Here is a 115,343-nt window from a genome sequence, read left to right on the forward strand (position 1 = left end):
AAACTCTTCAGTTTAAAATCAATAGTACATATAGTGTACCAATCTTGGCTCATCAATTACTGACAAAAATTTGCTCAAATAAACTTCGAGTAATTTCTACCATCAATCAATGAAAATAATTTCGATCAATCAATCAGTAAAAATCCACACAAGTTGTTCTTCATAATCTCTTAATGATCTTCTTGTTGGTTCGTCACCAGCAAGCTAGGTCGGCTATATTACTCTTTATTTCTAAAGAGTCAACTGGTAATTCAAATTATTTTTAAACTTATCAAATAAAACCCAACTTAATCAATTCAACCAAGTCATTGTTTTATCAGAAGTTTTAATCTTCATCACCGCCGATGGATGTGCATTCTACAGCATTTCACATCCGTTGCAACACCTTTTTTAAAATAATTATTTTGAGCGCATAATTTTCACTCAAATTACATTTTTTTATTCATATTTTGATCAAATTTGGTTTAATAGTAATAAATCAAGATTATTTGAACGTTTTTACTTATTATACGGCAAACATTTTGCCGCGCTAAAAGCGTCAGGACTATATATGCGCCAAACTTCTTTTTTATATGCAGGATTATTGTCACTTGTCGTAACAACACCTGTATTTGCAAATGACGAGGCTTCAGCACCTGTTGCTCAAGACTCAGAAGCTGCCAATAAATCAAAAACACAACAACTTGCGCATGCTGCGATGGTCAAGTCATCTGAAGTTGCAAAAAAATTAACTGTAAATGCCAATGCAGCACAATCAGAAGAAGATAAAGACCCTTTCCAACCGATCAACCGGAAAGTTTACGCATTTAATGATTATTTAGATGTCCATATTGCCCGCCCTGTTGCTGTGCAATATGTAGCAAAAACTCCAAAGGATATTCGTGAATCTTATCGTTTATTCCGTAAAAATTTGGGCGAACCTTGGAATGCGTTTAACCAACTCATCCAAGGACGACCAACACGTGCCGCAAAAAGTCTAGGTCGCTTTACTGTTAATACACTGACAACTTTAGGCTTTGCTGACCCTGCGAGTCGTCTAGGCTTAGAAACCGAAGATGAAAATTTTGGTGCAACTTTAGGATATTACGGTATTCCTTCTGGTCCTTATATTGTTCTACCAGTGCTTGGTCCAAGCACATTGCGCCAAACCGTCGGTCTAGCAGTAGATAGTCAAGGACGTCCACAGAAATATATGCTTGATGGTCATGATGTGGCGTATTGGTCTGAGCAAACTTTACGTGGAATCGATACTCGCGCTCAATTACTGGATATTGAAGGTGTATTGCAAGGCGATAAATATGCTCAAATTCGCGACATCTATTTACAACGCCTGAATTATTCAATTTCTGAGAAAAAAGGTATCGCTGAAGAAAACTTATTTATTGATGAAGAAGATGACGATATTGATGAATCTGAAGATAATTCAACAGATGTTTCATCTGATGATTCTACCGATTTCATTGATGATAGCAGTTCAGATGATACCGACACGGTAACAACTGAATAAATAAAATTTTTCAATTGGCTGGTGTGGTTTTTCCCTCCAGCCATCATTAGCTTGCTATAGTACACTTATTGTCTATCTAAGGATTCATCTAATTCTTTATGTATTTCATTCAACCTACTCGTGATATTCCATATTTAGATCAGGTACTGGATGCGCTTCCTAGCGTACAAATGATTAACATTGAAGATCTAGACTTGTATGATCCAACGATCATTGCAATTGCTGATGTTGCTGACTTTTTAAATCACCAATGGACACTTCCTACCATTGTGCTCGCTTTTGAGCATGAAGGTGCTGCATTGGCTCAAGCGTGGCAACAAGGCGCTTTAGCAGGATGGGTGTGGGATCATATTCCAACCAACCTTCAAGTGGCACTCACTAAAATTGATGCGCAATACAAACGTAATCAAGACAGCCGTGATCTCCCTTCTGCTGCAGATTTGCAAAAACGTTTACTACCCAATCCGATTGAACTCCACAACTATAAAGTTGAAACATTCTTCCAACCATCTGCTTATTTATCGGGTGATTGGTACGATTACTGGAAAATCAGCGATAAAGAAATCATGTTTTATCTCGCAGATGTGTCTGGTCATGGGGTAACGAGTAGTTTACTAACCTCATGGATGGCTGCTTTCCACGGTCGTTCAAAAACCCCAAGAGAGTTAATCAAAAAACTCAATGGCATGTTGGTTCAAGAAAATATTGAAAAGCACATTACCATGATTGCGGGAATACTTAATCTCGATACGCATGTCTTGAAATGGTCTAGTGCAGGGCATTATCCGCCGGCCATTTTATTTGAACCCGGTCTTCCCGCACGAATTTTAAATACCAGTAGCTTTCCACTTGGCTTAACTGAAGACCTAGAAGTTGAAGAGTTTGAATTTACCTTAAATCGTTATTCGCGCTTTGTAATTTGCTCGGATGGCGCACTTGAACCTTTTGATGGTGGATTGAATGAACAGCTAGGTCAATTGGTTTATCACTTGCAAAATCAATCATTTCAAGCACCAGACCATGTTGCCGACGATATTGCCATCCTAAGTTTACGTCGAATCAATTAATCACGAAATCAACTACTTAAACCGAATAAGACTTTCTGATCATACTCGGCTACTTGAGTAAGCTGTGCCCCTATGGGATAATTTACTATCCTTCTCTGCAAATGGCATTTATATGTCAACAGGTCATGTTGAATATGCAAGCTTGAACGGAACGCATATTTTTAAGCTTATTGGCGAAGTGCGTGCCCAATCTTGTATTAGTCTAGACAAGTTATTAAACAAAATTGAACAGCAACAAAATGTCGTCGGTGCAATCGTTGATTTAACCCAAACGACATTTATCGATAGTACTGTTCTTGGCATTTTGGCGAAACTGGGTTTGAAGCTCAAACAAGTTCACCATATCCAAGCAGTAATGTTGTCTACAAACTCTGATATCACAACGCTTGCCAATAGCATGGGTTTAGGTCAGGTGTTTGTTATTTTGAATTATTGTGGTGATCCAAGTGTATGCACTCGCGCACTTATGGAAGAACACATTACCCATAGCAATATGCTGAATACGGTTTTAGATGCACACAAAACGCTGATGAAACTAAATGATAGCAACCAAAATATGTTTGAGCCTTTGGTCAAACAACTGCAAAAAGAGCAGGACAATCTAGAGCAACCCAAGCAGCAAAATGTCTAATTTAAGTTAATCACAGCAGAGACCCTCTTCGCATGACTTTACTTTCCGTTGTACAAATGAATTCTCAAAATGACATTGAAGATAACTTCAAAGTGATCGAATCATTGATGCAACAAAGTCAGGCTCAAGGTGCGAGTCTCATTGTATTTCCCGAAAATTTTGTCTGCTTTGCCGCAGGTAAACAACGTGAAACCGCGGCGCAATTTGAAAGTATTCAGCAGCGACTAGAACAACTCGCACATCGTTATCAACTTTGGATTGTTGCGGGCACACTCCCATGCCCTTATCGTCCAGATGGTTCAATCATTCAAGATGGCCGTGTCCGTACTGTCAGCCTGTGTATCAGCCCTGAACGTACCGAAGCACGTTATGACAAAATTCATTTATTTGATGTGCAAGTTGGTGACGCTGTCGGTGGCTATCAAGAATCAAAATTCTTTGAACCTGGGACTGAAACCGTAGTTGCAACAACACCTTTTGGCAATATTGGCCTGATGGTGTGCTACGACTTGCGCTTTCCTGAACTAGCTTTGAAACTTCGTAGCCAAGGTGCAAACATTTTAACGGCGCCTGCAGCTTTTACTTATACCACGGGTGAAATGCACTGGCAGTTGTTACTGCAAGCTCGTGCCATGGATAGTCAATGTGCTGTATTAGGTGCCGCACAACAAGGCTGGCATGGTGAAAAGCGTCAAACTTGGGGGCATGCTGGAGCAAGCAACAGCCGTGGTCAAATTTTAGCAATCACCGCAGAAGAAGGCGCTCAACTACTCACAGTTCCTTTTGACTTAGACGAGCAGCAACAGATTCGCGCATCAATGCCACTGATGCAGCACCGTGTTTTGGTTCAATATTGATTTTCACTCTGTATAAAATTACAAAAAAACTGAATATTATTTAAACAAAATCCCCCACGATATGATTTTGAACCATCATCTGAGGGATTAGAAAAATGACTTTAGAAAAAGCAGTTTATACAGCCCATGCAAAAGCCACTGGTGGTCGTGATGGTCGAGCAACGACGTCCGATGGTCATTTAGATGTTCAATTGGCAGTGCCGAAAATTATGGGGGGTACAGGTAATGGTACGAATCCTGAACAACTCTTCGCCGCTGGTTATTCAGCCTGTTTTTTAGGTGCAATGAAATTTGTGTCTAACCGAGATAAAATTTCGATTACCCCTGCTGCCTACGTCGAGGGTGATGTTGGTATCGGCCCTATTCCAACAGGATTTGGTATCGAAGTGACGCTTAATATTCATCTTGAGGGTATGGATGCAAGCGAGGCACAGAAATTGGTCGATGCTGCACATATTGTGTGCCCCTATTCAAATGCGACCCGAAACAATATTAATGTCACTTTGAATGTTTTGACTTAAATCCATTTGTACCTATCTATACAAAGCACTGTTTTAATTCCTTATAAAATAGTGCTTTGAGTTTTTTGACCTCTACACATCTACAGCTGAGCTCAAAATAAAATCTTATCCATTTCCAATACATTTAAATATTCATATTCAGCTACCAAAACCTTGCTAAAATATATAACGATTCTTATTTACATTCATTTATTGATCTATGATGCTTAAACCTCTCCTTATCAGTACATTGCTAATCAGCGCATCTACACTAAGTTTTGCCGAATTAACGCTGTCTGAAAAAGTCCGCCCTCAAATTAAATCCCTGGTCAATCCAGATATTCAACGTCTTGCGCTACCGCCAACACCGAACAACATGTCTTTACCTGCCTATGGTCAAGGCATCATTGGTTGGGGCACAGGCCCAGAGGGTGCAGCAGCGCGCTTAGCCAATATCAGTAAAGCCGACGTTGAAAAGCTTAAAACTCAAGATGTCACTTTAGAGATGGTTCAAACTTGGCAAAAGTTTTATGAAAATGAAACGCAGCGCAATGCAGGTAACCCAACCGCGCCCATTCGTGCTGAATTGATGAAGAAAGTTGTCAGTTTGTGGTAAGTGAAAGACCGTACAGCCCATATTTTTTGGGCTGTTTTTGTTCAAATTAAAATAAAAAATTATGAGACATTCGATAGAAAGAATAATGAATAAAATTTAAAAAATGTTTAATATTCAAACTATAATTAACTATACATCCATAAAAAATTAAAATCATTTTCAGGACTTTACAATGAAAACATACTTTTCGATGCTTTTTCTAAGCTTGGCCTTAGCCGCATGTAGCCAAACACCTGCGCCTGATTTTTCAGGGGAATGGAAACAAACACCTGACACGGAGAGCCTACGCAAACTTTCCATTAGCAAACAAGGCGATGACTACCAAATTAAAGACGAATTTTGGCTCGATAAAAATAATACTGAGCGCACTTCTAGTGCTTCATCCGGTATGGCCGAAGTGAATAATGATGTTTTGAAATATAAAGAGAGCAATAACATTGAAATGAAACTCAGTGATGCAACTCACCTCACTCTGACAGATAAAGCATACGATGCTGTTATTCATTTTGAAAAGATTAACTAAAGCAAAGCCCCGAGTCCTTGCACAGGCTTCGGGGCTTTATTTATATTTTACACTGACTATTCAGCCGCTTCATTCGTCACTCTGAGCACTTCTTCAATGGTGGTTTTACCTGCCAAAACTTTACGCAATCCATCATCACGTATTGAACCCGCATTTGCACGTACATGATTTTCTAACTCAAACTCAGCAGCATTACCATGAATGAGGCGACGTGTTTGCTCATCAATCGGAACGATTTCATAAATTGCGGTACGCCCTGTAAATCCAGTATGCGAGCATTGTTCGCAGCCTTTAGGTTGTGGCAATTTTAATTCGGCCGATGCATCGAGATGCTTAAATAAGTCTTTTTCAAAATCATCGGCATCATGCCAAGTCGCACAGTGACGGCACAAGGTTCGAACCAAACGCTGCGCCACCACACCGATCAATGAGCTTGAAAGTAGAAAGGGTTCAATCCCCATGTCTTTAAGACGGGTCACCGCACCGATTGCTGTATTGGTATGCAGCGTTGAAAGTACCAAGTGCCCTGTTAATGACGCTTGTACTGCAATTTCAGCAGTTTCTAAATCACGAATCTCCCCGACCATCACCACATCTGGGTCTTGGCGGAGCATGGCTTTTAATGCACGAGCAAAGGTCATATCGACTTTGGTATTGACCTGTGTCTGCCCGATCCCTTCAAGTTGATATTCAATTGGATCTTCTGCGGTCAAAATATTTTTTGAGCCATCATTTAAATCAGACAATGCCGCATATAAGGTTGTGGTTTTACCTGAACCGGTCGGCCCTGTAACCAAAATAATGCCATGCGGACGATGCACCAGTTGTTTCAGTCGATCATAATCATGTTGCATCAAGCCCAAATGGGTCATATTTAAACGCCCAGCTTGCTTATCGAGTAAACGCATCACCACACGCTCACCATAGGAAGACGGTAAAGTTGATACACGAACATCAACTTCTCGGCCTGCCAAACGCAGTGAAATACGACCATCTTGTGGAATTCGCTTTTCCGCAATATCGAGTTTAGCCATGACTTTAATCCGTGACACCAACAATGGCGCAAGTTCACGACGTGGCTGCACAATTTCACGTAACTGACCATCGACACGTAAGCGGACAGACAGCTTTTTTTCAAAGGATTCGATATGAATATCCGAAGCACCGACACGGATCGCTTCCGACAATAAGGCATTGATTAAGCGTACAATCGGTGCATCATCTTCCTGATCCATCAGATCTTCAGCTTCTGGCACAGAGTCCGCAAGGCTGAGTAAATCAGGATGATCTTCCAAACCCGCTGCAACTTGTTGAGACTCACCGGTGTCTCCGGCAAAGCTTGCACTGAGTAATTGATTAAACTCTTGCTCACTACATAATTGATATTGTGCAGGATGCCCTAAAAAGCGACGTGCTTCTTGTAAAGCCAACAGTGGCGTGCTGTCACGACGCACAATAAAAGCTTGATCACCCTCATATCGAAGCAATACGCCATGACGTTTGGCAAAACTATATGGTATTTGTAATTGTTTAAGTACTTGCATCACGCATTATAATGATGAAAAAAGTTGTTTTGAGTGTACTCTAAGCATCTTACAGCGTGAAGTCTGTTTTTAGGATTTATCAGGACAAGGGATATACGCATTGCCATTAGAAAATGATTTGACTGAAAAGGAATCCCCAAAACGTAAATGGTGGGGGGAATATCAATTTGAACTGAATCACCCGCGCAGTTGGCAGTTTGGGTCTTTATTGTTTCGTGTGACGCGCGGCATGCAAGAGTGGCGTATGGAATACCATCGCCCGACCTTTCAGTTTGACTATGAGCAACAATGGCATCTGATTCAAGACCCTGAATTTGGTTTTCCACAGCCCATTAAAATGGAACGTTATATGTTCCGCCAGACACATGACAAAATTCAAATTATGCCACGTTTGGCCGATCGGTCTGTGGTGATTAAACCGGTCGATCCGATTTATATTCCAGCCGGACAGCGCGGAACGTTATATATCAGCACACCGCTTTGGATTGCTGGTTTTGTCGAAGGTCTTAGAGAACCCTTGTTTGATATACCTGTGATTCTACCAAAAGATACCTGGTTTGGTCCGAATCATCGAATGGGTGAAATTTGCTATGCCACAGCAGTTGATGGTCGTACAGAACTTAAACAACTCAAACCTCGTGCTTTTCGTGCAGTAACCCCTATTGAGTTTCATAACGTGAGTAATCAACAGATTCGTTTTGACCGTATGAATGTCCCTGTACCGGCTTTGCCATTATTTTATAGTGAAAGTACAGGACGTTTATGGACTTCACAAATTCGAGTCGTGCATGAAGGTCATGACAAACCGCCGCGGGTCAAAATTGAAAACCGTACACCGCCACAAGCCGGTGACGTGATTTATCTGCATCCGCCACGCGAGTCAGCCAATGTGCTGTTTAATATGTTTGATTCATTTTTCTAAGGGCGAGCCATGGCAGATTTAAATATTTCGACAGAAATTACCAGCAGCCTAAAAGGAATGGTCGCCAATCTCAATACCGATCGGCTGACGGAATTATTGGTGGCTGTTTTACTGGCAGTCATCGGCTTTCTGATTGCACGTTTTATCTCGAATACCTTTATTCGTACTGTGGGTATGCGTTTCAATGCCCATCAGCAGTTGGTTTGGCGTCGCGGGATTTTCTATTTCATCTTTTTAATCTTTGTGATGGCCAGTTTAAAAGAAGCCGGCTTTAAACTCAGCGTCTTCTTGGGTGCAGCGGGTATTTTAACGGTCGCATTGGGTTTTGCCTCTCAAACGTCCGCATCCAACCTGATCAGCGGGATGTTCTTGATCGGTGAAGGATCTTTTGAGGTGGGTGATACCATTCAATTGACACTGATTCGTGGGCATACCATTGAAGGTGAAGTAATCTCGATTGATTTACTGTCGGTCAAATTACTCACGCAGGACAATGTCTATGTCCGTTTGCCGAATGAACAACTGATTCGGGCACCTGTGCATAACTTGTCTAAGTTTCCAATACGGCGCATTCCAATTACCCTTGCGATTAACTTTCATGAAGACATCATCAAAGTTCGCGAAGTTCTATTAGATGCCGTCAGTAAATATCCATTGGTCTTGGCCGATCCTAAACCTGCCGTGACCGTCACTGCCTTTCGAGAGTCATCCATTGAATTGCTTTTTGCTATTTGGTGTCAAAGAGAGAATTTCCTGAAAGTCCGCGATGAGATGCAAGAACGGATTCGAAATGCCTTTGTCGAAAATAAAATTGAAATCCCTGTCCCGAAAATGGGTTTTGTTGACCACCCACTTTCTACACAAGCAAGCGATGCTAACGTCGATCAATATGCCAATGCGCAAGAAATTCAACGAGAGCCTCAACTCAAATAATGGTCTATCGACTTGATATGAAAGGCCCTGCATATCTTCAAATGTGCAGGGTTTTTTTATCATGTACTTTTATAGCCATCGACCTGTATAGCTTAGTGATCTCGTACCTTTAAGAATTTCATCATGGTTCAACCTTGTCATTCGGCATGGGTGCAATATAGGCAATCAAAAGCATGGCAAAACCTGCCGCCATAAATGAAATCACTCGCATGAGTGTGCCGACATGAGATAAATCCAGCAAAACCAATTTCAAAGTGACCAAGACCAAAATACTGCCGCCGAGCAGCCAAACTGAACGTAATTGACACTGAGTGGCAAAGCGCATACTCACTAAAGCCAATAACACCCACAGCACGGTAAAACTTAGTTGAACGGTCGCATCACTCCAAATATCTAAACTGTTATAAGGCGTATCCAGATACCTATGTAAGGCACGGAGCACAACATAACTACTTAACCAAAGTAGCCCTAGGACACTCAACACGGCAGCCAAGCTACGATCTAAACCAGCTTTTAACTGTTGATTCAACATCCATAAAAAAGCCGCTAACAACAGCAAACTCACTGCATCAAAAGGATTCAGTATCGGCAAGATATATCCCACAAAGGCCTGCTGACTATATAATTGCGAACTAATGATCCAACTTAGAGCCAAAAACAAGCTGCTACGTGCTTGCCAAAACATTTTCCAGGCCGGTTGCTGCGCTTGCCAATAACACCATGCACAAAATATCAGCGGCAAAATTACCACACTGATATACGGCATACTGGGTATCAGCGTCAGACTGGTCCACGCCAAGCTACTCAAAATTCCGAGACTGACCCATTCTTTTTCTTCACGCACACCGAGTAATGGTCGTAGCCAAAGCAGCGTCAAGCTCAGCCCAGCGAATGCAAAATAAATCTGCTCCATCGTTGAATGCCAAATTAACTGACCGTTCTCACTCACTGAAATGACTTGGTACAGCCCCATCACATAAACAGGCACTAGACCCGTCCACTTAATGATGGACCAACTCCACGAAGCTTTTCGCTTTAACAAGCCTTCATTCACCACCAGATAGGCCACACTGACGATCAATAGACTCAAGGCCAATTGATGGCTAGTCTGCAGCCAATCTAAGAGCAACATGATAAACATGGTGGTTGCTGAGAGCATTTGCACACATTGAAAGGCAATACTCGAACTTGAAAGCTGTTTATGAAATGCAGGAACAGCGTGCGTCACGATAATGGCCGCCAAATAGCTCAAACACACGCCCCAATACATCTGTGCAGGGAAATGTGGCAGTTGAACCAAATAGTACAGACTTGAACAACCCGCCATTACCAAGAGCGCCATGCCTAAATAACGGCTGATATTGGACTGCTTGTATAGGGCATATATAAATATCAACGCACCTTCAACTGCCCAACCAACCACACTCCACTGCTCTTTCAATACTATCGGTGGAATCAATGCCAAGAATATTAAGGTCAAACTCAAATAACTTTGTGCAATCAGTGGGATCACAGCACTACGTTTACTGATGCTATACAGCGCGGCAAAAAGCGCCGCGAATAGCAAGCTATACCCCGCCTGCCATACCGTTTCCTCAAAATACATCAAATACAATGCCAGATAAGCAAGCACTGGTGCAGCAAAAATCAGTGCAATATCCAAGGCAGGTTTAAGCTGAAAATGCGCAAGATCCTGTTTCGCCAATAACTGGCTAAAACGAAAACCGAGCCAGATAAAAATCGCAGCGTGGACTAAAACCAGCACGCTCATCATCTGACGTTCGGTGGTGTATCCGTGGTAAAAAGCATATCCACCACCCATAATCACCGTCATCAAAAAAGCGATTTGATTTAGATATTTCCACGGTCTTAATGTACTCATGACCGCAACAGCAATATTAATCACAAGATAATAGGCAATAAATTCCGTTGCAGTTGCATCACGAACAGGCAAGGTAAATGGAGCAAGATAGGCGATCAGCATTGCCATGATTGCCAGTTCAACTGACTGTTGTTTCAAACTGAGCCAAATCGTCAATGCCATAAGCACTGCATACAGTACACAGGCTATGCCAAAGCCCGCAATCACAGCATTGTAATAGGCAAAAAATAAAGTCAAAAACAGCGCTGCAAGACCTAGACCTTCTAGAGCCAAGGCAAAACTGCGATTTTTGGTTTGTAGCCAAAAACCCAGTCCGACAACACCAGCACTGATCAAACTCACGATCAGCAGTTTCATGGCCAAGCTTAGTTGCCAATGCTCTGTGGCAAATCTGAGTAATAGCACCACGCCAATCACCAAGACCAGTACCGCCACTTTTAACACGGGATTACCTTGGAAAAGCCATTGCTGAATTTGACTAGATAGATTTGGCGCAGACTTGGATGGTGTATTAGAAGGCGTTGAATTGAATGATGCCTGATGTCTAGCTGTACCAACTGCCGTCGCGGGATGTACAGATGGTGTATCGTTAGAATCAAAATTTGCAGGACGGTCTATTGTCGACGCTGATATTGAAGTAGCTGCATGTATCGATTGCGACTGAAGCGCACGTCCTTGCAATAGATGCAGCTGACGTTCTAATCGTTTCAGCCAACGCAGAAAAAAATAGACCCACAGGCCAATCCCGATCGCAACCAAGTATCCCAATTCTGTTAACAGTCCAACGACCGTTAATAACGATGCAATATATAACGGAACCTTTGATGTCACTTGAAATGGTTGTTTTGATGAACTCAGTGCATCAGCGCCGTGCTGTAAATCATCGACATAATTCATCACACTGAGCATAAAACCGATGCCACTGATATAACTCAGGATACGGACATCTAAGTACCATGCCCCGATCCCTACCAAGATCAGCGTCATCAACCAAATCATCTTGATTTCATTATTCTGTTTCAGCATACCTGCTTCGTCATTTTCCTGAATGTTTTGATGATACATGAGCCTGACGGATGGATTAAAACTATTCATCAGTGATTCGGTAAGTTACATATACAATCTAGACTCAGCGTACGGGCAAAAAATCACGTACAATAAAACCGTTTTTAGGATTAGGAAATTATCAATGCCACCATTTGTCTTGGTCGATGGCTCATACTTTTTATTTCGTGCCTACCATGCACTGCCACCATTAACCACTTCAACCGGTTTGCATACCAATGCAATCCGAGGTGCCATTTCTGCCATCCAAAAATTAATGCGTCGTATCCAACCGACGCATATGGCCGTTATTTTCGATACACCTGAACCAACCTTCCGTCATGAATTGTCCCCGATTTATAAAGGTGACCGTCCAAGCATGCCTGAAGAATTATCACAACAAATTCCATATCTTCATGCATTAATTCGTGCTCTAGGGATTCCGCTGCATATGTTGCCGGGTGCTGAAGCCGATGACATTATCGGAACTTTAGCCAAACGCGCTGAAGCAGCCGGTCATCAAGTTTTGATCTCCACTGGTGACAAGGACATGGCGCAGCTCGTTACTGAGCGTGTCACTTTAGAAGACAGCTTCAAAGACAAACCGATGGACGTTCAAGGTGTTTTTGAAAAATTTGGGGTGTGGCCGAATCAAATCATTGACTACCTCACGCTGATGGGCGATGCCTCTGATGGTATCCGTGGTGTACCCGGTGTTGGCGCAAAAACGGCAGCGAAACTTTTAACCGAGTACGGCTCGATTGGCGGCATTTTAGAAAATGTCGACAGTATTAAAGGTAAAGTCGGTCAAAACATTAAAGACAATGTCGAAGGGATTGCTCTTGATCACCAACTGGCGAGTATTGTTTGTGACCTCGACATGGGTCTTAAATACGAAGATTTGAAACTTGCCGATCCAAATATTCCAGCACTTCGTGATTTATATACGGAACTAGAATTCCGTAACCAACTGCAGTCTTTAGATCATCCGAACAACCCCAATGGCGCAACCTACAAACAAGCAGCCAAAGCCATTAACACCACGGCGACTGTAGCCAATGCACCTGAAGTTGAAGATCAAGCGGACAAAACCAGTGTTGATGACTTACTTGGTGAAGCACGTTATCACACGGTATTGACTCAAGAAGATTGGGATGTGTTATTTAAACGTCTGAGCACTGAAAAGCGTTTTGCCTTTGATACTGAAACCACAAGCCTTGATTACCGCGTGGCACAGATTGTGGGTTTCTCAGTAGCTTTAGATGCACATGATGCCTATTACGTGCCGCTTGCGCATGATTATGAAGGTGCGCCGCAACAACTTGATCGCGACACGATCCTGAATCAACTCAAACCTTTACTTGAAGATAATGACGTACAAAAAATTGGTCATCATCTCAAATATGATGCACATGTCTTAGAAAATCATGGCATTCATTTGGCAGGTTGGTATTTCGATACCATGTTGGCCTCTTATGTCCTTAACTCTGTGGCTACACGTCATGGGATGGATGACGTCGCACGTTTGTATTTAAGTCATCTCACAACGACGTTCGAACAAGTGGCGGGCAAAGGTGCAAAACAAAAAACCTTTAACCAAATTGAGCTTGAAACGGCAGCCCATTATGCCGCAGAAGATGCCCATGTGACCTATCGTCTGTATGAAGTACTCGATAAGAAGTTACAAGCTCACCCGGAGCTGATCAATATTTTGTACAATATTGAAATGCCGGTTGCCCGTGTTCTAACCTCTATGGAAGAAAACGGCATTGAGCTAGATATGAACTTCCTCGACCAACTTGGTATGGAATTTGCCAATACCATTCAAAATTTAGAAACCGAAATTACCGATCTTGCGGGTCAAAGCTTCAATGTCAGCTCGCCAAAACAAGTGGGTGAAATTCTGTTTGATAAATTAGGTTTAAAAGGTGGCAAAAAGACCTCTACTGGTCAGTACAGCACCAGTGAAAGTGTGTTAGAAAAAATCGATCATCCGATTACTGATTTAATTTTGGAATATCGTGGTCTCTCTAAACTGAAAAGCACCTATACCGATGGTCTGTTAAAGCAAGTGAATAATGACACACATCGTGTGCATACCAGTTACCACCAAGCGTTAACGGCTACAGGTCGTTTGTCATCTACCGATCCAAACTTACAGAACATTCCTGTCCGTGAAGATATTGGACGTCAAATCCGTAAAGCCTTTATTGCACCTGAAGGTCGCATTTTATTGGCAGCCGATTACTCGCAAATCGAATTACGTTTAATGGCGCATTTCTCGCAAGATCATGCCTTGGTCGATGCCTTCAATCATGGGCAAGACGTACATAAACGTACTGCGGCAGAAGTTTTGGGCATTCCACTCGATGAAGTGACCAGCAACCAACGTCGTCAAGCCAAAGCGGTGAACTTCGGTCTGCTCTATGGCATGTCAGAATTCGGTTTGACCCGTCAACTGGGTTTCACTCGAGAAGAGTCGCGTAACTATATTGGTAAATACTTCCAACGCTACCCTGGTGTTTTGGAATATATGGAACGTACTCGCCAAGTCGCACGTGAACAAGGTTTTGTGGAAACTATTTTAGGTCGTCGTCTGTATACACCGGACATTATGGCGAGCAACAAAATGGTGAAACAAGGCGCTGAACGTGCAGCGATTAATGCGCCGCTACAAGGTTCTGCGGCGGATATCATTAAACTGGCCATGATTGCAGTCGATAAAATCTTACCGAAAGATCAAGCCAAAATGTTACTGCAAGTACACGATGAATTAGTGTTTGAAGTCGATGCTGCAATTGCCGATGAACTCTCTGCCCAACTGACTGAAGTGATGCAATCTGTGTTGAAAATTTCCGTTCCCCTGATTGTGGAAGTCGGTCAAGGTAATAACTGGGACGAAGCACACTAATTCATTCACGTTCATTCACGCCTTTCTCCCTCTAGGAGGAAGGTTGGATGGAGGTGAGATGTTTATTAGTTAGTATAAATATCTTGTTTTACACCTCATATTAAATCCACAAAAAAGGACGCCGAGGCGTCCTTTTTTATTAAACTCGTCTTAGCTCAGATTAAAGACCAGTCAATAATGCAATTGCGACTTGCTTCATAATGGTTTCCGCAACCAACAATGCCAAAATCGCAAAAATTGGTGATAAGTCAATCATCCCCATATTTGGAAGAATACGGCGGAATGGTGCAAGTAGCGGTTCCGCCAGCTCTTGAACCACTTCAATATAAGGCGAACGTGACTGACTAAACATCACGACCCAACTCAAAATAATCGATGCAAAAATTAAGTAACGACAGAAACGGATTAAATCCTGAATCATGGTCACAAAGGTCATAATGATCAAATGGAATGGACTATTCACCGCCACGCCAGACAAATACATCAAACCAAACATTTTTAACAAATACAGAATCACCACCAACACCAAAGCTGCAGTATTCACTCGACCTTTGGCCAAAGTTGGGAAAATTCGGCTAAAGATATCGACAATTTTTGTTGCTTTTGCTGTTGCCAAAACCACAGGGTTATATGGACTCACGGCAGCAAGCTGCATTAAAAAGCGGAAAAATACGAGCAAAATTGCAACGTTAATAATGATTCCAAAAATTTGAGCAGAGCCCATACTTGAACTTTCCTAAATCAAATCGAATTATTTGGTGCTTTCGCTTAACTCTTGTGCCAACTCTTGGCTACGCTTTTGCGCTGCGGCTAAAGCGGCCTGAATATTTTGTGAAATTTGAGCATGATCAAATACTTCAATCGCAGCTTGTGTTGTACCGTTTGGAGAGGTTACATTTTTACGCAACTCCGCAGGACTGTTGGCACTGGTAATCGCCATTTGTGCAGCGCCCAATGCAGTTTGCAAGGTTAGCGCTGTAGCTACTTTTTCATCCAAGCCCATGTTTTTACCTGCACGGATCATACTTTCCATCATATAGAAAAAGTATGCAGGACCTGAACCAGAAACTGCTGTTACCGCGTCAATCTGAGCTTCTGAGTTTACCCAAAGTGTTAAACCCGTTGAAGCCAAAACTTGACTTGCAAGATCACGATCTTCAGCCGAAACCGCTTCACCTGCATACAAACCATGCGCACCGGTTTGAACTAAAGCCGGTGTGTTTGGCATGACACGAACAATACGCTCTGTGCCTAATAGTTTTGAAATCGTTGCAATTTCTGCACCTGCAACAATTGAAATCACTAACTTCCCTTCTAGCAACCCTTGTAATGGTGCCAAAACTTTTGCCAACACCTGAGGTTTAACGGCAAAAAGAACAATGTCAGCTTCTCGAATTGCTGCAACATTATCATCGGTCACATGCAAATCTTTTTCAGCCAAAAGCTCACGTACTTTTTCTACGGGATCTGAAACTGTAATACGTGTAGTCGGGACACCACGTGCAATTAGGCCACCAATTAAAGCCTGTGCCATGTTGCCGCCACCAATGAAACTGATATTACAATTTAGAATTGCGCTCATGATTGAAGATCCGATATTGCAGATTTAGCGTTAAGAGATAATGTCGGTTGCCAGCCAGCTTGAGTACAAAATTCAGACTGCGCCAACCAAAAGCCCTGAGGCGTAAAGACGCCTAGCATAACATTATCTCGGCTTAATATTTGAATAGTATGACGTCGCCATGGAAAAATTTGCGCCTGCTGAATGGCTTTTTTCAAAGGCCAACTTCCGACACGACCATATAAATGAATTTTTTCACCTCCAAGACGTGGGCGAATCTGCAGTTGCTGCCCCAATAATTCAGGTGATAAACCAACCTTTGAGGGTTGAATCACAAAATGGCCGGCAGGCAACTTGAGGCACTGACCTGCAACACAAGTTACAACCTCAACCTCTTGAATGGGTTCAGTTTGAAGATAATCCGCTTTGGCAATCCGATGAAGTTGCTGTTGAAAGCGCAGATAATAAAATCCATTCCAGTGTAGTGCCGCTTGCGAGTCTTCGCGTGAGTTAATCACTTCTGAAACTAAACGCTGTACCATTTCAAAGCTTGGACGATATTGCCCCTCACCTTTCATCCAGTGCGATAACAACTGACGCTGACGTGCCAGACTGAGCTGTTGTAAAGCCTCCAAAGATAACACTTGCGATGAACCACAGGCCGCTAAATCTTGTTGCAACACCTCAAGTAAAATTTCATCAGCATCTTGCATCAAGTAACTGGTTCGACTCAGAGCTTGCTGCATTTTAGGAAATCGATCGCTGAGTAACGGCCACAAAATCTCACGACTCCACGCGCGGTCATAGTCGGTATCAAAATTGGTGAGATCTTGAATATTTTGCACATGCAGCTGTGCTGCCCATTGGCAAATTTGCTCACGTGAAAGATCTAATAGGGGACGCCATAAAGTAAAATCTTCACGTACATCGAATTTTTTCATGGCAGCAAGGCCATGGACACCGGCACCTGAAAGTAGCCGCAATATCAGTGTCTCGGCTTGATCTTGCTGATGATGCGCAAGTAGCAATATTTCATCTGCTTGTAAATGTTGGGCAAAGGCTTGATAGCGGGCTGAGCGGGCTTGGTTTTCAAGGTTACCTTGCGCAACCTGAACTTTTTGTATAATGAATGGAAGATTTAGCGCTGCACACTGAGCACGTACAAACTCACCCCAAGCGTGACTACACGCTTGTAGTTGGTGATCAATATAAATCACCCGTATTTTTTCAGGGCACAAAAACGACATAAGATGCAGCAGCAACATGGAATCCATGCCACCACTACATCCTATTAAAAATCGGCTTTGTTCAGGCAGCGCCTGAATTTGACTTAAGCAGTCAGCCCTAAATTGTCGCTGCCAAACTTCATTAAACGCTGATAACGCGCTTCGCATCGTTCGTTTGCATCCATTGGTTGCAGTTCTTCTAGAGCTTGCTTCAAGACCACTTTCAAATCCTGCATGACTTTTTCAGGGTTTAAATGTGCGCCTTCCGCTTCGTCCACCACGTATTCTACAATGCCCATCTTCTGCAATTTATCTGCCGTCAATGCCAATGCTTCACTTGCTTGTTCTGCTTTTTCTGCAGTTTTCCACAAAATAGATGCACAGCCTTCAGGTGAAATTACTGAATAAATACTGTGAGATAGCATAATCACACGGTCAGCTACGCCAATACCGAGCGCACCACCCGAACCACCTTCACCCAATACCGTTGCCACTACAGGCACTTTGAGTGAAGAAAGCTGAGCTAAGCTGGTTGCAATCGCTTCAGCCTGACCACGTTCTTCTGCACCCACACCTGGGTAGGCACCCATGGTATCAATAAAGGTAAAGACTGGCAGATTAAAACGCTCCGCCATATCCAATAAACGCTGCGCTTTACGGTAACCTTCGGGGTTACTCATACCAAAATTATGTTGTAATTTTTCACGTGTACTACGACCACGGTGCTGACCTACAATCATCACAGGCTGACCATCTAAACGAGCCAAACCACCAATCATCGCTCCGTCATCACCAAATAGGCGGTCACCGTGCAAAGCATCGAACTCTGTAAAAATTTCGCCAACATAATCCAAAAACTGCGGACGTTCAGGATGACGTGCGATCTGAACCGTAGTCCAGGCTTTAGATTGAGCTGCTTTATTTTTCATAGGTCGATCATTATCCCTAACTTAACTGGTCTGTTAATTGATAAATTGTTCCGACTGGATATTCAGTTCAATATCCCAATGCTTAAATTGCACCTGCTCATCATGCAAGTCTGCAACCAACAAAGGCCACTGTTTGGCATCACCAGAAACACTAAGTTGCCATTGTTGCGCATTGTCCACGCTTAATTCAATGGCAGGAAGCATCTCATCGCTGCGACTATGATTTAATAAAACTGCTAAACGAAGCAATAGACATAAGTAAACAAGTTTGTTACCACCGACTTTCATCACATCAATGCGCGCGTCACTACGTAACTTACGACGATGATGCGCCACTAAATGCGACAAATGGTTTTGATCAATTTGTGAGAAACCCGGAATATCCGAATGTTGCAGTAAATAAGCACCATGACGATGGTAACCACTATGACTGATCGCTAAGCCAATTTCATGCAAATACGCTGCACGACGCAGTAAATCACTGTCATCACTGGTCAAATTCAGTGCGGTCGCCACACCATTAAACAGTTGTTGAGCGGTATTTACCACACGTTCAGCTTGTTTCATATCTGCGTTGTAGCGACCCATCAACGCATGTACAGAACGGTCACGAACATCTTCATGTTGGAAACGTCCCAATAGGTCGTACATCACGCCTTCACGTAACGCGCCATCAGAATAAACCAATTTATCGATATTCAACACATCAAAGACGGCATACAAAATGGCAATGCCGGCTGGCAAAACTGCTCGACGGTCTTCTTTTAGACCATCAAATTCCATTTCATTGACATGCTTATATTTAAGCAATTTATCTTTGAGTTTAAATAAACCGTCACGTGTCAGTTCTTCCTGATCGTTGCTCCAGCCCATATTGACACAAATCTGACGACATGCTTTGATCGTGCCACTTGAACCGACAACAGTATCCCAGCCCGCAGCTTTATAAGTGTTGGCAATGCCTGCGATTTCCTTGCGAGCAGCATTTACCGCTTTATCAAAACTTTTCAGGTTAATTTCACCATCAGCAAAAAACGCTTTGGTAAAAGCGACACAGCCCATTTGCACAGATTCTGTATGAATCGGTTCAAACTCTTCACCAATAATCAACTCTGTTGACCCCCCACCGATATCAATCACAAGGCGGCGACCACTATTTGCCATAGTATGTGAAACCCCTAAATAAATGAGACGGGCTTCTTCACGACCAGCAATGATTTCAATTGGTTTTGGTAAAATTTCAGCGGCTTTTTGAATAAATTCATGACCATTTTTTGCTTGACGCAAGGCATTAGTCGCCACAATACGTAAACGGTTAGCTTGTACAGGATTTAAACGCCCCACAAAACGTGCTAGGCAGGCTAATCCTCGTTGCTGTGCGGCTTCAGTCAAATTTTTATTTTCGTCTAGACCTGCGGCAAGCTGTACTTTTTCTGACATTGATGCAACTTTTTTCACTTCACCATGGTCTACGCGTGCGATAGCCAAGTGGAAGCTGTTCGATCCCATATCGATAGCAGCAAGTAATTCTTCATCAATCAAAAAATCAGACATTATTCAAAAAAACCTGTTCAGAATTGTGCTTAGATTAATTCACATACATGCAATTTAAAAGCCATTTATGAGTAGTTCGGGCGGAACTTATCGATTTTTTATCTGAAGCAATGATAGTCATACACGATCATCGGCATCGTGTTCATCCATTAGACAAACTCGCCATTCAGGTCGAAAATTTACATAACCCCCTACATTGTTATAGTTGGCTATGTAATACTTATAAACATAGAGTCAACTTAAAAATTAATTCCGGAGCAAAATCCATGTCTGGCAATATCGTAAATACAACTGATGAAAACTTCCAAGCCGATGTACTAGAGTCTGATACTCCTGTACTTGTAGATTTCTGGGCAGGTTGGTGTGCTCCTTGTAAAGCCATTGCACCTGTACTTGAAGTACTTTCAACTGAGTTTGAAGGCAAAGTTAAAATCGTTAAAGTAGACGTAACTTCTTGCGAACAAACAGCTGTAAACTACAACATCCGTAACATTCCTGCATTATTAATGTTTAAAAACGGCGAAGTTGTAGCAACCCAAGTCGGTGCCGCACCAAAATCTAAATTGACAGCTTTCATCGAAGAAAACATCTAATATTTTTTCGATAAAAACACTCGAAAATACGCTGTTTTACACAGCGTATTTTTTTGGTTGATAAATTGACAAATGCTGTGTTCTCTCTTATATTGTTTACTCAAGAAATTAAGGATCTCAAATCCTGTCATTTTCTTACAACACAACACATACAATGCCGCTCGGCAACAGAATTGTTTTTCACATCTCTCTTCATATAACGAATCAGATCTCTGAATTGTTTTGTGCAAACCAATTGCTATCGTTTCTTGCATGATCGCGGCACATTTGTTGCTCCCTTTTCCAACCTGTACCTCAGAATTTTAGATTCTATCTGACCACCTATGAACTTAACCGAACTCAAGAAAAAACCGATTGGCGAACTCATCAAGATTGCCGAGTTTATGGGCCTCGAAGGAATGGCTCGTAACCGTAAGCAAGATATTATTTTTGCCATCTTAAAGCGCCACGCAATGAACGGCGAAGAGATTTTTGGTGATGGCGTTCTAGAAATTCTGTCGGACGGCTTTGGTTTCTTACGCTCTGCAGCGGGTTCTTACCTAGCCGGCCCTGACGATATCTATGTGAGCCCATCACAAATCCGTCGCTTCAACCTTCGTACTGGTGACACTATTACAGGTACGATTCGTCCACCTAAAGAAGGCGAACGTTACTTTGCATTATTAAAAGTTAATCAAATTAACTACGACACACCCGAAAACTCACGTAATAAGATTCTTTTCGAAAACTTAACACCTTTATTTCCAACCGAACAATTGGTAATGGAATTAGGTAATGGTACAACAGAAGACTTAACTGCGCGTGTGGTTGACTTGGTTGCTCCAATTGGTAAAGGTCAACGTTCAATTATCGTTGCACCGCCAAAAGCGGGTAAAACCATGTTGTTACAAAACATCGCTCAGTCGATTGTTCGTAACAATCCTGAATGTTTCTTGATTGTCCTTTTGATTGACGAACGTCCTGAAGAAGTAACAGAAATGGAACGTACTGTTCGTGGTGAAGTAGTTGCTTCAACATTCGATGAATCACCAGCTCGTCACGTACAAGTTGCAGAGATGGTGATTGAAAAAGCGAAACGTCTTGTAGAACACAAAAAAGACGTGGTGATTTTGCTAGACTCAATTACTCGTTTAGCCCGTGCTTACAACACCGTGATTCCGTCATCTGGTAAAGTTCTTACTGGTGGTGTGGATGCCCATGCTTTAGAACGTCCAAAACGTTTCTTCGGTGCAGCACGTAATATCGAAGAAGGTGGTTCACTGACAATTATCTCAACTGCGTTGATTGAAACTGGCAGTAAGATGGATGAAGTGATCTACGAAGAATTCAAAGGTACAGGTAACCAAGAAATTACCCTAGACCGTCGTATTGCTGAAAAACGCGTGTTCCCTGCGATGAACATCAAAAAATCAGGTACACGTCGTGAAGAGCGTTTGATGTCTGAAGATAACCTACGTAAAGTTTGGATTTTACGTAAATTGCTTCATACACAAGACGAACTTGCAGCGATGGAATTCTTGCTTGATCGCATGAAAGAAACCAAAACCAATGATGATTTCTTTGATCAAATGAAACGTAAAGCATCCAACTAAGTTGAATGTTTGACTGAAAAGGCCATCTATAACGATGGCCTTTTTATTTGGTTGACTTTGGTTACACAAAGAAACATTTGATGGATTTCCATGTAAACTTATTTTCAAGCTTCTGATTATAAAAAATATATTTTAAAAAACCCTATTCTTTTTAGTAGTTTATTTGCTATTTAGCCAATATAAAACTTTCTCTTAATTGTTATTTTCTGTTAAAAAATGGCCGTTTTTCACCTATTTTTAACGGTTTTTTCAAAGTCACTAGTAGCATTTCAAAATACTCAGTGATAGCATACACGCAGACCAGTTAGACTGCTCTATGCATTTTTAATACCTATTCAAATTAGGCATAATAAAAGCACACAACAGACTAACGCAGGTTATTTTTTAATCTCATATTTTAGAGAGTGATGCCATGTTATTCAAAAAAATCGCTATTGCTGCTGCAGTTGCTACTACTTTAGCTTTCGTTGGTTGTGCTAAAAAAACTGAAGAAGCTGCTCCTGCTGCTGCATCTGAAGCTGCTGCTTCTGAAGTAGTTGCTGCGTCTGACGCTGCTGCTGTTGAAGCTTCTGCTGCTGCATCTGAAGCTACTGCTGCTGCTTCTGAAGCTACTGCTGCTGCATCTGAAGCTACTGCTGCTGCTTCTGAAGCTCAATAATCTAACCGATTATTCAGCACAAAAAGAGAGCCCTTTGGCTCTCTTTTTTATTGCCTCAAACTTTAAACCCTAGTTCATAAAAAGAGCTAAAATTCAAAATACTAAGCCCATGCTTATTGAAAAATAAAAACTGACAATTTAGCTAAAGGCAAGCCACAATCAACCTCTACGACAACTCAACTCAACTCAACTCAACTCAACTCAAGTATATCGTCTCACTTTAAAACGAATATTCTTCAACATGAATTGTGCGATAGATGATGAGCACTGCGCCTCCTAAATCAAAGGAAAAAAAAAGCAGATCAATTGATCTGCTCATTTCCAACACGTTGACGGAATTTTTGTCCCGCACGGAAGGTCACTACACGACGGGCAGAAATCGGAATTTCTTCACCCGTTTTCGGGTTACGGCCTGGGCGTTGACGTTTATCACGCAACTCGAAGTTACCGAAACCTGAGAGTTTAACTTGTTCCCCAGAGATTAGCGCTTGGCTAATCTCATCGAAGAATAACTCGACCATTTGTTTTGCTTCACGACGGTTTAAACTCGTGAGCTCACTTAAATGATCAGCCATTTCTGCTTTTGTTAATGCTGTCATGAAGCCCTCAATGTCGCCTGGTAAGTGTTTTCCAACACCTGAAGTATGTTATCCATACCGGTTTTGATTTCAGCATCTTCTAATGTACGTGTTGGATGTTGCCATTGAATTGCAAATGCCAATGAGCGCTTGCCTTCTTCGACACCTTGACCAGTGTACACATCGAATAACCAAACTGCGTCTAAAAGCTCACCGCCGGTTTTTTCGATAAGTTGCTGAATTTCACTAACATTAATCTTATCACTAATTAAAAGCGCAATATCACGTCGAACCGACGGAAAACGTGATAATTCTGTAAAATTAGATACATAAGTTTGCAAAACAGCCGATTGATCTAATTCAGCGACCCAAGTAGTCGCCAAATCCAACTCATCTTCTAAAGATGGGTGTAAACGACCAAAATAACCAATTGATTGACCATTGACTAAGATTTCAGCAGATTGACCTGGATGCAACCAGGTACGCTCTGAACGTACATATTCAACATTTAAACGTGCAGAATTTAAAATCTCTTCTACATCGCCTTTAAAGTCAAAGAAATCCATTGGCTGTGCTTTACCATGCCAAGATTCAGTTGTACGCGAACCTGTTGCAACCAGTGCAAAGGTTGGGATCTGTTTGAGATCATGAATGCTGTTCGCACCTTGATAATCAAAACGTAGACCAAGCTCATAGAAACGCACACGGTTTTGCTGACGGTTCACGTTGTATTGTACACATGGGATCAAACTTGATAATAAGGTTGAACGCATCACTGCAAGGTCGCTAGAAATCGGGTTTGCAAGCGCTAGTGGTTGAACCTGTGGATTCAATTGTTTCTCTAGTTTCGCATCTGCAAAGCTAAAGCTAATTGCTTCTTGATAACCCAAAGCCACTGCAGTTTGACGTAACTGAACCAATTCAAATTGGTCTTGGTATTTCGCCAGTTTGACGTCAATCACCGGCAAGCTAATTTGAATATTGTCGTAACCGTGAATACGTGCCACTTCTTCGATGAGGTCTTGATAAATCGCCATATCAAAGCGGTGTGATGGTGGTACAACTGTCCACTCACCTTCTGCTTTCACAGTGACATTACAACCCAAACGCGTTAAAGCATCGGTAATAAATGCAGATTCAACTTTATAACCGAGGAGTTGATCGACTTGCGCTTGGTTCAGTTCAATGGCTTCACGTTTTGGTAATAATTCAACTTTTTCAGCAACAGTAATTGGACCAAACTCACCACCAGCTAAATCAGCGATAAGCTGAGAAGCACGGTGCATTGCCGTCATCGGCAATTCAAAGTCTACACCGCGTTCATAACGCTGAGATGCATCAGTATGCAAACCAAAACTACGTGCACGACCTGCGATATAGAGTTGATCAAAGAACGCCGACTCAAGGAAAATTTCAGTGGTATCGTCAGAAACGGCTGAACTTAGACCGCCCATGATCCCTGCGATCGCCAAGGCTTTTTGATCATCCGCAATCACCATCACGTTTTCAGATAATTCAACTTCTTGTTCATTCAACAACGTTAATTTTTCTGCTGCTGTTGCTTGGCGTACACGAACTGAACCTTCAACTTTACCGCCATCGAATGCATGTAAAGGTTGACCCAATTCCATTAAAACGTAGTTGGTAATATCGACCAAAATACTGTGCTGACGAATGCCTGCACGAGCTAATGCACGCTCCATCCACTCAGGAGTTGGTGCTTTGGTATTAACGTTTTTGATCACTCGACCTAAATAGCGTGGGCAACCATCAGTTTCAACAACAACTTTCTTCTCATCAGTAATTGTTGCAGCAACTTCTTTAATTTCAGGGGCAGTCACAGGGAGTTGATTAATCACACCAATTTCACGTGCAATACCACGAATACTGAAACAGTCACCACGGTTTGGCGTGATGCTGATATCAATCACATTGTCATCAAGATCTAAGTATTCACGAATATTTGTGCCTACAGGAGCATCTGCAGGAAGCTCCAATAGACCGTCGATTTTGTCTTCAAGATCAATTTCAGACGCACCGCACAGCATGCCTTGTGATTCAACACCACGAAGCTTGCCTTTTTTAATTTTGAAATCGCCCGGAAGTACTGCACCAATGGTTGCTACAGGAGCTTTCATGCCTACACGTACGTTTGGAGCACCACAAACGATTTGTAACGGCTCGCCTGAACCGATGTTTACAGTAGTGACACGTAAACGGTCAGCATCGGGATGTTGAACCACTGTTAAAACTTCACCGACTACTACACCAGTAAATGGTTTTGCAGCAGGAGATAAATCATCAACTTCTAAACCTAACATGGTCAGTTGGTCAGAAAGTGTATCGCTATCAATGGCTGGGTTAACCCATGTACGCAACCAATTTTCGCTAATTTTCATTTATAAAAACCTATATATCTAAATTTCTAATCCCCTCTAGCGCCCCTTTAGAGAAAGAAGACGAACCCTAAGTCATGATGGACAACCCCTCTCCTTTCAGGAGAGGTTAGGGAGAGGTATAAAACTGTTTAAGCAAATTGGCGTAAGAAACGCACATCATTTTGGTAGAACATACGCAGGTCATTAATGCCATAACGCAACATTGCAAAACGCTCTACACCTAAACCGAAGGCAAAGCCTTTGTATTTTTCTGGGTCAATGCCAGCGGCTTGTAAAACGTTTGGATGCACCATACCGCAACCCAAAACTTCCAACCATTTACCACGTTCATCCATGATATCCACTTCCGCACTTGGCTCTGTAAATGGGAAATAAGATGGACGGAAACGCACTTTCAAATCTTTTTCAAAGAATTCATTTAACAAGTTCACCAACAAACCTTTAAGCTCTGCAAAGCTAGTGTTTTCAGCCACATACAAACCTTCGATTTGATGGAACATTGGAGAATGCGTTTGGTCCGAGTCACAGCGATATACACGACCAGGACACACAATACGGATTGGTGGCTGCTGAGTTTCCATGGTACGAATTTGCACGCCTGAGGTATGCGTACGAAGTAAATGATTCGCATCAAAATAGAAAGTGTCGTGCATCGCACGTGCAGGGTGATGACCCGGAATGTTCAATGCTTCAAAGTTGTGATAATCATCTTCAACTTCTGGACCAGTCGCAACAGTAAAGCCAGCTTTGGTAAAAAATTGGCAAATACGTTCTTGAACTTGGGTCACAGGGTGAATACTACCCACCGTTTGACCACGGCCGGGTAAAGTAATATCAATCGTTTCGCTAGCAAGCTTTTGTTCTAATGCAGCTTTTTGTAATTCAGCTTGACGAGCAGTCAGTGCGCCAGTAATCGATTCACGAACGGCATGAATTTGAGCACCAAAAACTTTACGTTCTTCTGGGTCCATTTTACCGAGCGACTTCGATTGTTCCGCGAGCTGGCTTTTCTTCCCTGTAAATTGCACTCGCACTTGGTCGAGTGTAGCAAGGTCCTCTGCTGCTGCAATCGCAGCGAGCGCTTCAGTGGTCAGGGCTTCCAGTGACATAGTAACTCTCAAAGCAACAATTTAAAAAAATAATATAAACCCCTTATTCTAACAGTTTTTAGCCGTTATGATGAAGCGCATTCACAAGTTAAAATTGCATTAGCATCAAGTTTTAAAAAAAGTATAAGATAAACACAATATCAATGGGATCCAATCTTTATGGCACTCGATCCAATCTGGAAACAACAGCTCACACTCGTCACTTATGGCAATGAATTTCTCAACCAAGGTTTGAGTTTTCAACGTTGGTTGAATCACCACATTTTTGATCAGCACAGTTTCCATTTTCGTGATTTGCTATCACAGCATTTATTGGCTCAACATTTCCAAATTTGGCTAGAAGGCTTAAAAAAACACGGGGTACAACGCTTAAGTTTACATAGCTCTAGCTTGCTAAATGATGAACAAAATCCGAATGCTAACGTTGAACTTCTTCCCTTTGCCCATTTTATTGTGAGCCACGAACAAAATAAAAAGCAGGCATGGATTTTTGGTAAAGAACTTGCCGAGTGGTATAACGCAGAAAATGACTATGAAGCACCTGTATCCCAACAACTACAAATACGTCGCGAAACTTTTTGGCGCTATGAGCTGAACCATAAACTCATTAAACGCATCGAAGCAGATATGCAGTTACCCAAATGGGATGATATTCATAACTTCACTGAAGCAGAATTATTTTTGCAAAAACCGGCGGAAGGTTTTATTGAGCCGGAGGTGTTAGGCACACCTTATTATGGTACGCAGCCTGATCTAAGCAGCGAATCGAATGAATCTACAAAACTTGCACTCTTGCCAACGGATGCACAAGCGGATTTCGCACATGATAGCTTACATCGCTTAGATGCATTAAACCGCCATATTCAGTCTAAAATTCAACATCCCTATCACGCAGATGGCAGCATCTATACACCTGAAGAACAGTTAAATTTGCGCCATTTTGCTCAAAAAACTGAAGATTTAACGGCAAAATTTATTGTTAAAGTCGCCAATCACTATAAAACTGCACATTTAACTCCTGTAGTCGAAAGCTCTCCTCTCGATGGATTTAAAACTGAGCAAAGAAAATCAAATCCTCAGCATGCACACCCAGCTAACTCGCCTCATAAACCCGGTGCAGGAGGAGTGATTACCTTAGTTATTATTACGGTAGTGATTTGCTTATTGGCTTATTACTTCGGACTTTAACTGTATAAATATCATCAACACTAAAAAGCCCTTCTCATAGAAGGGCTTTTTTATAAACATACTTCTGTATGAAAGATTTCAAAATTATGAGGTCGTTAAATAATTAAATGGACGAATTTCTAATCGAACGCGATGCTGATCGGCATGTTGATTAATATAATGACTGACCGAGACTACTTCCTCCTCAAGCTCTGCGTCTGCACCATACATGATTTTGACCGCCTCACCTTTGCGGGGAATCATTTCGAGCTCTACAGTAATGCTACCTTGACCCATACCAACTATTTCAGCCAACATTTTATTTTCCTTTTGTTCTTTTCTATCCATACATTAGGCATGTCGCAAAGCGCGGTATAAAGATTATTTCTGTAACTTAACTGCACTTTTTATTGATAAAACATCAAAACTTAAACATCAAAAACATAAGAGTCCAATTGTTCTAAAAATGCATCAACTGCATTTGCAGACTTTAAACGAATCCATTGAATATGTTGATATTCAGGTGCATTCATCATCTGTAGATATTTTTCACGATTCTTTTTATGGGTCTTAATCATCCACCAGACAATGGAATCTCGACCAAACATCCGCCACAAACTTTCCTGATTATTTGAATCTGGCCAAAGATCTTGTTTGGACTTAGCCCGAGAAAATGCGCGCCTTACAGAGCGGTATAAATTGACTGGAAACGGAAGGTCTAACCATATCACCGTATCTATTTCAGACCATTTAACAGGAATCGTTCGAGTATAGTTGCCATCAATAACATAACCATTTTTCGCTTTGGCAATTTCAGCTTCGATACGTGCAAAAAAGATTTCGTCAGGACACTCCTGCCAATCATCTAGCCAAAATAGATTATCCAGTTCTATATAATTTAGTCCTAATTTGTCCGACAAAGCTCTGGAAAAGGTTGATTTTCCAGTGGCCGATGTACCGACTACGTTTATTCTTTTCATTGTCATGATGATCTACTTGAGTCTGGTGAATCTACTTCAAGATAACAGCATTGGATCTGTAGGTTAACTTTTATTCTTCACGATAATCCAAAAGATCTGCATCGATATTGATAAAGTCAGGCTTTGGGGTTTGTTCAAATTGAACGGCTAATATATCTGACTGATTAGCAATGCATGCTTTTGCGACTCGATGCATACCATCCATCACTCGACCACTGGCACATAAAATAATGGGATAACTTAAGTCCGCAGCATTTACCAATTGCAGATATTCAATAATTTGCTGTGTGGTCGGTGCAGATTTTGGAAACCAATAAGCTTCGTTCAACTCTTGAATGTCATTTACAGGGATTTGCTGAATCTTAAAATTTTGACTGAGTTTTACTAAACGATGTACATCCCAAATATACGTATCATCACCCACTCGGCGGAAGTGATACTATTTGCGCATCAAGCAGTTACCTTTTAAATCAAATTAAAGCTAAGATAGCTTACAATTGAAAAATAAAAAAATGCTTCATTATGATAGATCATTACGAGCAATTTATTCTTGGTTTGCAATATAACGCTCAACGCTTTTTTAACCAGAAAATTTACTATGACGAGATTTTGCACCCATGGTGCGGCCAAGCTTGCGACATTTTCTTGATTCGCGATTTCAAAACCAATGCATTACTACATGACTCAGTTGATCATTTGATCATGTATATGGCTGAAAAGCGGATTAGAACATGCTCACTTTATCCATTTGATCTTCTTTTTGAGCATGCAAAACTTAATCAACATCCTCATTTTGAGTTTGTAAAAACCAACTACCCTCTTGCTGTTTTCCACAACAATTTAAATCAAGCCTTTGCACTGGTTCAAATCCAATCTGAAACGAAAATTTTAGATATCAGCCCTATTGGTGATCCTCGGGAGTTTTGGGGTGCAAGTTCCACACAATTTCATGACGCATTCGGACTGTTTACATTAATTGAGCTCAATCAACAACAGCGGAACGAATGCTTTTGCTTTGATAAAAAATCGAGTTGGAGCAGTTTAGTAAATAGCATTCAACTGGATTTATTTGAACATCCGTTTTCTACCCACATTCAGCCTCAATTTAAACTAATCCATAATTTGTATTATTATGGCCTTCTGGATGACTCACTCCCTCTTTTGGAGAATCCTCAAGCTTCACCTCAAGTTGGATTAAGTCTGCTTGAAATGCTCAATTCAATCGAAGCTGCTATCCAAAATTTAAAACATATAAAAAACGAAAGCTCACCGATCCATTTATTTACAACCGAAGAATATGCACAACTATTGGATTATGAGTACAAACTGTCAGAACACCATGTAGATGTCACGTGCTATACAGCCAATCATTTCAACCGCGAAAATTTAGTCAATGATGAAGAGAAAGCTTTACTCAAAAAACTACAGAAAAAATACCCCAAAGTTAATTATTTCAAGTCAACATCTGATCAAGCTCTTTCCGCCACCAACACTTCAACAGATAAAGAGCCTGAAAAACCATGGGTTGTATTTTTTTCTTTAGTTTTAATTTTTGCCATGCTATTCGCTTTACTTTATGGCTTTTATTTACTTTTTAAACAATTTGAGTTTATAAAATTTGCCGCAATCACAATTGGCATCATTGTGTTTTTAGCCATATGGTCGAAAAAATAAGATGTCTAATCAACTTCGTCCATAAAAAAAGACCGCTAAAAGCGGTCTTTTTTTTAAGTCATAAAGACTTATGCAGCTAATGCATCTTTAGCTTTAGAAGCTAAAGCAGCAAACGCAACTGCGTCATGCATAGCGATGTCAGCAAGTACGCGACGGTCGATAATCACTTGAGCTTTTTTCAAGCCAGCGATCATACGGCTGTACGACAAACCATTTTGACGAGCACCAGCATTGATACGCGCAATCCATAGAGCACGGAATTGACGTTTCTTTTGACGACGGTCACGGTAAGCATATTGACCTGCTTTGATTACTGCTTGGAACGCTACGCGATATACGCGTGAACGAGCGCCGTAGTAACCTTTAGCACGAGCAAGAATTTTTTTATGACGGCGATGAGCCTGTACACCACGTTTAACACGAGCCATTTATAATCTCCTTAGATGTATGGGCACATACGGCGAACTGAAGCAACGTCACTTACGTGAACCATTACACAGCCGCGTAATTGACGGATACGCTTAGCAGATTTTTTGGTCAAAATGTGTCGTTTGAACGCTTGGTGACGTTTAAAACCGTTTGCAGTTGGCTTGAAGCGTTTAGCTGCACCACGGCGAGTTTTCATCTTAGGCATAAGAACCTCTTTTGAACACCTGTTCGGCACGTCTGCACCATTGCAAAGACGCCCTGCAGGTAAGGGAGCGAGTATTCTAAAGCATCTTTGCTCAAAACAAAAGCGAATCTTTCTACCGAATATCGAACTTAATTAATTTTCTGATATAGATTTTCCGATGATTTTATAAGCGATGCCCAATAAGGCTTATATAATGTCGGCACGCCAACTATTAATGTCCATTATGAAACCTGCACAGGATGCTTTTGCAGCCCTACGTTATCGGGATTTCTCGATTGTTACGCTTAATCAATTTTGTCTGACCTTAGCCATTTTGATTCAAGAAATTATTGTTGCTTACTCACTGTATCAAATCACTAAAGACCCGCTAACACTGGGCTTAATTGGTTTGGCCGAAGCAATTCCATTTATTGCTCTCTCTTTGTGGGGAGGATACTTTGCAGATCGTTTCAATAAACAGACCATTATGAAAATTTGTCTGTTTTTTTCTGTACCGATGCCACTGATTCTTTGGGGGTTATTTCACCAATATGGTCTCGGCCAAATTGATGTCACCCAACTGTCTTGGGGTATTTATGCGGTCATTTTTGGGCTTGGAACGATCCGTGGTTTCTATAATCCCTCGGCAACGTCGCTTAAACCTTTTTTAATCCCGCGGGAGCTCTATGCCAATGGTGCAACATGGACAACGATTGGTTGGCAAAGTGGTGTGATTATTGGGCCAATGCTTGGCGGTTTTATGTTGGCATTTTTAGGCCGTGAAACCAGTTTACTCAGTGTTGCGGCGCTACTGACGGTTTGCTTCGTTCTCATTAACCTACTCAATAAACGCAGTTTCCCTAAAATTGAATCTGACAATTTAAAAGATAGTTTAAGTGAAGGTTTTCGATTTATCTGGAAGACCAAAATTGTCCTTTGGGCGATTTCACTCGATTTAGTTTCTGTGCTTTTTGGTGGCGTGATTGCCCTCTTACCGATTTTTGCCGAAGATATTTTAAAAGTGGGGCCTGAAGGTTTAGGCTACTTACGGGCAGCACCATCCATTGGCGCCCTGATCACCATGATTGCATTGACCAAATTCCCTCCAACTCATCATGCATGGCGTAATATGTTATTGGCTGTAGCGGGTTTTGGTATATTTACCATTTTATTCGCATTTTCAAGCAATCTTTGGTTATCACTCTTTGCACTGGCAATGACTGGTGCATGTGACAGCATCTCTGTGGTGGTTCGCCAAACTATTTTACAGCTCTATCCGCCGGAAAATATGCGTGGGCGTGTTGCCGCGGTGAATGGCATGTTTGTTTCTAGCAGTAATGAACTTGGAGCTTTTGAATCTGGATTGGCTGCAAAATATATGGGCACGATCATGGCGACAATCTTTGGTGGCTGTATGACCATGGCTGTAGTTGCAATCAGTTGGGCAAAAACCCGTGACTTGTTTGGGATCGACATTACCCATCAGTCAAAAAAATAATGGCATATTTTCCATTTAAACCTTGCCAGTATTTCCAATACAGGAAATACTGCGCAGCAATATCGACGCATTCATCACTCACTTTGTGATCTTAGAATAGACTTATGAAACAATATCTGTGCTTAACCCTTTTGGCCTGCGCTCCATTTTCTACAGCGTTTAGTGCTTCAACCAAAACCCATCAACTTCCGGCACAGAATATTGAAGTTGCTCCTGCGCATTTAACCACGCGTTTAAATTGGTCGGTTTTCCCAAAACCAGTATATGCCAATGAAGACCTCAAGCAACGTGATCGCGCAGCCATTATTCGTGTCACAGCGAATGCAAAAGGTACAATTACCGATGCAAGTGTTGAAGAAAGTACAGGTGTCGATCAACTCGACCGAATCTTAATTTCTGCTGTCAAAAAAGCTAAAGTCAAACCACATTTAGAAAATGGTGAAGCCAAAGCCATTATTGGCTATCAAGCGTTTAATTTGAGAGTTAAAGGCAATACGCCTGAATGTGATTTCAACTTTGATTCAAAAGTTTGGAATGCACAAAGTGCAGATAAGAAAACGCCATTCCAATATGTATCTCAACCAAAATTAGATCTCACTACTCATGAATTGAAACAGCACGATCGTAAAGTCAAATTTAACTTTAAAGTGGATAAACACGGACAAGTAAAAAAGGTGAAGATCAAGCAAGGCTCTGGCATTTATGCACTCGATCAGAAAGTCGTTGAAGCATTGAGAAATAGTCAGATCTCGGTTAAACGTACTGCGAGCACCCTTTGGATCTACAAAAAGTCGAACTTTAAAGATGAAATTCAATTTAAAGTGAATGGCTGTAAATAAATAATAGATTCAACATTTCAAACAGGGATTGAATCTTTCAATACCCTGTTTTTTTATTTCAGAAAAAACCTAAAAATATAAGATAAATACAGAGATAACGCCCGGTTTTCGCTACGGTCACCATGAACACAAAGCGCCAGAAGTTTTCTTTCATTAAACCCGCAATTAACGTAATTGGGTCTCCAATCATCGGCAGCCAACTCAGTAGCAAAGACCAATAGCCATATTTGTGATAAATGCCCTGTGCCTGCTGCATTTTTGGCTCTGACACGGGAAACCATGTTTTATTTTTATAATGTTCTACTTTTAAACCGAGCCACCAATTCACACAAGAACCGAGGATATTTCCGATACTGGCCACCACAATCAGCAGCCATGGATTATGTTGACCATAGCTCAACAATCCGAGCAATACGGCTTCGGACTGTAAAGGAAGTAAGGTCGCAGCCCCAAATGCCGCGAAGAATAAAACTAAAAACGACCACATCGAAAAGAATGCTTAGAGACCTAATTTTTTCTTCGACTTCAAATATTCAAAATTTGACCAAAGCACTGCTGCAACAATTACAACGATTCTCGACCATTTATATTGTGAAGAAATCGGTTCAATCGCAGCTCGCATCAAGTTTTGATCTTTGGTATGTAAATCTGCAAGAATATTTTGAACATGCACAATTTCAGCGACAAATAGCACTAAGCAGCCTGCAATACCAAAAATAATACTCCAATAGATTCTTGGGTTATTTTCAACAATACGGGTAAAATTTAAGAAAAAGTCTTTCATCGCAAAATCGTCCAACTAAGCCGTCAACAACGCGTTCTTTCGGCAGCGCCGCATTCTAACACAGCGTTAGAATTTTCTTCCGTCCTATCTAAGATCTTAAGGTGAGTCTTTCCGAACTTTACTTTTATACATGAGACTTCTAATCTGCCACGCAAATATTGAATAATTTTAACTCACTTTATGAAAAAAATTCTTTGCTTAAGTTTTATCGTGTTATTACAAATTTTGACCGCTTTATATGCACAAAGTCCTTCTGAAGTTGCCAAACAACACGTGATTACACAAGATCAAATGATTTGGCAAAAGCGACCTTTCTTTAACTTCAACAATGACGACCTGGGCAATCAAAATCGTGACCTTAGTTTTAAATTGTATGTTTTAGCCACCGGCGAAGTTCAAAAAGCTGAATTAATCAAAAGCTCTGGACTTACACACATTGATAAGCGGGTTGAGCAGTCACTTTTACGTGCCAAGTTCAAACCTTATATCGAAAATGGTGTAGCCTCCCCCTTTGTTGCCTTACAGCCCTTCTCACTCAAGACCCTGAAAGAAAACCAAAGACCTTGGTGGAAAAAGCTTCTATTCATTTCATAAAAAAAAGAGCATGTTTCCATGCTCTTTTTTTAAACCTGTATTGCTAAGGCTTTTTGTACCGCTGGACGGGCCGTCAGTCGATCGATATAATCTTTCACGTATGGATAATCTTCCAACTGAATTTGCTGCCATTCATGACGCAGTGCCCAAGGCAGAATAGCCATATCTGCAATCGAATACTCTCCAGCCACAAATTTTTGACCAATCAACTGATGGTTCAAAACTTTATATAAGCGTTTAGATTCATTTACATAACGTTCAGTTGCATACGGAATACGTTCAGGTGCAAAACGACTAAAATGATGATTTTGTCCTAACATGGGCCCAAAACCACCCATTTGCCACATCAACCATTGTTCAACTTCAACGCGCTCAAACTCATCTTCTGGATAAAACAAACCTGTTTTACGTCCAAGATATTGCAGAATCGCACCAGACTCAAAAACTGAAATTGACTCTCCTCGTGGGCCATTTTGATCCACGATTGCAGGGATTTTATTGTTCGGAGAAATTCTCAAAAAGTCTGGCTGAAATTGATCATTTTCCAAGATATTAATCGGAAAAATTTGGTATTCCAAACCCATTTCTTCTAAAGCGATGGTAATTTTATGTCCATTGGGTGTACCCCAATAGTAGAGATCAATCATCTATATTCCTTTTTAATTTTCAGTAAGGCAATCTCATTTTGCTTTATGTATAACATGTTTAATCCAGTGAAAGCTTGTCAGTTTTTCTGAAAAGTAACGTTAAAATGTGAATTATCACTTTTCTTTTAAAATCACTTAAGGTACAAAAATTCAAAAAATATAATTTTTTTATAAAAATCCCTTGAAAAAAATCAGCACAGACCGATATTGATACATGTACAAGGATCAAACGATCTTGTTAGTGAACAGTGGATGCCAAGCATCACTGAACATTTCTTATTGTTACAACTTTGCTTATTAAAGAGAGTTCTAATTATGAGTAGTTTAAATCTTAACCCACTTTTCCGTCGTAGCATTGGTTTTGATCGTTTCAACGATTTATTTGATTATGCCATGCAAAGCGACACACCAAATTACCCGCCATACAATATTGAAAAAACGGCTGAAAATAGCTATCGCATTGTGGTGGCAACCGCAGGTTTTACAGAAGATGAACTTTCGCTAAACTTAGAAAATCAAGTGCTAAGCATTTCAGGTAAACCAACTGAAGCGCAAGATACAACTGTGGAATTCCTGCATAAAGGCATTGCGCGTCGTACATTTAAACTGTCTTTACGCTTAGATGAACATATAGAAGTGCAACAAGCCCTATATGAAAATGGTTTATTGACAGTGGACTTACAGCGTATTATTCCTGAAGAAAAACTACCACGCCAAATTCCAATTGGCAAAAAGGCATTGTTAGAAAGTCCTGTACAAGAAAATAGCGCTGAGTAAACCCTCATAAAAAAAGACCCTTCGGGGTCTTTTTTATATTAAGAAAATTAGTTAGATTCAAAACATGACAAACAAGAATAAAAAATCATCCCATCTCAAAAATATAGTGTCTCGATTCCAATTTATATGTTTCGTTTTTTATCTATTCTCAACTTAATCTTACCCATAGGTGTTTTTAATGAATCCTTGGTGGGTCTGGCTTACAAGCTGTTCATCTACTCTTTTTAAATTTTGGCGTATCTTGCAAAAAATAATCCTACTCTGTATTACTATCTATTTATATGAAATGTACTTTGTTCTGATTGCTTTTATGACATGGAATATACGACCTAATATTACCAAGATGAAAATCTATTGGAGGGTACTGAAAACCCCTATTTCACGGCCTGTTTTATGTAAATAGATCTCACATAGTTAGCTCAATAAAAAGCTTTGCTCACTTTATACCTACATTAAAACTAAATTAAAGCATTTCAAAACGTCTGAATCGAAACAACGATTGAATATCAATTAAAATATAATCAAATTTGTCTTTCTTAAAGAAACTTACTTAATACCCTCAGACATAAGTTCGCATTCATGAATTTTGCTCTATTTTCCAATCAATACGCAGCAAAAATTATTGGTGCCCTTGAACATCATTGAGATTAAAAAACCAAAATATAGGCAAAAAAAAGCACTGCAAATGCAGTGCTTTTTTTATGGATACTTACTTTTTCTTTTTAGGACCAAGTAGCATACCCATTTGACGGCCTTCCATTTTCGGGGTTTGTTCAACAACACCGTATTCAACTACGTCAGCTTCAATTTTTTGTAATTGAGCCAAACCAAGTTGTTGGTGAGCCATCTCACGACCACGGAAACGAAGCGTGATTTTTACCTTATTGCCTTCTTCAAGGAACTTGATAATGGCACGTAGTTTAACGTTGTAGTCACCAACATCAGTACCAGGGCGTAGCTTGATTTCTTTCACCTGTACTTGATGTTGTTTTTTCTTCGCTTCTTTTTGCTTTTGTTTTAGATCAAACAAATGCTTGTTGAAATCCATGATTTTGCAGACTGGTGGCTCAGCATTAGCAACAATCTCAACAAGGTCAAGATCTACTGCTTCTGCAGCACGCAAAGCGTCAGCAAGAGATACAATCCCTTTTTGCTCGCCATTTTCGTCTACTAGACGGACTTCTTTTGCACGAATTTCATCATTCAAGGCAGGACGGTTTGATTTTCCGCCCTGTTGATTACGGTCAGGCTGTTTAATCGCTTTTACTCCACAATGTACCGGCCGCGTTCGGCTACGGCTGCTTTTACTAGGTCAACGAATGCATCAATTGACATAGTACCCAAATTTTTTCCAGAGCGAGTACGGACGTTTACAGTACCTTCCTCAACTTCACGGTCCCCAAGAACCAATAAGTAAGGAATACGCTCTAAAGTACGTTCACGAATCTTAAAGCCGATTTTCTCATTTCTCAAGTCTGAAATCGCGCGGATACCGCTTTCTTTAAGTTTAGCGACGACTGACTCACATGCTTCAGCTTGTGAATCAGTAATGTTCATCACACATGCTTGAATTGGAGACAACCAAGGTGGCATGAAACCAGCATAGTGTTCAATAAGTATACCAATAAAACGCTCGAAACTGCCAAGAATTGCACGGTGCAACATTACAGGCTGATCACGGTCGTTATCTTCAGTCACATAAGACGCATCTAAACGTTCTGGTAAGTTAAAGTCACATTGAATTGTACCGCACTGCCATACACGACCTAAGCAGTCTTTCAATGAAAATTCAATTTTCGGACCGTAGAATGCACCTTCACCCGGTTGAAGTTCCCACTCTAGGCCTGCAGCATCTAAAGCATCTGCTAAAGATTTTTCTGCCATGTCCCAAAGTTTGTCATCACCCACACGTTTTTCTGGACGTGTCGACAACTTCATTTGTACTTCTTCAAAGCCGAAGTCTTTATAAACATCTAATGTCAGTTTAATAAAGTCCGCAACTTCAGTACCGATTTGTTCTTTCGTACAGAAGATATGCGCATCATCTTGTGTAAAGCCACGTACACGCATAATGCCGTGTAATGAACCCGATGGTTCGTTACGGTGACATGAACCAAACTCAGCTAAACGGATTGGCAGGTCACGGTAAGATTTTAAACCTTGGTTGAAGACTTGCACGTGACATGGGCAGTTCATTGGTTTTACTGCATAATTACGGTTCTCTGAGTGAGTCGTAAACATGTTTTCAGCATAGTTAGCTGCGTGCCCTGATTTTTCCCAAAGCGTGAAATCAACCACTTGCGGTGTACGAATTTCTTGGTAACCATTAGCTTGTTGAACTTTACGCATGTATTGTTCAAGCACTTGATAAATAGTCCAGCCGTTCGGATGCCAGAACACCATACCTGGTGCTTCTTCTTGCATATGGAACAAGTCTAACGCTTTACCAATTTTACGGTGATCGCGTTTTTCAGCTTCTTCAATACGTTTAATGTAGGCAGCTAACTGTTTTTTGTCAGCCCAAGCTGTACCGTAAATACGTTGCAGCTGTTCGTTTTTCGCATCACCGCGCCAGTAAGCACCAGAGATTTTAGTCAACTTGAACGATTTTAAGAATTTAGTATTTGGAACGTGCGGACCACGACACATATCCAAGTAGTCTTGATGGTAATACAAGCCCATTTCAGTTTCTTCAGGCATGTCTTCGATCAGACGCAGTTTGTATTCTTCGCCGCGTGCAGTGAACTCTTTGATCACTTCATCACGTGGAGTCATTTTTTTGATGACATCATAGTCTTGGTCGATGAGCTTTTTCATGCGCTCTTCGATTGCAGCCATGTCGTCTAAAGTAAATGGACGTGGCATCCAGATGTCATAGTAGAAACCTTCTTCAATGACAGGACCAATGACCATCTTTGCTTCTGGGAACAATTGCTTAACTGCATGACCCACCAAGTGCGCACAAGAGTGACGAATGATGTGAATACCATCTTCATCTTTAGGCGTGATAATTTGTAGGCTAGCATCTTCTGTAATTAAATCAGACGCATCAACTAAACGATCGTTTACACGACCCGCAACTGTATTTTTTGCTAGACCAGGACCGATGCTTTGAGCAACTTCCATCACAGACACGGCATGATCAAATTCTTTTTGATCGCCATTTGGCAAAGTGATAATTGGCATATAAAAATCCTTAAGGAGTGATGCCCCGTACAATGGAGCATGTCACCGCGAGATTATGATCGAGGGAGACCCTCAAAAGATAAAAACGGTGGATAAATAAAATTCGACCTAGATTTTACACGCCCTGCCAACTTTAATAAACCTCTAATCCCATGGAAGTTGATTTTTCTGCTGCCTTTTACAAGACTCCTGATAATTCAAGCAGATTTCAGCCGAAATACGCTTTATGCTGTCAACATAATAATCACGTTCTAATTCATAAAATTATTCCGAATTTCGAACACCTATACCCACTGAAATCTTTATGTAGGCAGGTATCATGCAAGCACATTCACTTATATCTTGGTCTAGTTTAAAACCGCTACAACCCGCTTATGCCCTTGCAGCCAATGTCGATCTTGTGGTCTTACGGCTCGAAGATGATGATGTAGAAAAAGTCGTGGTCATGTATGGTCGCTGTCAGCATCGCGGCGCCCTCATGGCTGATGCCCATATTCAAGGGGATAAAATCGTCTGTGGGCTGCATGGCTCGCACTATATTTATAAAACTGGTATCAACCCACGTTATCTGAATAAAAATTTGCAAAAGTTTAAAGCATGGGTGGAAGGCGATCAGGTGTACGTCGATCTTGAAGAAATTCAAGCGTGGGAGAAAAGAAATCCTCAACAATATAAGCGTGATCAATACCAAGGCCTATATGCTGACTCCGCGCCCGCACCAGAAGAACCACATAATAAATTGATCTTGGAACTCGCACGAAATGGCTTAAGTAAATTTGGACATCATGGTCCGACAGCGGCGATGGGCGTGCCTTTCAATCAACTCCCGAAATGGGAGGACATTCAACTGATCACCGCACAACTGTGGAAAATTCCATTATTAGATGATGCACCCGTAGCAACCGAAGTAGTGATTGGCCCAAATGCTAAAAAACCCTTAAAACTCAAAATTCCCCTGTTTGTGTCAGATATGAGTTTTGGTGCGTTATCTCAAGAAGCCAAAGTTGCCCTTGCAACAGGTGCTGAAATTGCGGGTACAGGGATTTGCTCAGGTGAAGGCGGAATGCTTGCTGAGGAACAAGCCGCCAACTCACGCTATTTTTATGAATTGGCTTCGGGCCGTTTTGGCTATGACATTGAAAAAGTTAAACAGTGTCAGGCCTTTCATTTTAAAGGCGGTCAAGCTGCAAAAACAGGTACGGGAGGACATCTGCCCGGCCATAAAGTGGTTGGAAAAATTGCAGAAGTGCGCAAATTACCAGAAGGCACCGCAGCCATTTCTCCTGCAACTTTCCCCGACTGGACGCATCTTTCACAATATCGTGAATTTGCAGAATATGTCCGAGCAGAAACCGGCGGCATCCCGATCGGCTATAAACTCTCCGCACAGCATATTGAACGTGATATTGACGCAGCACTCAGCATCGGTGTGGACTATATTATTTTAGATGGTCGTGGCGGTGGAACAGGTGCAGCCCCCACCTTATTCCGTGACAATATCTCTGTACCGACCATTCCTGCACTTGCACGAGCACGTCGTCATTTAGACCGTTTAGGACGGTCAGATATTAGTTTAGTGATCACAGGTGGACTTCGTGTACCCGCTGACTTTATTAAGGCACTCGCTTTAGGTGCAGATGCCATCGCGATTTCAAACTCTGCCATGCAAGCCATTGGCTGTTTAGCTATGCGTGCCTGTCAGACCAATGATTGTTCTGTCGGCATTGCCACACAACAAGATCATTTACGTCGTCGTTTAGAAATAGACAAATCGGCACAACAACTGGCGAATTTTCTAAATGCATCCGTTGAACTGATGCAAGTCATGGCTCGTGCCTGCGGACATCATCATCTGAATCAATTCTGCAAAGATGACCTGACCACATGGAAAAAAGAAATGTCGAACCTCACGGGTATTCACTACAGTGGATTTGAGTAAGCTTCAAATCATGAGCTTTTTTCAAAACAATTGAACCTAAAAAGAGTCCATACGGGCTCTTTTTATTCTCTGAAGGTCTCAAAGGCCATGAATTGATCAGCTTGGTACAACCAAAGCTGTGCAAATTGAGGGATGATCATTTCACTCTGGGTAGGGCGTAAAAAAATATAATCATCTACATCTATGCTGCTTGTCTGTGGAATTTGCACAAGCTCCTGATTACTACTGCGACCATATAACGCATGGGGCTGACTGCCTTGAGGATAAACATAGTCCCCTCGCCAATAGCCTCCATAAATAAATACAGCCTGATATTTTGCCCAACGACTGAGCCATTCTAACTGTGGTAATTCAGTCCGCGGCAACACTTTTAACACAGGCGTGGCGATCCACAAGGCACTTTGGAAAGCTTGTAAATTTTTCAGTTCAAAATCTGCAGGTTTTAATAACATCGAGCCAAACGAGACTTCGTTACAGACACTCTGCTGACAATGAAAACTAAAACTAGGACTACCACCACCATTCCAACAGGTGTATTCATCACATAAGGTTGGGTAGCGCTGTTGTACATAAGCTTTGAATTGTTGATAACTTTGCTGGGACTGTTGATAAGTCTGTTCAGCAGATTGGATCAGCCGTGGAATCTTCGCCACATGTGCGTCATAGCCCATCAATCCTGAAAATTTTAAATGTTGGGGATGTTGAACGATTACATCCAAAACAGCCTTTAGCTCATTGATCGTTTTCAGGCCTCCACGGTGTAGCCCCACATCGATTTCAATATTGATGCGTAGACACAGTTGATGCTGCTCAGCAAATTTGAGGTATTGGGCTAAACGCTGTTCACTATCAATCAGCCATTGCACTTGCGATTGCGTTGCCTGCAAAAATGCCTTGTCTGCATGGTTTAAGGCCTGAATCGGCATCGGTTTTCCAAACAACACATCGGCTTGCGGAATCGATTCGAAAAGTGTTTTTAGATGTGCAAAATGAAATAGCATGAAACGCTGTGTCTTGAGCTGTGTAGCACAGTGTTGAAGCAGAGCCATGCAGGCCAAGGATTTCACCACCAAGCGCGGATGCAGACGCTCTGGCATTTGCTGCTGAGTGACCACCAAGTTGTGATTTAATGCATCAACATCCACGATTAACTGGGGCATCCCAGTGCCTTTTAGCTTTAACAGCGTATTCAACTGTTGAAAATATGCATCCATGCCATCCCCTTTTTCATATCGTTCAATTGGTCTTCAACGTTTAACGTTCCACGATGCTTATTCAATCAGTATTTGCTGTAGCTCTGGACTGAGCCACTTTTGCTTCGGATCTAATTCTTGTCGAATCTTTAAAAAATCCTGCCACTTTGGGTACACATTTTGAAGCTGCCGCGCATTTAGGCTATGCAATTTACCCCAATGCGGACGCCCGCCATATTTTAAAAAAATCGTCTCCACGAGCTTAAAGATGACTTGATAATCTTGCTTATAGAACTGATGCACCGAAATTGAGGCCGAATCTTGCTGATAAAACGGACTGAGCCAAATATCATCTCCACGTACAAGTCGATATTCTAGCGGAAAAAACATCGGAACCTTATGTCGTCGAAGGGTATGCAAAATTTCTTCTAAACAATTCATCCCGTGTTGCAGCGGAATCTGGTATTCCATCTCATTAAATTTGGTATTTCGAGCAGAAGGAAAAATTCGACTTGACCAGTCTACGCTGATCGAAGGTTTGACAAAAACACCCAATAAATTTTGTAGCCATGGATTCAGTGGTGGAAAGAATCGCGTCAATTCTGCACAAAATTTGAGTAAAACGTCGTCATCTAACCACTGTTCTTTCCGCGGTTGAAGGTTATCTTCCGTCTCATCTAAGGTTTTTAAAATAACCTGATCGGCATGACTAAATGCCCAGAACTCAATATGTCGATGTTCATATTGCCATTGCTGCATATTCTGCATGACATCTTTCAACGGACATAATCGCGTCTGTTCTTTGAGTTTATACATCGGCCGATTTTGCAGCTTTACATGCGTCAGCGCGCCTAAACTCCCGAGTGAAACACGCCCTGCTTGGAAAATTTCGCTGTTCTGTTCAGCACTGCATTGTAGTAATTCACCCTGCGCGGTTAATAATTCAAACCTCGTAACCAATGCCGATAAACATGGTAATTCGAGTCCGGTACCATGCGTCCCTGTTGCAATAGCTCCAGCCAAACTTTGACGATCAATATCTCCTTGATTAATCAGTGCCTGATCAAAAGACGCGAGCTTCTCACCCAAATCAAATAATCGTGTGCCAGCTTGGACGGTACTTTGGCAGCGTTCAGCATCGATATCTAGAATGCCTTTGAGATGATCTAAACGTACTAAGGTATCTGTGGTTTTTGCCAAAGGGCTAAATGAGTGCCCTGCACCGACCATACGAATCTTAGGATGGGATTGCACCACATCCATTAATTGCTCAAGATTTTGCGGTTGTATAAATGACTTCGGGATCGACTTCTGAGCACCTGACCAATTTTCCCATGCAATGTCGTGTTGAATTGTCATATTCATCCTTGTCGCCATACTTTTTATTGTATTTAGCCGTATTGTTTTATTTTTGATTTCCGCTTTTGCAATGTTAATGCACAAGCCATCTTGATTTTTTACTTAGATTATACGAAGTTCTGTATCTTCTCAAATTTAAGTTTATTGTTATAAAACCGCAAATAAGCCACGATCAATTAAAGAGAAAATAATTCATCTATATAGCCACAAAGACTATTCAAGGCGCTCTACATTATTCGTTAAGCATCATTCAAACCGAATCAATAAAAAAGATCACACGGAAATATCTGCTAAATTAGTATAAAAAACCAACAAACCCTGTATATTTTTCAACTAAATTATTTATGCTAAAAAATCAATTTTGAGAACCACGGGGTTCATTTTCGTCACCTTATTGTTTTTATTATGTTAAATTTCAATCACTTAAAAATTTAGTGTAAATACTCGACTAAAGCATAAATGCAGAGAAGCTACGGACTGAATTATTGTTAAGTCAGATTTAAAACAAATAGACATGGACTTGGAGTACCACGATGGTTAGCGCATACGATGAATTGCCACGGACCCCGGCAAATTTTGTGGCACTTTCGCCTCTACGTTATTTAGAGCGTGCAGCCTATATTTATCCTGATCAGGATGCCATTATCCACGGCAATCGTCATATTTCATGGCGCCAAACGTATAATCGTTGTCGTCAATTTGCACATCAGTTGCAACAATTAGGCATTGGCAAAAACGATACCGTGTCTGTGTTATTACCGAACGTTCCGGCTATGGTTGAAGCACACTTTGCCGTACCGATGGCGGGTGCTGTACTAAATACGCTAAATACACGCCTTGATGCGAAAACCATTGCCTTCATGCTGGAACATGCAGAAACCAAAGTCCTGTTGGTTGACCCTGAATTTGCTCAAGTTGCCACCGAAGCTTTGGCTTTGATCGATCAAGACATTTATGTCATTGATGTTGCAGATGCTGAATTTGAAGGCACAGCACAACCGATTGGACAAATTGAATTTGAAGACTGGTTGGCGCAAGGCGATGCCAACTTTGAGTGGCACTTACCTCAAGATGAATGGGATGCAATTAGCTTAAGCTATACCTCGGGTACCACAGGGAATCCAAAAGGCGTGGTGTATCATCACCGCGGCGCATATATCAATGCAGCGAGTAACATCATTGCTTGCGGCATGACGCCACGTGCAACGTATCTGTGGACGCTTCCTCTATTCCACTGTAATGGCTGGTGCTTTGCATGGACGATGGCAGCCAATGGCGGAACCAATATTTGTCTACGTAAAATCGACCCTGAACTGATTTTCAAACTGATCGCAGAGCACAAAGTAGATTATTTCTGCGGTGCGCCAATCGTACTTTCAATGATGATCAATACGCCTGAAGAGAAAAAAGCGCAATTTGACCATCGCGTTGAAGTGATGGTTGCTGGTGCAGCGCCACCTGCTGCGATTATTGAAGGGATGCGTAATATTGGTATCAATGTCACACATGTTTACGGTTTGACTGAAACCTATGGTCCATCAGCACTTTGCGCATCGCAAGCTGGTTGGTCTGATCTTTCCATTCAAGAACAAGCACAGTTGCATTCTCGCCAAGGTGTGCCATACCCGCTTCAAGATGGCATGAAAGTCATTGATCCTGAAACCATGTTACCTGTTCCGCATGATGGCCAGACCATGGGTGAAATCATGTTCCGTGGCAACATCGTAATGAAAGGCTATTTGAAAAACCCAGAAGCAACGGCTGAAGCCTTTGCCGGTGGCTGGTTCCATACCGGCGACTTAGCCGTCTGCCAACCTGACGGTTATGCCAAAATTACTGACCGCTCTAAAGATGTGATCATTTCAGGGGGTGAAAACATTTCATCGCTCGAAGTAGAAGAAATTCTATATCAACACCCTGCTGTACTGACCGCTGCAGTGGTTGCAAAACCTGACCCTCGTTGGCAAGAAGTGCCTTGTGCCTTTATTGAATTAAAAGCAGGTAAAGAAGCAACGCCTGAAGAACTGATCGAATTCTGTAAGCAGCACCTTGCACGTTTCAAAGTACCTAAAGATGTAGTGATTACCGAAATTCCAAAAACCTCGACAGGTAAACTTCAGAAGTTCGTTCTCCGTGAATGGGCTAAAGAGCGCGCTGTTGGTGAATTTGGTTAATGTTAAAACTCAAAAGCCAAGCATGATTTTTTCAATCATTTAAGCAAAAAAAGCGACCTAATCAGGTCGCTTTTTTGATGTGAAGTCTATAACTTCACGTTTTGCTTCAATGATCAGATCATGTTGAATTCTCTGATCATTTAGCTATCTAAGTACTTGGCTATCTAATCATGCATTAGTTATCAGATAATAAAGCCACTTGTTGAATGTAGTTAAACAATTTCAACTTTGACGCAGTCAGTTCTTCTTCGCTTACATTTTTTGCTATATCACGTTGAATACGCAAAATATGCTGACGAATAGGATGATGTTCAGCAGCATTATGTGCTTTCATGAACTCTTTAATGACGGGATCACCTTGGGCAATCATACGTTCAGTCCAGCGTTGAAGCTGCGCTGTTTTTTTCGCACCTTGCTGCGGGGTTAAGTAAGATAAAATCATGGTTTCATCTTCATTACGCAGTAGTTTACCTACACGTTGAAACTGACGGCGTCGCGCTTCATGTGAAGTAATTGTTTGTGCATCTAGTAGTGCTTCGATCAGACGCTCTTCAACAGGAAGATTTTTAATCTGTTTAGGATTCAGTTTTGCAAGTTCCTCGCCCAAAGCAGCCATACGTTGTACAGCTTTCTTTTGCTCAGTTTTACTTGCACGTCCTTCTAAGGATTCAAAGTCTTCTTCGGTATAGCGGTTCGGTCGACGTGCCACGTTTAATCTGCCTCGTAAAATTTTGCCGCAAACAGTGCTTGAATTTCAGATAAAGCTTTTTCTTCATCTGCACCTTCAATCACCAAGCGTAAAGTTGTGCCCTTGCCTGCGCCAAGCATCAGCAAAGACATAATATTTTTGGCATCTACTAATTTTCCACCCTTACCAATTTGAATCGACGAGCGAAATTTGGTCGTGACTTCGATTAGCTTGCCAGATGCACGCGCATGTAAACCCAGTTTATTAATTACGTCAACAGTTGTGTCGATCATGACCAGTGCTTCATTTCTCTATGTAGAACCTGAATAGACCATTTTGCCTCAAGTGCTTTTTTTAGTCTATCTACGATATATACCGAACGGTGTTGCCCACCTGTACAACCGATCGACACCGTCATGTAATGACGATGCCCTTCGGCAAATGCCGGCAGCCATTTATCCAAGAAATTATAAATATCTTGGAACATTTCATTGGTTTGTTCACTTTGTTGTAAAAACTGACGAACTGGCTCATCCAATCCTGAATACTTACGCAATTCCATATCCCAGTGTGGATTGGGCAAATGACGGACGTCAAAAACATAATCTGCATCGAGTGGAATACCATGCTTATAGCCAAAAGACTGTAAGATCAAAATTAAATTATCTGCCTGTCCAAGTTTAGACAGCAAGGTATGTTTTAAATCATGTACGCTCTTATCTGTAGTATCAATATGTACTGTCGAGCGTAATTGAATCGGCAACAGTAAAGATTTTTCTTCCTGTATGCACTCATTTAAACTTTTGAAACGACTTGCCAACGGATGGGGACGTCGAGATGAACTGAATCGCGCAATCAATTCCTGATCACGCGTGGTCAAATAAATAATATCGACTGAGCCATGGCGTTGTAGCTGTTGAAAAACCAAATCGAACTCTTGTAAATCTGCACGTGTACTGCGGACATCCACACCCAGTGCCAATTGTTCAAGATTATTTTCTGAATCGAGTTTTTCAACAATTTCGGGGAGTAAGGCCAATGGCAAATTATCGATACAGTAATAGCCCAAATCCTCAAGTATCTGTAATGCAGATGACTTTCCAGATCCAGATTGTCCTGTAACAATTAAAATGCGTTTCATCGCTTGCTACCCCATAGCCGTTTTAGACTGCAGTATATTTAACCTGCATATTATCAATAAGACGTGTTGCGCCTAATTTAGCCGCAATAAACAACACCACGTCTTGATCAAATTCTTCAATTTTCTGTAATTCAGGTGTACGTGCTTCAACATAGTCCACAACAAAACCCGCTGCTGTCAATGTTGCTTTAATATTCGCTAACACATCTGCAAGTTGAGTTCCAGCATGTAATTCTGCCTCAGCCGTTTTCAAGCTTTGGTAAATCGTTGGTGCAATCGCACGATTTTCCGCACTTAAATAACCATTGCGTGAGCTCAATGCCAAACCATCTTCAGCACGAGTAATCGGCACACCAATCACTTCTAGTGGAATATTTAAGTCACGTACAAACTGACGAATCACTGCAAGTTGCTGGTAATCTTTTTGCCCAAAGAATGCAAAATTCGGTTGAACAATATTAAAGAGTTTTGTCACAACAACAGCAACACCGTCAAAATGACCCGGACGCTGTTCGCCACACAAATCATTAGTAATACCGCCCACGCTAATATTGGTTAAGCGCGGCTTGTTGCCATACATTTGTTCAACGGTCGGTGCAAACACGATGTCACAACCCACTTCAGCCAATAAGTGCTGATCTTGTTCCAAAGTACGTGGATAGTTGTCAAAGTCTTCATTTGGACCAAACTGAATTGGGTTAACGAAAATACTCACCACCACGACATCACACAGTTTACGTGCTTCACGAACTAAATTAAGGTGACCTTCATGCAAGTTCCCCATCGTTGGTACAAAACCAATGATTTTGCGCGCAGCACGTGCTGGATTTAGCGATGCACTTAAACCTTGAATCGTTGTTTCAGTTTTCATGTCTTACAGCTCAATTTGGAATGTATGTTCTTTGGCAGGGAAACTACCATCAAGTACGGCAGCATGATACGCCTTAAACGCATCCACAATTGCCGTTTCCCCTGCTTGCTCTTTCATAAAGTTGCGAACAAATTTCGCCACGTGACTAAACGTCAGTCCCAACATATCTTGTTGAACCAAGACTTGAGCATCCGTTTCTGCACCGGCACCGATCCCAATCACAGGTGTATTTGGGAATAATTCACTAATTTCTTTACCCACTTGGGCAGGAACACACTCCAAAAGTAAAATTGCTGCACCTGCATCAACCACAGCTTTACAGTCTGCAATGAGTTGATCCGCAGTTTCGCGTGTACGTGCTTGCACTTTATAACCGCCAAACACATGAACCGATTGCGGAGTTAACCCTAAATGCACACACACTGGAATACCATTACGGGTCAATACTTCAACTGTTTCTGACAACCATGCACCACCTTCCAATTTGACCATCTGCGCGCCTGCTTGCATTACGGTCTTTGAATTAACCAAAGCATCATTCAAAGTGGCATAGGTCATAAATGGCAAATCTGTCAGAATAAACGCATGCTTATTGCCACGACGCACTGCCGCAGTGTGATATGCCATATCTTCAACAGTGACAGGTAAGGTTGAGTCATTACCTTGAATGGTCATCCCCAATGAATCACCAATCAGAATACTATCGACTTCAGCAACTTCCATTGCTTTTGCCATGCTCGCATCATAGCAAGTCAGGCAGGAGAATTTGCGGCCTTCCGCTTTAAATTTTTTCAAGTCACTTAGACTAATCATTTCAATATTCCTCAGATGACGGCTTTCTCAAGTGGTCATACAAAAATTAAAGATGGGCCCAGTTTCCTGCATCCAATACAGTTAAATTTGGATTATTCAAAATAGGTAAATCTTTTAATGGTTGTCCTTTAATCTGTAGATTCTCATCTAAATCCAACAAAGGCTTCAACACAAAATCACGTTCTAAAACACCAACATGAGGCACCGTCAAACGTTCATTTTGAATGTGCTGTTCACCATAAATCAGTAAATCTAAATCCAGTGTACGCTCCCCCCAATGACGTAGGCGTACACGCCCCGACTCTTGTTCAAAGCGTTGCAATTCATCCAACAAGGCCAATGGTGCTAGATCAGTTTCTAATGCAACCGCTGCATTTAAATAATTCGGCTGATCTTGTGGCCCCATTGGCGGGCTTTGATACAGTTTTGAGACTTTCACTTTTCCGAGTGTTGCAAGTTTATGCACCGCTTCACTAAGGATCTGTAGAGAATCACCTAAATTACTGCCTAAACCAATATATGTCAGCGTCATTGTGTTGGCCCAAAAATAACCTGAGTCAAATCTCGTTTCACACGTTTACGTTTTAAAATCGGATGATCTGCACCAATTGCACCACTGGCTGACGCTGCAACGATTGACACTGTCTCTAGACTATTGGCATGTGATTTAGGCTTACGTTGACGGCGACTTCTGCTTTCTGGTTCATTCACCAGCGGTTCAATTTCAACTTGCTGATGAGTAGAAGTTTTGGCTTCCACATCTTCATGCGCCGCTTTACGACGACTCTTGGCACGTTGACGATTGTATTGGCTAATTGCTCGTTCTTTTTCGTCAGTGCTCATCTGCTGATAAGCATCCCACCACTGCCCCATGCCTTGCGTGCTTGTATCGCCCGATTTTTCACGCAGCAGCAGAAAGTCAAAGCCTGCACGGAAACGTGCATGACCTGAAAGTGCTTCAATTTGCTGTGGTTTTGGACTTAGTAAACGGGTTTGCATTTCCCAAACTTCACGAATAAATGTTTCGGCAAAGCGTGGAATAATGGTTCGTGTAGCCTGACGTTTCAATACATCTAAACCAGCTTGAGCACGTGCTTCAGCAGGAACAACACCTTTATTTAGATAGAACGTACAACGCTCTTGGAACGGAATCCACAATAACACGGCATAGAAAAATGCAGGGTTAATGGTTTTCCCAATCGAAATACGTTGATCGGTATTTTTTGCAGCCAACTCAATAAATGGCGTTACAACCGGTTTGATATCTGCAAATAACTGATACCAAATACCAAAATCGATCAGCATCGGTAAGACGCGATTGAGATGCCCCATAGTAAAGAGTTTTTGTGACTCGTCGTATAAACGATGTGGAGACACATCACGCAGCAATTGAGTAAGTTCTGGGGTAAAGACATCCAGAATTTTTTCATCAATATTAAAGTTTAATTTGGCTGCGAAACGTAAAGTCCGAAGCATCCGCACAGGATCTTCTTCAAAACGGAGTTGTGGATCACCCAATAAACGCAACGTTTTATGTTTTATGTCATCTACTGCATGACAAAAATCTAACACTTCGCCTTTGCGTGGTTGGTAATACATCGCATTGATCGAAAAGTCACGGCGTGCAAAGTCTTGCTCAATCGTACCCCAATTATTATCACGTAAAATCATGCCCGCAGCAGAAGTCACGGCTTTTTTAGGCGGCGCACGGAAGGTCGCAACTTCGATCAGTTCACGTCCTGAGTAGACATGCGCCAGCTCAAAACGACGACCAATAATTCGGCAACGTCGCCCGAAGACTTCTTTCACCTGAGCTGGTGTCGCATTAGTTACGGCATCAAAATCTTTAGGTGCATGACCCAACATTAGGTCGCGGACACTGCCACCCACGATATAAGCTTCATAGCCTGCCTTAGTTAAGGCATCAATCACATCTAAAATGGAAGAAGGTAATTGTGTAGTTGATAAACCACATTTGGACGCGCGCAAAGTTTGCAAAAGACGCTGTCTCCTACGTCTGAACGTAAAATTCTTAAGATGTCGCTAATGATATCTCTAACACAATCAAAGGGCAATTTGATTATCTCGATGCTCAAGCTGAGCTTAACCTAATTCTTTTTTTTACACTTCACTTAAAGTGCCAATTTTGCTTTATTTTTAGCAAACAGCGCAGGACCGATTCCCTTAACCTGTTGAATATCATCAATGCTTTTAAATAAGCCATTACTTTTGCGATATTGCACAATTGCTTCTGCTTTTTTCTGACCAATTCCATGCAATGTCTGCAGTTCATCGACTGAGGCTGTATTTAAACGTACCTGATCTGTTCGACTATTTTGTTGGGTGCTGGGTCGTGACAAATAATAGTTGGCATTGCTCGGTGCAGTTGCCACTTTGGACTTCGAGGCCTCAGATTGCTTTTTTAATTGCTGATCTTGAGCTTGCTGCATGGCTTTCCATTCCGCGTAGCCCGAAGGGCTTTGCGCAAAAGTTAAATCTGCCATTAAACCCAAAACCAAGACAAGTAATTGTGTAGAGTATTTATTCTTTAGGATGTGGTACATATTTAGCCTGTTGTTTTAATTGTTGTTTTGCCTGTTCCCACAACTGATCCATTTCAGTCAGAGACAGGTCTTCTACATGTTTTTGTTGTAATGTGGCCTGTGCTTCAATATAAGCAAAGCGGCTTCTAAATTTATGAATGGTACTTAAAAGTGCCATCTCACTTGAGATGCCAATCTTACGTCCAACATTCACCAGAGAAAATAAGCAATCACCAAATTCATCAAATATTTCGTCGGATTTTTTGCCTGCCAAAGCCTCTTTTAATTCCCCCAGCTCTTCCTCAAGCTTGCCATAAGCCCCTTCAATATCTGGAAAATCAAAGCCAATTTTCGCCACATTTTTTTGAATTTCATCTGCTTGGCTTAATGCAGGTGCATGTTTAACTTCATCTAATCTTGATGCTGATTTCCCTGCTTTTTCTTGTTGTTTAATCTGTTTCCATAGTGTTGCCACATCATCCGCATTGAGTGCTGAGAATTGCTCTGCCTGAAACACATGGGGATGACGGCGAATTAATTTATCTGTAATGGCTTGCACCACATCTTGAAAATCAAATGCGCCTTGTTCGCTATACATCTGCGACTGAAAAACCACTTGCAGCAACAAATCCCCCAGTTCATCTCGTACATCATCACTCTGACCTGAACGAACTGCCGCTTCAACTTCATAGGCTTCTTCGATGGCATAACGAGTCAAACTTTCTGGGGTTTGCTTTTGATCCCATGGACATTTTTCACGTAATTCTTTCATCACTGCTAATAATTGTTCCATGTGAACTCCAGCTATTTACTCATCAGTACATTGTTTCGATTACAGAATTTGATATGCTCAAAATTCACTCAGGGAATGAGCAACTCAATTCAGGGAAGCATAACATGCAAAGTATTTTTATTAGCGGTGCAGGACAAGGGATTGGTGCAGCAATTGCACGACTGTTCATACAACAAGGCTATAAAGTTGGGCTCTACGACATTAACCAATCTCAAGTCACCTCATTAGCTGCTGAACTCGGTAGCCATGCCAAAGCTGGGCTTTTAGATGTGACACAACCAGAGCAATGGCAAAGCGCTTTAGCTGAATTTGTTGCTTGGGCAGGTCAGCTGAATATATTAGTCAATAATGCCGGAATTCTGCATTCAGGCAGCTTTGAACATACGGAACTGTCTGCACACCACCGAACGATTGATATCAATGTCAAAGGGGTGATAAACGGTTGCTATGCGGCATTCCCCTATTTACAACAAAGCAATTTTGCTCGTGTGATTAACCTCTCTTCGGCTTCAGCTATTTATGGACAAGCAGATTTAGCCAGCTATGCCACATCTAAATTTGCTGTACGTGGGCTCACTGAAAGCTTAGATATTGAATGGCAAAAATACAATATTCGCGTTTTAGATGTAATGCCTTTATTTGTTCAAACCGCGATGGTGCAAGACATGGATGCCCAAAGCATTAAGAAAATGGGCGTCAATCTTCAACCTAGCGATGTTGCTCAGCAAATTTATGCCTTGGTACAAAAAAAGGATACGGTCTTAATGGCCACACATACACCTGTGGGGATGAAAGCTAAATTTTTATTTAATTTATCGAAGTTTAGCCCGCAATTTGTCAACCGCTTAAGTAATATTTGGATTGCACAAAAACCCAAATAGCAACGTGTTACTAATCATTTAATTTTGCAATCATATTTGTACGCAAATTACACAAAGTTACACAATTGTCACATTTTAACAGGACAAAATTCCTTTTTTTGAATAATATTCACCCGCCCATTACTTTCGGGCGTTTATTTTCTAACAATAAAAGTGAATTATTTCATGAAAAAATTACTTGTTCTTGCAACTGTTACTTCTATTTCAATTTCTGCTTTTGCTACAACTCAATTCGCATCTTCAGAATTAAAAGCGATGGATTGTGCAACTCTTGCTGTTGAAAAAGCGAATGCTAAGCGCTCTTTAGAAGCTGCTGACAAAAACATTGCAAACATCCAAGCATCTGCTCAAGCGCCAGGCAAATCATTGAGCAAATTTGCTGGTTTAGCGGGAGGCGCTCTTGCTGCTTTCGGTGGTAACTCTGAAAAAGCTGCTCGTGCAGGCAACATTGCAAACAGCTTGGCTGGTGAGCAAGATACTTCTGATGCAGGCAACCTTGAACTTCAACAAGCGAACAAATCTGCTGCTCAAGCAAACATCGACAACATTGGTATCTATCAAGGTTCTAAAAAATGCAAAATCTAATCTAAAGCCAGTTTAGATTGATTTAAAAAAAGCCCTGTTCAGCCAGAACAGGGCTTTTTTCATGGTGATTTCTATTTCATACCGATTTATAAGACACTCAACTCAATTTTCGGCAAATGAAAGCCTCGGCAAGATTGTTCACTTTGCCATGCCACCGTCAACATGACATGCGGCAGTTGAATATTCTGATAAGCAAAAGTGCCAATTGCGGGATGACTACACATCCCACCATTGTGCTCAGGATGGCACTGTGTATTCAGTTCATTCAGGTTCACTCGAATCCCTAAACCTGATGCTTTAAGTACCGCCTCTTTGGTGGTCCAAACTTTAAACCAAAAATCAGGATCATGCTCAAAGTTCTCCCAATTGAGCAATTCTTCGGGATGAAAGCTATGTTGAGCCATCGCATCAAAACGAACTTTTCGATTTAAATCTTCAATATCCACACCAATATTGGCGATTTTTTCACTGCTGGCCAATACATAATGCTGCTGGCTATGACTATGATTAAAATGAAAATGTGGCAAATCCGGAAGAAAAGGCTTACCAAACGCAGACTTTGAAAAATCTGAATTTTCAACTGACCTATTTAGCCGCTGCCCGAGTAATTGATTTCGATATTGGTAAATGGCTTGTTTACGCACGGCAATTACCTCTTGACGACTCAAGCCATGCGGCTCCACAAAGAAGTCAGTAATTGCACTATATTCAAGCTGAATTTTCGCCATAAGTTATTGATCCAATATCTTTTACACTACGTCCATGACGCTATATTTTATGCGACTCTCCAACACAAAATACACCACAATACAGATGAGCGCATCGGTCCTTTGACTTATCGAGATTTTAAAACTCAGTTTAAAAATATTTCAAACCACTTAAGAAATACTTAATATTATAAATATATTCAAATACTTAAGTATAATAAATATTTTAAATACATCTTCAATTAGATAAAATACTCTAGATTCTTATAACTTTAATTTAAAACTCGGGGTAAATCAGATGCTAAGAAAAATCACCTTAATCAGTTCACTTTGTGTCCTACCATGTTTCGCTCAAGCAGGCTTATTGGATGCAGCTGTTGCAGTGATGGGTGCCAAAAATGGCGCGATTATGGACCAAGCTGAAGCGCGTATGAATCAAAGCCGTCAAGAAGCTGCCAATGCTGTAGCTCAAGCAGACCGTGGCTATGCCTCAAATTTCAATCAAGCTAACCAAACCAACAATAGTGTTTATAGCACCAGTTATTTAAAAACCTTAGATTGCACTGATCTGAGCGTTGAACGTAAAACTTTCGAACGTACATTGGAAGCATCGCAACTGGCATTAAGCCAAGCGTCTGCACAGCAAAATAATCAAGTGTCAAAATGGGCGGGGCTTGCTGGCAACGCGCTATCCGCATTTTCAGGTCAATCTGAAACAGCCGCGCGTATGGGACAATTTGCGACAGCTTTTTCTGGCAATAAAAATACACAACAGGATAGCAGCAGCGCACAGCAAGCCATGGAAATTGCTCAAGCTAATCTGGATAATATTGATATTTACCGCCAAGCTAAAAAGTGTAAAAACTAATTTCTACATCTTTTTAGATAAATAAAGTGAAATAAAAAAGCCTGCATATCTGCAGGCTTTTTTTGTTCATCTAAACTTAGCGTTTGAATTTCTTTTCCGCCTTTTTGAACTTCTGAACATAACGACGTTTACGTGCAGCCGTACGCTCATCGATTTGCGACTTACGACCTTCAAATGGGTTATCAGAGGTTTTAAATTCAATTTTGACTGGCGTACCTTCAAGTTTATAAACTTTACGGAACACGTTTTCTAGGTAACGACGATAGTCATTTGGCGTTTTATCGACCTTGTTACCATGAATCACAATCGTCGGTGGATTTTGTCCGCCAATATGCGCATAACGCATTTTGATACGACGACCTTGAACCATTGGTGGTTGGTGCGCATCAGTTGCATCATTCAAGATCTGAGTGATTTTCGCAGGTGATACTTTCAAATGCGAAGAATCATAAGCACGGTGGATCGATGGATAAAGATCACCAACACCTGTACCGTGAAGTGCAGAAATTAAGTGAATTTTTGCCCATGGAATAAAGTCAAAACGACGTTCAACATCTAATTTACACTGTTTACGGTCATAGTCAGACATGTTGTCCCATTTGTTGATGGCAATCACCATCGCACGGCCTGCTTCAAGCGCATAACCGATCAAATGCAAGTCTTGCTCAACGATCCCTTCACGTGCATCGACAACAATAACCACAACATGCGCATCTTTCATCGCTTGTAAAGTTTTCACAATCGAGAATTTCTCGATCATTTCGTCCACTTTACCTTTACGACGTACACCCGCAGTATCGATTAATGTGTATTTACGACCGTCACGTTCAAATGGAATATAAATTGAGTCACGTGTAGTACCCGGCTGGTCAAATGCAACCACACGATCTTCACCCAACAAACGGTTCACTAAAGTCGATTTACCCACGTTTGGACGACCAATAATCGCTAAACGTAAGCCTGTGTCTTTATCGTGTTGTTCTTCACTTTCATCTTCAGGCACTTCAGCTAACACTTCTTCAAGCATTTGCTGAACACCACGACCATGGCTGGCAGCCACTTGAAGTGGTTCACCCATACCCAATTTGAAGAATTCAACTAAAGCTGCTTCGGCATGAACACCATCAACTTTGTTGGCAACAAGATAAACTTTTTTACCTAGCGTACGTAAGTCACGTGCAATTTGCTCATCAGATGCCAATAGGCCTGCGCGCGCATCGACCACGAAGACAATAATATCTGCTTCATTAATGGCAGTTTTTGACTGTTCTGCCATGTACGAATCGATACCACCTTCAGTTTCGCCAATACCCCCAGTATCAACGACAATGAAAGATTTATTTTGATAAGTCGCGTCACCATATTTACGGTCACGAGTCAGACCGGCAAAGTCAGCAACGAGAGCATCACGGCTCTTGGTTATCTGGTTAAACAACGTTGATTTTCCGACGTTCGGACGACCAATGAGCGCAATTACGGGTTTCATAGATTAACCTTTATTCCAGATCAGCCAGTTTGGTCTGGTCTGAACATCAGAAAGCTTAGGAAGAATGGAAATAGGATAAATGCCTAAAATAAATAAAAACACGGGGCATTGATGATTCAATCCCCCGCGTTAAAAATACGGTTTGGCTTATTTTAACATAAGCCGCAGAAAAATTAACGGTTCTGCCAAATGCTTAATGCACCCTTACGTGTCGACACATATAATTGGTTGTCAATTACACGTAGTGAACGCACTTCACCACTGGTTTTAGAACGACCAACCAACTCACCTGTCGCTGGGTTGATTAAGTGAAGTACACCATCCAGATCACCAACCACAAGGTCTTGACCTAACATCACTGGGTTACTCAAATTACGATTAAGCAATTGGTCATTTTCCCACAATGTTTGACCAGTGGTAATTTCGTAAGCCACAATTTTACCATCAGTTTGTGTCACAAAGACACCATTGCCTGCAACTTCAGGACGCTGAATACTGCTCGCATCATTACTCCAGATCACTTGTTGTGATGCAAGATCAAGTGCTGTCACTTGGCCTTGGTAACTGGTGGTAATTAAAAATTGACCTGCTACAGTCGGTTCACCGTCAATATCAATGAGACGTTGTACATCTGAACGACCGTCTGACACTGCAACACGACGCTGCATTTTCGGAATACCGCTCAATGCATCAATCACATAGATATAGGCATTTGAAGAAGCGATGAGAACATGACGCGCATCGAGTGATACCGGTGCTGCCATACCACGTAAACTAAACTGCACATTTGGCAAGTTATAGGTCCAAGTTTGTTGGCCCGTTGCCACATCGTTTGCGTATACCGTACCATCATTGGTAACTGAAATAACGCGACCTGCTTGAATCAATGACGGTGAAAGTAACGCGCCGGTTAATTGCGCAGTCCACTTTTGTTCACCTGTTGCCTGATCTAATGCAAATAATTGACCTTTTGCACTACCAACAACCACAATTCCGTCAGCTGCTTCTACACCTGCAGTCAAACCTTGTTTAGAGATTTTCTTCTGCCATAAACGCTCTTTGCCTTTGTAGGCTTGAACTTCACCATTAGGATTTACGCTAAAAACAACGCCATTATCTGCATCCATACGTAAACGCAGTGGATCTGCTTCTTCAGTTGAAGCCACACTGTTTGAAAATACAGGTGCTAAAGTTTTTGCCTGTTCCAATTTTGGTAAAGGATTTGGTTTTACTTTTTCTACTTTTCCTTTATTTGCACAACCAGCCAAAGCAAGTGTTAAAACTGTCAGCGCACAGGTAATTTTGTATTTTCTATTCATTCAGTTGCTTCCACTTGTGTATCTATAATCGGACGTTCAATTTCAGGATCATCAACTAAAACGCCTACACTTTCGAGTTTAATTTGTAAAATTTGACGTTCTTCTTGTCGCTCAACCAAAGCATCCCATGCACTTTGATAAACTTTCTTTGCATTTTCGATATCATTTTTCGCAACATAGACGTCGCCACGGGCTTCATCTGCAGTCGCTTGAAAAGCAGGTTCTTTAACTGCTTCTAAGGTTTTTAATGCTTCATCAAATTTCTTTTGCGCCAATTGTGCATACGCCAAACGTAATTTCACCAATTGAATTAAGCCTGCATCATCAACTTTTGAATTTTCAACTTTTTTCAAAGCTTTCTCAGCATTGGCATAATCGGCTTTATCATACGCCAATTTTGCCATAAGCAACTGAGTTTGGATGGCTTGTGGCGAATCTGGCGCTTCTTTTACAATTTTATCTGCAGTCGCAGAAAGTTGTGTAAAAGCGTCACCCGTCGCCGACTGAGCATCATCCATTAACTGCTGGACTTTGGCTGTTTGCATTTGCGATTCAGCCAAAGTTTTCTTCTGCCAGTATTCCCATCCGAAAAAGGCAATCAACGCAATTAAAATGCCGCTAACAATGGCAGAGCCATATTTTTTAGCAAACGATTTTAAATTATCAAGTTGTTCTTCTTCACTCAATGCGCTCATGAAATTACCTTTTTCCTTATGTTATAGGGATTATTTTGAAGAAATTTTTTCGATAATGAAGGCAACAAAGTCTGCCACATTCACTTCGTGTTGTTCTGCAATCGCTAGCTCTTTTACCAGCACTTGCCCTGCTGCTTGCTCACGTTCACCGTAAATCACAGCAAATAAAGCACCCGATTGGTCAGCTTTTTTCATTTGCGATTTCATTGAACCTTGTGAACCAACTTTTAAGCGAATGTTACTACCCGCTGCTTCAAGTTGATCACGTATTTGTTCAGCAAGCACCAACGCTTTACCTTGAGTTGCAGGATCTGAAACCAAGAATAGCTCACAGTCACGCACTGGGGTATTGTCTTCCACTTGTTCAAGGAGAAGAAGCAAACGCTCCATACCCATTGCAAAACCAACAGCAGGCACAGACTGGTCTGCTTTACCTTTAAGCTGACCGACTAAACCGTCATAACGACCACCAGCACATACCGTTCCTTGAGAACCTAAGTGTGTAGTTGTCCATTCAAAGACCGTTTTGTTGTAGTAGTCGAGACCACGAACCAATTTTTGATTGATCACAAAACCAATACCAGCATCAGTCAAATACTGCTGTAATTGAGCAAAGTGAGCCAACGTTTCTTCACCCATAAAGTCGTGAAGTTTTGGCGCATTTTCCAAAATGCTTTGTGTTTTTGCATCTTTAGAATCCAAAATACGCAGTGGATTCGTGGTTAGACGACGCTGTGAATCTTCATCTAAGTCATTTTTATGTGACTCTAAGAATTCAACCAATGCTGCACGATAAGCTGCACGTTCATCAGACTCACCTAAAGTATTGAGTTCTAATTGAACTTTATCTGCAACGCCCATGCGTTTCCACAAACGTGCAGTCATTAAAATCAATTCTGCATCTTGATCTGGTGTTGCAACACCAAAGGTTTCTACGCCAAATTGATGGAACTGACGGTAGCGACCTTTTTGTGGTTTTTCATAGCGAAACATTGGGCCAACATACCATACACGCGGTGTAGCACCACGAAGTAAGTTATGTTCAAGCATTGCACGCACACACCCTGCTGTTCCTTCTGGACGCAAAGTCAAAGACTCAGGCGGATTACCTTTATCTAAGAATGTGTACATTTCTTTTTCAACGATATCCGTTGCATCACCAATAGAACGTTTGAACAGATGAGTCTGCTCCACAATCGGCAAGCGAATTTGCTGATAACCATAAGCATCCATCAGGCTAGATAGATGCTGTTCTAGACGTCTCCATGCAGGACTTTGCGTAGGGAGAATGTCATTAAAACCTTTGATTGCGACGATTGAACTCATGATCTACTCAGAAAAACTTGTGCGAATAATCTCTTTAGCTTTAGCGTCTTCAAGATCGCTAACACGTTGACGAACCATCGCTTCGATTTCGTCAACCAACTGATTTGTGTCAATTAAATGGCTCTTTTCGCCATTACGATACACCAGTGAACGCGGACTTGCACCTACTACACCAATATCGGCTTCTTTGGCTTCACCCGGACCATTTACTTTACAACCAATCACCGATACATCCATTGGGGTACGAATATCTTCTAAACGCTCTTCCAATGTTTGCATGACTTTGATGACATTAAATTCTTGGCGTGAACAACTTGGGCATGCAATAAAGTTAATGCCGTTTGAACGTAAGCCCAATGATTTTAAAATATCAAAGCCAATTTTGATTTCTTCTTCAGGCTCTGCTGCCAATGAAATACGCATGGTGTCACCAATGCCTTCCATCAACAAACCGCCTAAAGCGATAGCAGATTTGACTGAACCCGTGCGGTAGACACCTGCTTCAGTCACACCCAAGTGTAATGGGTTATCAATTTGTTTAGATAACAAACGGTACGCATCCATCGTCAGAAAGACATTCGATGCTTTGACTGACACTTTAAATTCATGGAAATTTAAACGGTCTAAAATATCAATATGGCGCATTGCAGATTCAAGCAAAGCCTGACCTGTAGGCTCACCATATTTCTTTTGAATATCTTTTTCCAGTGAACCGGCATTGACACCAATACGCATAGAGATGTCATTATGTTGTGCAGCAGCTACCACTTCACGAATTTTAGCTTCTGAGCCAATATTACCCGGGTTAATACGCAAACAATCTGCACCAAGGTCTGCAACACGTAAAGCAATTTTATAATCAAAGTGAATATCGGCAACCAATGGCACTTGCACACGTTTACGAATTTCACCAAAAGCTTCAGCAGCTTCCATACTCGGTACAGAAACACGCATGATGTCCGCACCGACGTCTACACAGCGCTGAATCTGTGCCACGGTCGCTTCGACATCACAAGTTTCAGTATTGGTCATACTTTGGATGCTGATCGGCGCATCACCACCGACATACACCGAACCTACTTTAATTTTACGCGTTGGACGGCGCTTAATTGGATTTTCAATCATTGTTCAGTCTGCTCTGTTGTCCCTTAACGTGATAAACGGAAATCTGCTTTGCCGTTTACGGTATATGGTGACAATGAAATATTTTCATTATTTAAGCTTAATGACACTGCTGTTGCATCATCCAAACGAATTTGGAATGGTGTTTCACCGTTTAAGTTGAGCGTCGATGCTTGACGACCTGTCGCCAACACCTTACCCGTCGAATCAACAATATGTACTGAAGTTGGGCTACTGAAGGTCAATGTCAATTGATCACCGCTGACCGCTGCATTTCCACCATTCATGTCGAGGACTTGAACTTCTGAAGCGACATCACTGGTCACAGCGTCTTCATTATCGCTGCCCGAGGTCATGCCCTGAATCGCTGCCACGATCGCACCAATGACTACCAACACCGCCAATGCAATCAGACCCCGTTTGATCCATTTACGATTACGGTCACGGTTAGAACCGGGTAATTTACCCATAATTTTAATCGGTGAATTGTTTAACGCGTGATTTGGCAACAATCCCGTATCGTTAGCATAAATATCATCAAAACGTTGAATGATATTGGTTGCATCAACTTTTAAATATTTGGCATAAGTGCGGTAGTAACCTTTAATAAAGGTCGCTTCAGGCAATGACTTATAATCATCTTGCTCAAGTGCAGTCAGTGTTTTTAATGGAATATTGAGTTCTGATGCGACAGCTTCAAGTTCCAGTTTTTGCGTAATACGTACTTGACGTAAATACTCACCTGGGCGTTGTACATTTCCTAATGCATTTGGAGCTACGCTCGAACCATTCGATTGCGGTGAATTAGGATTTACTTCCATACGGCCTCAGTACTGTACTGTAATTGCAAATAGCGTTGGTATTCAGGACTTTCTGGGAACAAAGCACGTAACTGATTGACCAGTACTTGCATACCCAAATTGTCGCCATTGGCACGCGCTGTTCGAATGCCAATCCAGAGTGCACGCGCACCCTGATTTTTTTGTCCTACTGCACGTACAAATTGTTCATACATTTGTGTGGCAGCAGGGAACTGCTGATTCAAATAAAAGATTTCAGACAACTCTAACATTGAAACATAAGAATCACGATTAGCCTGCAAAGCTTGTTTGAATGATTTTTCAGCATTCGCCACATCACCCACTTTCAGGTAAATACGACCTAAATTTTCCAATGCTTTGAAACGTTGATCATAACCTAAAGTTGAACCTGCGATGCTGAACTGTTCAATCGCATCATTATAGCGCTCAACTTGATATAAATACGTACCGTAGTTGTTACGTGCTTGAGAATTTTTTGAGTCTGCTGAAATTGCACGCTTAAAATAACTATCTGCTTTTTCTAAGTTGGCTGGGCTGCCTTCTCGCTGTAGTAAGACACCCATCATCATATTGGCCTGAGAATCACGAGAATCCACCTCTAAAGCCTGATCTAATGCGCGTTTAGCAGAGTCCAAATCCCCTGCTTTTAAGTGTTCAACAGCCAATTGCGTTCTGATTTTTACGGCTTTCTCTGGGTCTTTTTTCCCAATCTCAGGCGTTTGACATGCTGTTAATGCCAAAACCGATGCACATAAAGCTGAAACGAAAGTGAACTTATACGTTAACTTTTTCAATTGGCTGCCTCTTTATTATCCTTGTGAGCGCAGTATCTCATTTTGCTGCGCAACTTTCTTTTTCCATTGCTCCGCACGACGAGTACGGTCAGCAACTTGCCCCACGAGTTGTCCACACGCAGCATCGATATCATCACCACGTGTCTGACGAATCGTACACACAAAACCGGCATCAGACAAAGTTTTTTGGAAAGAAATAATACGGTTACGGCTTGAACGACCGTATGGCGCATGCGGGAACGGGTTAAACGGAATTAAATTAATTTTGCTTGGTAAGTTTTTCAATAGCTTTAACATTTGCTGTGCATGTTCAGGATGGTCATTTACACCATCTAACATCACGTATTCGATAGTCACGTGTTTACGAGAACTTTCATTACCATCTTTGGCGATATAACGCTGACACGCTGCAATCAACTGTTCCAACGGATATTTTTTATTGATCGGAACAAGTTCGTTGCGTAATTCATCATTTGGCGCATGAAGTGAAATTGCCAAGGCTACATCAATGTCTTGTGCCAATTGGTCAATTTTAGGCACTACACCTGAGGTTGATAAAGTCACACGACGCTTCGACATACCATACGCAAAGTCATCCAACATGATACGCATTGAATTCAATACAGCATCATAGTTCAACAGCGGCTCACCCATGCCCATCATCACCACGTTGGTCACTGAACGTTCACGATCCGCAACTGGCACATCTTCCATATAAGAGAAGTTCGCCATCCAAAGCTGTCCAATAATTTCAGCTTGACTCAAGTCACGTTGAAAACCTTGTTTCCCAGTTGAACAGAATGAACAGTCCAGAGCACAGCCCACTTGTGACGAAATACACAAGGTCTTACGTGCGCCGGTTTTATCTTCTGCAGGAATGAGCACGGTTTCAACCAATGAACCTGCACCATCACCTACACGGAACACCCATTTACGAGTACCGTCTTTTGAATAATTTTTATGCACCACTTCAGGCGCTTTAATTTCACAAATCTTTTCTAGTTTTTCACGTAATTTACCAGAAATATTGGTCATTTCAGCAAAATCAGTCACGAAGAACTGATGAATCCATTTCATCACCTGCCCAGCACGGAATTTCTTCTCCCCCATTTCTTCGAAGAATTTTTCCATTTGCGGACGTGACATGCCCAGTAAATTCACTTTCTCCACAGTATTTTGCTGCGTAGGAGCGGATGGAGATTGTTGCTGTGCATCAGAAACAGCTGATGTAGCGACTACTTCAGTACTCATGTGTATTTACCTAAACCATGTCTAAAGATCAAAGGAGAAGCTCAGTTATTGAGCAAAGAATTATTCAGAGAATAAAAAAACCAGACAAGCAGTATACCACTTATCTGGTTTGAATACTTCGAATTAACGAGTACGTGGAGCGATCTCAGTTTGAGCGAAGAAGTAGTTAACTTCACGATCAGCAGATGCTACAGAGTCAGAACCGTGAGCAGCGTTTTCGTCGATGCTTACAGCGAAGTCTGCACGGATAGTACCAGGAGCAGCTTCTTTAGGGTTAGTTGCGCCAAGGATTTCACGGTGAGCAAGAACTGCGTTTTCGCCTTCAAGAACTGAAACTACAACTGGACCAGAAGTCATGAATGCAACTAGGTCACCAAAGAAACCACGTTCTTTGTGCTCAGCGTAGAAGCCTTCAGCTTCAGCTTGAGTCAAGTGTTTCATTTTAGTTGCAACGATTTGAAGACCAGCTTTTTCGAAACGAGCAAAGATGTCGCCGATGTGGTTTTTAGCAACTGCGTCTGGTTTAACGATAGATAAAGTACGTTCAATAGCCATGAGAGGCTCCTTAAGTCAATTTGACGTGAAAAATTTGCCGCATTATACCGAATAATGCGCTATTTTCTGCTTTTGCTATACAAAAAAATTGCTTTTTTCGATGTAGGGATTAACTTGCCTCATCAATCCAGGCCATCTGAATTCCCTCAAGCAGACCTTCAGTCGACTTTTCAGGGTCATCAGTGAAATTTGGCAATGCACATACCCATGCATGTAGGTCAGTAAAGCGAATCCATTGCGGATCAACATCAGGGTGAGCTTCATACAGCTCAATTGCGATATCAATGGTATCTGTCCAGCGTAAACCCATGGGTCTTCCTAACATCGTCTATAGAATGATGGCTTACTTTAACAAATTTCAGCAATTGGACGTGATAAACCCTTTTAATTTTTTTATTACCAGATTTTGCAATTGTGATGTCCACATCAAACTATAAAACCAAACCCAAAAGAGGTGCACAGAGAATAATCGCCGCACCCACTGCAGCACCTATAGCAGCACCGACAGCAACATCACTCGGGTAATGCAAACCTAAGATCATGCGAGATAATGCCACCAATAAGCTAAAAGGCAACATTAAGACCAACAACATGGGTTGAATATAGCCCAGCACTGTTGTTGCCATGACCGCATGTAGAGTATGCCCTGATGGAAAGCTAAAATGATCTAGAGGGCGTTCACCTAAGCGAATCACTTGATGCACTTGGTACGGTCTTGGGCGCACAGTTTTCTTTTTGAGGAGTTTATAGATCGTGGTGCCGACGGAACCACCCAGCAACACATAGAGGATTTGTACACTGTAGGAGATGCCCTGCACGATCCAAACCGTCGCCAACATGACATACCAAAACACACCATCACCAAGTCGACTCACCATTTTAAATATGTCAGCAACAACTTGTTGATGTGAAAAATGATTGAGATAAATACAGCCTTTTAAATCGAGATGCAGCATTCTTGTTTTTGCATTTTTAAAATTCATCGCTAATCTCCTATCTACAGTCAAAGCCTGACTGTGTTGGGGTTGAGCTAGATTTGTGTTGTTATTTTTACAAGTTTAGTTCTGTGTTTAACTTAGCTTAGGTTCTCTTTTTGACAGTGCAATGATGCTTTGATGACAGTTCAATGAATATTGATTATGAGGATGCTCAACTTCTCTATACAACCAATAGCGCTAGCTCCATTGGCTCATCCTGGCTTGGTCCACCACGCGATATAGCGCTTGCTCAAATTGCTGTACAGGATATTGCCATCCGATTTTAGCTGCGTCGTTTGCCGCCTCGATGCCCATGGTTTTTAATTTAGCGCGTTGCGGCAATTGCTGCATAAGACGTATAAATTCATCGGTTCGGGATAAATGACATAACCATCCCGTTTGCTGATTTCTCACGTGCAGTTGGGCACATGCAGCATTATATGCAATCACCGGCAATCCGCTGGCCATTGCCTCCAAAACCACATTACCAAAAGTCTCAACCTGACTTGCGAAAACAAAAACATCCGCACTAGCATAGGCTTGCGATAAAGCCTGACCACTTAAACTTCCCATAAAAATAACATCTAGTGATTTTGCCAGTTGCATTAGTCGTTCACGATCAGGCCCATCACCCACAATGACCAATTTCGTTCGTGCATCCATAGCCAACATCGAACGATAGGCTGAAATTAAAACATCTACCTCTTTTTCAGGAGATAGCCTTCCGACATAGAGCATCACGCGGGTATGTTCATCTGCTTGCCACTGTTGTCTCAGTTCTGCTCGATAATGTGAGGGAGAAAATCGACTATGGTCCACACCTCGCCCCACCACCACTAATGGACAACTAAAACCTAATCGATGCAAGGCATCCGCAGTATCTTGGCTCGGGACACAGGTGAGTTGAGTATTGTTATGAAACCATCGTAAATAATGTTGTACAGGCTTCATTAAAAACGCTAAATCAAAGAAACGACTAAAGTCATGAAAGGCCGAGTGAAAACCACTAGACACAGGGATGTGTAAAGAACGCGCCAATTGAAGTATGGCAAAACCCAAAGGCCCTTCAGTGACTATATGCACAATGTCGACTTGGGCTTTTTTTAAAGCTTTACTGAGTTTGATCAATTGCGGCCAGCCAAATTGTAAACCTGAATATTTAGGAATCGACTGCGCTCGAACCAAACACTCTTGATCAGGTTTGAAATCCTGACAACTTTCGGACTGTTCAGGACGTATTAAAAATATTGAGTTGCCTTGTTGCTGCAAGCCTTTACACAACTGCAATAAAGAATGTGCAACACCATTAATTTCTGGCGCCCACGTATCTGTAACAATGGCGATTTTTAGACCTGGACGGATTAAAGTTGAGACCGTTTGCACATCCATTCGTGATTGCAAATGCTTAAATTGGAACTGAAAGCGTGCAGGTTCATCCTGCATACGCCCTAAATTGATAGCCGATTCTGTCATGATCTTACATGCTTCTTATAAATGTTTATCCACAGTTTAAGCAGCAGTTTTTTGCATTTTGATGATTATTTGATGACAGTTTATTGAAAGAAATTATCTTATCTCATCTACAAAATCATGATTTATCCGTAATTTTTAATCACTTTTAAAATCGTCTGACCCACACGACAAGTGATTTGCATATCTGCGTTCATCCTTTCTAAACACCCACTCATACTACGAAGCCCCACACTCAAACCAGCTTGATTAACCAGATCCACATCACCCCCCACGCCATTGTCTTCAACTTCCATTATCAACGCCGAGTTTTCATAATAAATTCGGATCTGCACCACGGTCGCATGACTATGCTTCACAATATTGGTTAATGCTTCTTCAGCTACACGCTGTAAGCTTAGACATTCCAATGGGGTAACATCCACTTCCCATTTTGCAGGAACTGACCATTTAGCGTGTATATCGAGCTCATCAAATAACTGATTAAAACGGTATCTAAAGTTGTTATCGGGGAAGCATATGCTGAAATCAAATTTCCTTCATTTCTGACTTTATACGCATAGCAGAAAATTAAGCTACTTAGATTAAAGCCCAAGATTCACCTAAATATCTATCATCAAGCTTCAATCTAGCGGTATGAACGAAATCAGCACTCCGCATATAGCTACCTTGGGCTTGAAATAAATTTTGTCGCTAAGCAACTCAAAACACCATATTTACAAAGACTGTATCGCGGTAGATTCCTGCAGGTGTCGTTGCATTCACTCGCTCCACCAAACGCACAGCAATCACATAGTTATTTTTGCCAGCGCCTTGCTCTGTAGAAACATTCCACAAATTTTCCATCGCACCTGAAACAGTCATCCGTGTTTTGAGCTTAATCGGGCCATTCGTCACAAAACTACTGCCCGAAGTATCCTGCAAATTACGACTATTAAAGCGTATGCGGTATTTACCGGAACAATCGACACTAAATGAACTTGCCGCTTGACTATTATAGTAATTCGCCAAGCGCATATTGGTTTCACTGATTCGTCCCATTTCACAACGACTCGGTGCTGCAAATGTCATTGAACTAAATAACGCTGCTGAGATGAGTAAAATACTTTTCATTGGAAATACTCCTTTATTTACACTGCAATGTAATTAATTCAGGAGTTTGGTTTTCTACCTTTTTCGGCACTGTTAATGCTGTTTGGCAAGATCGACCACCACTGGTCCTCACCGTCAACTTGTAGTAGCCTTCAACCAAACCATATAACATCACCGTGCCATCTGAACCCACTGGATAAACATCCGCTTCTGGGGTATCAATTGCAACTTCACTTCCTGCAACAAATTGATGACCTTGTTCATCCAATATTTTGACCAATATTTGTTGTGTATCAAATACTGAAAAATTAATGCTATAACCACGCTGTCTTAACGCAACTAAACGATGTGCAGCATTTGGAACTTTGCTTTCGATCGGCAATTGATTTTCATCAAATGAAATATCGTAATTAATATAAGGAACAATATCGTGTACAAAGGCATAGCCTTTTTTATTGGTTTTCGCGACTGGAGACATTGATCGCATGACATCAATATCTTCACGACCACCAACATTCACTAAAGCAAAGGCATTATCTACAAAACTGGTCAATGCGTATTGACCGCCCAACCACACCATAGCACCACGGTAGCCAACCTGGGTTGTTGAATCATTTTCACTATAGAGATGACTCAAGGTTAAATCACCAACATTAGTGGACAAACCACCATAGGCATTTAATACCGTTTCATCATTACGATAATCCACACCGAGCGCATAATTTGCACCATATTCACCAAATGCATTTTGGATGAAACGTACACCGCCGGATTTATTGGTACCTGCATCAGCCTGAATACGTTTACCACCACCAAAATTATAAGAAAATGTAATAAAGGCACCTGAGTCATCGCTATCACCAAATTCTTTAAAATAATTGGCGGTATACATTAAATTCTGTGTGATTTCGCGACTCACACCCACTGTGAGCATTTTGCGATCCTCTAATTCAAATAAAGGATCATTAGATTCATACTGGGTTTGTTCGATATAGTTCAGGTTTAAATTTTGAAAGAATGGAAAATTAGCAAAACTCAAATACGCCATATTTTCAAATTTTGGAAAAATATGATTATCTTCATAACCCAACGCCCGATAATCATTTGTAGCGTAACGAGAACTCACACCAAAATTGAGTTTCCCGAAATTACGACTGATAGCAAAACCAGCAGAATAGCCATCGTCGTCATCGGTTTTACTGCCTAAAAAAATACTGTCTAAAACAAACCATCGATTGACCGCTTGCGTCCATAGCAGTCCTGCATTTTTTACTTTGTCACTATAGGTTGCACTTGCACCCAACGTGGTACGACTGGTGACACCTCTACGCCAATAGGCTGAACTAAAAAAATCGCGATAATCACTATTTTCTTCGTCATAACTGAAGCGTAGTTTCCCTAATGATATGTTGTAATCATTTAAATCTTCTTTAAGCAATTTACTACTAATTAATACCGGGAAGCTTCTAACAGTAGTATTCCCCAATACATCTTGTACAACCATTTGCGCTGTACCGGCACTTTCAATATTGGCACCTGTTTGTAAGTTATAATCTCCAGGTGAAATCTTTTTCTGATAAATATTTACGCCATCAATATATAAATCAACAGTCGAAGGTAAAACCGCACTGCCTTTTAGACTTGGAATATTCCAATACACAAAATCTGGGCGTGACGTATAGTCTGTACCAAAACTCAAACCACCAAATCGCACACCATGAATTAATGCACTATATACAGAGGTCGTATCACCAATAACCAGTTTGGTCGCACTTTTAGAAAAATCAAACTCAAGACTACTATTTAACCTGACGAATTTTTCTTCACGATAATCATCACCTTTATTATTTCGATAAAAGGCATTATTTCTTAAAATCCAATTGTCTTTAAACACGCCCAGTTCAGGTAGCACACCAAAATTATTATGTTGAGTATTATTTTCAAAATGCATTTCATAATTAAGAAATGCACCAAAATTTGCAGGCGTCGGCTGGCTGATTAAGGTATCAGTTTCTAGCCCAAAGAAATATTTTGATGGAAGATTAATTTTGATAGCTTGCAATTGAGGATCAAATCCAGATTGAATATCTTGATCCGTTACCAAACAAAATGAATTTTTAGTTGCATGTCGTTTCAGAATTTCTACTTTGATTTGCAGCTTATCAAGATCTGCGCACTCTATATAAAACTTGTTATTTTCAGTCAGTAATAATACTTCGCTCTTGCGGTCTACTTCGTTTACCCAAATACTGGTTGGAAACAAATCATCAGGCATATCAACGGCTTCTGCATGAGCAGAATTAGCACATAAAATACAATATAGAAGCAATGTAATTCTGTTCATAGCCACTACTCAACTAAATTAAACTCCAAAGGAGTGTCACCTTTATCTGTTTCCACAACGACTTTATAATTACTAGCGCCTTGTAAAGAAACATTCCCGATGTCGTATTGGTTTTTACCTAATGCCAATAAATATTTCATATCGGAAGATTCAGCGACTGTTTTCTTGCTTTTATCGATGACATAAAGTTTTTGGATTTGAATGTGTGATTTTGCTAAATTTTCAACCTGAATAATGGTGCGACCATTCATTTTTTTGGCAATAAATTTTAAATAAGCGGGTTCTTGTTTGCCGACAAAAAATGGCACATTAATACTTAATAACAGTGCAATTTTCGATTCAGAGTTCGTCACTTGAGGTAGCTCAGTATAAATAATACGCCATGCTTCTTCTTGTTGTAGATTCATACTCTCTACAGATTGAGTAAAACCCACACGAACCATTTGTTTTGAGTTTGGTTTTAGAATGAAATTTTTCGGATTGATAATAATATTGGATTCAGGTGAAAGAATATCTTCACCTGCAGCATTTTGAGTCCATTTAAATGCTTTAGCTTCAAAAATACGTGGTGTCTCATCATCCCCTTTCGATTCCAAAGTAAATGTCGCACTGCGTTGTTTAGATTTATCGGTTAAATATAATTGCACAGGGCTAATTGAAATACCTGCAAATATTTGTGCACTCAATAAGCAAGTCATTAAACTTAATGAAACGACTTTGAATAAACTTTTCATATACTCACCCCAGTACATTTAAATATTATTATCAATTCAAAATAAAAAGAAGTTGACCCTAACTGTGTAGAATCAACTCCCTAAATTTGGATTAGTAAGCTACTTTAATATATAAAGTATCTTTGTATGTACCAGCACGTTGAGTCGCTGAAATTGCAGTTTTTGGAGCAACAGATACTGTGAAGTTATCAACACTCATACCAGCTACAGGTGTAGAGCCGATTGGATAATTCACACCACCTTTTGTAGTCGTGATTTTTGTAGCTACTTTATCAGTAGTCGTTTCATGTTTTACAAAAGTATCTGCACTTGTGCCTGCATTCATTGTAGATAAATTCAGTGTATATGGAGTGTTTGTTGTAACTTGAAAGCTACTAGCACCTGTATAACTGTCTTCAACGAGTTTGATGTCTTTACCTACCAAAAGCTCACATGCTTTCAGAATCTGTAACTCGATGTCGATTTCGCCTTCACACGGCGCACCGCCACATTGTTTAGATTCTTTTTTACCACCAGCGATTGCAGATGTTGCTGGAAGTGCTACGAACAATGTTGCAGATAGTACTGCGGTTAAAATTTTAGATGTAGACATTTCACTTCTCCATTCTCATATGAGATTTATTAGTATGTGCATCAAAGGATATTTATTAAGAAAAACTAATTAATCTTACTTTCCCTAGGTGCTGATTCATTCTTAATCATGTTGAGAAAAAAAGAACCCAATATGGAAATTTCACACGAATATTCATGTAATATTATTTTTTACAAATATTTAAATTATATGTTTGTAATATATTAAATATTTTTAATTTTTATATTTTTATTTAATTTTTCTCTTTATCCCAAATTTTGGGGATTTTTTTCATATCCCTATTTTTTGGTATATTATATCTAATTGTTTTTATTAAATTTAGTAACATTAAAAATAATATAGGCTGTTACATATTTCATCAAATATTTGTGAAATAGTTCAAAATAATTTTCAAACAAAACAATATTACATGAATATTCAACTATATTAATAGTAAAGACCGATTAAATTTAAATTTTAAATAGAATCTTAAATATATAATCACTACTTTCAGGTATGTCTTTTGAAACGCAATACAAGAATTACGTCACCAAATACTGAGCCTTTGTATTAAATTACAGGTTTTGAAACACGTCTTAGTTTCCAATGTTAAGCTTTTGTAAATCATATTTTCTTTATTGAAATTTCAGTTTTTGTTTTTCAAATTTTTAGAATCTCATTTATTACGTGATTTATCACATATATAGAAATTCACCGCCTCTCTTTCAACACTCATTTTACTTTGCTTTTTTATTCAAAATACGGACTACCTCTTTTAAAACTGCCTGAATTCTTCTTTAGAAAATTCTATAAATAAAAAAGCCCCAAGTTATGGGGCTTTTTAAAAAATTTAACTTACTCACTGACTGGATAAAGCAATCCTTGATCGACTCGAAAGATTTGACCTGATCCAAAGTCGATCTGCTGCAGCTCTCCTTTTAATTTTGGGAAGCCAGCAATTTTCTCCAATTGCGGTGAGCGTTGAAAATTCTTCGTTTTAGGATTGTACATCCAATAAATAAATCGCTTATCTTCTATTTTTCGACCATCAGAAGTGTCTGAGAGTACAACATCATAGTATCCATCAAAGTTTACATCTAAGAATCCCATACTATTCCCAAAGGCATTAAAGCCTTGTAATGACTGTAGTACCTCGCCATTTGACTTATTTATTACATCTACGCGCTTTAGAGATTTGCCATAAGGCTGATCTGCGGATTGCACTCCATAGAACTTAAACAACAGGATAGGTTTATCTACTGCTTTAAACGCAGGTTCAAACTGTAGATAACTTGTAGATGGTGATGCCGTTTTTTCCATCAGTTCAGCTTTAAACGAGCCTGTATTTGCATTCAAGGTTCCTGCCAATCGATAAGCAGTTGCCGCACTTTGTTCAGTCACAACATTGACTGAATTCAGATCTATAAAATCAGCTTTTTGAGTCCCTTTAAAGTTAATTTGTTTGGGCTCTTGCAGATCAGTCAAAGTCCCATGCGGATTCCATATACCAGCATACAAATCTAAGAAATAGCGTCCTTCAGTCGAGCGAAGCATCCGCTGCATGGATATCCGAACATCAGGTAAAGGCTTTAACTCAGGCAGTGTTATATCTGCCTCTTGTGCAAAACTCACCACTGGTAGACAAAGAGCGAGTAAAAGAGAGATTTTTGATATTTTCATTGCAATTACACACTCCATGCAGCATGAATAATGCCTACTCTATCACAACCTAAATTCAACACAGATGACACAAATATAGGAGTTTTGAAACCACCTACAACTCAAATCATCAGATTAAATTGGAGTCGCTTTTAAAGCCAAGTTTCCAAATCTAATGAAATACATTTCAAACCAATATTAAATTGAATACATAGATCTTTCAGCAATTCAAACTGATCTACCTTATGATCAATTACTGGCTTCACAAGCTCTTGCTTTCTTCTAAGATCAATATATGCATTTTTCCCAACATATACTTCAACAAAGGCTTCTTCAGGCAATTTTAACGTATAAATTGGACGCGTTTGCAATTGGACTCTTTGCCAAAGTTGGTCATTGATATATGCATGTATTTTTGTAGAAAAGTGATACCCGAATTGAGCATCGCTAATATTTTTTACAATACGTACTTCCTCTTTGTATGCCCATTCCTGCATTTTATAAAGCAAACCATGCTTTATTAAAACTTCTTCATTATCCCAATTTAAAATATTAGAATTTCCTACCGACATTAATTTTTCAACACTTGCCACATTGGCCTGCTTCGCGCTGTTTTTAAATATCTCAACACCCCTTTTGTTGAAGGAATAATAAATTGATCACCATCTTCAAGGCCTGCTTTGCATGTGTCTATTCCGATCACAACACCTTTTTTAACTATCCCCATAATGTGACCAGATGAGTAGATTTAAAGCAGTTCTAGTCAAACTTTAAATCACATACTTTCTAGAAAACTGATTTCGGAATGCCCTACTGCTACCGATGTCGGTACATCCAAATCATAAAAACCAAAACCAGTGCATTCAAATGGGTCATTAAAATCTTCTAAATGTGAAAACCTAGAGATTTTGTTTTTAAAATCGTTAAAGCAGCTTCAAAACTCACATATTTATATAAAATCATTATTCTAACCCACGCTAATATTGGGTTCCTTGTAGCATAAAACTCAAAAGATAATTAAATAAATTCTTTTCTTTGCTTACGATTTTGTTCGCTTGGATCCAAAGTATGAACGAGTACAAAACATTGTTTTGTACGAAGTACAACGAGGCAGCACACTGTTTTGAGTGACGCGTAAGGAATGAGAGCACTACTTTTCTATTTTTAAGGCAAGTAACTTTAGATATTAAAAAACCCACTCAAAATGAGTGGGTCTTCGTATTCAAATCAATTGATTCAAGAAATTAGTTTTTCTCTTTATCAACGATTTTGTTCGCTTGGATCCAAGGCATCATCGCACGTAACTTGTTACCAGTTACTTCGATACCATGCGCCGCGTTTTGACGACGACGAGCAGTCATAGAAGGATAGTTCAACGCACCTTCTTGGATGAACATCTTCGCGTATTCGCCAGATTGAATACGTTTAAGTGCATTACGCATTGCTTCACGAGACTGTTCGTTGATTACTTCAACACCAGTTACGTATTCGCCATATTCAGCATTGTTTGATACCGAGTAGTTCATGTCCGCGATACCGCCTTCGAACATTAAGTCAACGATCAATTTAAGTTCGTGTAGACATTCGAAGTAAGCCATTTCTGGTGCATAACCAGCTTCAACCAAAGTTTCGAAGCCCATTTTAACCAATTCAACAGCACCACCACAAAGAACTGCTTGCTCACCGAAAAGGTCAGTTTCAGTTTCTTCACGGAATGAAGTTTCGATAATACCAGTACGGCCGCCACCAACACCTGAAGCGTAAGAAAGCGCAACGTTACGTGCATTACCAGAAGCATCTTGGTGAACAGCGATAAGATCAGGTACACCTGAACCACGTTGGAATTCTGAACGTACAGTATGACCTGGTGCTTTTGGAGCAACCATGATTACGTCAAGGTCAGCACGTGGAACAACTTGGTTATAAAGAACAGAGAAACCATGAGCAAATGCTAGCGTTGCACCTTGCTTGATGTTTGGCTCAATTACGTCACGGTATAGTTGTGATTGGAACTCATCTGGAGTCAAAATCATAACTAAGTCAGCTTGAGCTACAGCAGCAGGAACTTCTGAAACTTTAAGACCAGCATTTTCAGCTTTTTTCCAAGAAGTAGAACCAGCACGTAGACCAACAGTTACATCAACGCCTGAATCCTTAAGGTTAAGCGCATGAGCATGGCCTTGTGAACCATAACCAATGATTGCTACTTTTTTGCCTTGGATGATAGATAAGTCTGTGTCTTTATCGTAAAAAATTTGCATTGCTGTCTCCGCTAAAATGCTTTTGTTTCCTTTAACTTGATAACGTGATTCTGTTTGATTATTCACGTTTCAAGTACCTCACCCATAGGAGTGAGGTGAAAATATAAAATTAGATAGTTAAAACTTTTTCGCCACGTGCGATACCTGAAACACCTGAACGTACAACTTCTAGAATTGTATTTTCAGCTAAGGCATCAATAAAACCATCTATCTTTTCAGTTGTACCTGCGATTTGAATGGTATATGTCGTTGGTGTTACGTCTACAATTTGTCCACGGAAAATATCCGCAGTACGTTTAATTTCTGCGCGCGCTGAACCAAGTGCTTTGACTTTAATTAACATCAATTCACGTTCAATATGAGCACCTTCAGACAAATCAACAACTTTAACAACTTCGACAAGCTTGTTGAGTTGTTTGGTGATTTGTTCAATTTTATGCTCATCGCCATACGTGGTTAAAGTCAAACGCGAAAGCGTCGGATCTTCTGTTGGCGCTACGTTTAATGTCTCAATGTTATAACCACGCTGAGAGAATAAACCTACCAAACGTGAAAGCGCACCTGCTTCGTTTTCTACAAGTACAGAGATAATATGTCTCATTGTGTGCGCTCTCCTTTGCCTAACCACATATCTTTCATTGACTGGCCAGCAACCAACATTGGATATACATGCTCTGAACGGTCAACCATCACGTTAATAAACACGCACTTGTCATTGATCGCCATCGCTTCAGCAAGCTTCGACTCGAGTTCATCTGCATGGTCAATTTGAATACCCACATGACCATACGCTTCCATTAATTTAGGGAAGTCAGGAAGTGACTCAACATACGAGCTTGAGTGACGACCTTCGTAGTTCATGTCTTGCCATTGCTTAACCATACCTAATGCACGGTTATTCAAGCATAGAATTTTTACATTCAAGCCATATTGCTTACATGTAGATAGTTCTTGGATACACATCTGAATCGATGCTTCGCCAGTAATACACACTACTTGTTGATCTGGGAAGGCAAGTTTAGCTGCCATAGCATATGGCAAACCTACACCCATGGTTCCTAGACCACCTGAGTTGATCCATTGACGTGGACGTGTGTATTTGTAGTAAAGCGCACCAAACATTTGGTGTTGACCAACGTCTGAAGTAATGATGGCTTGACTATTGGTAATTTTATCCAACGCTTCAACAACTTGCTGTGGCTTCATCGAACCATCAGTTGGTTTGTCATAGTTCAAACCATGAACTTGGCGCCATTCATTGATTTGTTTCCACCAAGCCCCGATATCTTCAGGATTTGGTTTAGACACATTCAATTGTTTTAATTGCGCCAACATTTCAGTCAATACAGGCTCTACTGCACCCACAATTGGGATGTGCGCCATAATTGTTTTTGAAATCGTTGCTGGGTCAATATCAATATGAATGACTTTCGCATTTGGACAGAATTTCGCTGGGTTATTGGTTACACGGTCATCGAAGCGCGCACCTACACACAGAATCACATCTGCATTGTGCATGGTCATATTGGCTTCATAAGTACCATGCATACCCAACATACCAATGAATTGTTCATCATTGCCCGGATACGCACCAAGACCCATTAAAGTACTGGTTACTGGATAACCCAATAAATGTGCAAGTTCTGTCAACTGTGCAGAAGCGTTGCCTTGAACCACACCACCGCCTGAATAAATAATTGGGCGTTTAGCATGAATCAATTCATCAATTGCTTTACGAATTTGACCTGAGTGACCACGATGCGGCGGTTGATACGAACGCATTTTCACTTTTTCAGGATATTCGTAAGCAAATTTCTCTGCAGGATTCGTTGCATCTTTTGGAATATCAACGACAACAGGACCCGGACGACCACTTGAAGCGATATAAAATGCCTTCTTAATAATCGAAGGGATTTCGCTTGCATGACGTACTTGGAAGCTGTGTTTTACGATTGGGCGCGAAATACCGACCATATCCGTTTCTTGGAACGCATCCTCACCGATAAGATGGCTTGCAACCTGACCTGACAAAATCACCATTGGGATTGAGTCCATATAGGCAGTTGCAATTGGAGTTACGGTATTTGTTGCACCAGGACCAGATGTCACCAATACGACACCTGTTTTACCTGTGACACGTGAGTAAGCATCAGCCATATGACCAGCAGCTTGCTCGTGGCGCACTAGGTAATGATTGATTTTTTCTTGTTGAAATAGCGCATCATAAATATGCAGTACTGCGCCGCCTGGGTATCCAAAAACATGTTCAACGCCTTCGTCCGCTAAAGCGCGAACAAGCATTTCACCACCAGATAAAAGTTCCAACGTGATTCACCCTAATCTTTTTTCACGCACAAATGGAGGGCATTTGTCGTGGTTAATTCATTAACTGTGTGCTCTGTTATAGCACACAAATTTCATAGTTTTCATAGCAATAAGAAAAAAATCTGACCTGCTTGCTGTTTGAGCAATATGGGGTCTAAAACATGTTGGGATAAACATATTTTGTTGGCTTTGTTCAACGTCTCGGCTAGAGAAGAAGTCCATTGCTAAAATGCACTCATTCGAAGGGTGATCGATCTAAGGCATATAAAACTAAAGACAGCATTTTTGTAGTTTCAACCATTAAAGTCAAGTTTAAAAATCGGCTTTTTTCTGATTACTTACAGACCGTTTGTTTTTTAAGCACCCTCTCTTTCTTCGTATTCTTTGTAGTTTGTTTATTTATAACCAGTTAGCATGTATTTAATAAAATACTTTTATAAATCTAATAAATAAATTAAATGAATGGATGTATGTTTTTAATTCAATTGCCTTACATTGAAGTTGCTGCATAGGTTAAATGATAAGAATCCAATATTTTTATTGCTTATAAATCCCCCAATTCATCATTCACAAAGTTATTCATCCCACGCGATGTCCCTTTTATCCTTTGTGCTAAAAAATGCATAGATTCTACTGTCAAAAAAGCGCAAAATTTTCAGCATAATTTTGCATGATCACTCTAACTATGGGACTGAATTTATGATGAAGACGACGATTGCTCGCACTGCCTGTATTTTATCTAGCATGGCATTTTGCCTGACCAGTTTGGACCTTTCAGCGAAAGAATATTACAAGTGGGTGGATGCAAAAGGTTCAACGCATTACACCACCACGCCACCGCCAAAAAATGCGCAGCGTAAAGGTAAAGTGAATACCTATGGTGCAACAACGACTACGCAATCTGCTCCAGCCAAAAATCAACAAGAGGTTTCACGTGAAGCCGAACAGTCGAATGAACAAAATGAGCAACTGGCGGAACAACAACGCGAAGCCAATGCAGCGCTCCGCCAAGGTCAAGCCGTAGCCTCCGCACCACAATAATTTACGCCAAAGCCTTCAATTTTGACTTAAATTATTTACATCTACACAGCATCGCAAAATTCACTCTAGGCGTATTTTGCGCTATGCTGTAGCACAAACTTTTTAACCGTTATTTCTATTTACGTTTATGACTACTACTCACATTGACCCTGAATATCAAGCCAGTGCGATTGAACCTACAGTCCAACAAGACTGGGAAAATCGCAAAGCCTTTAAAGTTGCCGACCAAGTAGAAGGACCACGTCGTTATATCCTCTCTATGTTCCCTTATCCAAGTGGCAAACTGCATATGGGTCATGTGCGTAACTACACCATTGGTGATGTGATCAGCCGTTTCCACCGTTTACAAGGTGAAACTGTGCTACAACCCATGGGTTGGGATGCTTTCGGTTTGCCTGCTGAAAACGCGGCGATTGCCCATCAAGTCGCTCCTGCAAAATGGACTTTTGAAAACATTGATTACATGCGTAATCAGCTTAAAAAGTTAGGTCTTTCTGTAGATTGGGATCGTGAATTCGCGACTTGCACACCGGAATACTACCGATGGGAACAATGGTTATTCGTTCAGCTTTATAAAAAAGGCTTAATTTACCGTAAGCTTTCTACAGTGAATTGGGATCCTGTAGACCAAACTGTTTTGGCGAATGAACAAGTTGAAAATGGTCGTGGCTGGCGTTCAGGTGCATTGGTCGAAAAACGTGATATTCCAATGTACTACTTCCGCATCACTGACTATGCGCAAGAATTACTTGACGATTTAGAAACATTAAAAGACGGCTGGCCACAGCAAGTTTTAACCATGCAACGTAACTGGATTGGTCGCTCACAGGGTATGGAAATTACCTTCCCTTCAGCGAATCCAGACGTTTATGCAGATGGCTTAACTGTATTTACCACTCGTGCTGATACCTTAATGGGTGTGACTTATGTTGCAGTTGCAGCAGAGCACCCAATGGCACTTAAAGCTGCGGAAAACAATCCAGAGCTTGCTGCATTTATTGAAGAATGCCGTATGGGTTCTGTTGCTGAAGCAGACCTTGCGACTGCTGAAAAGAAAGGCATGGCAACAGGTTTGTCAGTTAAGCACCCAGTTACAGGTGAAGAAGTTCCTGTTTGGATCGCAAACTACGTCTTGATGTCTTACGGTTCAGGTGCGGTGATGGCAGTGCCTTCACACGATGAACGTGACTTCGAATTTGCCAACAAATATGGCTTAACCATCAAGCAAGTGATTGATGCCAAAGGTGCAGACGATGCAGACTTTGACACAACCACTTGGCAAGAATGGTACGGTTCTAAAGAAGGCAAACTGGTGAATTCAGGCGAATTTGACGGTTTAGATTTCCAAGGCGCATTCGATGCATTCCTTGCAAAACTTGAGCCTCAAAAGCTTGCAAATGTAAAAGTTCAATTCCGTTTACGTGACTGGGGTGTTTCTCGTCAGCGTTATTGGGGTTGTCCAATTCCTATGATCAACTGTGAAAAATGTGGTCAGGTTCCAGTACCTGAAGAACAACTTCCAGTTGTATTGCCAACGGACGTGGTTCCAGACGGTTCAGGCAATCCACTCAACAAAATGCCTGAGTTCTATGAAACCACTTGCCCATGCTGTGGTGGCGATGCTCGTCGTGAAACAGATACTTTGGATACCTTTGTAGAATCATCTTGGTACTATGCACGCTATGCATCTCCAGATTTCACTGACGGTATGGTGAAACCTGAAGCGGGTCAAACTTGGTTACCTGTGAACCAATACATCGGTGGTGTTGAACACGCAATTCTTCATTTACTTTATGCACGCTTCTTCCACAAATTGATGCGTGATGAAGGTGTGGTACAAGGTAACGAGCCATTCACCAACTTGCTTACTCAAGGTATGGTGCTTGCGGATACCTACTACCGTGAAGCTGATTCAGGTAAGAAGACTTGGTTTAACCCTGCTGACATCGAACTTGAAAAAGACGAAAAAGGTCGTATCACTTCTGCTAAATATAAAGAAGATGGTCAGGACGTTATCGTTGGTGGTCAAGAGAAAATGTCGAAATCGAAAAATAACGGTATCGACCCGCAAGCGATTATTGATCAATACGGCGCAGATACTGCGCGTGTGTTCATGATGTTTGCTGCGCCACCAGATCAATCACTAGAATGGTCTGACGCAGGTGTTGAAGGTGCAAACCGTTTCTTAAAACGTGTATGGCGCCTAGCATCTGGTTTCCTTGAACAAGGCAACTCTGCTGCAAACATCGAGAAAGCGACACTATCTACCGCTGCACAAGACTTGCGTCGTAAAACACACGAAACCATTCAAAAAGTGGGTGATGACATTGCACGTCGTCACGCCTTCAACACCGCGATTGCTGCGATGATGGAACTTTTGAATGCAAACAATAAGTTTGAAGCGAAAGATGACAACGACGTTGCCGTTGCACGTGAATCAATCATTACCCTTCTAACTTTACTGGCTCCGTTTGCACCACATTTAAGCCAAACCTTATTGGCTGAGTTTGGTATCGAATTAACATCAGCACGCTTCCCTGCTGTAGATGAATCTGCGCTGACTCGCAATACACAAACGATTGTAGTGCAAGTGAACGGTAAACTTCGTGGCAAATTAGAAGTGTCTGTCGATGCCTCTAAAGATGACATTTTGGCCCAAGCAAAAGCATTACCTGAAGTTCAACAATTCTTGACTGGTCCAACCAAGAAAGAAATTGTGGTGCCGAATAAATTAGTGAACTTGGTGGTTTAAATTCCTTATATTTCCTTCTCCCTTTGGGAGAAGGTTGGGATGAGGGTAATTAACCTCTCCCTAACCCTCTCCTATGAGGAGAGGGAACAAAAGGATTTCACAATTCCCAAACAAAGCCCGTTGCGAGTCAACGGGCTTTGACTTTACAATCCACACAGGATTTCAACATTATCCCTTCGGGAAACAGAGGACACTTTATGCACTTGGTTCAACGTGTTGCTGCAATTGTATTAACTATGGGCCTGAGCGCAGGCATGGTCGGTTGTGGTTTTCATTTAAAAGGCACCAACCCTGCTGCTGTACCTGTAGCCTATTCCAATATGCGATTGGCACTTCCTGAAGATACAGATGACTTACATGAAAAGTTAGCGATTTATTTAGGTTCTGCAGGCGTGCAATTGAGTAATAATCAAAATGCATATGTCTTACATGTGTTGGATTACACTCCGCGACGTTTAGAACTCAATGGTAAATTGGTTGAAACTTTACTGCGCTTGAATGTGACGTTCCAAATTGAAGATGCCCAAGGCAACCCTGTGACTGAACCCCGCACATTGATGGCAACACGTAGCTACCAATACGACGTAGCAACCGTGAACACCGATGACCAAGAAGAAAAATATTTAAAACAAGTGATTATTGATGACATTGCACAACAGATCGTGCGCCAAATTTCATCAAACCGTTTACCAAAAGCGAACCCACTAACTGCACCAACCAAAGCTGAGTAATTTTGATTTATGAAACTTGACTATCTTCAGGCATTAAAACGTGTAGATGAAGCGCAAGGTGCCTGGGTGCTGCATGGTCAAGAGCCTTTACTTGAACAAAATCTCCTGGATGCATTTCGTAAGAGTTGGAACACTCGAGAAGTCGAGCGTCAACGGTATGACATTAGCTCTGCTGCTGATTGGAAACATGTCTTTAATGCTTTAAATAGCTTGTCATTATTTTCCAGTCAACTGGCAATTGAGGCACATGGCAGCATTAAACCCGATGCCAATGGACTAAAATTGTTAAAAAGCTATTTGCAGCAAAATGAAAGTAACTTGCTGCTCGTGGTCATGCCGAAGCAAGACAGTGCGAGTTTAAAGACCAGTTTCTTCCAAACCATTGATGCCAATGGAGTCAATGTTGCACTGACTGCAAACTACCCTAAAGATCGTCAGCAAATTTTGGCCGTTGAAGCACAAAAGCTCGGCATTAAACTCGCCAATGATGCTTGGCAATGGCTAGAACAGCATCATGAGCACAACTTACTGGCTGCAAAAAATAGTTTAATGCGTGTCGCAGATACTTTTCCTGAAGCTGAAATGATTCAGATTGATCATCTGTACTCTTGCTTACAAGATCAGTCACGCTATACCACTTACGATTTAAATGATGCCATGCTGCAAGGCAATTTGGCACAGTCGATAAAAATCTTTCAATACTTAATCGCTTCAGGCGAGCCGATGTCGCTGATTTTATGGAGTATCAGTAAGGAAATGCGTTTGCTGATGCAACTGTTTGAGCAGCCACAAAATGCCTTGCAAATCGGTATTTGGAAAACCAAAGTCGGACTGTATCAACAAGCGTTACGCCGTTTAAATGCGAACGATTTTTTGACTTGGCCTGCCCTATTACTTCGTTTAGACGCGTCAATAAAAGGTTTAGGTCATGAAAATCCTGAGCACTTGGTACAACAAGCTATTGCCAGCTTGTGTGGGCGCAGACTCTTCTAGTCTAATAAAAGGCTGTAATAACTTGCATTCCAGTATGAAAGAATAATTATCATTACTGTTTGTTCAAAAAGTTCACAATTTATCCGTATTTAAATCTTATAATTCAATCATCTTTATAAACTTTTAACTGCCAATCATGCCAAAAATAAAACCAGCAAAATTGATCGTAGCCATCATCGTTGCTTTGGCAATCGCTGTCACTGCATGGCATTTCCTAAAACCTAAAGAAACTCAGCCGCAATATATTACTGCTGAAGTGAGTCGTGGTGACATTGAAAACTCTGTACTTGCAACAGGTGTACTTGAAGCAACCAAAATGGTGAGTGTTGGTGCACAGGTTTCTGGTCAGGTGAAAAAGATGTATGTGCAACTCGGTGATGAAGTGAAACAAGGTCAGCTGATTGCCCGTATTGACTCGGTACGTCAGGAAAATGATTTAAAAACTGCAGAAGCCAGCATCAAAAACCAACAAGCGCAATTGGCAGTTAAACAAGCAAATCTTGCAAAAGTCCAAGCTGAATATAATCGTCAACAAGCAATGTACGCTCAAGACGCGACTAGTCGTGCAGAACTTGAATCTGCGCTAGCAAGTTATAAAACTGCGCAAGCTGATATTGCAGCCATTAATGCACAAATCGAACAATCACGTTTAACTTTAGCGACTGCAAAAGAAGACTTAGGCTATACACAAATTGTTGCACCTATGGATGGAACCATCGTGGCGATTGTGACTGAAGAAGGTCAAACCGTAAATGCCAACCAAAGTGCGCCAACCATTGTGAAATTGGCAAAACTCGACACCATGACCATTAAAGCTGAAATTTCTGAAGCCGATGTGATGAAAGTCCAAGAAGGTCAAAACGTTTATTTTACAACCTTGGGCGACAGTGAAACAAAACACTATGCTACCCTGCGCCAAGTTGAACCTGCGCCGAACTCAATTAACACCGAAAGTAACAACAACACCTCTTCATCTTCAAGTACTGCGGTTTACTACAATGCGTTATTTGATGTCCCAAATGAAGACGGTAAATTGCGTATCGATATGACCGCTCAGGTGTATATCATTTTAGATGAAGCCAAGAATGTCTTGACTGTACCTGCCGCAGCCGTTCAAACCTCGAACCGTCCACAACGTAGCCGTAATAATGCATCTGCAAATGATGAATCTGCTGATAAAAAAGCCAGCGCAGAAGCTAAATCGAACAAAGACACTCCAAACCGTCCTAAACGTTTAGAACTGACTGAAGCTGAAAAAACATTGGTCAAACAAGGTAAAGCGAGCGTTGCTATGGTGCGTGTATTGCAAGCGGATGGTTCTGCGCAACCACAACCGGTATTACTTGGTTTAAATAACCGTGTGACCGCACAAGTGATCCGTGGCTTAAAACAAGGTGACAAAGTCGTGATTGCCGACGGTTCTGATACTTCAAATGATTCAGCGAAACGCAGCAACCGCGGTGGTGCTGGCGGCCCAATGAGAATGTAATCATGAGTCAACATCAAACACCTCTACTCGAGGTCAAGAATCTGACGCGTGAATTCCCTGCCGGAGAAAACACCGTCCAGATTCTAAAAGGGGTCAATCTTGAGATTTACCCAGGTGAACTGGTGGCGATTGTAGGTCAGTCCGGTTCTGGTAAATCCACCCTCATGAACATTTTGGGGTGCCTTGATAAGCCAACCAATGGCAGTTACAAGGTCAAGGGGCGTGAAACCCGTGAACTTGAACCAGATGAACTGGCACAGTTACGCCGTGAATATTTTGGCTTTATTTTCCAGCGCTATCACTTACTCGGTGATTTGAATGCTGCAGGTAACGTTGAAGTTCCCGCAATCTATGCCGGTGCAGATGCAACCGAACGCAATGCACGTGCCAAGCAACTACTAACCGATCTTGGACTGGGTGAAAAAACCCAAAACCGTCCGAGCCAACTCTCGGGTGGTCAGCAACAACGTGTATCGATTGCGCGCGCCCTCATGAATGGTGGCGATGTTATTCTTGCCGATGAACCGACCGGTGCACTAGATAAGAATAGTGGTATTGAAGTGATGCGGATTTTGCGCGAACTCAATGCCAAAGGTCATACCATTATTTTGGTCACGCACGACCATAATGTTGCAAAAAATGCGACGCGTATTATTGAAATCTCTGACGGTAATATCATTTCAGATCAGCCCAATGTGCCTGAAACAAATGATGAACCTTTAGAAAAGCAACAACTCGTTCCAAATACCCAGAAAAAAACCTCGAGCTGGCGCTCAGCCGTTGACCGTCTTGGTGAAGCATTCCGTATGGCGATCCTTGCCATGAATGCTCACCGTATGCGGACTTTTCTTACCATGCTTGGGATTATTATCGGTATTGCCTCTGTGGTATCCGTGGTGGCCTTAGGTAATGGTTCGCAAAAGCAGATTTTAGAAAATATCAGCAGTTTAGGTACCAATACCATCACGGTGTATCAAGGTCGTGGATTTGGTGATAATTCCAGATCCTCCCAAGTAAAAACATTGGTTCCAGCCGATGCGACGGCCCTTGCGGAACAACCTTATGTCGATGGCGTTAGTCCTTCAGTCAATTCATCTGTTACAGCACGTTTTAAAGACACAGAAGCGTCGACCACAGTGAATGGCGTGAGTGAAGATTTCTTCTATGTCAAAGGAATGAACTTCGCTTCGGGTCAGCCTTTTGATAAAGAAAGCGTGACTGAGCAAGCGCAAGATGTGGTGATTGATAGTAATACTAAAAATACCTTCTTTGCAGATGGCACCAACCCTGTGGGTCAAGTGATTTTATTAGGCAGTGTGCCGAGCCGTATCATTGGCGTGATCGAAGAACAAAAAAGCATGATGGGCAACTCAGATAGCCTGAATGTGTATTTGCCGTATTCAACGGTTATGAGTCGTATGTTAGGTCAGTCGAATGTACGCAGCATCATTGTCCGCGTAAAAGATGAATACCCAAGTGCTGCGGCTGAGAACGCCATATTGAACTTATTGGTGCAACGTCATGGCGCGCAAGATGTCTTTACACAGAACTCCGATAGTATCCGTGAAACCATTCAACAAACCACCGCAACTATGACCTTATTGGTGTCTGCTATTGCGGTGATTTCATTGATCGTCGGTGGTATCGGGGTCATGAACATTATGTTGGTTTCTGTGACTGAGCGTACCCAAGAAATTGGTGTACGTATGGCCGTGGGTGCCCGTCAAAGTGACATTTTACAGCAGTTCCTGATTGAGGCGGTGTTGGTGTGTATCTTAGGCGGTGTGCTTGGGGTTTTATTATCTTTAGGTATTGGACAATTGATTAGTCATTTTGCCGGTGGAACATTCCAAATGGCCTATTCAACAACGTCTATCGTTGCTGCATTTGTCTGCTCAAGTATGATTGGTATTGTGTTTGGCTTTATTCCTGCACGTAATGCCGCACAGCTTAACCCTGTCGATGCGCTTTCTCGCGAATAAGGAAATAATGATGCAAATGACCTTAACTAAACTTGCAAGCGCCTTCATTCTCGGAAGTAGCTTAGTCGGCTGTGCCGCTGTGGTTAAGACGCCTTATGAAGCCCCTGCAACACAAATCCCGACGCAATTTCAAAATGCGAAAGCCATGAGTCAGCAAGTTCATGCAGATACTTATGCTGACCAATGGTGGACATTGTTTAATGATGCTCAATTAAACCAGTTGGTGAATCAAGTTTTAGCTGCCAATACAGACCTTGCTGTTGCAGGTATTAATTTACAGCAAGCTCGACTACAAGCAGGTTTAGCTGAAAATAAACAAGGTCCACGCGTGAGTTCAAGTGTCTCTACTGGACATAACTTTGACCTTAACTCAGGTGATGACTCATCAAAAGGTGTATCACTCAGTGGTGGCGTTAGTTATGAAGTAGATTTTTTTGGTCGCTTGGCTAGCCAGACTGAGGCCGCAAAATGGGAAGCTCTAGCAACTGAACAGGACCTACAAGCCACTGCCCAAAGCTTGATTGCAACAACAGCAAACCTATATTGGCAGCTTGGCTATTTAAATGAGCGCTACAGTATTGCACAGCAAAACTTAGCCAGTACGCAAAAAATCTATGACTTGGTCAAGGTGCAATATAAAGCTGGCGCCGTATCAGGTTTAGATCTAACGCAAGCAGAACAGTCGGTCCAAAGTCAAAAAGCGACCTTAAGCCAAATTGCCCAACAAAAAGTGGAAACACGTACTGCATTGGCTGTGTTATTACATCAACCTGTGCAACAACTGAATATTTCAGAGCCGCAGCGCCTACCTCGAATTGCATTACCGACGATTGCAGCGGGTTTACCAGCCGAGTTGTTGTCTCGCCGTCCAGATTTACAAGCGAGCGAATTAAGATTGCGTAAAGCTTTGGCAAATAAAGATGCAACGAAAGCGAGTTACTATCCTTCGATTAGCCTGACAGGTAGTCTAGGTTCAAGCAGTACGTCTTTGAGTAATTTATTGCAAAATCCTGCTTTGGCATTGGGTGCAAGTTTAAGTTTACCGTTCTTGCAATATAACGATATGAAAAAGGATTTGGCGATTAGTGACTTAGACTATGAAAAAGCCATTATTCAATATCGTCAGACCTTGTATCAGGCTTTTACCGATGTGGAAAATGCACTATCCAATCGTACTGAGTTAAGCCAACAAGTTGCATTACAAGAACGTAATTTACAGCTTGCAGAGAAGACTGAACATTTAACAGAAGTACGTTATCGAAATGGTGCCATTGCGTTGAAAAACTTACTCGATGCACAAGAAACCACACGTAATGCTCGACTTTCTTTGGTTCAGACGAAGCAAAGTCAATACAATGCTTATGTGACTTTGATGCAGGCGTTGGGTGGTAGTCCGATTAAGCAGTTGCCTTGATTTATATTAAAAAAGCCCTGAGGGGCTTTTTTATTTATCCTTCATTTTAAACATCGTAAATTCAAAATTATCTTTTGCGCTGATTTCCTCTGGGCGCTCTAAATTCATTCTGTTTTTTCGCACTACATCTTCATGCCAAACGGGTAATGGTTTGATATACAGTAAAATTCTTCGTGCGACAAAGTTACACACATCAAATGGATAAGCAAATAAAGCTGGAACCCAGTTATAATAATAAATAATTCGAAATGATTTCCATGTATCTCTCCAACTTTCTTTTGCACCCACGACCTTTTGACAATAGGTTAGTTGGGTAAACGGATCGATGGTACCGTACATAGGATGCGGTTTGGGGTAAAGCTCCTCTGGTCCTTTCATCATAAAATGACAAATAAAAGTCCATAAACCTTGAGTACGAAATATTCCAATCATTGGAAAGCCAATCACAAAGGTATGTTTTAGGATGCCGTCTTCGATGATATGTGCCCGAAGCTCTCGTAATGGAATGCCAGACAACCCAAAACTACTGCCCATAATATAAACTACATCTGTCCATTTCTTTTCTATATATTCTTGATCATTAATATAGAAAAAAACTTTACCTGTTTTTCTATTAAAAAGAACAGGCTTACAAATAGGTTGTTTATGATCGTATTTAAAATATGGGCTAAGAAAAGCGTAGAGAATTAAAAAAATCATAAATACAGCAATTAACACAAATAAAGCTGTTTCAGCAAAATTAATATAATCATCAAAAAATGGAGATATCCCTAAATATAAAGCCAATAAAATAATTGGCAATGAGAGAAATAATGGGCTGATGGCCTTTCCAAGTCGTGCATAGGATTGATCAATTAGTTCAATAAAATCATCATTCATTTTTAAGATTGACCAATTATGACTTCTTTTAGAATCATTGTCTGTCGTCAGTAAAATATCTCCTTCTTCTAATTGAGAAAAAGGAACATCTTGTTTAAAAACATCATAGCCAAAGACATGTTTTTTTTTACTTTTCATTTTAATGATATACCGACTTTAGTCCCAACATTTGTTGCTGAATAGTATCAAACCTTTTAATACTCTGATCCGTTGATAATAAACATTTACGAATCCATTTTTGGATATCATTATCTTGCTTGGTCAGAATATGTAATTAAAGATAAAATAGACTTTTTCATTTCTTATCAGAATAATCCTCAGGGTAAGGATCATAATCAATCGCTCTACGGTATTCATAAACCGATTCTAATATTAATTTTGCATTATCATCTTGATGTCGAGCCGTCAGCAAATAAATCTCTTTTGGATTTTTAAATCCATACATCTTAAAAACTTGTTCTGACTTTTCATTCATATGGCGTAATGAATTAAATGCATTTTTAACAATAAACATAAAAATAAAAATAAAAATAAAAATAAAAATAAAATAAAATAAAATAAAATACTAGCCACAGCTAAAATTAAAAACATTTTCTGGGTAAGATCACCATTAAATATAAAAATTAAAAAAACTCCAATAACACTAATTGCATACCAGACTATTCCACCTTTCATCATTGACTTATATGCAGGTTTATCGGCTGCACCCATTCCGACTTGCATATGCAGTAAACCTGTTTTTGGACTAAGTACTGAATATAATTCATATGCATTGGGTTCAATTTGCTTAGCAATACAAATGACATATTCATTTGCTGCTAACAATGCACGGTGAAACTGACCTACACAGACTTTGCCTTCTATGTTCATCACCACAGTTTGTATATGTAAACGGCTCTGTCTGGCTAAAAAAACCGTTTGTGCACCCAATAAAACACTACCAGCCACTGTACTTAAAATCGCTGAAGACTTGATTAAGTTATCCCCTGCTCCCCCAAAGTATTTAACACACCATTATGGATTTCTAGCGCTTCAATACGACCTTCAAATTTCACCAAATCATATAAATACATTAATTATTCTTTTCTTGTTCTGCTATATAAACTTCAGGATATGGGTCATCATCAATCGCTCTACGGTATTCATAAACCGATTCTAATATTAATTTTGCATTATCATCTTGATGTCGAGCCGTCAGCAAATAAATCTCTTCTGGATTTTTAAACCCATACATTTTAAAAACTTGTTCTGACTTTTCATTCATATGGCGTAATGAGTTAAATGCATTTTTAACAATAAACATAAAAATAAAATATGTGATAAAACAGACTATTGTTAAAATTAGAAACATCTCCTTAGTTAATTCACCAGTAAATATAAATAGTAAAAACATACAAACTATACTAATCATGTACCAGACTCTCCCACCCTTCATCATTGACTTATATGCAGGTTTATCGGCTGCACCCATTCCGACTTGCATATGCAATAACCCCGTTTTTGGACTAAGTACTGAAGATAACTCATATATATTCGGTGCAATTTGTCGAGCAATACAAATGACATATTCACCTGTTTCAAACAGACCGCGGTGAAACTGACCCACACAGACTTTGCCCTCTATGCTCATCACCACAGTTTGGATATGTAAACGGCTTTGCGTGGCTAAAAAAACCGTTTGTGCACCCAATGAAACACTACCAACAACCGTACTTAAAATCGCTGAAGACTTAATTAAGTTATCTCCTGCTCCCCCCAAAGTATTTAACACACCATTATGGATTTCTAACGCTTCAATACGACCTTCAAATTTCACCAAATCATGCATAATCAAACACTCACTACCGCTTTTACGAATTCTTGATATTCTTCATCTTCATTTTTAAAAGGGGTCTCTTTACTATTCGCTTTCCTGAAAGGTGTTTTTTGACACCAATCCTCAAATGCACTATCCAGTACATAGTTTTTAAGAGTGTACTCTAAAGTCACCAATACAACTGAAAACAGAGTCAAACCCGCAACTACACGAGCTCCAGCAAGCGCAGCAACAATGGCATTTGAAGAAAATCTTACTGCTGTCCGATTTAATATCCCTTTACCAAGATGTTGCGAAACAGTACTCAATAGAGATCCAACCTGACCAATTGTTAATAAGAAGCTAAAAACGAGCCTAAATGAAGAAATAACTTTAATAGTATTTGAGTTTGTTTCTTTCAAATTTTTAAAATCGACATATAACCCAATTACACCCCCTATTGTTCCCAGCGCCCCAGCAAAAATTCTAAAGGCTGTCGCAGAAGAGGCAACGGCTTTGCCTTGAGTATGGAAATTTTCACCCATAGCCTCAAATGCAACAGCAAGTAAAGACATCGAAGAACCAACCAATTGCGCTGCAATTTCTGGTTTATTTTCAACATCTTTTTGCCAAGCACCGTATTGAAAATAAAAATTCAACATCTCAAAAATACCGACAATTGCCAATATACGATTCTTCGTTATCTGTGATGAAGATTTCACCGCTAAATTGACTTTTGTTCGAATATCGACAGCAGCAGCCACTGAAAAATTCTGATTTCCAGCAACTACTGCTCTTGCGGCAGAGTTAAATTGAACATTATAAAACAACTGCGTAATTGGAATGTGTTTTGCAAGTGGACCTGACTTTAAATACAATAGTCGAGAAATATGTATTTGACTCCCTTGAATTGCTATTGCATTAATTTGATTGACCTGCACTGTTCTCATTTTCAAATCTGAGAATTGTTTTAATGCAGAGTTCAATGCTAAAGACATCCAATAAAAAAGTTTATCATTAACTTTAAAATCTCTTGCTTGAATATATTTCTTACTTTCAGCCTGACTCAACCATTCATCAAAACCTGCATCTGCAGCAACAAAAGCAGAAAATCCTTGTTTTGTATAGTCCATCATATTTTTTGCGGTATCGTCACTGCTAAAAATTTGATTATAATTCTGTATCAACTTCGCATTATTAAAACAATATGCACGAAGAAACAAATTACTCGTTTCTACTGTTTTCTTTAATAGCCAAGAGTTTATAAGCTCTTTTCCCTTATCTAAAAAAGTAATCCCATACATTAGATCCATAACGACAGCATGAAAGATAAAACCATTGCTTCCTTCAGGCAACTTGCCACTTTCTAGTATTTCACTCGTATCAAAATATACCAATCCATTTAATAAATTTTGTGAAGTTAACCATTTATAATGATCATCAAAGTAGCTAATTGCATTGTTATATCCTTTTTTCGACTCACTATCGACTTGACTATTAAAATGATCAATTGCGGTTAAATCTAATTGATCTTGGCATTTCTTCCATGCTACTTCTCCCTTAGCAATACCTTTTTTAACAATAACACCTTGCTCACCTTCTTGATTTTTCACAGAATTATCTGAAGTACCAAGATTTTCTTTTCTTTTTTGTTCTGTTTCTGCAATTTGTTTTTCTAAGAGCTTAACCGTTTCCCAATCTTTATTCCGTCTAGCCGCTTCTAATCGATCTTTTCTGCGCTTATCCAATGCGCTATATTTCTCAATATCCTGCGTTCTTTGAATAAATTCTTTTGTCCTTATACCAATATAGTTTTCTTGAACAGTCTTTTGAATATTTTCTATTAAATTAACAGTTTGCATTCTATGGTGGTTAGAAATACCATTTTTCTTTGTGTTAAGAAAAGTATTTAAATCTGCAAATGCTTTTCTATTTCTAGCTTCATTAAGCTTAGCGGTAATTCCTATTGCATCATAAAGTGCAATTGCACAATATTCTTTAGGCTTCGCTTTAAATTCTCTATTAATTGCCGCCCATCTTCCAGCTCCAAAGCTGTTCTCACCAATATGTACTTTATTTAAAGTTTGTGAAGATAAACAATGTTGTTGTGTTAAATTACCTCCTTTCCAGCCTTTAATATCAATTTTTTGCCAATAACCCTTTCCTACATACGAGTCTGCATTATTCTCAAATTCTAAACGTTTTTTTGCGGTCAACGGAGCATGCGTGTAAATAATATAAGTACTATCCACATCATTAGGTGTAATCTCTGGAACAGTAATCAATGAAGCTTTAAATGAATGACCTGATTTTTGACAAGCAAAATTATTCGCTTCTAAGGGTGCTTTTTTTCCAATTATGAATTCTTGATTATAGCCATTTTTTGTAATATAACCCTTCCACTCAGGCTTACCTTTTCTTTTAAAATATAAATATATATAACCATTCTTAATAATAGAAACAGTATATTTGTGATTTGATAATTTTATTCCATCACTTACATTTTTACCTAAATTAGAAGGTAAAGTACTCCCCCCCAGAGATGCTACAGAATACCTTAAAGGTAAAAAACTAAATCCACTTTCTCTACAAAAATTTGAACATTCTTTAGCATTTTGCTTAGCTGTAATATTCTGTTTATTACTATGAATTGATTGAATGGGAATCTTAGAGTTTTTACCAGCTTTTTCCACTTCACTTTTCATTTTTTGCGGATCTAATGAAATTTTTTTTGGTTCTAATGAATTTGGACTACCTAAGCCATATCCTTTTAAGTTTTTCTTCCATTCCTCACTCGTAGCTTTGTTAATTTGTGCTTGTGAACCTTTTAGCATAGGTAGCTTAGAATTTGTAATATTAACGGTTGAATTTTTTTTATCATTACCCATGAGTAATACTCTCTAAATCATTTAAATCATTTTTTATTAACACCCATTGATCTTTATGAAGAAAATTCATAGCTTCATTAAAATCGTATTCATTTTCTGTCTTATTCCAATATTGTTCTAGAATATTTTCAACTTGAGGGTGAATAAAAAAATGTCGACCTAATATTTCAGCGTATAAACCATAACTCAAAAGATCAGAATATTTATGAACTTCGTATTCTTCATGTGCGACAAATAAGTTTAATAATATATTCTTCGGATTTAATTTATCTCGATCTATCTCATCATATTCAAATGCCGATCTAAACACCAAATTACTAATTTCTATTAAATCTAAAGCTAGAGATTGATCATGTGATAATTTATTAATTTTTCGGGATATAAATTTTTTATCTTGTTTTTTTTCCCAGCTAAAATATCCAATAGGATGTACAAAATTCCATATCTCAAATAATCCTAGTAAACTATTCAATTCCATTTCATTAAATATTTGATCCAAATAATTTAATACTCTAGGATCATACCAACGGAATAAGATTTTTGAATTTAGATCTTGAACAACTACACTACTTTTGAATTTTTCATTGATTATGTTATTTTCAAGTACACTTGTGCCAAATCCATGTACTAAATATTTATCATTTTGAACTTCAAAATTATTGGAAATTTTTTTAGCGATTTCTTTCCCAACTTTCTCTAGTACGTCTTTCTTTTTTATTTCCAAAAAAAATAAGTTAGTATTCTTTGGCTTATTGCCCTGAGCTAAAGGCAAATAAATGATATTCTCTTCTTTTAAACAGCTTTTTAACTCACTAAAGCTATCAGCCTCTAAAGTTTCATCAAGTAAAACCAATAATCGACCAGTTCGATCAAGAAGAGCACTCATATCTTCAAAGATTTTATCTGTAGAGTAATTTTTAATTTCATTGACCAAATAAAAACTACTCATAAAATCACCTTGGCAGAACCCAACTCTGCAGCTTGACCTTGCTTCGCTGAGCAATCTGGTAAATTTAAAGCTGGTGGATTTACTGATGTCGGCGAAGTAAACTTATGCTGTCCCGCTTTCGCCTCAAATTTTCCACTTGTGGTTGGAAATACACCCGAACCATTTAGTTTGATCTGCGAACCACCCGCAGTTAAATTTATTTCCTTGGGACTGGTGATATAAATCGTATCTTCGGTTGAAATAACCTGAATACCCTTACGTGCAATTAGATCGAGTCCATCACCTTGTGCCTGAATTTCAACTTTCCCTTTCCCAGCAAATGCACGTAAACCATCTTGTGCTGCAAATAAACTGATTTTTTTACTTGCATGACCTATTAAAGATTTTTGCGTAGAAATGTTCAAACTCTCGCCTGCAGTTTGGCTGATCTGACCATTTGCAGATACATGTATATCTTCATTACTGCTTAAAGCAATCGAATTGGGGGAGGCCAAGACCATAATGGCCGATTTAAACTCAGCAGCTTTTTGCTGATCATCCTGACTTAACACCTCAATAAAGGCTTGAAGACTCTCCAACACTTCAAGCGGGTCGGTCTGTTGGTTTTTCGCTACATCACTCAGCCCTTTAGCATTATTCAATGCGCTTTCGATTTGAGTATGGGCTTCATGGGTCGCTAAATGTACCCCACCTGCCTGTGCTTGCTGATGTGTCGACACCAACAAACCTTGTCCAGCTCGAACTGCCCCCCATTGATCCGTCCTCAGCTCAAAACCTTCACCCCGACTTTCACTCTCAGCCTTTTCTTTAGGATGACTTAAATGCCCTAAATTCAGTTGTGTTGCACCATGGCTACTTTGCAACTGCGTACTAATTTGCCCCGTGGTATCATCAAAGCGTAATTGACCAAATCCCTCTCCCGCCACTTCTTTGGAACGAATTCCCGCAAGTTTTTTGGTATCGGGTAATTGTCCTTTATTGTCAAATTTAGTGGGACTACGCTGCGCTTCATGAATACGACCAACAACAAAAGGTCGGTCAATGTTGCCATCAAAGAAATCAACGACGACTATTTCACCAACTCGAGGTAAGAAGCGTGCGCCATAACCTTCGCCGGCCCAAGGCGTCAGTACATCAACCCAAGCCGAGTCTGTGTCATTATTATTCGCACCTGCACCGCCATCATGGCTATGATCATCAGAACGGGTAAATAGGAAACGGACTTTTATCCGTCCCCATTCATCAACATGGATTTCTTCACCAGCAGGACCCACAACTTTAGCACGCTGTGGATGTGTTACTGGTCGATGTGTAAGTGGATTAAATTCAGGGATGGTCGTAATATTTCGACGTTGTAAAGCCAAGGTATTGGCTTGGCGTTCATCCGCATCGCTTTGTTTGACTTGCCACTGACTTTGATGGATTAACTGTGTAACTTGATCGGATAAATCTTTGGGTAAATTATTTTGGTTATAAAAAGACTTAGATAAAATCAAAAATTCTTGATCGGCACCACGATGCTGGTCAATCTCTGGATGCTCATCCAATTTGAACCAATAACCAACTTGTGTATCACGCACGGTACTTTTAGCAATAAATTGTTTGGCTTGAGCCGCATAATAATCACTAAAATTTTGATTGAGACGTTCAACTTGAGCACTATTAGAGGCAGTTGCAGCATCTTCACCATTCAGATCTTGTATCCATGCAGGGCTCACATGCCATACCTGCTCTAAGCTTAAGCTCGCATTATCTTGATTTTGACTATGTAGGTGCTTGCTTTGTACTGCACCACCCCCCTCGTCCTGTTCAAGCACATCCGCCTGCCACCGCTGCACATGTACCGACGTCGGCTGCAGACTGCGCTGACCGATAAAACTGGTCATACTGTCATTTTTTTCAGTCGCACTACTGCGATGAAAACGGATATTACGTCGCTCCAAAGCTTGATATTGACTATTATCATCAATCAAACGTAGCTTTTGGGCTGCGATGGGTGCCGCAGACGATGTTACAAAAGATTGAGTTTCATCAACCAACCAATGAATGCCTTCACTGCGTAGTAAGCGCGTAATAAAATCATAGTCGGTTTCATTACTTTGCATCATGAATGGTCGAACGTCATACTCTTTTTTTAAGCCACTTAAGTCCAAACTTAAGCTCGCTGCAAAAAGTGGGCTCTTTTTTTGCCATTCTTTAAAAATAATCTCGACTACATCTTTGACCGATTTATTCATAAACACACGGCTATTACGACGCTTATGCCACAATGCCGTTGCATCTTCTAAGGTCAACTTATATAGCGTTAATGCACCATCACTTTGGCCTTGAAATGCTTCTGTAATGATCCCGGTAATACGAAAAAGTTGACCCGCATCGGTTACCTGATCGATTGCGACTTGCGTACCAATAAATTGTTTCAGTTCGAGCGTGGCAGAAGTTGAGAGACAGATGAGCTGAACATTCAAACCTTCACTTAAGGCATGTTCCCCATCAATACGTTGCAAGAATACTTGTTCATTCAGCGTGGTATTGGAAAATTGAATATGCAAGGCACGTTTTTGTGGACTAATGCCCAATTTCTCAAGTGCAGAATAAATATTGTTCAGCATCGTTATTATCTAAAATCAGATTTTTATAAAATATGCGGGGTATTTAATCAAAAAAACTCATATTTTTCTAGGCATAATCTGCCTGCTTTTTTGGGTTTTATGTAAGTAAAAATTCAAATTTCTACATCAATTCTTTATGTTATTTTTACTCTATTTATTTCTGCATTAAAAAAATATAGAGACCATCAAACTAAACTTTAGGTCTCTTAATACCACCTTACTGCCTTGCATCACGATTAATTGGCATTTAAAAATGCGTGAATATTCTCCAATTGTTCTTGTGCTTCGACATAGCCTTGCAAGGCTGCTTTTTCCAAATATTGCTGTGCAATTTTAAGATCACGCTCTACGCCCATGCCATGAATATATAAATAGCCCAATCGCGTTAACGCCGCAGCATTCATCCCCTGAGCCGCTTGTACATAATAGCTATGCGCTTGGGATAAATCTTGCTGTACACCTAAACCATGTTCTGACATTTCACCAAGCTGGTACAAGGCAGTCACATTTCCCAATGCCGCCGCTTGCGAAAAATACTGCGATGCTTGTTGGAAATCTTGTGCTCCCCATTGTCCTTTTAAGTTAACCAGACCCAGTTGCGTAAGTGCATCAGGATGACCTAATTTCGCCGCTCTCAACAATGCTCGCTGTGTTTGAGCATCATCAAATGAGAGATCAGGCAAGATATTGTCCACGGCTAAACGGTAGAGATACCAAGCAGCATCCTGCGAACCTTGTTCCGCGGCTTTTTCCAGATAACTCAGACACTGATCACGATGTGCTAATGGATATTCTGGCAATGCATAAAAACGTCCAATCACATAGTTTTGATCCGCGACACAAGCAATGGACATATCATTTAAATGCCTAGCCGCTTCAACTAAAAGTTGCTGCGCTTGCTTGATATTTCGCTCAACACCGCCCCCATGTAGGTAGCATAGTGCCAAACCGACTTGGTTAATGAATAATGGTTTGAATTGATACGCTGTTTGATATAACTCAAATGCTTTTTGCGGATCATCATTAACCAAATACTTTTCAAAATACAGCGCTGCAATAAGACTAATTGCATCAGCATCTTTAAGTTGAGCAGCTTCGGTCAGAAAGCGAAAACCTAAAGTTTCCTGCTTGTCCAAGTACCAACCATGAAAATGTGCAATGCCTAATAATCGGCTGGCTGCAGCAACTTTGTGCTCTTTGGCCTGCTGCAAAAGATCATGATAAACCCGCTGACGCTGATCGACGTCGATTTTACCCATCAATACTGCTTGATAATATTCATACAACTGCTGCTGGTGCCCGAGTAGCAATCCTCGCTTTAAATATTGCAATGACTTTTCATCATTTTGCGCAAGATACTTTCCTTGTGCATAGAATTGCTGCAATTGCTGCATAGCCGCCATATGGTCTTGTTGGGCAGCTTTCAGTAAATATTCCAATCCCAAAGCAATATTTGGCGTGGCTTGATTTAAATAGCGCTGTGCCAATTGATACTGTGAATTGGCATGTCCATTGTCCGCATTTTTTTGCAACAAATCTAAATGTTGCTGCTCGGCATGTGTCTGATCTTCTGGGTTTAGTTCGGCGAGTCGATATTGTGCATCCAAATGACCTCGTGAAATCGCATGTCGATACCAATACTGCGCTTTTTCAAGATTGGGTACACCGCCATAGATACCTTCTTCAACTTGCCCCAACACATATGCAGCATCATCACTACCTAAACTATTGGCTTTTTCCAATAAAGCCAACGCATTTTCCACACTGACTTCTCGGCCTAAACCTTGTAAATGCATCTGCCCCATTGCGACATAGGCCTGTGGAATTTCATGCTGTTTGGCCAAATTTTGATACAACTCATAGGCACGCGCATAGTCGGTTGGTGCATCAAGCATTAAACGTTCTGCAAATTTCAGCTGTGCATCTAATTGGTCTATCCACAAGTCATGCCCAACCGCTTTAGCCTGATCGCGTTTCACTGGATCGGGTCTTTTCCACATCCAAAACGCAAGTGCTCCCATCCCCAAAATTAGTATCAGTAAAAACCACATACTCGCCCCAAAAAATCAATATTTTAATTATTCCAACATTGTGTCTGATTTTAATTCTATATACAAAAAAAGCACCGAATTTGGTGCTTTATTTTTTTTCAAAATGAGATAGCTGTCATGCTTTTGCTCGTTTTGCATCAAGTTTTTTGAGCACCTCTGACACAGCCACCATCGCAAAGCTGGACGTCACCACTACTGCTGAACCATATCCACCACAACGTAAGCCCGCACTTGGACAAACATCAGCACTGGAAAATGGATTATCAATCGAATAAACACAGGTAATCCCAAACTTTTCTTTCGGCTTTTTACAAATGCCTTTGCCGCGTAATTGTGTGCGCAATTTGGCTAACATTGGGTCTTGCTCTGTTCTTGATAAATCTGCGACTCGGATTTTCAGCGGATCAAGTTTACCCCCTGCTCCACCGGAAACGATCAACGGAATTTTATTAAAACGGCAATGTAGCATTAAGGCAAATTTGGCCTTCACATCATCAATACAATCTAAAATTAGGTCAGGAGCACCTGCCAAAATTTCTTTGACATTTTCGGGTGTGAGATAATCATCAATCAAATTTATTTTGATTCGGGGATTGATCGCACGGCAGCGCTCTGCCATCACTTCAATTTTTTCATGTCCCAATGTCGTGCTCATGGCAGGCAATTGTCGATTAATATTCGATGCAGCAACGACATCCATATCGACCAAGGTTAGCTCACCAATACCTGTACGCGCTAAAGCTTCGACCGCCCAAGAGCCTACTCCACCGATCCCAATCACCATGACATGACTTTTTTCATAATGATGAAAACTTTCATCACTATATATTTTGGCTACGCCAGCAAAACGGCGGTCATATTCATCATCTTGGAGCAGTTCAGTCATAGGTTAGGAGGCAGTGTTAAATCAGCCGCTATTTTAGCAAATTCGCTACTTATTTTCTTTGATAAAACGCAATTCAGCAGACAGCACAACAGAGAGGCATTCGCATCAGGTCTAAATCCATCAAAATAAACATTTACAGCGAACGGAGATCTGCTTTAAAAATATAACCATAGATCAAAAAATCAAGTGTGTATTGCCATGAACATCCATCCTCTGCCAAATAATTTAAAAATTACCGATGACAAAAATGAGATGGATTTAGACACCGTGCATCGCTTTTTAAGCCATACCTATTGGTCAAAAGATATTCCAAAACATGTGGTGAAAAAAGCGATTGAAAACTCTTTGGCCGTTGCCTTACTTCTCGATGATGAACTCATCGGTTTTGGTCGTGCTATTACGGATTATGCAACTTTTGCTTATTTAGCCGATATTTATGTCGCCGATGAGCATCGAGGCAAAGGCTATTCAAAGTTAATTGTGAGTACTTTATTTGAAAAATGTGGCTCCTCAGATCTAAGACGCATGTTGCTTGCAACGGCAGATGCACATGGTTTATATCGTCAATTTGGCTTTACAGATTTGGCTCAGCCTGCAAATTTTCTCGAGATTCATCAAGCCAACATCTATCAAAGATAGAGAAAATATCTCAGATAAAAAAAAGAGGCTTTCGCCTCTTTTTCGATCTTACAACCTTAGTCTTTATTCATAATAAAGAAATATTCACGGTAGTATTTAAGCTCTGCAATCGAGTCACGGATATCATCCATTGCTAAATGCGAGGCATTTTTCTTCAAGCCCCCCATGATCTCTGGGCGCCAGCGTTTCGCCAATTCTTTCACTGATGATACATCGAGATTACGGTAGTGGAAGTATTGTTCCATTTCAGGCATCAAACGATGCAAGAAACGACGATCTTGGCAAATTGAGTTACCGCACATCGGTGATGATTTTGGATTCACCCATTTTTTCAAAAATTCTAAAGTTTGCTGTTCAGCATCTTGTGCTGTCAATTTACTACGACGTACACGTTCGATCAGACCTGATTGACCATGTTGGCGAGTGTTCCACTCATCCATTGCATTGAGCACACGATCAGACTGATGTACCGCAAGCACAGGCCCTTCCGCCAGAATATTTAAATTATCATCCGTCACAATTGTTGCAACTTCAATAATCTGGTCGTTATCTGTATCTAAACCTGTCATTTCAAGGTCAATCCAAATCAGGCGTGTATCAGGTGTGCTGCTCATAAATGTGCAATCTTATTAGGCTGTAAAAATGAACATAGTAGCAAATTTATTGGGCTTGCGCTGTAAATAGACCCTGCTTTCATGCTATTTTTGCCATCTAGTTTTCATGGTTTTTTAGGATATGAATGGCTTTAATTCGTAAGCGCCGACTGACTGAACAGCAGCAACGTCGCATTCAGAAGCAACATAAATCTCGTCAGGAAGAAATCGATACTTCTGCAGATTTGGAAGGCTTGGTCGTCCAACATTATGGTCGTCAACTTGAAGTTCAAGCGCTGTCTACACCCGACCAACATCCTGAAAAACCCATTGTGCAAGCAGGTGAACCTGAACCCCATTGGAAACCCATCGAATTAGGCAGTGTTTGGCGCTGCCATACCCGTACCAATCTCGAATTATTGGTGACGGGTGACCGTGTCAAATGGCAAGCTGACCCGATTACAGGTTTAGGGATTATTACCGCGATTCATCCACGCCAATCTTTACTGACACGCCCTGACCGTTATCACAAAGTGAAACCTGTCGCAGCCAATGTCAGCCTGATTGTGATTGTATTTGCACCACTTCCTGAACCAGCGCCAGGCCTGATTGACCGCTATTTAGTGGCCTGTGCAGATGCCGATATTCCAGCATTATTGGTCTTAAATAAATCCGACTTGCTTAAAGACAACGATCCGATCTTAACGCTATTACAAGAATATCGTGACTTGGGCTATGAGGTCATGCAAACCCAATCCGATGGTGACTTAAGCACACTTTCTGCTCGACTTTCTGGTGAAACTGTCGCATTTGTAGGTCAGTCTGGGGTTGGTAAGAGTACTTTAATTAATGCCATTGTTCCGGATGCTGCGCAAAAAACCAATATTATTTCGGAAAACTCCGCTCTCGGTCAGCACACCACCACCTCTACGCGCTTAATTGCGTTTGGTGAAGGTTCTGCATTGATTGATTCACCAGGAATCCGTGAATTTGGTTTATGGCACATAGAATTGGAAAAAGTTCAACAAGGTTTCCCTGAGATCGAGTCACATTTGGGCTATTGCCAGTTCCGTAACTGTACGCATAAACATGAAAAGCAATGTGCGCTTAGAATGGCGGTTCAAAATGGCGAAATTTTACCGCGCCGATTAGACAGTTATTTACGTCTGATCGACGAAATCACGGAAGCGCAGCAAAAAAATTAATTTTTATTCTGTTCATGCCCTTGAAGGGGTGATTTTGATCACCATATTTATGGGCTATACTCTTGGCAATTTAAAATTGTAGTTAGGTGAATTGTGGAACGTTGGTTCGAATTTATGGGGAATCACCCCTTCTTATTTGGAACGCTGGCTGTATTGGTCGTGCTGTTCTTTATTCTTGAAGGCCAGCGTAATGGTCGCAAAATTTCACCTCAATCTTTAGGGATTTTAGTTAAAGCTAAAAATGCTCAATTGATTGATTTACGTGATGCGAAAGACTTCCGCGAAGGTCATATTAGCGGTAGCCGTAATATTCCATATAGCCAAATTACAAAACACATTGAAGAGTTAAAAACTTCTGATCGCCCGTTGGTTTTTGTATGTAACCTTGGTCAAGTGGCAGGTTCTGCATTGCAACAAGTCGGTCATGCAGATGCATACCGTTTAGACGGCGGCATTAGCAACTGGAAAGCTCAAGGCTTACCTCTAGTTAAAAGCAAATAAGCGCTTCTTAGGAGATTAACATGGCTGAAGTTACGATTTATTCAACAACTGTATGTCCTTACTGCATTCGTGCAAAACAGCTCCTAGAGCGTAAAGGCGTGGCTTATAAAGAAATTAATTTATCAAATGAAGCGCCTGAAGTACGTGTTGAATTGATGCAACGCACCAACCACCGTACCGTTCCTCAAATTTTTATTAATGATCAGTTTATTGGCGGTTTTGACCAACTTTATGCTTTAGAGCGTGAAGGCAAACTCGACGGCATGCTATCTTAATTTTAAACATAAATCGTCACCTCATATTAAGGAATAAACAATGAGTGAAGAACAACAAGCTCAACCACAATTGGCATTAGAGCGTATTTATACTAAAGATATTTCTTTCGAAGTACCTGGGGCTCAAGTATTTACTAAAGAATGGCAGCCTGAACTAAATATCAATCTTTCTTCTTCTGCAGAAAAAGTTGATCCAACACACTTCGAAGTTTCACTGAAAGTTGTCGTTCAAGCGAACAATGCGGGTGACACTGCATTTATCGTTGACGTTACTCAAGCAGGTATCTTCCTGATCGATAGCGTTGAAGAAGAACGTCTTCCTTACATTCTTGGTGCTTACTGCCCAAATATCTTGTTCCCATTCCTACGTGAAGCAGTGAACGATATGGTTACTAAAGGCAGCTTCCCACAATTATTGCTTACACCAATTAACTTCGATGCTGAATTCGAAGCGAATTTGCAACGTGCGCAAACTGCTGCTGAAGGCCAAGCTTAATTACTTGATCTCAGATATAAAAAAGACCGCTTTTAGCGGTCTTTTTTATTGCCTTTTAGCTTCCCCCTTTACTAAAAGGGGGAATGAGGGGGATTTACTTCTACTTAACAAAATCCCTCCCACCCTCCCTTTTAAAAAGGGAGGAGCAAATTACTCAGCATCTGCCATTAGATCAGCGCTCATACCTACAGTATTAAAGCCAGCATCAACATACAAAATTTCACCTGTAATACCATTTGCCCAAGGTGAGCAAAGGAACAATGCTGCATTACCGACATCTTCAATGGTGACATTGCGTTTAAGCGGTGCAACTTTTTCATTTAGATCTAACATTTTACGGAAAGATTTAATCCCTGAAGCCGCTAAGGTACGAATCGGACCTGCTGAAATCGCATTTACACGAATACCTTCAGCACCAAGACTTGTTGCCAAATAACGTACGCCTGCTTCTAGTGACGCTTTTGCCATACCCATAACGTTATAGTTTGGCATTACGCGTTCAGAACCTTGGTAAGTCAGCGTCAATAAGCAACCTTGACGTGCAGCCAATAAAGGTTTTGCCGCACGAGCCATCGCAATAAAGCTATATGCGCTGATGTCGTGAGCAATTTTAAAACCTTCACGGTCGGTAATATCAGTGAAATCGCCATCTAAAGTATGTGCCGGTGCAAAACCAATTGAATGCACAACACCATCTAGACCATCCCAATGTTTAGCAAGTTCAGCAAAAGCGGTATCAATTTCAGCGTCGACTGCTACATCACATGGGAAAACTAAAGTTGAACCAAATTGTTCAGCAAAATCATCTACACGTTTTTTTAATTTTTCGTTTGGATATGTAAAAGCCAGTTCTGCACCTTCGCGATGTAAAGCTTGCGCAATACCAAATGCGATTGATAACTTACTTGCAATACCCGCGATTAAAAAGCGTTTGCCAGCCAATAGTCCTTGTGCCATGTGAAACTCACTCAAAATAATTTAACAGCATAATGCCAAGTCTAAAGCATTTTAGAAATTGCATAATGCGCCTTTTTTTAGAAAACCATCATTGCATGCACGATGCGAATGAAACTAGATTGAATCAAGCAGCATCAATATTTATTGGCCCTTAAGCGTCCAGATGCAATGCTTGTAATGAATTACTCCATAAGATCTGTGCAATCTCAGATTCAGTACGGTTTAAGCTCTGAGCTAGCCCCTGCAAGACATAGGGCAAATTGACCGGCGTATTGCGGGTACGCCCTTCCGTCGAATGCTGACAACATAAGGGTGTCATATCGGGACAGTCGGTTTCTAAGACCAAATGATCTAAACCCAAAGTCTGAACCACTTGATGTAATTTTTTTGCATTGGGATTGGTGATTTGCCCTGTTACACCAATTTTAAAACCTAGCTTGGTAAATGCCTTCGCTTCTTCAACACCACCACTAAATGCATGTGCAATACCACCGAGCTTAAATTGATGCTTTTTCAACATCGAAAGCACCTCCGCATGGGATTTACGAATATGCAGCAATATTGGTTTATCAAACTGCTGTGCTAATTCAAGTTGTGCGGAAAAATACTGCTGCTGCTTTTGAAAAAGTTCAGGCTGTTTATGCTGTTTCAAAAAAGTATCTAAACCTATCTCACCGACAGCAACACAATCATGCTGCTTTAGCATCTGTTCCACGTCGAGCAAATGTTCTGCACGATGTTGCTCAATATAAAACGGATGTAAGCCGGGGGCTAAATAGCTTTTGGGAGCATTGGATAAACGAGCTAAAAACTCTTGGGTTTGCAGCAAATTGTGAAAACGTGACTGTACAAAACCAATTAATACCAAAGCATCGACACCCGCTTGTTTGGCAGCATACGCCAACTGTTCCCGATCAGCGTCAAAATCGGGAACATCAAAATGCGTATGCGTATCAAACAGTGAGTAAGTCATTGAACTAATTAATTTGCTTTTGCGGCTGAGGCTTCAGCAGCTTCAACTGGAGGTAGATATTGCTTTTTCAATACACTTTGCAATTGATCATAAGGAATGGTCAAACGTGGTAAACCCACCACATACGGCCCAATTTCATATTCGGCATATTGCAAAATTAAACCTTGCTTACTCAGATAAAAATTATCAGACAGTTTAAATTTCCAAATCTGTTCGTATTCTTGAATATTGTCTGCCAACTTGGCATCTTTCACCCAAGTTTTAAATACTTCATAGCCCCGCTTTTCAAGCTCAGCACGTTGATTTGGCAATAATATGTCGTTGAGCTGCACCAATTTTTGAGTGCTTAAATCGAAGTTATAATATTGCTGTGCAGAAGAACCATGCGCTCCACCTAAATATGAACTGGTATTTAAAACCACTGTTGCCAAGGGTTTTTCAGCATTTAATATTTTAGGTTTAATCATCAAACTGATTTGCTGATTGGCACTTAAAGATTTCAATTCTTTATCTAAATTTAAGAACGCTTGCATGTAAGGCTGCGTGGCTTTTTCCAATTTTAATTTGGGCGTTTCAACCTTTGCCAAAGCAGATTTTGCTTCAGACGCTGCAGGAACTTCACTTGCAGCGGGAGCATCAGTACTCAGCGTTTTATCTTCTAAAGGCGATACAGATAGAATTTCACCTAACTGTTTTAGAATTTCCGCATCAATAAAGTCATCAATAAAGGCTTGATTACTGTTTAAGCGTTCAACTGAAATTTCAGGACAGACCCCGCCATCACATTCAGGTAAATTCAGTTGTAATTTTTCCGCATCACCAATCAGTTTTGCACTCAAATCTGGCTGTTCAGTTTTTGCTTGATCTGGCTTTTTTTCAGGTTCAGCTTGTTGTGGCTGACACGCCGTGAATGCAACAGAAACTGCCAATATTGAGCTTGCCCAAATTTTATTTTTTTGCACCATTGCTTCAACCTTTCATTTTGAATAATTGATATTTATTTTGGTAAATATCTTATCAAATTAAATACTTTCGTTGTTTAGAACATATGCTGATAAACGTCAGCTTTCAATACTTGTTGTGTTTGTGCTTTGCTGAGATAAATATCCAGTTGTTTACCATCTTTGACAATTTCATCAGTACGGTAATGCAAACCGACACCTTCTTGATCAAAGAACCAATCTGCTTGGCCCCAATAGAGTTTTTTCGGTGCCGATTTTTTGACATCTACCTCTTGTTCATCTAACCATTTGCTATAGGCTTGCTGCACAATAGCATCCATATTTTGCTGTTGCTTTGCATCAATAATATCTAAAGGTTTAAGATTCTTTTTCGCACGGCGGTCTGCCACAAAAAAATAATAACGCTCTTTGACCGTGATATTTTCCTGTTTGGTATCAACACCGATTTGCAGCAACACATATTGATTCCGTTGATATGGAACTCGTGTGTACATGGCCAATTCATAGGCTTTATTGGTTTTAAACTCTGCCTGCCAAGCATCTGATTTTTTCACATACGCATCGACGGCTTGTTGGAGATTCATATTTTGCTTTAATGCAATCTGATCTTGTACGACGCTGGCCTGATTTTTTTCAATCCAGCCATTCAACCATGTATCTACGGTCTGAATGGTTTGTATCTCTAAATCAATACAACTTTTATTTTCACAAAACGGTTTGGCAATTTTTGCTGCTTGCTCTTGGATATTTAAATAGGGCAAAACATCTGGATTGATCACGACCGCTTCAGAAGCGCCATCATCGGCCGGCTTTGTCGCTTTGTTTTCTTTTCCTGAATCACATGCACTGAGCAGCAAAACACTCCCCAAAAGTGCAAAAACTGTAGCATCCTTGAATATTTTCATGATGTCCTAAACGACCAAATGATTGCGTAATGTATGGATTTAAAAACTCTACCACAAAATAAAACAGCTTCACGAAGAAGCTGTTTTATTTCTGTAAAAGAACAACTTAGTGTTCACGTGTATTGCTGAACACGATATCCGGATAACGTTCTTGCATTAACTGTAAATTCACACGACTTGGTGCAAGATAAGTTAAATGACCACCGCCATCGACAGACAATTGGTCGTGTGCTTTTTTCTTAAATTCGTTGAATTTTTTCTCGTCATCACACGATACCCAACGTACGGTATTGATACTTACAGGCTCGTAAATACAATCAACTTTGTATTCTTCTTTCAGACGATAAGCCACAACTTCAAACTGAAGCACACCCACAGCACCCACGATTAAGTCATTACTGTTTTGCGGCATAAAGACCTGAGTCGCCCCTTCTTCTGAAAGTTCTTTTAAGCCTTTTTGTAGCTGTTTTGACTTCAAAGGATCTTTTAAACGCACGCGACGGAACATTTCAGGGGCGAAGTGAGGAATACCGGTAAAATGTAAATCTTCACCCGAAGTGAAAGTATCACCGATTTGAATCGTACCATGGTTATGCAAACCGATAATGTCGCCCGGCCATGCTTCTTCAAGGTGCTGACGGTCACCAGCAAGGAACGTTAAAGCATCACTAATACGCACATCTTTACCTAGACGCACATGTTTCATTTTCAAGCCTTTTTCATACTTACCTGAACAGATACGCATGAATGCAATACGGTCACGGTGTTTTGGATCCATATTGGCTTGAATTTTAAAGACGAAACCTGTGAAGCCTTCTTCAGTCGCTTCAACTTTACGGTCTTGCGTCGGATGTGCTTTAGGTTCAGGTGCATATTGACTAAATGCATCCAACACATGGTCCACACCAAAGTTACCGAGTGCCGTTCCAAACAAGACTGGCGTTTGGCGACCTGCCAAAAATTCATCACGGTCTAAAGGTTCATTGGCCATTTGAACCAATTCCAATGATTCTTCAAATGCAGCCCAAGCGAGTTCGCCGACTTTTTCACGCAAATCTGCATAGTCATAGCCATCACGGACTTCAATATCCGTAATAGTTGAACCGAAACCTGCCTTATAAACGTAGAATTTTTCTTCGAGTAGGTTAAATACACCGGCAAAGTCACGACCTGTGCCCAGTGGCCAAGTAATCGGAACACATTTAATTTTTAAAACGTTTTCGATTTCATCAAGCAGTTCTAATGGCTCACGAATTTCACGGTCCATTTTGTTGACGAATGAAATAATCGGCGTGTCGCGCATACGACACACTTCCATCAATTTGATCGTACGGTCTTCGACACCTTTTGCACCATCAATCACCATAAGCGCAGAGTCAACAGCGGTTAATGTACGGTAGGTATCTTCAGAAAAGTCTTCATGCCCTGGGGTGTCGAGCAAGTTAATCATCTTGTCTTTAAACGGGAACTGCATAACAGAAGTGGTGATCGAAATACCACGTTCTTTTTCCATTTCCATCCAGTCAGACGTTGCCGCACGATCAGATTTACGGCTTTTTACCATACCTGCAACCTGAATCGCCTGTCCCCATAACAACAGTTTTTCTGTCATTGTGGTTTTACCGGCATCGGGGTGGGAAATAATAGCGAAAGTACGTCGCTGAGCGACCTGTGTCGCTAATTCTTCTTTAAAACTCATGAAAGACACCTACTGCAAAACTCGCAGTGCAAAAGATCAGATCTGATCAATATGGAAAATTGGCGATATTGTATCAGATTGACCATTAAAAATAATCAACCACATTGGGTTGAGTCAAAATCTTAGCGTGGTGTGTCTTGATGTTTTACATTGGATGACGACCTGTTTTTATCGACGATATAACGCATTTCTCTGTCTTTTTTTTTCTCACTCATTGGCAATGCGATCAGACTACGAGGACTTTATTCAACTTTCATTTTCATGCTTTCTTCAAGCTGTGCCACTGGCATCGGCATTCCTAACAAATATCCCTGCAACTGCTGGCAACCTAAACGTTTTAAAATTTCTGCTTGTTGTTCTGTCTCTACACCTTCTGCAGTGACCGTTAAACCCAGTCGAATTGCCAAGTGAATAATACTTTCTAAAATAATTTCTTCTTTAGAACCGACGCTCAAATTGCGGATAAATTCACGGTCAATTTTCAACTCATCTACAGGCAGTTCTTTTAAATATAAGAAACTTGAATGTCCCGTTCCAAAGTCATCAATCGCAACTTTAATCCCCATCTTTCTCAAATGTTCAAAAGTTACGATACTGGCATCGATATGATGCATCGCAGTTGACTCGGTAATTTCAATAATTAAATGTGACGGGTTAATTTCATACCGTGCAAAAAGCGACTCTAAGGTACTAAATAAATGTTTATGTTCAAACTGAATCGCTGATAAATTGACCGCAATCGGATACAGCGGCATATTCAGCTTTTCCCAGTGCTGAATTTGCTTACAGGCTTCTTCAAGCGCCCAATAGCCCATGGCAATAATCAGTCCAGTTTTTTCTGCACCATTGATAAACTTATTTGGCGTCAGCATACCTAGAGTTGGATGATTCCAACGAATTAAGGCCTCAACCCCACAAATTTCACGATCAACGGCATTAAATTTTGGCTGATAAAATAAAATAAATTGCTGTTCTTCTACCGCTTTATATAAATCATTGATCAGTTTCGTCTGACTTTTTTCTTCAAATTGGTCGGCAGTATAATTAAAAAATGAATAGGTATTACGCCCCTGATACTTCGAACTCAGCATTGCAGTGTCTGCATTGATCAGCAGATCTTGTAAGTTCGCACCATGTTCTGGGTACATCGCAATACCAATACTGCCTGAAATATTGATTTCCTTACCTGCAATCAAAAAGCTTTCTTGCATCAATTCCAATATTTTTTCAGACATTGCTGTGGCAGAGTCATTGCTTGCCGACTCAAGTACAATCAGAAATTCATCGCCACCGATTCGTAGCAATTTGGCTTTATCATTAATTAAACGGTGAATACGCGTAGCAATTTGAATCAGTAGTTGATCACCCACATGGTGTCCAAACACATCATTGACCGCTTTAAAACGGTCGATATCAATATAAATAAAAGCAATTTTATCTTGTCTTAAGCGATGCTCTGTAAATAGAAAATGTGCATATTCAGCCAAAAATAGTCGATTAGGTAAACGGGTCAAATTGTCCTGTACCGCTTGATTAGCCAGTTCTCGATTTGCGCGCATCAATTGCAAACTGCGATGTTCTAAACGTTGCTCAAGTACTGCAACGCTAAAGGCCGCCATCAACAATAAACTGGTGACAAATAAGACAATAAATAGCAATAAATTATGGTTAATTTGAGCCGCAACCAATACATCCATCGAGTTTAGCGGTACAAAATCAACAGCTGCCATACCAATATAATGCATAGCGACAATGCTAAAAGTCAGCATGACCGCAACAAAGGCATTCATGATGTTACGTTTAGACGAATACTTATTTTTAAATGTCAGCCAAAATGCCAAACACGAACCACAGATCGCAACTAAAATTGAACAGATAACAATTAAAGGTTCGTATCGTTGCTCATAACCCTGAACGTCTAAACTCAGCATCCCCGTGTAATGCATTCCGGAAATGCCTAGCCCCATTAAAACTGAGCCTAAAATTAAACGAGGAAATGGTAGCGTCAGTCGTGTGGTTAACCACACGGCAAAAGTGGACGCGACAAAGGCAATAAAATAGGATGTCAGAGTAAGACTGGTATCAAAACTATGATTTGAAGGTAAATGGCTGGCCATCATGCCTACAAAATGCATGCACCAAATCGCAGCACCTAAAATTGCACCGCTGAATAATAAAATGACATTTTCATATCTTGGTCGTGTTCCACGGAACAACATTTGTTCGAGTGAAACAGCTAAGTAACAACTTAATAATGCAACTACGATTGAACCAACGACCAGATTGTAATCATAATGAATATGGGTCATATCAAGCGTTCCGCTTAGGTTATCGTGGCACTTTCTTTAACCGAATTACCCAATCTATCTCTTCCCTTTAACTTGTTACATTTTCAATTACTTACTTATTTTCTCTTAGAATCTATTAGTCTACAGTAATGGTCAAGTCTTTCTTTCAAGATTTTAAGCAACTGATTAATTTAAAAAAATAAAGCTTGATGAAGTTCACTAAAACTTAAACTTTTGATAAAAATTGCATCAGGTGTTTATTATTTTAGAACAGTTTCTAATCATAATAAAATGAATAAGTTAGAATCATTTATAGATTGCTTTCTAGATTTAAATCGAACACCGCCCTACTCACAAAAAAAATAGCGAGCTGTAGCTCGCTATTTTTCAATGGGTAAATTCATCTTTTCCGTCAAAAACTCAAGCAATCATCTCAATGTTATTTATGGATGAATTACTTACTTTTTGGCTGTTGTTGTATGCGTTTTGCCTTGTAATTTGGCATAGTCCATTAGCACGTTTGCTGCTTCCGTCACAAAGACTTCTTCTTCAGGCAGTGCTGGACGTTGGTTTGCCTTCATTTTTGCACGTGCCTCCACCAATGCATCCATAGACGCTTGGTAGCTTTCCCAGTTGGCATAAGGTTTTTGACCCACCACTTTACGACGCTGATTTTCAGCATCCAAAGACTTTTGCTCTAGTGCCAACAGCTCGGCTTTACGCTTCGCTAAGTCAAGCACCACACGCTTTTGCTCTTCTGTCTTTTTCGCAATCGCAGTACGTTGCTCTAAATATTTAAATTGCGGATCAATGCTGACACGTTGCTGAGATGACTTAATCAAATCGGGAACATAGGCTTGGATCGAGCCTTCACGTTTAAACGGTGCTGTAGGAATGGTATCCCACTGTAAAGCATTTTTCGCTTTACGTTCACCAAACTCTTCATTGTAAATATCAACCAACTTAATATCAGGCACGACCCCTTTATTTTGGGTACTGCCGCCAGTCACGCGGTAAAATTTACGTTGCGTTAAGGTTGCTTGACCATAGGCTAAAGAGTCAAGTTGTACCTGCGCTGTTCCTTTACCCGTTGTGGTGCTACCAATCACCACACCACGTTCATAGTCTTGAATCGCAGCAGAATAAATTTCACTCGCAGACGCCGAAGCCAAGTTAATCAATACTGCCAATGGACCTGCATAAGTTTGCGCCCCCCCATCATCATCTTCAAACACGCTGACATTGCCATTGCCATCACGGATTTGCACCACTGGACCTGATTTAATCACTTGACCAAGCATACGTGCCACTTCTTCAAGTGAGCCACCAGGGTTGTTACGCAAGTCAATGATGATACCTTCAACATTTTGAGCATCTAAAGTTTTTAAGGCTTTATTGGTATCTTCTGATACAGAGCGATAGTCTGTACCCGCACGACGTGCACGATAGTTCAAGTAAAACGATGGAATTTCAATTACACCGAACTTATGTTTTTTGCCATCACGCTCAATTTCAACGGTACGTGAACGCACGCCTGCATCTTCTTCTTGAATCACATCACGTACAATTGTGACATTTCGCGCTTGATTCATGGACGCACCAGCACCCAATAAACGTAGAGTCACTTTGGTGCCACGTTTACCACGAATCAGTCCGACAATTTCATTGCTCGGCCAACCGATCACATCCACCATTTTGTCGCCATCTTGGGCAACACCAACGATACGATCGCCTGACTTGACTTGTCCTGATTTGCTAGCAGGACCACCTTCCACAATCGTCTCGATTTTGGTGTAGTCTTCATTACCACGTTCAGGACGGATCGATACCCCAATCCCTTCCAATTGCAGCGTGGTTTGACGGTTCAATTCCATCGCATCTACAGGTGGAAAGTAATTACTGTGCGGATCATACGTCAGCATCATGGCATTCAGAGTTTTGTCGAGCACATCATCGCTTTTTAAACGACTAATCCGCTCTAACTGACGCGTATAACGCTTGATTAAAGTCTGTACAGGTGTTAAGTCTTCAGGACCTGTTAAGTCTTGACCATTTGCCAGTGTTGGGTCATCTTTCAACGCTTTTTGTTTGGCTTTCTCTTCTTCTTTGCTGATGGTTAAGTTGATCAGCTGAGAG

General features: G+C 40.7%; 107 protein-coding genes (1 of these 107 running past the window's edge). 36 read left to right on the forward strand and 71 right to left on the reverse strand.

Annotated features, from left to right (window positions below):
* The first annotated feature begins 550 nt into the window (after positions 1-550).
* The 7 genes from FTT92_RS06755 (at position 551) to FTT92_RS06785 (ending at position 5,701) form a co-directional block, all read left to right on the forward strand.
* Positions 551-1,507, forward strand: a complete 957-nt coding sequence (locus FTT92_RS06755; RefSeq protein WP_180171721.1) for a VacJ family lipoprotein — start codon at positions 551-553, stop codon at positions 1,505-1,507.
* 98 nt (positions 1,508-1,605) lie between these two features.
* A complete protein-coding gene (gigA, locus tag FTT92_RS06760; protein WP_078189557.1) occupies positions 1,606-2,574 on the forward strand; it encodes an RsbU family protein phosphatase GigA in 969 nt (322 codons plus the stop codon).
* A 112-nt stretch (positions 2,575-2,686) separates the two neighbouring features.
* Positions 2,687-3,205: an anti-anti-sigma factor GigB gene (gene gigB, locus FTT92_RS06765; protein WP_078189558.1), complete on the forward strand. Its 519-nt coding sequence runs from the start codon at positions 2,687-2,689 to the stop codon at positions 3,203-3,205.
* A 32-nt stretch (positions 3,206-3,237) separates the two neighbouring features.
* A complete protein-coding gene (locus FTT92_RS06770; protein ID WP_180171722.1) occupies positions 3,238-4,062 on the forward strand; it encodes a carbon-nitrogen hydrolase family protein in 825 nt (274 codons plus the stop codon).
* 95 nt (positions 4,063-4,157) lie between these two features.
* Complete coding sequence (locus tag FTT92_RS06775) at positions 4,158-4,583, forward strand: organic hydroperoxide resistance protein (protein WP_111884709.1); 426 nt, start codon at positions 4,158-4,160, stop codon at positions 4,581-4,583.
* Positions 4,584-4,785: 202 nt separating this feature from the next.
* Entirely contained in the window at positions 4,786-5,178 is a 393-nt protein-coding gene (locus FTT92_RS06780) for a DUF4951 domain-containing protein (protein WP_180034859.1), read from the forward strand.
* A 172-nt stretch (positions 5,179-5,350) separates the two neighbouring features.
* On the forward strand, positions 5,351-5,701 hold the full coding sequence (locus FTT92_RS06785; protein ID WP_180084645.1) for a hypothetical protein: 351 nt from the start codon (positions 5,351-5,353) through the stop codon (positions 5,699-5,701).
* Between the two features lie 56 nt (positions 5,702-5,757).
* Here the strand turns inward: FTT92_RS06785 and gspE are convergent, their stop codons facing one another.
* Complete coding sequence (gspE, locus tag FTT92_RS06790; protein WP_180171723.1) at positions 5,758-7,245, reverse strand: type II secretion system ATPase GspE; 1,488 nt, start codon at positions 7,243-7,245, stop codon at positions 5,758-5,760.
* Positions 7,246-7,345: 100 nt separating this feature from the next.
* On the opposite strand from gspE, the gene FTT92_RS06795 reads away from it, so the two are divergent.
* Together FTT92_RS06795 and FTT92_RS06800 are read left to right on the forward strand one after the other, a co-directional pair.
* The gene (locus FTT92_RS06795) at positions 7,346-8,167 is read left to right on the forward strand and encodes a hypothetical protein (RefSeq protein WP_180065853.1); all 822 of its coding nucleotides are present in this window, start codon (positions 7,346-7,348) and stop codon (positions 8,165-8,167) included.
* A gap of 9 nt (positions 8,168-8,176) precedes the next feature.
* Positions 8,177-9,100 carry a mechanosensitive ion channel family protein gene (locus tag FTT92_RS06800; protein WP_180007243.1) on the forward strand — a complete coding sequence of 308 codons (924 nt, stop codon included), beginning with the start codon at positions 8,177-8,179 and terminating at the stop codon, positions 9,098-9,100.
* A 121-nt stretch (positions 9,101-9,221) separates the two neighbouring features.
* On the opposite strand, the gene FTT92_RS06805 is transcribed toward FTT92_RS06800, so the two are convergent.
* Complete coding sequence (locus FTT92_RS06805; protein ID WP_180171811.1) at positions 9,222-12,008, reverse strand: DUF2339 domain-containing protein; 2,787 nt, start codon at positions 12,006-12,008, stop codon at positions 9,222-9,224.
* Between the two features lie 163 nt (positions 12,009-12,171).
* On the opposite strand from FTT92_RS06805, the gene polA reads away from it, so the two are divergent.
* Positions 12,172-14,937 carry a DNA polymerase I gene (gene polA / locus FTT92_RS06810; protein ID WP_180171724.1) on the forward strand — a complete coding sequence of 922 codons (2,766 nt, stop codon included), beginning with the start codon at positions 12,172-12,174 and terminating at the stop codon, positions 14,935-14,937.
* 160 nt (positions 14,938-15,097) lie between these two features.
* Here polA and FTT92_RS06815 read toward each other — a convergent pair whose 3' ends face one another.
* The 5 genes from FTT92_RS06815 to ppx are packed head-to-tail and all read right to left on the reverse strand — an operon-like array spanning position 15,098 to position 20,207.
* Complete coding sequence (locus FTT92_RS06815) at positions 15,098-15,661, reverse strand: YggT family protein (RefSeq protein WP_078189567.1); 564 nt, start codon at positions 15,659-15,661, stop codon at positions 15,098-15,100.
* A 27-nt stretch (positions 15,662-15,688) separates the two neighbouring features.
* Positions 15,689-16,519 (reverse strand): pyrroline-5-carboxylate reductase, encoded by an 831-nt coding sequence (gene proC, locus FTT92_RS06820; protein WP_078192626.1) that lies wholly within the window; start codon positions 16,517-16,519, stop codon positions 15,689-15,691.
* Positions 16,516-17,892 (reverse strand): tRNA lysidine(34) synthetase TilS, encoded by a 1,377-nt coding sequence (gene tilS / locus FTT92_RS06825; protein WP_180171725.1) that lies wholly within the window; start codon positions 17,890-17,892, stop codon positions 16,516-16,518. The genes proC and tilS overlap by 4 nt, the downstream gene beginning before the upstream one ends.
* The gene (locus FTT92_RS06830; RefSeq protein ID WP_078189570.1) at positions 17,829-18,653 is read right to left on the reverse strand and encodes an acetyl-CoA carboxylase carboxyltransferase subunit alpha; all 825 of its coding nucleotides are present in this window, start codon (positions 18,651-18,653) and stop codon (positions 17,829-17,831) included. Before FTT92_RS06830 ends, tilS begins: the two co-directional genes overlap by 64 nt.
* A 33-nt stretch (positions 18,654-18,686) precedes the next feature.
* Positions 18,687-20,207 carry an exopolyphosphatase gene (gene ppx / locus FTT92_RS06835; RefSeq protein WP_078192628.1) on the reverse strand — a complete coding sequence of 507 codons (1,521 nt, stop codon included), beginning with the start codon at positions 20,205-20,207 and terminating at the stop codon, positions 18,687-18,689.
* Positions 20,208-20,473: 266 nt separating this feature from the next.
* Here ppx and trxA point away from each other — a divergent pair, with 266 nt between their 5' ends.
* The 3 genes from trxA to FTT92_RS06850 all read left to right on the forward strand — a co-directional run bounded on the left by trxA (position 20,474) and on the right by FTT92_RS06850 (position 23,050).
* A complete protein-coding gene (trxA, locus tag FTT92_RS06840) occupies positions 20,474-20,800 on the forward strand; it encodes a thioredoxin (protein WP_078192629.1) in 327 nt (108 codons plus the stop codon).
* A 323-nt stretch (positions 20,801-21,123) separates the two neighbouring features.
* Positions 21,124-22,392 (forward strand): transcription termination factor Rho, encoded by a 1,269-nt coding sequence (gene rho, locus FTT92_RS06845; protein WP_067731074.1) that lies wholly within the window; start codon positions 21,124-21,126, stop codon positions 22,390-22,392.
* A gap of 412 nt (positions 22,393-22,804) precedes the next feature.
* Positions 22,805-23,050: a hypothetical protein gene (locus FTT92_RS06850; RefSeq protein WP_078192631.1), complete on the forward strand. Its 246-nt coding sequence runs from the start codon at positions 22,805-22,807 to the stop codon at positions 23,048-23,050.
* A gap of 302 nt (positions 23,051-23,352) precedes the next feature.
* Here FTT92_RS06850 and FTT92_RS06855 read toward each other — a convergent pair whose 3' ends face one another.
* The 3 genes from FTT92_RS06855 to pheS all read right to left on the reverse strand — a co-directional run bounded on the left by FTT92_RS06855 (position 23,353) and on the right by pheS (position 27,136).
* Entirely contained in the window at positions 23,353-23,649 is a 297-nt protein-coding gene (locus tag FTT92_RS06855) for an integration host factor subunit alpha (RefSeq protein WP_004783565.1), read from the reverse strand.
* Positions 23,646-26,027: a phenylalanine--tRNA ligase subunit beta gene (pheT, locus tag FTT92_RS06860; protein ID WP_180171726.1), complete on the reverse strand. Its 2,382-nt coding sequence runs from the start codon at positions 26,025-26,027 to the stop codon at positions 23,646-23,648. The genes FTT92_RS06855 and pheT overlap by 4 nt, the downstream gene beginning before the upstream one ends.
* A gap of 128 nt (positions 26,028-26,155) precedes the next feature.
* Positions 26,156-27,136 carry a phenylalanine--tRNA ligase subunit alpha gene (gene pheS, locus FTT92_RS06865; RefSeq protein WP_180024390.1) on the reverse strand — a complete coding sequence of 327 codons (981 nt, stop codon included), beginning with the start codon at positions 27,134-27,136 and terminating at the stop codon, positions 26,156-26,158.
* 159 nt (positions 27,137-27,295) lie between these two features.
* Between pheS and FTT92_RS06870 the strand changes: the two genes are divergently transcribed.
* Positions 27,296-28,324, forward strand: coding sequence for a hypothetical protein (locus FTT92_RS06870; RefSeq protein WP_180171727.1), 1,029 nt, complete (start codon positions 27,296-27,298; stop codon positions 28,322-28,324).
* Between the two features lie 84 nt (positions 28,325-28,408).
* Here the strand turns inward: FTT92_RS06870 and FTT92_RS06875 are convergent, their stop codons facing one another.
* The 3 genes from FTT92_RS06875 to FTT92_RS06885 all read right to left on the reverse strand — a co-directional run bounded on the left by FTT92_RS06875 (position 28,409) and on the right by FTT92_RS06885 (position 29,707).
* Entirely contained in the window at positions 28,409-28,621 is a 213-nt protein-coding gene (locus FTT92_RS06875) for a hypothetical protein (RefSeq protein WP_180171728.1), read from the reverse strand.
* A 110-nt stretch (positions 28,622-28,731) separates the two neighbouring features.
* Positions 28,732-29,283, reverse strand: a complete 552-nt coding sequence (locus FTT92_RS06880) for an adenylate kinase (protein ID WP_180171812.1) — start codon at positions 29,281-29,283, stop codon at positions 28,732-28,734.
* Positions 29,284-29,353: 70 nt separating this feature from the next.
* Entirely contained in the window at positions 29,354-29,707 is a 354-nt protein-coding gene (locus FTT92_RS06885) for a hypothetical protein (RefSeq protein WP_373684100.1), read from the reverse strand.
* Positions 29,708-29,805: 98 nt separating this feature from the next.
* Between FTT92_RS06885 and FTT92_RS06890 the strand changes: the two genes are divergently transcribed.
* Positions 29,806-30,957 (forward strand): hypothetical protein, encoded by a 1,152-nt coding sequence (locus FTT92_RS06890; protein WP_180171729.1) that lies wholly within the window; start codon positions 29,806-29,808, stop codon positions 30,955-30,957.
* Positions 30,958-31,025: 68 nt separating this feature from the next.
* Here the strand turns inward: FTT92_RS06890 and rplT are convergent, their stop codons facing one another.
* Together rplT and rpmI are read right to left on the reverse strand one after the other, a co-directional pair.
* Positions 31,026-31,385, reverse strand: a complete 360-nt coding sequence (rplT, locus tag FTT92_RS06895) for a 50S ribosomal protein L20 (RefSeq protein ID WP_004647525.1) — start codon at positions 31,383-31,385, stop codon at positions 31,026-31,028.
* Between the two features lie 11 nt (positions 31,386-31,396).
* Positions 31,397-31,591: a 50S ribosomal protein L35 gene (gene rpmI / locus FTT92_RS06900; RefSeq protein WP_065994397.1), complete on the reverse strand. Its 195-nt coding sequence runs from the start codon at positions 31,589-31,591 to the stop codon at positions 31,397-31,399.
* A gap of 223 nt (positions 31,592-31,814) precedes the next feature.
* On the opposite strand from rpmI, the gene FTT92_RS06905 reads away from it, so the two are divergent.
* Positions 31,815-33,068 carry an MFS transporter gene (locus FTT92_RS06905; protein WP_180171813.1) on the forward strand — a complete coding sequence of 418 codons (1,254 nt, stop codon included), beginning with the start codon at positions 31,815-31,817 and terminating at the stop codon, positions 33,066-33,068.
* A 104-nt stretch (positions 33,069-33,172) separates the two neighbouring features.
* Positions 33,173-33,907: an energy transducer TonB gene (locus FTT92_RS06910; RefSeq protein WP_180005031.1), complete on the forward strand. Its 735-nt coding sequence runs from the start codon at positions 33,173-33,175 to the stop codon at positions 33,905-33,907.
* Between the two features lie 58 nt (positions 33,908-33,965).
* On the opposite strand, the gene FTT92_RS06915 is transcribed toward FTT92_RS06910, so the two are convergent.
* Entirely contained in the window at positions 33,966-34,394 is a 429-nt protein-coding gene (locus tag FTT92_RS06915; RefSeq protein ID WP_180171730.1) for a YqaA family protein, read from the reverse strand.
* A 12-nt stretch (positions 34,395-34,406) separates the two neighbouring features.
* Positions 34,407-34,691, reverse strand: a complete 285-nt coding sequence (locus FTT92_RS06920) for a hypothetical protein (RefSeq protein ID WP_078192639.1) — start codon at positions 34,689-34,691, stop codon at positions 34,407-34,409.
* A 210-nt stretch (positions 34,692-34,901) separates the two neighbouring features.
* Here FTT92_RS06920 and FTT92_RS06925 point away from each other — a divergent pair, with 210 nt between their 5' ends.
* Positions 34,902-35,285 carry an energy transducer TonB gene (locus tag FTT92_RS06925; protein WP_180171731.1) on the forward strand — a complete coding sequence of 128 codons (384 nt, stop codon included), beginning with the start codon at positions 34,902-34,904 and terminating at the stop codon, positions 35,283-35,285.
* A 29-nt stretch (positions 35,286-35,314) separates the two neighbouring features.
* On the opposite strand, the gene FTT92_RS06930 is transcribed toward FTT92_RS06925, so the two are convergent.
* Positions 35,315-35,932: a glutathione S-transferase N-terminal domain-containing protein gene (locus tag FTT92_RS06930; protein ID WP_078192641.1), complete on the reverse strand. Its 618-nt coding sequence runs from the start codon at positions 35,930-35,932 to the stop codon at positions 35,315-35,317.
* Between the two features lie 315 nt (positions 35,933-36,247).
* Here FTT92_RS06930 and FTT92_RS06935 point away from each other — a divergent pair, with 315 nt between their 5' ends.
* Positions 36,248-36,709, forward strand: coding sequence for an Hsp20 family protein (locus FTT92_RS06935; RefSeq protein WP_180171732.1), 462 nt, complete (start codon positions 36,248-36,250; stop codon positions 36,707-36,709).
* A gap of 709 nt (positions 36,710-37,418) precedes the next feature.
* Here FTT92_RS06935 and infC read toward each other — a convergent pair.
* Positions 37,419-37,967, reverse strand: coding sequence for a translation initiation factor IF-3 (gene infC, locus FTT92_RS06940; protein ID WP_180026032.1), 549 nt, complete (start codon positions 37,965-37,967; stop codon positions 37,419-37,421).
* 5 nt (positions 37,968-37,972) lie between these two features.
* The gene (gene thrS, locus FTT92_RS06945) at positions 37,973-39,895 is read right to left on the reverse strand and encodes a threonine--tRNA ligase (RefSeq protein ID WP_078189589.1); all 1,923 of its coding nucleotides are present in this window, start codon (positions 39,893-39,895) and stop codon (positions 37,973-37,975) included.
* Between the two features lie 319 nt (positions 39,896-40,214).
* On the opposite strand from thrS, the gene FTT92_RS06950 reads away from it, so the two are divergent.
* Positions 40,215-41,834 (forward strand): glutamate synthase-related protein, encoded by a 1,620-nt coding sequence (locus FTT92_RS06950; RefSeq protein ID WP_180171733.1) that lies wholly within the window; start codon positions 40,215-40,217, stop codon positions 41,832-41,834.
* Between the two features lie 62 nt (positions 41,835-41,896).
* Here the strand turns inward: FTT92_RS06950 and FTT92_RS06955 are convergent, their stop codons facing one another.
* Positions 41,897-43,048 carry an alanine racemase gene (locus FTT92_RS06955; protein ID WP_180171734.1) on the reverse strand — a complete coding sequence of 384 codons (1,152 nt, stop codon included), beginning with the start codon at positions 43,046-43,048 and terminating at the stop codon, positions 41,897-41,899.
* A 57-nt stretch (positions 43,049-43,105) separates the two neighbouring features.
* Entirely contained in the window at positions 43,106-44,386 is a 1,281-nt protein-coding gene (locus tag FTT92_RS06960; RefSeq protein ID WP_180171814.1) for a D-arabinono-1,4-lactone oxidase, read from the reverse strand.
* A 533-nt stretch (positions 44,387-44,919) separates the two neighbouring features.
* On the opposite strand from FTT92_RS06960, the gene FTT92_RS06965 reads away from it, so the two are divergent.
* The gene (locus FTT92_RS06965; protein ID WP_111884733.1) at positions 44,920-46,560 is read left to right on the forward strand and encodes an acyl-CoA synthetase; all 1,641 of its coding nucleotides are present in this window, start codon (positions 44,920-44,922) and stop codon (positions 46,558-46,560) included.
* 175 nt (positions 46,561-46,735) lie between these two features.
* On the opposite strand, the gene yjgA is transcribed toward FTT92_RS06965, so the two are convergent.
* The 9 genes from yjgA to mazG all read right to left on the reverse strand — a co-directional run bounded on the left by yjgA (position 46,736) and on the right by mazG (position 53,409).
* Positions 46,736-47,269 carry a ribosome biogenesis factor YjgA gene (yjgA, locus tag FTT92_RS06970; protein WP_078189593.1) on the reverse strand — a complete coding sequence of 178 codons (534 nt, stop codon included), beginning with the start codon at positions 47,267-47,269 and terminating at the stop codon, positions 46,736-46,738.
* A 2-nt stretch (positions 47,270-47,271) separates the two neighbouring features.
* A complete protein-coding gene (locus FTT92_RS06975) occupies positions 47,272-47,541 on the reverse strand; it encodes an HPr family phosphocarrier protein (RefSeq protein WP_067763492.1) in 270 nt (89 codons plus the stop codon).
* Positions 47,538-48,389, reverse strand: coding sequence for an RNase adapter RapZ (gene rapZ, locus FTT92_RS06980; protein ID WP_078189595.1), 852 nt, complete (start codon positions 48,387-48,389; stop codon positions 47,538-47,540). Before rapZ ends, FTT92_RS06975 begins: the two co-directional genes overlap by 4 nt.
* 22 nt (positions 48,390-48,411) lie before the next feature.
* Positions 48,412-49,260, reverse strand: coding sequence for a pantoate--beta-alanine ligase (gene panC, locus FTT92_RS06985; RefSeq protein ID WP_078192648.1), 849 nt, complete (start codon positions 49,258-49,260; stop codon positions 48,412-48,414).
* Positions 49,261-49,263: 3 nt separating this feature from the next.
* Positions 49,264-50,073: a 3-methyl-2-oxobutanoate hydroxymethyltransferase gene (panB, locus tag FTT92_RS06990; RefSeq protein WP_180171735.1), complete on the reverse strand. Its 810-nt coding sequence runs from the start codon at positions 50,071-50,073 to the stop codon at positions 49,264-49,266.
* Between the two features lie 46 nt (positions 50,074-50,119).
* Positions 50,120-50,605: a 2-amino-4-hydroxy-6-hydroxymethyldihydropteridine diphosphokinase gene (gene folK / locus FTT92_RS06995; protein WP_078192650.1), complete on the reverse strand. Its 486-nt coding sequence runs from the start codon at positions 50,603-50,605 to the stop codon at positions 50,120-50,122.
* Positions 50,602-52,071, reverse strand: a complete 1,470-nt coding sequence (gene pcnB, locus FTT92_RS07000; RefSeq protein WP_180171736.1) for a polynucleotide adenylyltransferase PcnB — start codon at positions 52,069-52,071, stop codon at positions 50,602-50,604. Before pcnB ends, folK begins: the two co-directional genes overlap by 4 nt.
* Before the next feature lie 134 nt (positions 52,072-52,205).
* Positions 52,206-52,637, reverse strand: a complete 432-nt coding sequence (locus FTT92_RS07005; RefSeq protein ID WP_180005384.1) for a ComEA family DNA-binding protein — start codon at positions 52,635-52,637, stop codon at positions 52,206-52,208.
* Positions 52,615-53,409, reverse strand: a complete 795-nt coding sequence (gene mazG, locus FTT92_RS07010; protein ID WP_180171737.1) for a nucleoside triphosphate pyrophosphohydrolase — start codon at positions 53,407-53,409, stop codon at positions 52,615-52,617. Before mazG ends, FTT92_RS07005 begins: the two co-directional genes overlap by 23 nt.
* A gap of 104 nt (positions 53,410-53,513) precedes the next feature.
* On the opposite strand from mazG, the gene FTT92_RS07015 reads away from it, so the two are divergent.
* The gene (locus FTT92_RS07015) at positions 53,514-54,290 is read left to right on the forward strand and encodes an SDR family oxidoreductase (protein ID WP_180171738.1); all 777 of its coding nucleotides are present in this window, start codon (positions 53,514-53,516) and stop codon (positions 54,288-54,290) included.
* A gap of 165 nt (positions 54,291-54,455) precedes the next feature.
* Positions 54,456-54,875 carry a hypothetical protein gene (locus FTT92_RS07020; protein ID WP_078192655.1) on the forward strand — a complete coding sequence of 140 codons (420 nt, stop codon included), beginning with the start codon at positions 54,456-54,458 and terminating at the stop codon, positions 54,873-54,875.
* A gap of 86 nt (positions 54,876-54,961) precedes the next feature.
* Here FTT92_RS07020 and FTT92_RS07025 read toward each other — a convergent pair whose 3' ends face one another.
* Entirely contained in the window at positions 54,962-55,603 is a 642-nt protein-coding gene (locus FTT92_RS07025; RefSeq protein ID WP_180171739.1) for a 4'-phosphopantetheinyl transferase superfamily protein, read from the reverse strand.
* A gap of 277 nt (positions 55,604-55,880) precedes the next feature.
* On the opposite strand from FTT92_RS07025, the gene FTT92_RS07030 reads away from it, so the two are divergent.
* Positions 55,881-56,450, forward strand: a complete 570-nt coding sequence (locus FTT92_RS07030; RefSeq protein ID WP_111884741.1) for a hypothetical protein — start codon at positions 55,881-55,883, stop codon at positions 56,448-56,450.
* A 76-nt stretch (positions 56,451-56,526) separates the two neighbouring features.
* Here FTT92_RS07030 and der read toward each other — a convergent pair whose 3' ends face one another.
* From der to FTT92_RS07140, 22 genes are all read right to left on the reverse strand, one after another.
* Entirely contained in the window at positions 56,527-57,936 is a 1,410-nt protein-coding gene (gene der, locus FTT92_RS07035) for a ribosome biogenesis GTPase Der (RefSeq protein ID WP_078192658.1), read from the reverse strand.
* 173 nt (positions 57,937-58,109) lie between these two features.
* Complete coding sequence (bamB, locus tag FTT92_RS07040; protein WP_180171740.1) at positions 58,110-59,255, reverse strand: outer membrane protein assembly factor BamB; 1,146 nt, start codon at positions 59,253-59,255, stop codon at positions 58,110-58,112.
* The gene (locus FTT92_RS07045) at positions 59,252-59,950 is read right to left on the reverse strand and encodes a tetratricopeptide repeat protein (RefSeq protein WP_078192660.1); all 699 of its coding nucleotides are present in this window, start codon (positions 59,948-59,950) and stop codon (positions 59,252-59,254) included. Before FTT92_RS07045 ends, bamB begins: the two co-directional genes overlap by 4 nt.
* 30 nt (positions 59,951-59,980) lie before the next feature.
* A complete protein-coding gene (hisS, locus tag FTT92_RS07050) occupies positions 59,981-61,276 on the reverse strand; it encodes a histidine--tRNA ligase (RefSeq protein ID WP_078189609.1) in 1,296 nt (431 codons plus the stop codon).
* A 3-nt stretch (positions 61,277-61,279) separates the two neighbouring features.
* Positions 61,280-62,401 carry a flavodoxin-dependent (E)-4-hydroxy-3-methylbut-2-enyl-diphosphate synthase gene (gene ispG, locus FTT92_RS07055; protein WP_078192661.1) on the reverse strand — a complete coding sequence of 374 codons (1,122 nt, stop codon included), beginning with the start codon at positions 62,399-62,401 and terminating at the stop codon, positions 61,280-61,282.
* Between the two features lie 23 nt (positions 62,402-62,424).
* Positions 62,425-63,219, reverse strand: coding sequence for a RodZ domain-containing protein (locus tag FTT92_RS07060; protein ID WP_180025979.1), 795 nt, complete (start codon positions 63,217-63,219; stop codon positions 62,425-62,427).
* A complete protein-coding gene (gene pilW / locus FTT92_RS07065; RefSeq protein ID WP_078189612.1) occupies positions 63,210-64,013 on the reverse strand; it encodes a type IV pilus biogenesis/stability protein PilW in 804 nt (267 codons plus the stop codon). The genes FTT92_RS07060 and pilW overlap by 10 nt, the downstream gene beginning before the upstream one ends.
* A gap of 15 nt (positions 64,014-64,028) precedes the next feature.
* Complete coding sequence (gene rlmN / locus FTT92_RS07070; protein WP_078189613.1) at positions 64,029-65,264, reverse strand: 23S rRNA (adenine(2503)-C(2))-methyltransferase RlmN; 1,236 nt, start codon at positions 65,262-65,264, stop codon at positions 64,029-64,031.
* Positions 65,265-65,387: 123 nt separating this feature from the next.
* Positions 65,388-65,819, reverse strand: a complete 432-nt coding sequence (gene ndk, locus FTT92_RS07075; protein WP_078189614.1) for a nucleoside-diphosphate kinase — start codon at positions 65,817-65,819, stop codon at positions 65,388-65,390.
* 109 nt (positions 65,820-65,928) lie between these two features.
* Positions 65,929-66,129, reverse strand: a complete 201-nt coding sequence (iscX, locus tag FTT92_RS07080) for a Fe-S cluster assembly protein IscX (protein ID WP_078189615.1) — start codon at positions 66,127-66,129, stop codon at positions 65,929-65,931.
* Between the two features lie 121 nt (positions 66,130-66,250).
* Positions 66,251-66,802 carry a phosphatase PAP2 family protein gene (locus FTT92_RS07085; protein WP_180171741.1) on the reverse strand — a complete coding sequence of 184 codons (552 nt, stop codon included), beginning with the start codon at positions 66,800-66,802 and terminating at the stop codon, positions 66,251-66,253.
* 192 nt (positions 66,803-66,994) lie between these two features.
* Positions 66,995-68,272, reverse strand: a complete 1,278-nt coding sequence (locus FTT92_RS07090; protein ID WP_373684106.1) for a glycosyltransferase family 4 protein — start codon at positions 68,270-68,272, stop codon at positions 66,995-66,997.
* Positions 68,273-68,391: 119 nt separating this feature from the next.
* Positions 68,392-68,691, reverse strand: coding sequence for a sensor histidine kinase (locus FTT92_RS07095; protein ID WP_180171743.1), 300 nt, complete (start codon positions 68,689-68,691; stop codon positions 68,392-68,394).
* Between the two features lie 277 nt (positions 68,692-68,968).
* Positions 68,969-69,379 (reverse strand): hypothetical protein, encoded by a 411-nt coding sequence (locus FTT92_RS07100; RefSeq protein WP_180007213.1) that lies wholly within the window; start codon positions 69,377-69,379, stop codon positions 68,969-68,971.
* A gap of 13 nt (positions 69,380-69,392) precedes the next feature.
* Positions 69,393-71,702, reverse strand: a complete 2,310-nt coding sequence (locus tag FTT92_RS07105; RefSeq protein WP_180171744.1) for a fimbria/pilus outer membrane usher protein — start codon at positions 71,700-71,702, stop codon at positions 69,393-69,395.
* Between the two features lie 5 nt (positions 71,703-71,707).
* On the reverse strand, positions 71,708-72,436 hold the full coding sequence (locus tag FTT92_RS07110) for a molecular chaperone (RefSeq protein ID WP_180093362.1): 729 nt from the start codon (positions 72,434-72,436) through the stop codon (positions 71,708-71,710).
* Positions 72,437-72,527: 91 nt separating this feature from the next.
* Complete coding sequence (locus FTT92_RS07115) at positions 72,528-73,028, reverse strand: hypothetical protein (protein ID WP_078192670.1); 501 nt, start codon at positions 73,026-73,028, stop codon at positions 72,528-72,530.
* An 834-nt stretch (positions 73,029-73,862) separates the two neighbouring features.
* Positions 73,863-74,687 (reverse strand): hypothetical protein, encoded by an 825-nt coding sequence (locus tag FTT92_RS07120; RefSeq protein WP_257231626.1) that lies wholly within the window; start codon positions 74,685-74,687, stop codon positions 73,863-73,865.
* A gap of 131 nt (positions 74,688-74,818) precedes the next feature.
* Positions 74,819-75,259 (reverse strand): hypothetical protein, encoded by a 441-nt coding sequence (locus tag FTT92_RS07125; RefSeq protein ID WP_180171746.1) that lies wholly within the window; start codon positions 75,257-75,259, stop codon positions 74,819-74,821.
* Positions 75,260-75,910: 651 nt separating this feature from the next.
* Complete coding sequence (ilvC, locus tag FTT92_RS07130) at positions 75,911-76,927, reverse strand: ketol-acid reductoisomerase (RefSeq protein WP_078192867.1); 1,017 nt, start codon at positions 76,925-76,927, stop codon at positions 75,911-75,913.
* A 109-nt stretch (positions 76,928-77,036) separates the two neighbouring features.
* On the reverse strand, positions 77,037-77,528 hold the full coding sequence (ilvN, locus tag FTT92_RS07135; RefSeq protein ID WP_078189625.1) for an acetolactate synthase small subunit: 492 nt from the start codon (positions 77,526-77,528) through the stop codon (positions 77,037-77,039).
* Positions 77,525-79,252, reverse strand: a complete 1,728-nt coding sequence (locus FTT92_RS07140) for an acetolactate synthase 3 large subunit (RefSeq protein ID WP_078192673.1) — start codon at positions 79,250-79,252, stop codon at positions 77,525-77,527. Before FTT92_RS07140 ends, ilvN begins: the two co-directional genes overlap by 4 nt.
* 744 nt (positions 79,253-79,996) lie before the next feature.
* Between FTT92_RS07140 and FTT92_RS07145 the strand changes: the two genes are divergently transcribed.
* From FTT92_RS07145 to FTT92_RS07175, 7 genes are all read left to right on the forward strand, one after another.
* On the forward strand, positions 79,997-80,293 hold the full coding sequence (locus FTT92_RS07145) for a DUF4124 domain-containing protein (protein ID WP_373684107.1): 297 nt from the start codon (positions 79,997-79,999) through the stop codon (positions 80,291-80,293).
* A gap of 127 nt (positions 80,294-80,420) precedes the next feature.
* A complete protein-coding gene (gene leuS / locus FTT92_RS07150; protein ID WP_180171747.1) occupies positions 80,421-83,045 on the forward strand; it encodes a leucine--tRNA ligase in 2,625 nt (874 codons plus the stop codon).
* 197 nt (positions 83,046-83,242) lie between these two features.
* Entirely contained in the window at positions 83,243-83,776 is a 534-nt protein-coding gene (lptE, locus tag FTT92_RS07155) for an LPS assembly lipoprotein LptE (protein WP_078192675.1), read from the forward strand.
* A 9-nt stretch (positions 83,777-83,785) separates the two neighbouring features.
* Positions 83,786-84,769 (forward strand): DNA polymerase III subunit delta, encoded by a 984-nt coding sequence (gene holA / locus FTT92_RS07160; RefSeq protein WP_180021025.1) that lies wholly within the window; start codon positions 83,786-83,788, stop codon positions 84,767-84,769.
* A gap of 136 nt (positions 84,770-84,905) precedes the next feature.
* A complete protein-coding gene (locus FTT92_RS07165) occupies positions 84,906-86,258 on the forward strand; it encodes a MacA family efflux pump subunit (RefSeq protein WP_180171748.1) in 1,353 nt (450 codons plus the stop codon).
* Positions 86,259-86,260: 2 nt separating this feature from the next.
* Entirely contained in the window at positions 86,261-88,240 is a 1,980-nt protein-coding gene (locus tag FTT92_RS07170) for a MacB family efflux pump subunit (protein ID WP_180171749.1), read from the forward strand.
* A 10-nt stretch (positions 88,241-88,250) separates the two neighbouring features.
* Entirely contained in the window at positions 88,251-89,654 is a 1,404-nt protein-coding gene (locus FTT92_RS07175) for an efflux transporter outer membrane subunit (protein WP_180171750.1), read from the forward strand.
* 30 nt (positions 89,655-89,684) lie between these two features.
* Here FTT92_RS07175 and FTT92_RS07180 read toward each other — a convergent pair whose 3' ends face one another.
* The 9 genes from FTT92_RS07180 to FTT92_RS07215 all read right to left on the reverse strand — a co-directional run bounded on the left by FTT92_RS07180 (position 89,685) and on the right by FTT92_RS07215 (position 101,714).
* The gene (locus tag FTT92_RS07180) at positions 89,685-90,671 is read right to left on the reverse strand and encodes a hypothetical protein (RefSeq protein WP_180171751.1); all 987 of its coding nucleotides are present in this window, start codon (positions 90,669-90,671) and stop codon (positions 89,685-89,687) included.
* Positions 90,672-90,828: 157 nt separating this feature from the next.
* Positions 90,829-91,008 (reverse strand): hypothetical protein, encoded by a 180-nt coding sequence (locus FTT92_RS16830; RefSeq protein WP_373684101.1) that lies wholly within the window; start codon positions 91,006-91,008, stop codon positions 90,829-90,831.
* Positions 91,005-91,481 carry a hypothetical protein gene (locus FTT92_RS16835; protein WP_373684102.1) on the reverse strand — a complete coding sequence of 159 codons (477 nt, stop codon included), beginning with the start codon at positions 91,479-91,481 and terminating at the stop codon, positions 91,005-91,007. Before FTT92_RS16835 ends, FTT92_RS16830 begins: the two co-directional genes overlap by 4 nt.
* A gap of 124 nt (positions 91,482-91,605) precedes the next feature.
* Entirely contained in the window at positions 91,606-92,361 is a 756-nt protein-coding gene (locus tag FTT92_RS07190; protein WP_180171752.1) for a putative type VI secretion system effector, read from the reverse strand.
* 2 nt (positions 92,362-92,363) lie between these two features.
* Positions 92,364-95,216, reverse strand: a complete 2,853-nt coding sequence (locus FTT92_RS16710) for a T6SS effector BTH_I2691 family protein (protein WP_257231628.1) — start codon at positions 95,214-95,216, stop codon at positions 92,364-92,366.
* Complete coding sequence (locus FTT92_RS07200) at positions 95,209-96,165, reverse strand: hypothetical protein (RefSeq protein ID WP_067763576.1); 957 nt, start codon at positions 96,163-96,165, stop codon at positions 95,209-95,211. The genes FTT92_RS16710 and FTT92_RS07200 overlap by 8 nt, the downstream gene beginning before the upstream one ends.
* Positions 96,162-98,777 carry a type VI secretion system Vgr family protein gene (locus tag FTT92_RS07205; RefSeq protein ID WP_180171753.1) on the reverse strand — a complete coding sequence of 872 codons (2,616 nt, stop codon included), beginning with the start codon at positions 98,775-98,777 and terminating at the stop codon, positions 96,162-96,164. The genes FTT92_RS07200 and FTT92_RS07205 overlap by 4 nt, the downstream gene beginning before the upstream one ends.
* 236 nt (positions 98,778-99,013) lie before the next feature.
* A complete protein-coding gene (locus tag FTT92_RS07210; RefSeq protein ID WP_180171754.1) occupies positions 99,014-100,828 on the reverse strand; it encodes a tetratricopeptide repeat protein in 1,815 nt (604 codons plus the stop codon).
* A 115-nt stretch (positions 100,829-100,943) separates the two neighbouring features.
* A complete protein-coding gene (locus tag FTT92_RS07215; protein ID WP_180004537.1) occupies positions 100,944-101,714 on the reverse strand; it encodes a ThiF family adenylyltransferase in 771 nt (256 codons plus the stop codon).
* Between the two features lie 198 nt (positions 101,715-101,912).
* On the opposite strand from FTT92_RS07215, the gene FTT92_RS07220 reads away from it, so the two are divergent.
* Positions 101,913-102,353 carry a GNAT family N-acetyltransferase gene (locus FTT92_RS07220; protein WP_180171755.1) on the forward strand — a complete coding sequence of 147 codons (441 nt, stop codon included), beginning with the start codon at positions 101,913-101,915 and terminating at the stop codon, positions 102,351-102,353.
* Positions 102,354-102,409: 56 nt separating this feature from the next.
* Here FTT92_RS07220 and orn read toward each other — a convergent pair whose 3' ends face one another.
* Positions 102,410-102,967, reverse strand: coding sequence for an oligoribonuclease (gene orn, locus FTT92_RS07225; protein ID WP_067763591.1), 558 nt, complete (start codon positions 102,965-102,967; stop codon positions 102,410-102,412).
* 125 nt (positions 102,968-103,092) lie between these two features.
* On the opposite strand from orn, the gene rsgA reads away from it, so the two are divergent.
* The 4 genes from rsgA (at position 103,093) to secB (ending at position 105,423) form a co-directional block, all read left to right on the forward strand.
* A complete protein-coding gene (rsgA, locus tag FTT92_RS07230) occupies positions 103,093-104,151 on the forward strand; it encodes a ribosome small subunit-dependent GTPase A (protein ID WP_180171756.1) in 1,059 nt (352 codons plus the stop codon).
* Positions 104,152-104,244: 93 nt separating this feature from the next.
* The gene (locus tag FTT92_RS07235; protein ID WP_078189639.1) at positions 104,245-104,652 is read left to right on the forward strand and encodes a rhodanese-like domain-containing protein; all 408 of its coding nucleotides are present in this window, start codon (positions 104,245-104,247) and stop codon (positions 104,650-104,652) included.
* 20 nt (positions 104,653-104,672) lie between these two features.
* A complete protein-coding gene (gene grxC / locus FTT92_RS07240; protein ID WP_078189640.1) occupies positions 104,673-104,927 on the forward strand; it encodes a glutaredoxin 3 in 255 nt (84 codons plus the stop codon).
* 40 nt (positions 104,928-104,967) lie between these two features.
* The gene (secB, locus tag FTT92_RS07245; RefSeq protein ID WP_078189641.1) at positions 104,968-105,423 is read left to right on the forward strand and encodes a protein-export chaperone SecB; all 456 of its coding nucleotides are present in this window, start codon (positions 104,968-104,970) and stop codon (positions 105,421-105,423) included.
* A gap of 150 nt (positions 105,424-105,573) precedes the next feature.
* On the opposite strand, the gene FTT92_RS07250 is transcribed toward secB, so the two are convergent.
* The 7 genes from FTT92_RS07250 to FTT92_RS07280 all read right to left on the reverse strand — a co-directional run.
* A complete protein-coding gene (locus tag FTT92_RS07250) occupies positions 105,574-106,380 on the reverse strand; it encodes an enoyl-ACP reductase (protein WP_078189642.1) in 807 nt (268 codons plus the stop codon).
* 151 nt (positions 106,381-106,531) lie between these two features.
* Positions 106,532-107,353, reverse strand: coding sequence for a TatD family hydrolase (locus tag FTT92_RS07255; RefSeq protein ID WP_180171757.1), 822 nt, complete (start codon positions 107,351-107,353; stop codon positions 106,532-106,534).
* An 8-nt stretch (positions 107,354-107,361) separates the two neighbouring features.
* The gene (locus FTT92_RS07260; RefSeq protein WP_180171758.1) at positions 107,362-108,318 is read right to left on the reverse strand and encodes an RsiV family protein; all 957 of its coding nucleotides are present in this window, start codon (positions 108,316-108,318) and stop codon (positions 107,362-107,364) included.
* 74 nt (positions 108,319-108,392) lie between these two features.
* Entirely contained in the window at positions 108,393-109,220 is an 828-nt protein-coding gene (locus FTT92_RS07265) for a hypothetical protein (RefSeq protein ID WP_180050464.1), read from the reverse strand.
* A gap of 106 nt (positions 109,221-109,326) precedes the next feature.
* Positions 109,327-110,919 (reverse strand): peptide chain release factor 3, encoded by a 1,593-nt coding sequence (locus FTT92_RS07270; protein WP_180084687.1) that lies wholly within the window; start codon positions 110,917-110,919, stop codon positions 109,327-109,329.
* 242 nt (positions 110,920-111,161) lie between these two features.
* Positions 111,162-113,228, reverse strand: a complete 2,067-nt coding sequence (locus tag FTT92_RS07275) for an EAL domain-containing protein (RefSeq protein WP_180171759.1) — start codon at positions 113,226-113,228, stop codon at positions 111,162-111,164.
* A gap of 437 nt (positions 113,229-113,665) precedes the next feature.
* Positions 113,666-115,343, reverse strand: partial view of a carboxy terminal-processing peptidase gene (locus tag FTT92_RS07280; protein ID WP_180171760.1) — the 3' portion only. It continues 533 nt past the right edge of the window; only the last 1,678 of its 2,211 coding nucleotides appear in the window; its start codon lies beyond the right edge, outside the window; it ends in the stop codon at positions 113,666-113,668.

It is taken from the genome of Acinetobacter sp. YH12023 (genome assembly GCF_013420135.1).
GTDB lineage: Bacteria > Pseudomonadota > Gammaproteobacteria > Pseudomonadales > Moraxellaceae > Acinetobacter > Acinetobacter amyesii.

Excerpts from the sequence above, each read along its gene's own strand:
- hisS (WP_078189609.1), bottom strand. The coding sequence starts at position 61,276 with ATGAGTTCAATCGTCGCAATCAAAGGTTTTAATGACATTCTCCCTACG.
- FTT92_RS06915 (WP_180171730.1), bottom strand. The coding sequence starts at position 34,394 with ATGTGGTCGTTTTTAGTTTTATTCTTCGCGGCATTTGGGGCTGCGACC.
- FTT92_RS06870 (WP_180171727.1), top strand. The coding sequence starts at position 27,296 with ATGGCACTCGATCCAATCTGGAAACAACAGCTCACACTCGTCACTTAT.
- FTT92_RS07220 (WP_180171755.1), top strand. The coding sequence starts at position 101,913 with ATGAACATCCATCCTCTGCCAAATAATTTAAAAATTACCGATGACAAA.
- rapZ (WP_078189595.1), bottom strand. The coding sequence starts at position 48,389 with ATGAAACGCATTTTAATTGTTACAGGACAATCTGGATCTGGAAAGTCA.
- FTT92_RS06755 (WP_180171721.1), top strand. The coding sequence starts at position 551 with ATGCGCCAAACTTCTTTTTTATATGCAGGATTATTGTCACTTGTCGTA.
- FTT92_RS07275 (WP_180171759.1), bottom strand. The coding sequence starts at position 113,228 with ATGACCCATATTCATTATGATTACAATCTGGTCGTTGGTTCAATCGTA.
- FTT92_RS07110 (WP_180093362.1), bottom strand. The coding sequence starts at position 72,436 with ATGAAAAGTTTATTCAAAGTCGTTTCATTAAGTTTAATGACTTGCTTA.
- FTT92_RS06875 (WP_180171728.1), bottom strand. The coding sequence starts at position 28,621 with ATGTTGGCTGAAATAGTTGGTATGGGTCAAGGTAGCATTACTGTAGAG.
- rpmI (WP_065994397.1), bottom strand. The coding sequence starts at position 31,591 with ATGCCTAAGATGAAAACTCGCCGTGGTGCAGCTAAACGCTTCAAGCCA.
- rplT (WP_004647525.1), bottom strand. The coding sequence starts at position 31,385 with ATGGCTCGTGTTAAACGTGGTGTACAGGCTCATCGCCGTCATAAAAAA.
- FTT92_RS07265 (WP_180050464.1), bottom strand. The coding sequence starts at position 109,220 with ATGAAAATATTCAAGGATGCTACAGTTTTTGCACTTTTGGGGAGTGTT.
- gspE (WP_180171723.1), bottom strand. The coding sequence starts at position 7,245 with ATGCAAGTACTTAAACAATTACAAATACCATATAGTTTTGCCAAACGT.
- FTT92_RS06855 (WP_004783565.1), bottom strand. The coding sequence starts at position 23,649 with ATGACAGCATTAACAAAAGCAGAAATGGCTGATCATTTAAGTGAGCTC.
- rlmN (WP_078189613.1), bottom strand. The coding sequence starts at position 65,264 with ATGAGTACTGAAGTAGTCGCTACATCAGCTGTTTCTGATGCACAGCAA.
- FTT92_RS06890 (WP_180171729.1), top strand. The coding sequence starts at position 29,806 with ATGATAGATCATTACGAGCAATTTATTCTTGGTTTGCAATATAACGCT.
- FTT92_RS06950 (WP_180171733.1), top strand. The coding sequence starts at position 40,215 with ATGCAAGCACATTCACTTATATCTTGGTCTAGTTTAAAACCGCTACAA.
- FTT92_RS06775 (WP_111884709.1), top strand. The coding sequence starts at position 4,158 with ATGACTTTAGAAAAAGCAGTTTATACAGCCCATGCAAAAGCCACTGGT.
- FTT92_RS06830 (WP_078189570.1), bottom strand. The coding sequence starts at position 18,653 with ATGAAAAATAAAGCAGCTCAATCTAAAGCCTGGACTACGGTTCAGATC.
- thrS (WP_078189589.1), bottom strand. The coding sequence starts at position 39,895 with ATGCCAATTATCACTTTGCCAAATGGCGATCAAAAAGAATTTGATCAT.
- ispG (WP_078192661.1), bottom strand. The coding sequence starts at position 62,401 with ATGATTGAAAATCCAATTAAGCGCCGTCCAACGCGTAAAATTAAAGTA.
- FTT92_RS06850 (WP_078192631.1), top strand. The coding sequence starts at position 22,805 with ATGTTATTCAAAAAAATCGCTATTGCTGCTGCAGTTGCTACTACTTTA.
- FTT92_RS16830 (WP_373684101.1), bottom strand. The coding sequence starts at position 91,008 with ATGAATGAAAAGTCAGAACAAGTTTTTAAGATGTATGGATTTAAAAAT.
- FTT92_RS07210 (WP_180171754.1), bottom strand. The coding sequence starts at position 100,828 with ATGTGGTTTTTACTGATACTAATTTTGGGGATGGGAGCACTTGCGTTT.
- FTT92_RS07205 (WP_180171753.1), bottom strand. The coding sequence starts at position 98,777 with ATGCTGAACAATATTTATTCTGCACTTGAGAAATTGGGCATTAGTCCA.
- proC (WP_078192626.1), bottom strand. The coding sequence starts at position 16,519 with ATGAGCGCAATTCTAAATTGTAATATCAGTTTCATTGGTGGCGGCAAC.
- FTT92_RS07215 (WP_180004537.1), bottom strand. The coding sequence starts at position 101,714 with ATGACTGAACTGCTCCAAGATGATGAATATGACCGCCGTTTTGCTGGC.
- FTT92_RS07030 (WP_111884741.1), top strand. The coding sequence starts at position 55,881 with ATGCTAAGAAAAATCACCTTAATCAGTTCACTTTGTGTCCTACCATGT.
- bamB (WP_180171740.1), bottom strand. The coding sequence starts at position 59,255 with ATGAATAGAAAATACAAAATTACCTGTGCGCTGACAGTTTTAACACTT.
- holA (WP_180021025.1), top strand. The coding sequence starts at position 83,786 with ATGAAACTTGACTATCTTCAGGCATTAAAACGTGTAGATGAAGCGCAA.
- ilvC (WP_078192867.1), bottom strand. The coding sequence starts at position 76,927 with ATGCAAATTTTTTACGATAAAGACACAGACTTATCTATCATCCAAGGC.
- FTT92_RS07105 (WP_180171744.1), bottom strand. The coding sequence starts at position 71,702 with ATGAACAGAATTACATTGCTTCTATATTGTATTTTATGTGCTAATTCT.
- FTT92_RS06805 (WP_180171811.1), bottom strand. The coding sequence starts at position 12,008 with ATGCTGAAACAGAATAATGAAATCAAGATGATTTGGTTGATGACGCTG.
- orn (WP_067763591.1), bottom strand. The coding sequence starts at position 102,967 with ATGAGCAGCACACCTGATACACGCCTGATTTGGATTGACCTTGAAATG.
- ndk (WP_078189614.1), bottom strand. The coding sequence starts at position 65,819 with ATGGCTATTGAACGTACTTTATCTATCGTTAAACCAGACGCAGTTGCT.
- FTT92_RS07060 (WP_180025979.1), bottom strand. The coding sequence starts at position 63,219 with ATGGAAGTAAATCCTAATTCACCGCAATCGAATGGTTCGAGCGTAGCT.
- FTT92_RS07175 (WP_180171750.1), top strand. The coding sequence starts at position 88,251 with ATGCAAATGACCTTAACTAAACTTGCAAGCGCCTTCATTCTCGGAAGT.
- iscX (WP_078189615.1), bottom strand. The coding sequence starts at position 66,129 with ATGGGTTTACGCTGGACAGATACCATTGATATCGCAATTGAGCTGTAT.
- FTT92_RS06800 (WP_180007243.1), top strand. The coding sequence starts at position 8,177 with ATGGCAGATTTAAATATTTCGACAGAAATTACCAGCAGCCTAAAAGGA.
- FTT92_RS07260 (WP_180171758.1), bottom strand. The coding sequence starts at position 108,318 with ATGGTGCAAAAAAATAAAATTTGGGCAAGCTCAATATTGGCAGTTTCT.
- FTT92_RS07115 (WP_078192670.1), bottom strand. The coding sequence starts at position 73,028 with ATGTCTACATCTAAAATTTTAACCGCAGTACTATCTGCAACATTGTTC.
- FTT92_RS07015 (WP_180171738.1), top strand. The coding sequence starts at position 53,514 with ATGCAAAGTATTTTTATTAGCGGTGCAGGACAAGGGATTGGTGCAGCA.
- folK (WP_078192650.1), bottom strand. The coding sequence starts at position 50,605 with ATGACGCTGACATATATTGGTTTAGGCAGTAATTTAGGTGATTCTCTA.
- polA (WP_180171724.1), top strand. The coding sequence starts at position 12,172 with ATGCCACCATTTGTCTTGGTCGATGGCTCATACTTTTTATTTCGTGCC.
- FTT92_RS06930 (WP_078192641.1), bottom strand. The coding sequence starts at position 35,932 with ATGATTGATCTCTACTATTGGGGTACACCCAATGGACATAAAATTACC.
- FTT92_RS06785 (WP_180084645.1), top strand. The coding sequence starts at position 5,351 with ATGAAAACATACTTTTCGATGCTTTTTCTAAGCTTGGCCTTAGCCGCA.
- rsgA (WP_180171756.1), top strand. The coding sequence starts at position 103,093 with ATGGCTTTAATTCGTAAGCGCCGACTGACTGAACAGCAGCAACGTCGC.
- gigA (WP_078189557.1), top strand. The coding sequence starts at position 1,606 with ATGTATTTCATTCAACCTACTCGTGATATTCCATATTTAGATCAGGTA.
- lptE (WP_078192675.1), top strand. The coding sequence starts at position 83,243 with ATGCACTTGGTTCAACGTGTTGCTGCAATTGTATTAACTATGGGCCTG.
- FTT92_RS07250 (WP_078189642.1), bottom strand. The coding sequence starts at position 106,380 with ATGGCACAAGGACTATTGGCTGGCAAACGCTTTTTAATCGCGGGTATT.
- FTT92_RS07200 (WP_067763576.1), bottom strand. The coding sequence starts at position 96,165 with ATGAGTAGTTTTTATTTGGTCAATGAAATTAAAAATTACTCTACAGAT.
- trxA (WP_078192629.1), top strand. The coding sequence starts at position 20,474 with ATGTCTGGCAATATCGTAAATACAACTGATGAAAACTTCCAAGCCGAT.
- FTT92_RS07120 (WP_257231626.1), bottom strand. The coding sequence starts at position 74,687 with ATGAAAATATCAAAAATCTCTCTTTTACTCGCTCTTTGTCTACCAGTG.
- FTT92_RS07190 (WP_180171752.1), bottom strand. The coding sequence starts at position 92,361 with ATGCATGATTTGGTGAAATTTGAAGGTCGTATTGAAGCGTTAGAAATC.
- mazG (WP_180171737.1), bottom strand. The coding sequence starts at position 53,409 with ATGGAACAATTATTAGCAGTGATGAAAGAATTACGTGAAAAATGTCCA.
- FTT92_RS07170 (WP_180171749.1), top strand. The coding sequence starts at position 86,261 with ATGAGTCAACATCAAACACCTCTACTCGAGGTCAAGAATCTGACGCGT.
- grxC (WP_078189640.1), top strand. The coding sequence starts at position 104,673 with ATGGCTGAAGTTACGATTTATTCAACAACTGTATGTCCTTACTGCATT.
- ppx (WP_078192628.1), bottom strand. The coding sequence starts at position 20,207 with ATGTCTGATTTTTTGATTGATGAAGAATTACTTGCTGCTATCGATATG.
- FTT92_RS07100 (WP_180007213.1), bottom strand. The coding sequence starts at position 69,379 with ATGAAAAGTATTTTACTCATCTCAGCAGCGTTATTTAGTTCAATGACA.
- FTT92_RS06780 (WP_180034859.1), top strand. The coding sequence starts at position 4,786 with ATGCTTAAACCTCTCCTTATCAGTACATTGCTAATCAGCGCATCTACA.
- FTT92_RS07165 (WP_180171748.1), top strand. The coding sequence starts at position 84,906 with ATGCCAAAAATAAAACCAGCAAAATTGATCGTAGCCATCATCGTTGCT.
- FTT92_RS06905 (WP_180171813.1), top strand. The coding sequence starts at position 31,815 with ATGAAACCTGCACAGGATGCTTTTGCAGCCCTACGTTATCGGGATTTC.
- FTT92_RS06960 (WP_180171814.1), bottom strand. The coding sequence starts at position 44,386 with ATGACAATTCAACACGACATTGCATGGGAAAATTGGTCAGGTGCTCAG.
- FTT92_RS07085 (WP_180171741.1), bottom strand. The coding sequence starts at position 66,802 with ATGAATTTTAAAAATGCAAAAACAAGAATGCTGCATCTCGATTTAAAA.
- der (WP_078192658.1), bottom strand. The coding sequence starts at position 57,936 with ATGAAACCCGTAATTGCGCTCATTGGTCGTCCGAACGTCGGAAAATCA.
- FTT92_RS06815 (WP_078189567.1), bottom strand. The coding sequence starts at position 15,661 with ATGGGCTCTGCTCAAATTTTTGGAATCATTATTAACGTTGCAATTTTG.
- FTT92_RS07020 (WP_078192655.1), top strand. The coding sequence starts at position 54,456 with ATGAAAAAATTACTTGTTCTTGCAACTGTTACTTCTATTTCAATTTCT.
- FTT92_RS07255 (WP_180171757.1), bottom strand. The coding sequence starts at position 107,353 with ATGACTTACTCACTGTTTGATACGCATACGCATTTTGATGTTCCCGAT.
- FTT92_RS06770 (WP_180171722.1), top strand. The coding sequence starts at position 3,238 with ATGACTTTACTTTCCGTTGTACAAATGAATTCTCAAAATGACATTGAA.
- pheS (WP_180024390.1), bottom strand. The coding sequence starts at position 27,136 with ATGTCACTGGAAGCCCTGACCACTGAAGCGCTCGCTGCGATTGCAGCA.
- tilS (WP_180171725.1), bottom strand. The coding sequence starts at position 17,892 with ATGCGAAGCGCGTTATCAGCGTTTAATGAAGTTTGGCAGCGACAATTT.
- FTT92_RS07045 (WP_078192660.1), bottom strand. The coding sequence starts at position 59,950 with ATGAGCGCATTGAGTGAAGAAGAACAACTTGATAATTTAAAATCGTTT.
- FTT92_RS06935 (WP_180171732.1), top strand. The coding sequence starts at position 36,248 with ATGAGTAGTTTAAATCTTAACCCACTTTTCCGTCGTAGCATTGGTTTT.
- FTT92_RS07270 (WP_180084687.1), bottom strand. The coding sequence starts at position 110,919 with ATGAGTTTTAAAGAAGAATTAGCGACACAGGTCGCTCAGCGACGTACT.
- pheT (WP_180171726.1), bottom strand. The coding sequence starts at position 26,027 with ATGAAAATTAGCGAAAATTGGTTGCGTACATGGGTTAACCCAGCCATT.
- FTT92_RS07145 (WP_373684107.1), top strand. The coding sequence starts at position 79,997 with ATGGCATTTTGCCTGACCAGTTTGGACCTTTCAGCGAAAGAATATTAC.
- secB (WP_078189641.1), top strand. The coding sequence starts at position 104,968 with ATGAGTGAAGAACAACAAGCTCAACCACAATTGGCATTAGAGCGTATT.
- FTT92_RS07025 (WP_180171739.1), bottom strand. The coding sequence starts at position 55,603 with ATGGCGAAAATTCAGCTTGAATATAGTGCAATTACTGACTTCTTTGTG.
- FTT92_RS06920 (WP_078192639.1), bottom strand. The coding sequence starts at position 34,691 with ATGAAAGACTTTTTCTTAAATTTTACCCGTATTGTTGAAAATAACCCA.
- FTT92_RS16710 (WP_257231628.1), bottom strand. The coding sequence starts at position 95,216 with ATGGGTAATGATAAAAAAAATTCAACCGTTAATATTACAAATTCTAAG.
- FTT92_RS07180 (WP_180171751.1), bottom strand. The coding sequence starts at position 90,671 with ATGAAAAGTAAAAAAAAACATGTCTTTGGCTATGATGTTTTTAAACAA.
- FTT92_RS06975 (WP_067763492.1), bottom strand. The coding sequence starts at position 47,541 with ATGATCGACACAACTGTTGACGTAATTAATAAACTGGGTTTACATGCG.
- FTT92_RS06965 (WP_111884733.1), top strand. The coding sequence starts at position 44,920 with ATGGTTAGCGCATACGATGAATTGCCACGGACCCCGGCAAATTTTGTG.
- panB (WP_180171735.1), bottom strand. The coding sequence starts at position 50,073 with ATGATTAGTCTAAGTGACTTGAAAAAATTTAAAGCGGAAGGCCGCAAA.
- panC (WP_078192648.1), bottom strand. The coding sequence starts at position 49,260 with ATGAAAACTGAAACAACGATTCAAGGTTTAAGTGCATCGCTAAATCCA.
- rho (WP_067731074.1), top strand. The coding sequence starts at position 21,124 with ATGAACTTAACCGAACTCAAGAAAAAACCGATTGGCGAACTCATCAAG.
- FTT92_RS07005 (WP_180005384.1), bottom strand. The coding sequence starts at position 52,637 with ATGTACCACATCCTAAAGAATAAATACTCTACACAATTACTTGTCTTG.
- gigB (WP_078189558.1), top strand. The coding sequence starts at position 2,687 with ATGTCAACAGGTCATGTTGAATATGCAAGCTTGAACGGAACGCATATT.
- FTT92_RS06955 (WP_180171734.1), bottom strand. The coding sequence starts at position 43,048 with ATGGATGCATATTTTCAACAGTTGAATACGCTGTTAAAGCTAAAAGGC.
- FTT92_RS06910 (WP_180005031.1), top strand. The coding sequence starts at position 33,173 with ATGAAACAATATCTGTGCTTAACCCTTTTGGCCTGCGCTCCATTTTCT.
- leuS (WP_180171747.1), top strand. The coding sequence starts at position 80,421 with ATGACTACTACTCACATTGACCCTGAATATCAAGCCAGTGCGATTGAA.
- FTT92_RS06880 (WP_180171812.1), bottom strand. The coding sequence starts at position 29,283 with ATGAAAAGAATAAACGTAGTCGGTACATCGGCCACTGGAAAATCAACC.
- ilvN (WP_078189625.1), bottom strand. The coding sequence starts at position 77,528 with ATGAGACATATTATCTCTGTACTTGTAGAAAACGAAGCAGGTGCGCTT.